Raw genomic sequence first — 115,343 nt, 5'->3', positions numbered from 1 at the left:
TCTTCTAATCCATTAAGTCCTCTATTAATATTATACAACATAGGAACAGAAGTAGCTTTAAAGCCTTTATCTGCATATGTTTTGATTTTATCTAAATCTTCTTTGGAAATTACAGGGTTTTGAATTTTTAGTTTATTACAGTGTTTTTCATTAATGTCGAAAATATTGTAATCTGATCCTAAAGTAAGACTAATATCTGTGATCAATTCCTCACGAATTCCATCTAATGGAGGATTTGTTACCTGTGCAAATAATTGCTTAAAGTAATTATAAATTAATTGTGATCGTTCTGAAAGTACTGCAATCGGTGTATCTGACCCCATAGAACCAATAGGCTCCTTTGCCAATTGACTCATTGGTACAATGATGGTATCTATATCTTCTTGGGTATAACCAAATACTTCTTTACGTTTTGCTATTGTTTCTTCTCCTAAAAACAATGGGCAATCATTATAAGGAATATCTTTAAGATGTACTAAATTAGTATCGATCCATTCTCTATAAGGATGCTTGGCCGCAATCTCTTCTTTTATTTCTTCATCATTAATAATTCTTCCTTCGCTCATATCAACCAAGAACATTTTTCCTGGTTCTAATCTACCGTGAAACTCCAAATTACTTGGTGCGATATCTACCACACCCGTTTCAGAAGACATAATTACATATCCATCTTTTGTTACAGTATAACGAGAAGGTCTTAATCCATTTCTATCTAATACAGCACCTATATAATTTCCATCAGTAAAAGGTATCGATGCAGGACCATCCCATGGTTCCATAGCACAAGAATTATATTCGTAGAATGCTCTTTTAGCTTCAGACATTTCAGGATTCTTTTCCCAAGCTTCGGGAACCATCATCATCATTACTTCTGGAAGAGATCTTCCTGTCATTAATAATAACTCCACCACCATATCCATAGATGCAGAATCCGATTTTCCCCTTAATACAACTGGTAATACCTTTTTAATATCATCTCCAAACCAATTACTTTCTAGTAATTCTTCTCTAGAACGCATTCTGGTTACATTTCCTCTTAAAGTATTGATCTCTCCATTATGACACATATATCTAAAAGGCTGTGCCAAATCCCAAGTAGGAAATGTATTTGTAGAAAAACGTTGGTGTACTAAGGCTAATCTAGTTACTACTTTAGGGTCCATAAGATCCGTATAGTACAACTTAATATCCTCAGGCATTAGAAGTCCTTTAAATATAAGTGTCTTTGTAGACAAACTTGGCACATAGAAAAATTTGCTTTCAGATAACTTAGAACTATATATAGTATGCTCTGTAACTTTACGAGCGGTAAACAATTTTAGGTTGAAGTCAAAATAGTTTTGCTCTGCATTATGCTTACCAATAAATATTTGTCTTATAAAAGGCTCTGTAGTTGCTGCGATTTCACCTAAATGAACCGTATCCACAGGTACATCTCTCCATCCTAAAAGTTTAAGACCTTGATCGGTAATATTTTTTTCGAATGTATCAATACAAAATTGTCTTTGATTTTCTTTTTTTGGTAAGAATACATTACTCACTGCATATTCACCAGCTTCTGGTAAATCAAACGTACAATTCTCTACAAAGAAATCATGAGGAATATCTATCAGTATTCCCGCTCCATCTCCTGTTTTCCCATCAGAACTTACTGCTCCTCGATGTTCTAATTTTTCAAGAATCTCAAGTGCCTTATGAATAATGTCATTAGACTTTTTCCCTTCTAAGCTACAGATAAATCCGGCACCACATGCGTCGTGTTCGAATTCTGGCAGATACATTCCTTGTTTCTTCATATTGTTTCTGATCTAAAGTGTTTCAAGTTGTTGAAATTAACAAAACCTTAAGTAAGTAAAAAGAAAAACAGTGTATCGAACATCACTTTTCTGAGCTCAATAAAAAAAGTACTATTTGAGTATTATAATCCTAAAATAACGACTTCTAATTACGAATTTAATAACGCTATTTTGCACAAAAACCTTCAATAAACTAAGGGATTTTAGTTCAATGATAGTTGTTGAATTTTAATGAAAACGTTTTCGTAAAAAAAGACAAAAACCCCAGTATGAAATTGTCATTTTATTCAATAAAAAATAAATACCCCTAATTTTTTAGGGGGTAAATATTGCAAAATGATAAAAATTACGTGATTACCCTATAAAATTTGGATGCTAAAAAGTAATTAACATACTTTTGAATTGAATTTAACATTAATTTTAACTTTTCAGTCTTTATGAAGAAAATAGAAGCAATCATCAGAAGATCAAAATATCGTGTTGTAAAGGAAGCGTTGCACGAAAAAGGAATAACGTTTTTTTCTTATTGGGATGTTACTGGAGTAGGTAACGAACAAAAAGGACATGTATACCGTGGAATCTCTTATAGTACCACAGATATCCAAAGACGTTTTTTATCCATTGTAGTAAATGATGAATTCGAAGAAGCTGCTATATCAGCTATCCTTGAAGCAGGAAAAACTGGTGAAGTTGGAGATGGAAAAATCTTTGTATCTGATATTAAAGAAGCGTACAGAATTCGTACTTCTGAAAAAGGAGGCTCTACATTATCCTAACCACCACTAACACAAATTACCAACTAAAAACAAAAAAATAACTTTTAATAGTCAATTATACAATGGAAATGTTAACTATAAACAATGTATGGATGATGGTGTGTACTGCACTAGTATTTTTCATGCACTTAGGTTTCTCTTTTTTAGAAATTGGATTAACTCGTCAAAAAAACACAATTAATATTCTTTTCAAAAACGTCTTTATCATATGTGTAGGGTTATTACTATACTGTTTGGTAGGTTTTAATTTAATGTACCCAGGATTTGAAGAAGGTGCTGCAGGATTCCTTGGATTTGCAGGTTTTGGATTAAGTTCTCCTGTTGTTGATGGAGCTTTAGACTTAACATATAATGAAGGATACACCTATTGGACAGACTTCTTGTTTCAAGGAATGTTTGCTGCTACTGCTGCTACTATTGTTTCTGGAGCCGTTGCAGAAAGAATTAAGCTTGGAGCATTTATGATTTTCACCATCGTATATGTAGGTGTAGTATATCCTATTGTAGGTTCATGGCAATGGGGAGGTGGATTCTTATCATCATTCCAGATTGGTGAAGCTGAAGGGTTTTATGATTTTGCAGGTTCTACATTAGTACATTCTGTAGGAGGATGGGCGGCATTAGTTGCTGTTTGGTTATTAGGGTCTAGAATTGGTAAATTTAGTACTGAAGGCAAACCTCAGGCGATTCCTGGTCATAATATTCCATTAGCTGCTGCTGGTGTCCTGATTCTTTGGTTAGGATGGTTTGGATTTAATGGTGGTTCGGTACTTTCTGCAGATGCTGCTGGTACATCACTTACCTTAGTTACCACATCGTTGGCTGCTGCTGCTGGAGGAGTTGTTGCATTTCTAGTATCAACATTACTTTATAAAAATTATGATTTAACCATGTTCTTAAACGGTATCCTAGGAGGACTAGTAGGAATTACCGCAGGTGCAGATCAAATGAGTCCTACAGATGCTGTCTTAATTGGAGCAATTGCTGGAGCGATTATTGTATTTGGCGTTGCTTTAATAGACAAATTAAGATTAGATGACCCTGTTGGTGCAATTGCGGTACATTTAATTTGTGGTGTCTGGGGAACATTAGCTGTCGGAATCTTTGGTGCCAAAGCTGGTTTTGATCAGTTTCTTGTACAAGGAGTTGGAGTATTAGCAGCTGGAGGATTCTGTATACTAACTTCATTTATTATAATTTTCACATTAAAGAAAACTATAGGAATTAGAGTATCTGAAAAAGAAGAAATTGATGGTCTTGATGGTCACGAACATGGAATGGATGCATATCCAGATTTCAGACTTAATCAACATTAGAATTAAATTAAATTCTTGTTATAAAAAAAGGGCGATAATTAATCGCCCTTTTTTATTTATTCAATTATTTTATAATCTCCATAGATAACGGATATGATGGTTCTTCTCCATTACTAGCCTTGATCGCATTAATTATAGGAAACACTAAACACAAGATACCTATTACTATCAATCCCAGAATTCCTAATCCGAATAATAATATTAATGGTACGCAAACTATCGCATAGATAAACATACTAATCTGAAAATTCATAATTGATTTTCCGTGGTTATCCATTGCTAATACCTGTTCTCTTTGTGTTAACCATAGTATTAATGGAACAACAAACCCTCCAAACCCAGTTACTAAATCTAATAACTGAGATAAGTGAGTAATAACTAATAATGATCTGTCTTGTCTCATGATTTCTTTGATTTTTTGATTGATGATTGTTTAAAAATTGCTAATAAAATTAGCACTCTTTACATATATGACGTAATTATTGGCAAAACGTTACAGTTAAAAAACAATAAATTTTAAAAAACAAAAGCATTCTAAGAAAACTCTTAGAATGCTTTTAAAACTAAATTTAATATCTATATCTGTTTTTGTTTTTAGTTATTGATTATCAATTTTTGAGTAGCTGATTCTCCATCACTTTCGATCTTAATCAGGTATATCCCTTGCGTTAGAGATAGATTACGTGTAGAAATCGTATTTACTCCTGATTGTAATTGAATCACAGCTTGTTTTTTACCTAAAATAGAGAATACCGTAGCTTTAGCTTCTTTTACATATTGATTAAGATAAATCGAAAAATTATTACTAGTTGGATTTGGTGCGATTCTTATATCAGAAAAAACACCTTCTGGCTCATCCCCTAATATAGCATTAGCAGATTCTAAACTAGCTATTATACTTTCTGAAGTAGCAGACTGACCACAAGACCCTTCATATATTTTCACATTAGAAAATATAGAATTGTTCCCACTTCCTGCATCGTTATCATTAATAAATACTAATCTATCCATCGAACCTGTATAAAAATTACCTACAGGAATCACATAGGTTGTAGTTCCACCTGAATAATTATCAAAATTAGTTACTCCATAATTCTGTGTTCCGTGAACTTTAAAATACCTGCTTGATGTTAATGAATTATCATTTTCAAAACCAACACCGTGAATTTCTCCTTGACTAGTGCTACTAAAATCAAATTCAATCACTGTATTAGAAGTTACTGTATAATTAAGTGCAATATATTTCCACGTATTATTTTGCATTGATATACCGCTTCCTCCATTTACTATTGAGAAATTCCCTGCAGCATCTTGGTTAGAAAAACCGTTAATTGTAAAATCATTAAAATCTAACGAATCACATGCTGGTGGAGGTGGCGTACCACCATTGGTAATACTTAAATCATCAATCGCTATATCACTTTGCCATCCTTGAGAACCATTACCGGTTACTACATTTAAACGCAACTGAACACTTCCTTCGCCAGCATACGCCGAAAGATCTACAGAAGCAGTATTCCAGTTACTACCTTGAACTCCTGATCTACTAAATACACTTGTCCAATTTCCAGAATTATCAGTTCTTGCTTCTACAGCAAGTGAGTTTATATTACTCCCTAACATATGATACTGAAAATTTAATGTCGGAGATGATACTCCGTTAAAATTGATACAAGGAGAGTTTAAGATAGCTACTTTGTTAGGATATCCTGTACCATTACCTGAAGCTTCTACATAAATATATGAACTACCATCTACAGCTCCACTAGGACCTGTACTATTAGAAGGTGTTCCTCCAGAATTTACCGTCCAATTAATATCATCGGTAGTGGATTGCGACCAAGCTCCCAGCGATCCTTCAAAACTTTCGCTATATGGAAAAGAAGAAAGATTTCCAGAGCATTCCTCTACAGGTGGTGGTGGTGGCGTTCCTAATCCCATTGCATTCCAAAATGCTGGAATCGTTGCTCTTTCTCCAGAATTAGATCCTCCAGATCCAGAACAGCCTCCATACGCATGAACACCTACAGCGTTTCCTGTAGCCGTATCAATAATTGGACTTCCAGAATTTCCTCCAGTAGTGTCTGTTCTATATCGAACAAAAGTATTGGTTGTAGAACTAAGTGGTCCAGTATGGATTTGCTGTGTTTGGTTGTCGATTCCTGTATCGGTTCCAAATCCAGTAATTGTAATATTTGATCCTGGTGCATCCTGCACTACATTATATGATGCACCTTGTCCTAAAATCGGCGTTAGACCAGTTTGAGAATTAGCAAAACCTTCAAAAACTGCCCAGTCATTAGCCTGGCTTGGGCTATTAGGATAAGGAGATACAAAATTACCTATTGGATATTGATCTTCTGGTCCTGGATGAACAATAGTTCGATCAGGATTCGATTTTGGTACATTAAATTCGATTATCTCAGCTCTACTACCCACACAATGTCCTGCAGTCACCAATCGACCGTTAGTAATAATCCAACCTGTACATCCAATGGGAACGATTCTTCCTATTGCTGCATCGTTAGAATCCACTCGATCATCATTAGATCCACACTGGGATTTTATAGTAGGATCGAGTTCCCCAACACTTAACTCAGAAATATTTACCCCTACTGATCTATCACTTGAAGCTATTGATAAGGTAACCGTAACAGCATCACCATTAAAGTAAGCACTAGAATTATTCCAATTTTTAATAGTGCTAGAAGTTAAGATTTGAGTCGCTCCATCTAATTGAGATGTAATTGTAATGGTGCTATTATTGCCTAGGTTTACATCTTTAAAAAATAAACGTAACCAAGTTGCTCCTTTTTCAGAAACTTCTTGAGTAACGGTTTCGATGCCATTTTTTTGGATTCCCGAATCCGATTTTAAAGTTACATTATAAGGACTATAATGTCTTGCCAGTTCATCTGTTTGAGCATTATTGATAAAAGGAAGAAAAAGAAATACTGCGCAGACGGCTACAGTGATCTTTTGTTTTAATAACAGTACCCTGCCATTAAATGAGTTTGTGTTATGAAAATTCATAAGAATAAAGGTTTTAATATAGATATTTAATTTAGTTACTAAATCTACTAAGTAGAAGGTTGGTTATGCCTTATACAAATATTCCATATAAACATAATCCAGTAATTACTGAATCACATCTACCTTATTTCCGCTTAATTTTCATTAGAGATTACTTAAAATCTCTACCCAAACTATAAAAGTAAGGAAGAAAACATTGTCTACAAAAAAAGTTTGAACTCTAAATTAAAAATCAAAACTTATATTATGTCTATTTTTGTGCTTTCATTATTAAAATATGATATCACAAGATACTATAGTTGCTTTGGCGACTCCTGCTGGAGCAGGTGCAATTGCTGTAATAAGAGTTTCTGGAAAAGATGCTATCGGCATCTGCGCTCCTTTATTTCATTCAATTAGAGGAAAAGATTTAAATAAGCAAAAGAGTCATACGATTCACTTAGGACACATAAAAGATGATGAGCGGGTTTTGGATGAAGTATTGATATCTCTTTTTAAAGGAACAAATTCTTATACAGGTGAACCTACGGTAGAAATCTCTTGTCACGGATCTAGTTATATTCAACAAGAAATTATTCAACTATTATTACGCAAAGGTTGTAGAATTGCCAATGCAGGTGAATTTACGCTACGAGCTTTTATTAATGGAAAACTTGATTTATCACAAGCAGAAGCAGTTGCCGATCTAATTGCCTCAGATTCTGAAGCTTCTCATCAGATCGCTATGCAACAAATGCGTGGTGGTTTTAGTAATGAAATCAAAAAACTACGTGATGAACTTCTCAATTTTGCATCTCTTATCGAATTAGAGTTAGATTTTGCAGAAGAAGATGTAGAGTTTGCCAATAGAACACAGTTTCAGGATTTAATTTCTCGTATCACCAAAGTTCTAAAGCGACTGATTGATTCTTTTGCGGTAGGAAATGTTATTAAAAATGGAATTCCCGTTGCTATTGTTGGGGAACCTAATGTGGGTAAATCTACTTTATTAAATGCCTTACTAAATGAAGAGCGTGCCATTGTTTCAGACATTGCTGGGACTACTCGTGATACTATAGAGGATGAAATCAATATAGGTGGAATTGGATTTCGATTTATCGACACTGCTGGTATTAGAGATACTAAAGATGTAGTAGAAAGTATTGGGATTAAAAAAACTTTTGAAAAGATTGAGCAAGCGCAAGTGGTTATTTATTTAGTGGATAGTTCTGAGTTGACGGTTGATGGTTTGCAACAATTAAAAACGGAAATTGGTAAGATAAAGAATAAATATCCTCAAAAACCCCTAATTGTTGTTGCTAATAAGGTTGATAAACTTGATGAAACTCAGATTTCTTCATTAACGTCAGAAATTGATAATATCCATCTATTATCTGCCAAACAAAACCTAGGCGTAGAAGCATTACAAAATAAACTTTTAGATTTTGTAAATACTGGAGCTCTACGTAATGATGAAACCATAGTGACTAACTCTCGTCACTATGATGCTTTATTAAAAGCTCTTGAAGAAATCCAAAAAGTACAATATGGTATTGACAATGGGTTATCTGGAGACTTAATGGCCATAGATATCCGTCAGGCCCTATATCACTTTGGTGAAATTACAGGTGAGATTACTTCTGATGATTTATTAGGTAATATATTCGCTAATTTCTGTATCGGGAAGTAGTTAACAATATTATTTAATTTTAACTATCCTCACTTGAATATTATACATTAAGATTTCTTTTACCACTCGTTTTTAGGCAGTTCAAACGGGGTATTTGTAAGCTTTAAGTGATTAAAAAAATCTCTTTGCTTATATTTAAAATTGTAATCATTACTTTAGATATTGTAAAAAGGAGTGTGAATATTATATTATGGAAATTAAAAAAACAAGAAATACTGAAAAACAAAATCTTGTGAAAGAAATTCTATCTAGAACGCAACATACGATGTCTGCAGAAGATATTATGTCTGCTATGCCTATAAAAGTAAACAAAACAACTATTTATAGGATCTTAGATAGATTTACAGAAAAAGGAGAAGTTCATTTTATAACGGGCAAAAACGGTAAAGCTTATTATGCGCTTTGCGATGGTTGTGGAACTTCTCATAAAATTCATAATCACATACATTTTGAATGTCAAATATGCAATGAAGTAACTTGTCAGCCTAATACACTACATATTCCTAATTTAGAAGGGTTTACTATTCAGGAAACTCAATTTTTAGTCATTGGTGTTTGTAATAAATGTAAATAAAGTGAAACCGCCAGCTCTCCAACTAACGGTTTCGTATTTACACATATTCAACATAAGTAAAAAAATGACAAATGTCTTTTATCTTACAGCGATAGGGTAGTTTTCTCCTCTATTACTTACTGTACCAGATGTTCTAGGTCCATTTCCTCTCGCATGCATGATTCCTGCTACATGAGGTGATGCCATAGAAGTTCCGCTTAGTGTTGCATAACCTCCATTTAAATATGTACTTCTTACACTACTACCTGTAGCAATCACATCAATAGGGTTCATATTGTAATTTGAAAAAGATGAAAATCCTCTATTACAAGTCATTGAAGCAACCGTATATATATTAGTTCCATTAACGCAAGCTGGTTGATAATTAACAGAATTAGCGCTACTATTACCTGCTGCAATAGCCACTCGAGTACCTGCATTTCCTAGTGCTATTAGAGCACTTCTATATGATGAATTATTAGCACATCCCGAACCAAAGAAACCACCTAAACTAAGATTAGCAACATCTCCCGCCAGATCATATTGTCCAACGTGATTTATTCCAGATAATATTGTAGAAGTACTACTACTACCATTACATCCGAAAACTCTTACTGGTACAACACTTGCTCCAGCAGAAACACCTACAACACCAATGTTATTATTAATAGCTGCAGCAGTTCCAGCTACGTGTGTTCCATGCCCATTACAATCGTTAGGAGATCCTCCTACAAAAGACCTTGCATACGTAGAATTTGTAACTACATTTAGATCAGGATGGTCTAAATCAATACCGCTATCAATTACCCAAATCCATTCATCTTTACCAGCTCCATTTGTTGCTCCTCCAGCTCGATTGATACCGCAAGGAGTTTGCTGAGCCATTTTTTGAGATACTTCTCCTGAGATAACTTCTTCTACTTCGAATTTTGGTAATTCTACTACTCTATCATATTCTATAGCAGCTATATTAGGATCCTTAGACAATTTTTGAAAATCATCGTCTCCAAGTTGAATAGCCATCCCAGAAATCTTAGTTGTGTAATAATCCAAAACTTTTGATTGTTCTAAATCGTTTTCTGATAAGATAGAGTTCATTTTTTTGATAGATACATCAGAGATGTCTCTAACAGATTTTGCTTTTTCTTCTCTACTAGAAAAAACTCTTTTTTCTAAAGCTTTGGAAGCTGGTTGAATTTTAGAATCTTTAAAAACCACGATATACTGACCAGGAATTATTTTTCCTTCTGTACTGGTAGGTTCTACAATACTTTCAACAGTTCCTTCAGAGAAGTTTTCATTTTGACATGAAGTGATTACAAGCGCTGAAAGCATCGTGCCTAAAGCTAGTTTACTTAAATTTTTCATATTGAGTTTAATTTGTGTTAGATCCCAAATGTATAAATTCAAATAAATAAACAACTATGGCAAAACCACATGTCAAGTTGCTAAATAACAGAATAAAGAAGGAAAATATCTTACGAAAAAAAACATTTATTGCAACGTTGTTGCTTTAATAAAAATGGTATATTGCGGTGTTTTTAATGTGAAAAATTTTTCACGTTAATTTTGTAAGAAAAGTACCATTTTGACAACTTAAATTATTAACAGGGTTTAACAAATCTTAACTATAATTTAACCTTTTTGTCAATTTAAACTGATTAATAATGTTAATCAATATGTTTTTATTACTTAAACAAAACCAAGGTTATAGTATCGTAATCAATAGTTTAAAACTGAGATATTGGATAAATTAATGTTTTTAAGTCATGAATAGACAAAAAAATATAACGATTCTTTTTTTTCTGTTGACTTTTCTAGTTGTTAGAATTGTTGATGCACATTCCTATACTCATTTTTTTGACGATGATGATCAAATACATTGCGAATTATGTGAAATTATTGTGGCTTCTCCAAAGATTACACCTATTCTTAATAATACTACTGTAGAAATCAAACCTAAATCTTCAATGATCATAACCGAAGTTAAAGTTAATTTTGGTTATAAGACTTCACAAAATTGTATTACACTTCCGAAGTACATTCTTAACAAGCCTCCTCCTGGTTTTTTAATATAGCATAGTGCTTTATTTATTTTACTAGTTCGAAATGCATCGGATAGATCAATCTTACTTATTCGAAATAAATTATTCAGAATTACATTACGCTATATCCTTCTGTTCATTTTAGGATATTTTCTGATACTATCCATTTAATTATCTCACAAGAAATTCTCTGATCTTTTCTGAGAACTCTTAAACTTATAATATATATCAAACAAATTATTTTTCAATCTTTTAAAACATAAATCATGATTACAAAACAAGAAGTAGAAAACGCTCAAGAAGTATGGGGTCAAGGTGTTGTTCATATTGGAACTTTAGAATCCGATAAGACGCAATGTGATTCCTATACTAAGAGCTTTGTAAACGAACGCTACGATTTTGACAATAAAGAAGTATTATTCAAACCAACCAAAGCGGCTATGAAACAGTTTAGAATCGATAAGGAAGGAGCAATCTCTTATTTTATTGGTGATAATTCAAAATATACTGAGGACAAAGGTTTTGCTCTTCAGCCATGGACCAAAGTTAGATTCGAAAACTCAGCTCTAATTTTAGAAGAAAATAGAGCATTAGCGATGGGGAATTATTTTTTTACAGATACCAATGGTATAGAAACAAAAGTAGAATACACTTTTGGATATATTAAAACTAATAACGGAACATTAAAAATAGATGTGCATCATTCGTCTTTACCATTTAATGTAGTAGAAAGTGTATGAGTTTTAACAAACTAGAATCGGGAAACTGTCTGTTTCTTATCTGCCCAACGGACCATATAGAAAGTATTTTGAGTCAAACTTGTAATACCAAAGCATTTTTCTATACGGCCCTTGGGGCTAGTTTTAATTGGGACATTACCACTCAAAAAAACCTGATAACCTTGATAGAAAACCAAAAAATTACACAAGTTGTTTTTGTAACCAAATACAGTAATCTTTTTTATCAGGAAGCACTGGAGCCTAATAGTGAACCGCTTTTTACAGTTTATGATACCTTACTGAAATTAGACAAAACATTACCTGACTACTTTCTCAATCAAAGTCATCCAATTTTAAGGATAATGCTTTTGGCCTCTCGCCATTTACAAAAGCAACAAAAAAATATTCTTGAAACTTTCTTACTCGGAAAAATGATAAAACAACACAAAATCATTACCCAAAGTTTTGTATATCATCCCGACAACGAAGTTTTTTATCCCCCAAAAACAATAGAGAATAAAGTACTGTTGTATGGCACGTTGTCCTCAAACTAAAAAAAATGTTGATTGTAGGTAATGTTTTCCTCAAAATAAAATAAAGTTCGAATCAATTAAATAACGTAAATCATGAAAAATGCCGTTATCATCTCTATTTTAGTAATCCTTGCCTCATGTGATCATACAAAAAAAGAAAATGTTCCTGATAGTATAGATAGAAAGAAGATTGATGCTCTTTTTCATAAAGAAGTATCCAAAGTACTGTTAGATCATTTATATGTAGTCGTGGATAGTATTACATATGCAAAACTAACAAAAGATAGCCAATGGAAAAACACCTATGCTTCTTTTGATCTTGGATTACCAGACTTCGCTCCAGTTCCTGATCATTCTTCCACCTGTTATTTGCGTGGACATCAACACTATATTGAAATTCTGAGTCCTAAAAACAGCTATAATGAACCTGTAGGAAAAAGTGGAATCGGTTTTTCGCTCCAAAATAGAGGTGAACATTTTCATATGGAGGTGCAACCTAAAATGAAAGCCGCCAAGGATTCATTTTTGTATGCCTCAGAAACTGTACAGATGCCATTAGCTGGACGTCAACATACTTGGTTTAAAGCATTCTATACACCAAGCCCAGGAACTGCCTTGCATACTTGGTATGGCTTTTATAATCCAGTTTTTTTAGATAATCTCTATGGAAAACATCATCCATTATATTCGAGGGAAGCATTTCTGAAACCAACCTACACAGACCATAAACTTTTTAATGGCATAAAGGAGATTTACTTGACGTGTACCCCTGAAGATTATCTTCGTATTGCCCAAGAGTTAGGATATTTACGATGTAAACTTTTGAAGAAAAACGGTGAAACACTTATCATCAAAGGTGGTGATGTTACCGTACATATAAAACCATCAAAAGAAATTGAATATAGCAGAATTACTCGGATCATCTGTGAACTCAATGAAAAAGATCAGAGTATAACTCAATTAGGAAATCTAACCATAACCAATCAAGGAACCAAATCTATTTGGAACTTCGATGAACTACATATTAATAACCCTTGAAAATCAAAAAAAATCCTTATCATCACTCCTACCATGACATTATCTCTATATTTATCAATACTAAACAGACATTGTATCAGGAGTTGATTATATTTTCCTTGAATCTAATTCATCTTGTAATACATAAAAACATTCATGCTAGTTGATCAAGAAGTGTACAAATTAGTTTTCATTTTCTATATTAGTAATTAGCCCTTTAGAAGTGTCATTATTCATATTTTTTAATGCACTATACTTAGAAATAAGTCGTACTAAATCATCTTCTTTTTTAAGTCTAATTTTTTCGGCAACTATAAAATCTTTTAACTCACTTGAGGAATCGCCTAAAGTAGAAAGTAATTCTTCATTTTTTTGGGGTAATTCTAAAATGTTTCCATCTTTTTCTAAATAGTAGGTTGATACTATAGACATACTTCCCTTTTCTTTTACAATAACATTACTCATCAGGGGTTCTTTAATTTTGGTTGTATACTTTTTATAGATTTTATATTTGTCATTTAAATCTACTAGTATATAATACCCTTCCCTTTCTAAACCTCGTTGATCTCTAAACTTGCTATAATAATAGTAATCTTTATTGATTCTTACATGTACTTTTGGGGTTTTAACTATAGTATATAACTTAGAACCTTTCTTATACTCTATCTGACCAGAAAGAGCATTATACCTAAGCTTAGCTCTATAGGCCCCAGTATTTTCATCAATTACATTGGCGTCTTTGTAACGCATATGGGTATATATAGATCCTTCATAATCTCTATATATTTCGGTCCTATCTATGGATTCTAATAAAGTTTCCGGTAATTGTGCAAATAAAGCTGGAGAAAAGACAATAAGCAGGTAGCATAATATATTTTTCATTTTTTTTGTTTTGGGGTTTAACAAACTTATGGAAAATTTATTATTTAAGCAAAAAAAATGTATTATTAGAAAAATTATATGCATTTCATTGAGATTAATCTAATTTGAATGTTTTTTTTAACAAGTAATCATTTTTAAAAAACCAATTAAACCGTATTTAAATTATGCTATAACCGTAGTTTGCAACTTAAAAGATCTTTACTCCACTATTTTGAAATAACGATATTTTCAAAAAGTTGCCAAAACCTGTATTCACAAGACATTGAAGTGATTTTCTTAAAGAAATTGTTAATTTTTTTAAGAATCATCAAAAAAAATTAATATTTATTTAAGAATTTATTTATATCTTCAATGCTGTAAAACATATCATCATCGATTCTTTTCGATAATATATGATTTTGTTATACGGCCCTATTTTTTTAAACTAAACCTACAACCCTATGAAAAAAGCATTACTATTATGCATGGTTTTTTTATGCAATTTTATTTTTTCTCAAACTACATTATCTGGTAAAGTAATTGATCAAAATGGTGAACCTTTACCCCTGACAAATATCAAACTAAGAGGTAACTTGGTTGGAGCTATCGCAGATTTTGACGGAGAGTTCACTCTTACTATTCAAGAAGAACTTCCTGTTACTCTTTATTTCAGTAATGTTGGATATAAAACTCGTTCACTCGATGTGACCTCCAGTACTGATAAAATTCTAATTACACTTATAGAAGGTACAGAACTTGATGTCGTTGTTGTTTCTGCTTCTAGAACGCCTGAAAGAATTTTTGAATCTCCAGTAAGAATCGAATATTACGGATCTACAGAAATTAAAAACACTCCTTCTATTGACTTTTATAGTGGATTAGAAAATATCAAGGGTGTAGAAGTAAACTCTAGTAGTTTAACCTATAAATCCATAAACACAAGAGGATATGGAGAGTTTTCTAATACGAGATTTGTTCAATTAGTGGATGGAATGGATAATAGTTATCCTTCCTTAAACTCTACTCTTGGTAATTTAGTTGGTATTTCAGAACTAGATGTTAGTACAGTTGAATTATTACCAGGAGCCTCATCTGCTTTATATGGAGCAAATGCGTTTAATGGAATTTTATTTATTAAAGGAAAAAACCCTTTTAATTATCAAGGAATAAGTACGTATGTAAAAAGTGGAGTGACCTCACAAGAAGCGGCTGGAACCAATTCTTTTACCGATGTAGGAATCAGAGTAGCCAAAGCCTTCTCAGATAAGTTTGCTGCAAAAGCTAACTTTACATATTTTAAAGGTACTGATTGGTTTGCTGTAAATGAAGATAACAGTAATAATCCTTCTTTAAATCGTGCAACTGACCCCAATTATGATGGTGTAAATATTTATGGAGATGAAATCAATTTTAATATTCCTAATATTGGTTTGGTAAGTAGAACTGGATATGCCGAAAGAGATCTTGTTGACTACAATGCCGAGAATATAAAATTTAGCGGAGCATTGCACTATAGACCATTTGCCGATGATCTGGAAATCATATACAACGGTAGAATAGGAACTGGTTCTGTTATATTTCAAAACGCTAATAGGTTCTATGCACCTGACTATATATTTCAGCAACATAAATTAGAAATAAAAAATAATTTCTTTTTTGTAAGAGGTTATATTTCTGGTGGTGATTCAAGAAGTACATATGATACCAGAATAGCTGCATTTAATATTAATAATAGATGGAAAGATAATACTACTTGGTTCACAGAGTATGCAGGCACTTATTTTACGGCAATTGCTACTGGTTCATCACCAGAGCAAGCGCACCAGTTTGCGAGAGCTCAAGCAGACACTGGTAGATTAGAACCTGGAACTCCAGAGTATGAGCAAGTATTTAGGCAAGTAATCTCAGATCCAGATTTTACGACTGGAGCAAAATTTCAGGATGAAACTCAATTAAGACATGTAGATGCAAACTACAATTTTAGTTATTTAACTGAAGGGTTTGCTGATATCCAAGTAGGAGGTTCATTTAGAGAATATCGTCTACGTTCTTTTGGTACAATATTTACAGATGCTGATGGGCCAATAATATATTCTGAAATAGGGTTGTATGCCCAATTACAGAAAAAACTTTTAGATGATCGTTTAAAATTTACAGGATCCATGAGATATGACAAGTCTCAATTATTTGATGGTAATATTTCACCAAGGGTAGCTTTGGGATATACATTAGGATCCGAAAGGAATCATAATGTGAGAGTTTCTTATCAAAGTGGTTTTAGAAACCCAACAACTCAAAACTTGTATATGGGATTAGACGTCGTAAGGGCAATAACCATAGGTACTGCCGAAGATAATTTAGATCGTGAACAAAGAGATTTTCAACTTAGCCCTACAGGAACATTAATTACAGGTAACAATTCTGTAACCATTAGCGGAAGAGATGCTGTCGAGAATTCGTATACTCTTGGTTCTGCCATAGCATTTGGTCAGACCACTGATCCTACAGTATTAGTCCAAGCTTCTACAGCATTAGTAAAGCCAGAAAAAGTAACTACCATAGAAGTAGGTTACAGAGGTATATATAATAATATTTCTGTTGAAGTTGGTGGTTATTATAATATGTACAAAGATTTCTTAACTACAGAAAATGTTATAACTCCTTTGTATGGTGAAGTAGGATCTCTAGAATCAATACAAGCACTTGCAAATGGTGATTTTAAGCTATATAACATAGCAACTAATTCTCCTATTGATGTAGACTCTTATGGAATAATTGCTGGTATTGATGGTAAAATATTCGGAAATTTTGATCTTGGAGTAAACTATACTTTTACTAAAGAAGAGTTTGATGAGGATAATACGTTTAGCTTATTCTCATTATTTAATACTCCCGAACATAGAGTAAAAGTACTTTTTGGTCACAAAAACTTATTTAAAAACTTTGGTTTTAATACCAGCTTTAAATGGGCTAGTGATTTTCAATGGACAGATGCTTTTGGTGTTTCTGAAATACCATCTTTTACGGTAATAGATGCACAAATGAATTATAAAATTAAAAGCTTAAAAAGTGTTATTAAAGTAGGAGCTACTAATATTGGCGGAGAAGAGTACTATACAGGTCTTGGTACTGGTTTTATTGGTTCCCAATACTACATAGGACTATCTATCAATAATTTATAATTATATTTCTAATATAATCTAAAGCCTGCTGTTAAAACAGCAGGCTTTATTGTTTTATATATCTAATGAATATAAACTCTAGAATAGAGTTTATATTCATTAGAAAGTAGTTTTCAACTAAAACACCAAGCTAAATACAGTACCTTCTCCTTCCTTACTATTCACTATAATTCTACCTTTGTGAAGTAACATAATCTGTTTACAGAGACTTAATCCGATACCACTTCCTGTAGTTTTACTAGTAAAAAACGGAACAAAAATACTATCCATAATCTCTAATGGGATCCCTGTTCCATTATCGTATACCTTAATAATAATCGATCTATTTGGTGTCTGTTCTGCAATTACTCTAATGAGCGGTTCTGGTCTGTTTTTACAAGCATCTACAGCATTTAAAACCAAATTTATAAGCACTTGTTCAATTAGATGACTATCAATATCAAGCTCTAATTTAGGAGTCTTGATTTCAAAATTAATTGCAATATTCTTTACATCTAGTGAAGGCTGCATCAATAATTTTATCGTCTCGAATAAATCAGTTACTCTTCTTTTTTCTAGATTGAGATGTGTAACCTTGCTAAGACTGCGATACGTTTTTGCAAATTTTAATAATCCTTCACTCCTATTCTTTATAGTCTTTACACCAGCGTGAACATCTTCCAGATCTAATGTATTTTCTTTAGGGTTCTCTATTGCTAATTGTAAATGGCTTTGTAACGTTTCGGCCAATGAAGATATTGGAGCTATAGAATTCATAATCTCATGAGTCATTACACTCAGTAATTTTTTCCAAGCTTCAGATTCATTTTTATTTAATGTATTGTCTATATTTTGAAGCACAATTAATTTAAAAGCATCTTCCTCTACCTGAAATACTGTATCAGATATTAGTACTTTTATTTTTTCATTTTGTACCGCTATGCTAATAGAATCTGGCTCTCTATGGTAAGAGTCAAATATTACATTATATATTTCGGGAGCTCTTCGTTCTACAAAACGTATATTCTTAAATGATGGGAAATCCAAGGTTTCTCTAAACGAATCATTGCTCCAAAGCACATTTCCATTTTCTAAATTATAGGCTATAATCCCTATATCTACCATTTCTAATATTTTCTGTAGATACACATATTGCGCCTCATTCTTAGAATTTATATCTTTTATCGTTCGATTTACTTCATTAAAACCCGTATAGAGTTTTCGTATATCTTTTGGTCCTCTATCTTCAGGAAACCATCTAGAAAAATCACGGTATTTGACGGCTTCAAAAAAATCATCCATAACCATAAATCTTCTCTTTATAAAAACATAACTGCTATAGCATAGATAAAGAATCAAAAAACTCGAAAGTACTATGTATACAGGTGTATTAATATATATAGCATATAGTAAACCATATATTAGCATAACCAATACTATAATTCTTACTACAAGACGTAAAATGTAACCGTTATAATTCATACTTGTCTAATCTACGATACAATGCAGCACGCGTAATACCAAGTTCTTTTGCCGATTTAGACACATTACCTTTATTTTTTTCTAATACGGTAAGTATGGCATTTTTTTCAATATCATCTAAATTCATGTTCTGTGGAGTGATCGATTTAGTTGGTCTTTCTATTGACGAAAACACTAAATCTTCAGGTTTTAACACATTCCCATCTGCCATGATCACTGCACGTTCTAATACATATTGTAATTCTCTAACATTACCAGGAAAATCATGGTTTTTAAGTTTAGAAATAAAACCTGTTTCTAAATTAAAGGAACTCTTGTTATACTTATCTGCATACATAGCAATAAAATGTTTTGCAATCAGTGTAATATCTGTTCCTCGCTCACGTAATGGTGGCATCAAAATATCTACAGTATTAATTCTATAAATTAAATCTTTTCTAAACTTTTTTTCATCTGCCAATATCTTAGGATCAATATTAGTAGCACATATTAATCGAATATCGATCGGAATAGCATCATTACTTCCTATTGGCGTCACCATTCTATTCTGAAGCACCGTTAGCAATCGAACCTGTTGTCCTAAACTGATATTGCCTATTTCATCCAAAAATAGGGTACCTCCATTGGCAGCTTCAAAACGACCTTTGCGATCTTCTCGTGCATCAGTAAAAGCTCCTTTTTTATAACCAAATAACTCACTTTCAAAAAGACTAGATGTCAAAGCACCTACATCTACTTTTACAAAAGGTTGATCTCTTCGATTAGAATGATCGTGTAGTGCTTTAGCGATTAAGTCTTTACCAGTACCATTTTCTCCTAAAATCAATACATTAGCATCTGTTGGCGCTACTTTTTTAAGCTTTAAGAATACATCTTTAATAGCATCACTTTCACCTATTATAGGCGAATCATTACTATGCAGTGTACCATTGTTTGTTGACTTCGATTTTTTACTTTCGAGTATTGTAGTTATAGTTTGTATAATTTTTTCATTCTTCCATGGTTTTACCAAAAAGTCAGATGCACCTTCTTTTAATGCCCGAATAGCTAAATCAATATCCGCATAGGCTGTAATCAAAATAACTGAAGTATCTGATTTTTGCTTCTTGATTTCATTTAACCAAAAAATACCCTCATTACCAGTATTCACCAATCCATTAAAGTTCATATCTAGAATAATCAGATCAAACTTTTTACCAGTTATTTGAGTCCCAATATTACTGGGATTCTTTTCTACAACTACTTCTTTAACAAGTGGTTTCAGTAATAAACGTAATGCAGTTAACACATCTATATCGTCGTCTATTACTAATATCGTTGCTTCCTTTAAAACCATACTTACAATATTACACAATTAATTTCAGCTTGAAAAAACAGAAAAAGTAAAATATCCCTTTTTCTACAGTGTATTGTTTTCGAACAGAAAGTGTATCAAAACCGAACACTTTTATTTTTTCAAAAACATCTAAATTATTGATTTTCAGCTATTTGATTTTTTGGCATCATCTTGACTATACAACTAGCGTACATAATAAGATCAAAAAACACAATCAAACAAAAATGATCATCATGAGCAAATCAATCTTAATTTTAGTTCTAAGTCTAATAGGTCTTTTTTCGAAGCAAATGGCTACAAACTTAGACAAGACCAATACCGACATGCATTCAGTAGTGAAAGATTCCTTAACCACTACCTTACACAATGCGAATAAGGATGGAGAGCTTGTAGGTTTTTCTGTTGCTATTATTGATCAAAACAACATATTATATAATAAAGGTTTTGGATACTCAGATTCAAAAAATAAAAAGAAATATCAAACCAATACGATTCAAAACGTAGGATCTATTTCTAAGACATTTATAGGTTCTAAAGACCTATTAATCGGTCATAATGGTTCTTGTAAAGGCTCTTTGGCAATGATGTATTTTAATCCTGAAACCAAAATAGGCAAAACACTAATGATCAATACAGATATCGATTACAAAGAAGAAACTGTTGTTCCATATATAAAATATGTTTGGAAATAAATCATTGAATTCGAAATTAAACAACCTATAAACCTCAACCAAATACTAAAAGAAAACTGATGGACGTACCAATTCAAAAGAAACAATTTTCAAAATCAAAAATAGCTATGCTTATTGGTGCATTGCTGGTATTAGCTCTCATTATATTTGTATTTGTGCAATCTTCTGGAGGTTCTAAATTAAATGTAGAAAAAGAAAGAATCTCTATAAATACAATCAAAAATGATGTCTTTCAGGAAAACATCCCAGTAAACGGAATCGTTTTACCAATTACTACGATCTACTTAGACGCATTAGAAGGTGGTAGAGTTGAAGAAAAGTTTGTAGAAGATGGGGCAATTATGAAAAAAGGAGAGCCTATTTTAAGATTGTCAAACACAGATTTAGAATTGAGTCTTATCAATCAAGAAACCTCAGTATATAATTTATTGACACAAATGCAAATTTCTCAAAATGCTGCACGTCAAAATACCATTAATAGACGTAATCAATTTACTGATGTAGAAAGCAGTTTAATTGAAGCAAAACGCCTTTATGAACTGAACAAAAAATTATACGCAAAAAAAGTAATCGGCCGTCAGGATTATGAATCTTCTGAAAATGATTATAACTACCAAAAACAACGTATGCAATTAGCCCAGCAAGTGCTAAGTCAAGATTCTACGTCAACCAAACAAGAACTTAACCAAGCTAAAAGTTCTTATGCAAGAACGCAAAGCGCTCTGGAATTAATGCGTAAAAAAGTAGGTGATTTAGTGGTTCGCGCACCTGTAGATGGTCAATTAACCTCTCTGGATGCAGAAATTGGTCAATCCAAAAACAAAGGAGAACGATTAGGACAAATAGATGTATTAAGCGGTTTCAAAGTACGTGTTGATATTGATGAACACTATATCTCCAGAATATACAATGGACAAAAGGGAACATTTACATTTAATAATAAAACATACATTCTAGTTATCAAAAAGGTATTTACGCAAGTGACTAATGGTCGTTTTCAAGTAGACATGCAGTTTGAAGGAGATGTTCCAGAAGGTATACGTCGTGGTCAAAACTTACAGATTCGTGTTGCATTAAGTGCAGAGAAGCAAGCCTTGCTAGTCCATAAAGGAGGTTTTTTTCAAAAAACTGGCGGTAATTGGATTTTTAAAGTAAGTGACGATGGAAATTCAGCATACAAAGTAGCAATTCGCTTAGGGAGTCAAAACACTGAATACTATGAAGTGATAGAAGGTTTACATCCAGGAGATAAAGTTGTGACATCCAGCTATGATAGTTTTGGTGATACCGAAGAATTAATATTAAAATAAAAACATCAATTAAAAAAAGAGGATATAATGATACAAATAACTGATTTAGAAAAATTTTATAGGACCGAGGAAGTCCAAACTATAGCTTTAAACAAGTTGTCTTTTAATGTAAAAGAAGGTGAATTTGTAGCCATAATGGGACCTTCAGGATGTGGAAAATCTACATTACTAAACATCTTAGGTTTATTAGATGATCCAGATGGAGGAAGTTTTAAATTTAATGGACAAGAAGTAGCTGGATATAACGAACGTAAACGTTCTGATCTTCGTAAACACAACGTAGGGTTTGTATTTCAAAGTTTTAATTTAATAGATGAATTAACCGTTTTTGAAAATGTAGAACTCCCTTTAATTTATACAGGTGTAAAACCTGCAGAACGCAAAAAACGTGTAGAAGATGTATTAGAAAAGATGCAAATTATGCATAGACGTAATCATTTTCCACAACAATTATCAGGAGGGCAACAGCAACGTGTTGCAGTAGCAAGAGCAGTGGTTAACAACCCTAAACTTATTCTTGCAGATGAACCAACTGGAAATCTGGATAGTACTAATGGTAATGAAGTGATGGATCTACTCATTGAACTAAATGAATCTGGAACTACGATTATTATGGTTACACATAGTGAACACGATGCAAAATATAGTCATAGGATTATACGAATGTTAGATGGACAAAAAGTGACTGAAAACATTTTAGTATAAACAATCATCAATCAATCAATCAAAAAACGAACAGATAACACCAGCATCATGTTTAGAAACTATATCAAAATCGCGTTTAGAAACCTACTTAAAAGTAAAGTTTATTCTTTTATAAATATTTTAGGATTAGCAATTGGTATGGCTGCAACTATGCTAATTGGCCTATGGATTTATGATGAACTTAATTACAACGATTACTTCGAGAATGGTGCAACGATCGCCCAAGTATTTCAACATGAATCTGCAAATAATATTATAGACACTGGTCCCGCTATACCGAGACCATTAGAGTTTGCCATTAGACAAGATTATAAAAATAATTTTAAACACATCATCATGTCTTCTTGGGAACAACCTAGATATATCCGTTTTGCAGAAACTAATATTTACAGACGTGGAAACGCTATGCAAGAAGGCGCTCCAGAGATGTTGAATTTAAAAATTATAGAAGGCGTTAGAGATGGTTTAAAAGAAAAGAATTCCATTATGCTATCAGAATCCTCTGCAAAAACATTGTTTGGAACTGATACAGCTGTAGGTAATATTGTAAAAGTGAATAATCAGGATGATCTAATTATTACTGCGGTTTATGAAGATATTCCAGACAATAATTCTTTTAATGACATGGATTACTTAATCCCTTGGAAATATTATATAACTACGCAACCATGGTTAGAAAGAGCAAAAACCGCGTGGGGTAATAATTCGTTTCAAATGTTTGTGCAGATTAATGATCATACAACTATGGATCAAGTTACCTCTAAAATTATTGACATCAAGAAAAAAGCTTCTCCTGGTGAGGCAGTATTCAATCCTCAAATTTTTCTATTCCCTATGAAAGATTGGCATTTAAGAAGTGATTTTGAAAATGGGATTCAAAAAGGAGGTCGTATCGAAAACGTATGGTTGTTTGGAATCATAGGGATATTTATTTTGTTACTCGCTTGTATCAATTTTATTAACTTAAGTACAGCACGTTCAGAAAAACGAGCCACAGAAGTAGGTATTAGAAAATCAATAGGATCTCAAAGAGGTCAGCTTATTTTTCAATTCTTAAGTGAATCTTTCCTAATCGTTCTCCTGTCATTTTCTGTAGCTATTGGAATTGTTCTGTTATCTTTAAATGGTTTTAATAATCTGGCAAGTAAAGTCATTCTTTTTCCTTGGACAAATCCTTTATTTTGGCTGGTATCATTAATATTTATTCTTATTACCGCTTTCCTTTCAGGTAGTTACCCTGCTTTATATTTATCATCGTTTAATCCAGTTTCTGTATTAAAAGGTACTTTTAAAGCTGGCCGTTTTGCGGCACTTCCTCGTAAAATATTAGTAGTCACTCAGTTTACAGTGTCTATTGCCCTTATCATAGGTACGCTTATCGTGATGAGTCAAATTCAGCATAGTAAAGACAGACCAACAGGTTATAATAAAGAAGGTCTGATTCAAATACCAGTAATGAGTAGTGAATTTATAGGTAAGTCTGATATAATGCGAAATCAGTTTATTTCCTCTGGCGGAGCTATAGAAATGGCTACAACAAGTAGTCCTACAACAAATGTATGGTCAAATCGATCTGGGTATACTTGGGATGGTAAACCAGTTGGGTTTCAAGAAGATTTAGCCTATACAGATGTGTCTTATGAATTTGTTGAAACCTTGGGTGCAAAAATAATTGAAGGGCGAGGTTTTTCTCGCGATTTCCCAACAGACTCGTTAGGTGTTATTCTTAATAAAACTGCAGTTGATTACATGGGTATTAAAAATCCTATAGGGAAATTAATACGAGATTCTGATGTTGATGATCCTGACCCAATGCCTCCTCTTAAAATCATTGGAGTTATTGATGATATTATTATGCAATCTCCTTACAGTCCTGTAAAACAATCTATGTATGTGTTTGACAGATACGGTAACACTGCCTTCTATAATGTAAGATTAAACCCAGAAAAGAGTGTTAGTGAAAACTTAGAGATTATTGAGCGTGTATTTAAAACCAACTTCCCCAATGTTCCATTTGATTATCAATTTATAGATCAAGAATATGCCAAAAAATTTAAAGCAGAAGAACGCATTGCTAGCTTAGCAAGAGTGTTTACAATATTAGCCATATTTATAAGCCTATTAGGTCTATTTGGTCTTGCTTCTTTTGTTGCAGAACAACGTACAAAAGAAATTGGTATCAGAAAAATATTAGGTGCTTCGGTTAAACATTTATGGGTGTTACTATCTAAAGATTTCATTATGTTAGTCATTATCTCATTAATAATTGCTTCGCCAGTGGCATATTATTTTATGACACAATGGTTACAAAAATTTCCGTACCGAACCAATATTTCTCTAACCATCTTTCTAGTTGCTGGTTTTGGTGCCTTGCTAATCACATTTATTACCGTTAGTATTCAGGCGATACGAACTGTAACGGCCAATCCAGTAAATTCATTAAGGACCGAATAACATACAATCAATCAAAAAACGAACAGTTATGATCAGGAATTATATTAAAATAGCTTGGAGAAGTCTTCAAAAAAACAAATTACAAACCATCATCAATTTACTAGGTTTAACAGTAGGAACTGTATGTTGTTTGAGTATTTTAATCTATGTGTTCGCTCAGTTAGGCTATGATGATCATCACGAAGATGCTGAAGCATTATATCGAGTAAGAACAATAATCGAAGATCCTAATGCGAAACGGTTTAATGCCGCCTCTAGTGGACCTCCTATTGGGTTTGCAATGAAAGAAGATTTTCCAGAAGTAATTGAAGCCACAAGATTAGTGTATATGGGAGAAGGTACTGAGGATTTAATTCGCCCAAGTGATGGTACTACTGGTTTTTATGAGCCTAGAGGTTATCTTGCAGATGCTACAATCTTTAGTGTTTTTAGTTTCAATTTTCTAGAGGGTAACCCAAATACTGCTTTAGTAGCACCTAATACTGTGGTACTATCCTCTAGCTTAGCTAGAAAACTTTTTGGTGAAGTACCAGTTCTTAATAAAACCATTATTTCTGGAAGTGGCGAACAACAATTATCTCTTACTATTACTGGTGTTTTTGATGATAGTAATCTTGAGAAATCACACCTAAACCCCAACTATTTAATCACAATGAATACTCCTGGTTTAGGAGCGTTTGTGAGAAGCGTTCAAAATTTTGCTACACAAAATTTCATATATACCTATGTAAAATTAAATAGCGCAGAGAGTGCATCAATAGTTCAAGATAAATTACCTGCATTTTTAGAAAGCCGTGGTGCTAAAGATTTTGCTGCTTTCAACTTCAAGAAAGAACTTTTTTTGCAAAAAGTGAGTGACATTCATTTACATTCTAAAGGTATTTCTAGACAAATCGGCCCTATATCAGATATTAGTTATCTATATCTATTAATCACATTAGCATTATTTATTCAACTGGTAGCTTGTGTGAATTTCATTAATTTGAGTACAGCAAGAGCTAATAAACGTGCTAAAGAAATTGGGGTTCGTAAAACTATTGGAGCTAACAAAAAATCATTAATAGGTCAATTTTTAGGCGAATCTGTTTTACTGTCATTATTAGCCATGATTATTAGCATTCCTGTAACGATGTTGATAATACCACTAGTTAATCAATTAACACAAGGTAATCTTGGTTATACTTCAATACTTGATTGGCAAGTATTACTTATTTTATTGGTTATTGGAATACTTACTGGATTATTTGCTGGGATTTATCCTGCGCTAGTATTATCATCTATTAAGCCTATGCGGGTTTTAAAAGGTTCTCTATTCCCAAAATCGAGCGGTACATTGCTACGTAAAGGTTTAGTAGTTTTTCAGTTTGTGATTTCTATTGGCCTGATTGTAACAGTATATATTATTTCTCAGCAAGTACGCTATGCTCAAAATAAAGATATGGGCTTTAATAAAGATAACTTAATAGCCGTTCGCTTAGGAACTCAAGAAGCATTTACACAATACAATACTTTAAAAACAAATATGAGTCAGATTTCTGGAGTAAAATCTGTTTCTGGTTGTAATATATATCCCTCTCAATTTTTACGTGGAGATGTGGGTGCTTATTTGCCTGGTAGCGATCCTACAAGACCTGTATTAGTAAAAGTAAACGGTATTCATAGCGATTATTTAAAAACTGTAGATACACAATTATTAGTAGGTAGAGGTTTAAAAAGTCAAGATAGCAGTCGTGTAGTTGTAAATAAAGCAACGATGGATGCCTTTAATATTTCACTGGAAGATGCAGTGGGTACAACATTATTATTTTCTACTGGTGGAGATGTACAAACAGTAGAAGTTGCTGGTGTAACAGAAGATTTCCATTTTGCCTCGTTAAGAGAAGAAGTTGAACCCATCATGCTATACCTAGATAATAGCTTAGATTGGTTATTAGTAAAAACTACAACTTCTGATTTCGAAATCATTCTTAGTCAAATGGAAACTGCCTGGAAACAGGTCAATAAAACCACTCCTTTTGTTTACAATTTTATTGATAAAGAAACAGAAAAACTAATTGCCGAAGAAAAACGATTGGCTAATATTTCGATCGTATTCACAACGCTTGCCATATTAATTAGTTGTTTAGGGTTATTTGGATTAATTTCTTTTATGGCAGAACAAAAAAAGAAGGAAATCGGTATTAGAAAAGTTTTAGGAGCAAGTGTCAGTACTGTGATGAAAATGCTAACCAAAGATTTTTTCTTACTAATACTTGTTGCGTTAGCCATTGCCACTCCTCTATCCTATTATCTTATGGAAAATTGGTTACAGGATTTTACCTATAGAATCTCAATTAGTTGGTGGATTTTTTTAGTAGCAGGTTTCATTACGATGTTCATCACATTACTAACAGTAAGTATTGAAGCATTCAAAGCATCTACTGCAAATCCAGTGAATTCATTAAGAACAGAATAAAAAAATCAATCAAAAAAACAAAGCATCATGATCAGGAACTATATTAAAATAGCATGGAGAAACCTTTGGCGTCGCAGAGGATTTACACTTATAAATATCACTGGGCTATCCATAGGAATGACTGCAAGTTTTCTTATGCTACTGTATGTGGGTTTTGAACTTAGTTATGATTCTTTTCATAGTAAAGGAGAGCATATCTACCGCGTTGTTGCTGATATTAAAACACCTTCTGATAATATAGAGGCTAGTATTCCAGCATGGGCAGTTCCTCCGAACTTAGAAAAGGAGTTTCCCGAAATAATATCCGCCGTAAGAATTAACGATCTGGATATGCTAGTTCGTAAAGACGAACTAAAATTTAAAGAAACGAATGCCATCACTGCCGACTCTAGTTTTTTCTCTGTTTTTGATTTTAAATTATTACAAGGAAATCCCAAAGAAGTACTAAAAAAACAATTTAGCATCGTTCTATCAGAAACAACCGCAAAAAAATACTTTGGCGATGAGAACCCTATTGGTAAATCACTAAAAATTACAGAAGAAGGCTTCAATAGCACGGTCACTGGAATTATGGAAGATATTCCTGAAAATTCTCATATCCAGGCAGATATGATATTATCGTTAACCACTTTTACACAAAATCTAGATAAAAGTTTAGATACACAATGGGCAAGCTATGACGCCGCTGGATATATTTTAGTGAACCCTGTTACCGATGCGAAACAACTAGAATCAAAATTTCCAGCGTTTTTAGAAAAACATAGTGGAGAATTAATGAGGCAAAGTAAAATGGGTGTCACGCTTTTCTTAGAACCTCTACAAAGTTTGTATTTAAAATCTACTCGTGGAGGAACTGGAGGTGGCAGTATGACGAATGTTTACATCTTTTCTATCATCGCTATTTTTATTTTATTAATTGCTTCTATCAACTTTATTAACCTAACAACGGCACGTTCTGTAGAACGAGCTAAAGAAGTAGGAATTAGAAAAGTAATGGGTGCCGAAAAACAACAACTGTCATTACAGTTTATTGGAGAATCTATTATTACTTGTTTGATTGCTTTTTGTATTACTGTACTCTTAACCGTCTTATTATTACCTCTTTTTAATGATCTCTCAGGAAAAGTAATAAGCGAAGGGCTTTTTTCTAACTATATAAATGTATTTAAACTGTTAGGAATCTCTCTTCTTATCGGAATTTTTGCTGGGATTTATCCTTCATTAGTATTATCATCTTTTAAACCAATTCAAGTACTAAAAGGTAATTTTTCTACAGGTGGAAAAGGTGTTCTACTTAGAAAAAGTTTAGTTATTATACAATTTACTATTTCTATTGTTCTGATTACTGGCACAATCATTATTTATAATCAAATGAACTATATGCGTAATCAAGAATTAGGTTTTAATAAAGAACACCTATTAATTCTTGAAGCAGAATTCTCTAGCTCTCAATTAGCATTAAAACAAGCTATTGATAATATTCCAGGAGTCAAATTTACAAGTCTGGGATCCAGTGTACCTGGAGGTGGTAACTCCTCTGCATATTCTGAAATTGAAAATAACAATGGAGATCTGCAAATCGCAAATTTGGATCTTTATTTTGTTGATCACAATTATATCTCACAATTTGATCTTAAAATACTAGCAGGAAGAGCTTTTTCAAAAGATTTTGCTACTGATTCTACACAAGCAATAATACTTAATGAAGAAGCCGTAAAATTATTTGGATACAGTGATCCTAAAGATGCCATCGGAGCTAGATTTAGACAATGGGGACGTGAAGGACAAATCATCGGAGTAATTAAAGACTTCCATTTTAGCTCTTTGCAAGAAAATATCCGGCCACTAACGATGAGAATGGAGGCGAGTAGAAATGATTTGATTACAGTAAAATTAGCTTCTCAAAACATTAAACAAACCATAGCAGCTATTGAAGACAAGTGGGAATCCTTTTTACCCGAACAACCATTTGATTATGTCTTTTTGGATGACTCTTTTAACGAACAGTATGAAAATGAAGAACGTTTCGGTAGTCTATTCTTATACTTTGCAACACTAGCTATTCTAATTTCTTGTTTGGGATTATTAGGGTTGGCTGCTTATAGCACATTACAAAGAAAACGAGAAATAGGTATTAGAAAAGTTATAGGAGCTTCTATATCTGAAATCGTAAATCTTTTATCAATAGATTTCTTGAAACTTGTATTGATCGCCTTTGTTATTGCCTCACCAATCGCCTGGTACGTCATGTATAGCTGGTTACAAGATTTTGCATATAAGATCGATATACAATGGTGGATGTTTGTTTTATCTGGAGGTTCTGCGATTTGTATAGCTGTATTAACCGTTAGCTTCCATGCGATAAAAGCATCCGTGTCAAATCCTGTAAACTCTCTTAGAACAGAGTAAAATCAATCAAAAAACGAATAGTCATGATCAGGAATTATATTAAAATAGCGTGGAGAAATCTCTTAAGAAATAAAGTCTTTAGTGCCATTAATATTGTAGGCTTAAGTATCGGTGTTGCAGCATGTTTATTAATAACACTATTTATTATAGACGAAACTAACTATGATAAACAAATCCCAAATAGTGACAATATTTATCGATTAACACATTTTGCAGTAATTGAGGATATCGAAGGTTGGGGAGCACATCATTCTGCACTCATGGCAAGTACGATTCACCGTGAATTTGAAGAAGTAGAAAATGCAGGAAGGTTGTTAGATAATGAATTAATGTATGGAGCAGGAAGCAATGAAATAAGTCTTAATGAATTACCTTCACAATACCACGAAGAGCATTTTGCATATGCAGATCAAGCCATTGTTGATATTTTTGATTTAGAGATGGTAGAAGGAGAAGCTTCCTCCTCTCTTATTAAACCCTTAACTATCATTATTTCAGAAAGTAAAGCGAAGAAATATTTTAAAAATAGTACTGCTGTAGGTCAAGTTATGTATTTGAATGGAAATAAATCCGAACCTTATAAAATAACAGGCGTATATAAGGATTTTCCAAAAGCATCAAATTTTAATTACAAATTCTTACTGACTCTAAAGGGAGTAGAATTTGGAGAAGGTGAACAAACCCGATGGACTCAGAATAATTATTTTAATTTCCTGCAACTAAAACCCGCTACAAATATTGCTGCTTTTGAAGATAAAATGACTCAAGTAATTTTAAATAATTATATACTTCCTGCATTCAAAAATGGTGGTTATGATAAGTTCGAACGATTACTACGTACATCTCATCTAGATTTACAGCCACTAGCCGATATTCATCTTCGTTCTAAAAACATCTATGATGGTCAAACACATGGGGATATTAGATTCGTGTGGATATTTGGTGCAATTGCTTTTTTTATTTTAATCATAGCCTGCATTAATTTCATAAATCTATCTACAGCAAAATCCGCAAATCGGGCAAAAGAAGTAGGACTTAGAAAAGTAATTGGTTCTGGTAGAAAAAAACTGATTCTACAATTTTTAGTAGAATCCATGGTCATCACAATACTTGCATTTGGTTTTGGCATTGTACTCGCTATGTTAGGTTTATCTTTTTTCAATTCCATTTCAGGTAAATTGTTAACATTACCTTGGAGTACTTGGTATTTTATACCTTCCATACTATTAACAGCATTATTCATCGGGATGTTAGCTGGTATTTATCCAGCACTTTATCTTTCTAAATTTGCACCAATTAATGTATTAAAAGGAGCACTTAGTAAAGGAGCTAAATCGTCTGGTTTAAGGAGTAGTTTGGTAGTGTTTCAGTTTACTATTTCTATTATATTAATAGTAAGTACTTTGATTATCAATAATCAAATGGATTTTATTCTGAATAAAGAAATAGGATTTGAAAAAGATCAAGTACTTCAAATTCATGGTGTAAATATGTTAGGAGATCGCTTAACAACTTTTACCAATGAAATCAAGCAAATCCAAGGAGTAACCCAAATTAGCAATAGTGATTATCTACCTATTAAAGGAACAAAACGTAATGGCAACACTTTTTACAATAAAGAAGTTATGAATGCAGATGGAGTACCCTCTCAGGCATGGATTATCGATGAGGGGTATTTAGATACTTTTGGAATGCACCTTAACACAGGTAGAAACTTTGATAAAAACCGAGCTACAGAAAACGAATCCGTAATCATTAACCAAACATTAGCCGAAAAATTTGGAATGCAGAATCCTTTAGGTAAAAAAATACTTCGAGGAAGTCGTACATATACCATTATCGGTGTTGTAGAGGATTTTAATTTCGAATCTTTACAACAGGAAGTTGGCTCGATTGCTATGTTCTATGGCAATGAAACTACGATAACTTCTATAAAAATAAATACAGATAATATTCCAGAAACTCTGGCTTCTATCGAACATACTTGGAAAGCATTTGTTCCTAATCTTGATTTTAGATATACATTTATGGATGAGTCTTATGCTAATATGTATGCCAATGTAGAACGTATGCGAAAATTGATAGTAAGTTTTGCTATACTATCAATTTTTGTAGCTTGTTTAGGGTTGTTTGCATTATCTGCCTTTTTAGTAGAACAACGTAAAAAAGAGTTGAGTATACGTAAAGTATTGGGTGCTTCTTTACATAACCTTTTTAAACTACTTACGACGCACTTTTTAATTTTAGTAGTAATATCTATAATTATTGCAATACCAATATCCTTTTTTATTATGGATAATTGGCTTCAGGATTATGCATATAAAATTTCTATTTCATGGGAAGTATTTGCGTTAAGTGGCATACTAGCGATCTTAATAACAATGATAACAATCAGCTATCACACTATTAAAGCAGGATTGGTGAATCCCATAGATAGTTTAAAATCAGAATAAATAAATCAATCAAAAAACGAACAATCATGATTTGGAATTATTTCAAAATAGCATGGAGAAATTTACAGAAAAGAAAAATATTTTCTTTTATCAATATCATTGGTCTTACCATAGGTTTAAGCGCCTCATTCGTTATTGGTCTAATGGTCTATTATGATTATAGTTTTGACACATTTCATAAAGATGGGGATCGGATTTACAGGGTAGTTTCGGACTTTTATAGCCCAGAAGGAACATTTTATAATTCGGGTGTTACTGTAGCTTTGGAAGATGCTATAAAAGAAAATTCTAATTTTGAAAAAGTAAGTGGTTTTTATATAGAAAGACCAACCAAGGTTGAAAATAAGGAAAAGGAAATCAAGATAAAATGGCCAAAAAATGTCATTTTCACAGACAAAGATTATTTCGATATATTTCAATATAAATTTCTAGCAGGTAATAAAGCAACGGCGTTATCAAGCCCCAACAACGTTGTACTTACACAATCCAGAGCAGCTGATTATTTCCCAGAACTTTCTGCCGATGAAATAGTAGGCAAAACTTTAGTTTATAATGATTCTTTACATATTAAAGTAACTGCTATTGTAGAAAATTTCAAGGAACGAACAGATTTTATTTTTGAAGAATTTGTTTCCAGTCCGACACTTTTAAAAACAAGAGTAAGGGGTAATTTTATTAATAAAAACTGGAACTCTACTAATTCAAGTTCACAGTTATTTGTTAAAGTAAACCAGAATGCCAACTTTGAGAAAATACAAGAAGAGTTTGATGCCTTAGCCCAGAAACATTTAGATGAATACTCTCGTAATCATGGGCAATCCAAAAAATTTAGACTACAACCACTAAATGATATTCATTTTAATGAGAATTATGGTATTTATGATTGGGAGCAAGCGCAAGCTAGTAAGCCTTTGCTACAAAATTTAGCTTTGGTGGCTTTGTTCTTATTATTATTAGGTTGTATAAATTTTATTAATCTAAATACAGCACAAGCAACTCAACGAGCTAAAGAAATTGGGATTAGAAAAACATTAGGTAGTTCTAAAAAACAATTAATTGCTCAATTTATGGGAGAGACTTTTTTATTGGTCATGTTTTCTGCTATTTTATCATTAATACTATCACAATGGCTTATAGATATATTCTCGGATTTTGTAGCAGAAGATTTAGATTTTCAACTATTTGGTAATCCAATAATTATAATCGGAATAGTAATCCTTCTTATTCTAGTTACAATATTATCTGGGTTTTATCCAGCTCTAATATTATCCAAATTTAATACAATCACGGTATTAAAAAATCACTTAGCTGTAGGTGAAAAAAAAGTAGGGCTGAGAAAGTTTCTTACCATTTTTCAATTTACTATCGCTCAGGTTTTTATAATAGGCACACTATTAGTAGGTAAGCAAATTAATTACTTATTAAGTAAGGATATGGGATTTAAAACAGATGCTATAGTCTCTGTATCTAACCCAAGAGGAGAACAACAACTAGAAAAAAAGGAACGGTATCTACAAAAACTCAAGGGTATTCCACAAATAAAAAAAATAAGTTTAGGTGGCGCTCCACCAGCATCGTTTTCTTCTAATACAACAACTACAACCTACAACAATGGTGAAAGAGAAATCCAATCAGATTTACAATTCATTTTCGGAGACACCGATTATTCACAACTTTTTGAGTTAGAGTTATTAGCCGGCAGAACACATAGAAATGATACAATTAAAGAATTGGTTATTAATGAAGCTGCTAGAAAAATATATGGCTTTAAAACACCTGAAGAAGCTATAGGTAAAGTTATAGATTTTGGAGATTTCACAGTTCCTATTGTTGGTGTTATGGCAGATTTTCATCAACGTTCTTTAAAATCAGAAATAAATCCAATGGCATTAAGAGGCGATTGGGACAGATCTAGTTTTAGTAGGTTTCGAGCTGTACATATTGCTTTTCAAAACCCTAATATAGATGATTTACAATCTACTTTGTCTAAAATTGAATCGACTTACGGAGAGGTATATAAAGATATAGAAGATTATCGTATCAACTTTATGGATGAGACTGTAGCTAAATTTTACAGTAGGGAACAAAAAGTTTCAAAACTATTGAATTGGGCTACAGGTTTATCTATTTTAATTAGTTGTCTAGGGCTTTTGGGGTTGGTTATTTATACTACGAATAGACGTGTTAAAGAGATCGGTGTTCGTAAAGTTTTAGGAGCTTCATTACTACAAATCAATTCATTATTATGTAAAGAGTTTTTGATTTTAGTCGGTATTGCTTTTATAGTAGCATCACCAATTGCTTGGTATGGAATCAATAATTGGTTACAAGATTTTGCATATAAAACGAATATTAGTTTTTGGGTATTCATCTTAAGTGGATTCTTAATGATATTATTCGCTTTATTAATAATAAGTATTAAAACGCTTCAAGCAGCTAATGCAAATCCAATAAACAGTTTAAGAACAGAATAAAAATCAATCAATCAAAAAACGAACAATTATGATACGGAATTATATAAAAATAGCTTTCCGAAGTTTACTAAAAAACAAAGGGTATAGTTTCTTAAACATTTTTGGGTTAGCTATTGGGATTACTTGTGCTAGTTTAATCTTCCTCTGGGTAGAAGATGAAATTAGTTTTAATAATTATTTTGAAAAACAAGATCAAGTCTATTATGTTCCTACTAACCAAAACTATGAAGGAGAATGGCGAACATTCAATTCTACACCTGGTCCGTTGGCGCAAGCTATGAAAGATGAAATCCCAGGTGTAATCAGAGCAACACGATCAAGTTATGAAGAACGACTTTTTACAGTTGGAGATAATGCAATCAATAGAAGTGGTCGATATGCGGATGCTGATTTTTTAGAAATCTTTAATCTAAAGTTTATCGAAGGCAATGCGAAAGATGCCTTTACTAACCCAGAAGCAATTGTACTTACTAAATCTACAGCATCAGAGCTCTTTGGAGAAAACACAAAAGTACTTGGGAAAATTGTAAAGTTGAGTAATAAAGATAATTACTTAATTACTGGTGTTATTGAAGATATACCAGAAAATGTTTCTTATCCTTTTGATTGGATAGCTCCTTTTGAGCGCTATCGAGATGGTGCAGAATGGATGACTGAATATGGCAGTAATTTTTCGGATACTTTTGTTGAATTATCTCCAGAGGCTGATTTTGAAGCAGTAGATGCTCGTGTCCGAAAAATCATTAAAGAAAAAAGTAATAATTCTGATACTTATGCCTTTTTACACTCCATCAAAAATTGGCATTTAAGAGCAAAATTTAAAGATGGTAAAAATATCGGCGGGAGAATTACATATGTACGCTTATTTTCTGCGATTGCCATTATAATATTATTGATTGCCTGCATTAATTTTATGAATCTATCAACAGCTCGAAGCGAAAAAAGAGCAAACGAGGTTGGTGTGCGTAAAGCCATGGGATCCAGTCGTTCGCGATTGATGACTCAGTTTATTTCTGAAGCGTTAATGATGGCATTTTTTGCCTCTATAGTAAGTGTGTTATTACTATTTCTAATATTACCTCAGTTCAATATTCTAATAGAAAAGAACTTGGAGTTAGGGTTAACAAACCCATTACATCTTATTTCATTATTAAGTATTACGTTACTTTGTGGTGCTTTTGCTGGTTTGTATCCTGCATTCTATTTATCATCCTTTAAACCTGTAGAGGTTCTAAAAGGAATAAAATCTACAAGTGCATCTGCATCATTAATTCGTAAAGGTCTTGTTATAGGTCAATTTACTATTTCCATAGTTTTTATAATTAGTACCATATTAGTATATCAACAAATTCAGCATGTAAAAAACAGAGAACTTGGTTATGAAAAAGATAGGTTAATATCCATGAGGGTTAATGGCAATATCATTGATAAATTCTCTATTATCAAAAATGATTTGATCAATACAGGAGCTGTTAAACATACAGCCTTAAGTAATTCTCAATTGTTATCAGGTGGCAATAATGGTTCTGGCTTAACTTGGGATGGAGGAACAAATACAGAAGAAATTCTAATCTCTTTTAGATATGTAAGTGCTGATTTTTTAAATACTACTGGAATGCAACTTAAAGAAGGGAGAGGTTTTACACAAAGTATTGCTAAGGATAGTAGTAGTGTTTTAATAACTGAATCTTTTGCTAAATTAATGGGTGGTGGAAGCGCTATAGGTAAACAAATACGAAGAGGCGACACCTATACTGTAGTCGGAGTTGTTAAAGACTATTTATACGGAGATATGTATGAAGCAAGTGATCCTGTTATGTTTTTTAATTATCATAATTATGCAAGACATTTATATATAAAAACAGATTCTCAAGTATCTACTAGCGAGGCTATTTCTAAAATTGAAACAGTTATGAAAAAGAACAACCCCGCATTTCCTTTTGAATATACATTTATAGACGAAGCCTTTGATGCTAAATTTAAAAGTGAACAACTTGTAGGTAAGCTTTCTCAAATTTTCGCAATACTGGCAATACTTATTTCTTGTCTAGGTCTTTTTGGTTTAGCAGCATATACCGCGGAGCAACGTAGTAAAGAAATTGGGGTTCGCAAGGTTTTAGGGGCTAGTATACCTGCTATTGTGAAATTATTATCCAAGGATTTTCTTAAGCTAGTGATTATTTCCATTCTTATTGCTATCCCTATAGCCTGGTTGACTATGAATAACTGGCTTCAGGATTTTGCGTATCGAATAGAAATCAATTGGTGGATTTTTATCGTAGCAGGTAGTATCGCAATACTTATTGCAATGACAACCGTTAGTTTTCAGGCAGTAAAAGCAGCAATTGCTAATCCTGTAGATAGTCTTAAAACAGAATAAAATAGTATGTTTAGATACTTTATAAATACCAGTTTTAGAAATTTTAAAAAATTTAATAGAAACTTTCTAATTAATAGTATAGGCTTATCTGCTGCGTTTACCTCTATCATTTTAGTTATTCTTTGGGTTAACGACGAATATTCTATAGATAAATTTCATAAAAATGAAGAGCAAATTTTTCAGGTTTTACAAAACTTTAAAAATGGGAATGACATCTTTACTTCGGAGTGGACTCCTGCTCCTCTGGCAAAAGAAATAAAAGATAAAATTGCAAATACTACTTATGCAACCAATGTTTATTCTTTTGGTAGCAAAGGCATTGTTAGTAGAAAAGATAATTCTAGTATCCGGACAAATGAAATTTTTGCGGGACAAGATTTCTTTAATATGTTTTCTTTTAATTTAATACAGGGGGAACGAAATGATGTATTACAAAATCCAAATAATGTAGTATTATCTGAGAAATTAGCTAAACGAATTTTTAATTCTGTAGAAAATAGTATTGGTAAAACTATAGAATTCGATCAACAAGAAGTAAGCGGACTTTATATTGTGACTGGTGTTTTCGAAGAAGTTCCAGAAAACTCTACACTTAAATTTAACGCAGTATTTTCATTTAGTCATTTAATGGAAAAACTACCAGCTATAAATTCCTGGGAATCTAATGAGCCATTTACGTATGTTTCTGTAAATCAAAACTCCAATCTCAATAATTTCAATAGTCAACTAACTGCATTAATCAAAGAAAAATCAAAATCCGATAATCTTAATTCGGTTTTCGTTCGAAAATTCTCTGACAAATACCTTTATAACACCTATGAAAATGGCGTCCAATCTGGTGGGCGGATTAACTATATAAAACTTTTCGTTTTAATAGCATTTTTCATTTTAATAATTGCCGCGATTAATTTTACTAATTTATCTACGTCCCAAGCAATTAATAGAGTAAAAGAAATTGGAGTTAAAAAAGTTTTAGGAATTGAAAAGAAAGGACTAATTATTCAATTTATCGGAGAATCAGTTTTGACTTCATTTTTAGCACTCATATTAGCTTTTATAATAGTAATAATTATACTACCGTACTTCAATCTAGTCGTAAACAAAAACATAAATCTACAGTTTAGTCTGGAGATGTTTTTATTAATCATTGGAACTACGTGCATGACTGGTATTATATCAGGCATCTATCCCTCTATTTATCTTTCTAATTTCAAGACTACTACCCTACTAAAAGGAAAAATTACAACTAAAGGAAATGAAAAGAGAATTCGTCAAGGTTTAGTAATATTTCAATTTACTGTATCCATTTTTCTAATAATTTCTGTTGTTATCATTACCAATCAAATTAATCTAATTCAAAACAAAGAATTAGGATATAACAAAGATCAAGTTTTGGTTTTAAAAAAAGATGGAAAGTTAAAATCCAATACGGAAACATTTCTTAAAGAAGTTCGCAATATTTCAGGAGTTACAGGTGCTTCAAGTGCAGTACTTAATCATTTAACTGATAATAGCACCAATACCAGAAATGTGATATGGAATGGAAAAGAACCTTCTAACAATACCCCTTTTAAATATATCCTTGCGAACTATGACTTTATTGAATTGCTAGAAATAAAATTAAAAGAAGGGCGCTCTTTTTCAAAAAATTATAGCAATGAAAAACAAAAAATAATAGTAAACGAGACTGCTATTAACGAAATGGGTTTAAAAAATCCCATAGGAAAATCAATAAAAATCTGGGGGTCTGATGTACAAATTATTGGCGTTGTAAATGATTTTCATTTTCAATCATTATATCAAAAAATGAATCCTCTTTTTATGAAAATTTCGGATAAAGGAGATGAAATATTAGTTAAAATCAAATCAGGAACTGAGAGAGAAACTCTGGCAGCATTAGAAAATTTTCATAAAGAATTTAATTTTGGACTTCCTTTTAATTTTAGGTTTTTAGATTCAGATTATCAAACATTTTATGAAGCAGAAAATAGAGTTGTTAAATTGTTTAGATATTTTGGGTCAATTGCAATTATTATATCCTGTATGGGGTTATTTGGTTTAGTTACATTCAACATTAGACAACGATATAAAGAAATAGGAGTTCGAAAAGTTTTAGGTGCTAGTGTGTCAAATATTATTATGTTAATATCCAAAGATTTTCTTAAGTTGATTTTTATTTCCATTCTTATTGCTATACCAATAGCGTGGATAGTTCTTAATAATTGGCTTCAGAATTTCGCTTATAGAATAGAAATTCACTGGTTTGTTTTTGCAGCAGCTGGATGTATTTCTATAATAGTTGCATTGGCGACAGTGAGTTTTCAAACTATTAAAGCTGCAATTGCCAATCCAACAAATAGTCTTAAAACAGAATAAAATAGTAAACATTAAAAACATTCATCATGAAACATCTAACATATTTTCTAACCTTAATCGTAATTACAATTACTCAACTAGGAACAGCGCAAACTAAAAAAGTTGTGGATCCTTTTGAAAAAGTAATTATTAGTCCACACATACAAACAACTTTTATCGAAGGCACTGAAGAATCTGTAATCATTGAAGAAAGCACAGAACCCGAAGATAAAATTAATATCGAAGTAAATAACAATATACTACGTGTATATCTGGATGATGCAAAAGAAACCACTAAGCATAAAACCATTACTATAAATGGAGTAAAAAGACAAGTACCTATTTACAAAGGAAAAGTATTAACTGTAACTATTACGTATAAAAACCTCAGAGCACTTTCTATTCGTGGAGAACAATCGACATTATGTAAAAGTAAAATGAAAGCAGATGCATTTAAATTAAAAATTTATGGAGAATCATCTGTAGTTTTTAATCACGTGCAGTTTCAAAATTTTGACGTTTCTGTGTATGGAGAAAGTACGCTCAACATTAAAAATGGAATCATTGATTATCAAAAAATCACGGCTTTTGGAGAAGGTATAATTGATCTTATAAATGTTGATAATAAAACATCTAAACTAAAAGCCTTTGGAGAAGCACAGTTTAAAATACAAGCTTCTGATCTGATAAAACTAACTGCTTTTGGAGAGGCTGTACTTCAGTATAAAGGAAATGCATCTGTAAAAAAAGGCCTTAACATAGGAGATGTTGAAATCTCATATATAGACTAATCTATCTTAACATCAATCATTTATTAACGATTACTAAAAAATAAAAAATTATGATCTTAAAGCTTTCGAATGCTTCAAAAATTATAAAATCAGGTGGTAAAAAAATTACCTTATTAAATCAGATTGATTTAGATGTTCACACTGGTGATTTTATATCTCTTATGGGACCATCAGGATCAGGAAAATCTACCTTATTAAATTGCGTAGGGATGTTAGATCACTTTACGGATGGATCCTATACATTCTTGGATGAACCTGTTCATAAAATGAAAGAAAAACAACGATCCAAATTATATAAAGAATATATTGGTTTTGTGTTTCAAGCATATCACCTCATCGATGAATTAACAGTTTATGAAAACATAGAAACTCCGTTGTTATACAAAAACATAAAATCTTCTGAAAGAAAAGGACTTGTAGCAGATATATTAGATCGATTTAACATTGTGGGTAAAAAAGATTTATTCCCTACACAATTAAGTGGCGGACAACAACAACTAGTAGGTATTGCAAGAGCATTAATATCTAAACCGAAGCTAATTTTGGCAGATGAACCAACGGGTAATCTTAATTCTAAACAAAGTGTTGAAATTATGGAGTTATTTTCAGAATTAAATAAAGAAGGGGTTACAATTATTCAAGCAACACATTCTGAAACGAATGCGAGCTATGGTTCTAGAATTGTTAATCTCTTAGATGGAGGTATTGTTACAGTATAATTGTTTGAAATACTTTTATGTAATGTTGATCATTATTCTTTTTTACTAATGAGGCAGATTCAAAAAAGTTTGATATTAATTCATCTTTGATGTAATTTTTTAATAACACCTTCGACTACTACGATACTGATCAAATCATTATTGTGTTTACAAAATTTACTCCAGAAATAAATAAAGTATATTTTATTAATCAATATACGTTGTTCCAGATATTCTCTGGTAGTGGTGGTATTCAGGTGGATTTCAAAAACTATTTTGACTGGCAAAACAAGGCAATTTACTTAGAAAAAGGACAGTATATAAAGTTCTTATCTAATGATTTCTCTGTATTGAAGATGGAGTTCCCTAATGAAATGATATTCAAAAACAAAGAAGTGAGAGTCCTTTTTAAACACCTTATTTCTTTGGGATACATCAACTTTGATACTTCTCATTATTTTCAAAAAGTAATCGATCAAATTACATCTAATCAGCAAATTGACAATATTATAGATATTTCTACAAAACAATGGTATTATCAAAACCCGTTTCAAGCAAATAAAGAAGAATATCAAATTATTTTTGACACAAAGGATGTAATTGATGAACAATATTCTAGTAATATCAGCAATAGAGAAATCATTGCCTGTATTGGAGAAAAAGGTTACAATATACAATCATTGATAAAAAGAAAAATTGGTGTTTCTGTTAATTCCCTTCTTTCTAACAAAAAATTGTTAGAAAGCAAAAAGGAGATTGCTTTTACGGATAAAAGTATAAAAGAAATATCCTATGATATGGGATATAATGATCCTGCTTACTTTAATCGAGTTTTTAAAAATAATGTTGGTAAAAATCCTATTCAGTTTAGAAAAGATTTTGATTATAAAAATAGAGATCTTTTTTCTCAAAACATTATAGAATTACTTCAGCAATATCATACCAAAGAAAGAACATTAGAGTTTTATGCTTCTAAAATGAATTTAACTCCCAAAGCTCTTTCTAAAAAAGTAAAGGATAAAATGCAGACTTCCTTAGGCAAGCTAATCCGATATCAAATGATCGATACTTCTAAACTTATGCTAAGTCAAAATCTAAGTATTAAAGATATTTCTTTAGAAATGGGATTTGAAGAACCGAATCATTTTTCTAATTTTTTCAGGCATTATACAGGAGAATCTCCATCACAATTTAAAACAAGCATAGTATCATAGTTCATATTTTTTGATAGATAAATACTATCAATTGTATTGTGTCATTTATTTTATAATGCCGCAAAAATGATACTTAAAGATATCGTTCGTTAATAATATCCATATGCCAGATTTCGTGACCAATAATGGTAAAAGCTGCGGCTCTTGCAGACATATCTCCTCCATTAGCATTTCCTATATATTCTAAATCATTATTGTGAATACTGTTTAGAAAAGAAATAGACCCATCCCGAACTGTTTTAAATTCGTTAATTAATGAATCTATTGATTTATTATTGGCTCCAGAAGGTGTTATATAAATGTTTTGATCAAATCCTGCCAAAGAAGTTTTATCGTTTCTTGCTATCCGAAAACACCTATACATAAATATTCTTTCTGTATCTATAAGGTGTTGTAAAATTTCCTTTATATTCCATTTTTCTGATTCATAACGATACTCTAATTTATCATTAGGAATGGTTTCAAAAAATTGAATAACATTTTTCTTTCCTATTTCAAAACCTGCTCTAAGATCTAGTTCTGGAGTCAGTTTATCAATATATCTCTTATAATATTCATCAAATTCTTTACTTTGTAGGTCTGTAATATTCATTGCTGTTCTGTTTAAGTATCCATACAATAATATTACATCTACTGAATCGAGTTGTAGTCCAGTTTTGAAATACTTAAGATTCCAGTTAAAAAAATCAGATAATGATTAAAAAAGTAACAGCTGTCGATATTTCGTAAATCATATTTTAAAAAGGAATTGTAAAATAAAAAGTAGTTCCTTTTCCCTCTTCTGATTCTAACCAGATTTCACCTTTATGAGATTCTACGATTTTTTTACAATGCGCCAAACCGATACCAGTTCCTTGATATTTTTCTCTGGAATGTAGTCTTTGGAAAATTGCGAAGATCCTGTCTTTGTGCATTTCAGGAATTCCAATACCATTGTCTTGTACTAAAAACTCCCAAACTCCAGATGATTCGTTAGTATCATCCTTTTTAAGGGTAGCAGAAATTTTAATCTCAGGAATCACATTTTCATCGGTAAACTTAATACCATTACTAACCAGATTCTGTATTAACAATCGTAATTCTACTTCGTTACCCTTTATAATTGGTAGTTTTTCCGAATTGATTTTAGCTTTGGTTCTCTCGAGTATATTTTTAAAATCTCCTTTTAATTCTTTAACCACCTTATTCATATCAACATCCACAAAGGCTCTGGTTCTTCCGAGCCTCGAATATTCTAGTAACGAATCAATCAACTTTTTCATTCGTACACTAGCATCTTGGATAAAATCGAGACTCTCTTTGCCTACTTCATCAAAACTATCACCATAATCTTCTGATATCAACCCGATAAAACTAGAAATAGTATTCAATGGTTCCTGTAAATCGTGGCTCGCTATATACGCGAACTGCTCAAGCTCTTTATTCTTTGATTCTAAAACCAATGATTGCTCATTGATTTCGTCGTTTTTTAATTTTAGTGCTGCGCTAAATTTTTTCTTATTTAGATAACTGCGATATAAAAAGAAACTACCTACTAAACCTACAACTATCAGCGCAATTAAATACCAATTAATTTTTTTCTGATTATCAATTTCGGAAAGTTGTTGTTCTAATATTGTTTCTTGTTTTTTAATTTGGTCATTTTGTTGATCCAAATATTTTTGTTGTTCTTCAATTGCAAGTGTACTGGCTTTGATTTTTTCTTCCTGATCCTTAATAAATATAATTTGTTCCTTAATATTCTTTTCGAGTTCTTTTTCAATCAGAAGTTTTTCTTCATACTTTTTTTCTTGTATTGCACTTTCGGCAGATAATTCTTGTATCCATGCATTGCGCTCACTAACTCTCTCTTTTATTGTATCTATAGCCTTTTCTTGAGTACTTATCCTTTCTTCTTGTTGCTTAATTTGTGCTTCTTTATACTTAATTGATTCCTTTTGTTCTTCATTTTCATCAAGTACTTTTTCTAGGGACTCCTCTGTAGATTTATATAGTTTTTTCCATTTTTGTGAAGAGGTTATTGCAAATTGTTTTAGAGAAGGAGCTATTACCAAATCTTCATTAGCAATCTTATCTTCGTTGATTTCGTACTCAAATGAATCTCCTACATTGACCATATTGATCATAGAAGCATTATAGTTATAATCTTCTGTAACCAGTAGTATTTTCTTTTCAGAAATTTTACTTAGAATATAATTAATATCATAATTATACTTGTTATTCACATATAATAACTGAACATTTCTAACATTTTTCACATATTGAAAACGTACAACTTCTACTCGTTTACCAAAAATTTTACGTTTTTGAGCCATTGATTTAAGATCTAGAATCGTACGATCTGGACCTAAAACACCTATTTTAAAAGAATCGTACTCATCTATTTCTGGCCATCCTACTTGTTGTGCAAAATTATAAACGAATATCGCACGTTGTACTCTTTTGACCTCTTCATTGCTAAGGTCTTGCGTCCAAGCTTCTGTTATGCCGAAAAATGTAAAAAGAAGTAACAATGCATACGAAATATGCAGTTTGTAAAAATAAATACCAAAAGATTTATACCAGTTACCCATCATAATCTTAACAAGAGTCGAAGATAATAATTAGAACCATTAACTCCGAATTGTTGTACTCTTCTACTATACATAAAATTACCATTACTTGTATTTGCAGAATGTGTATGCCTATCAGGAAAGACATTGAAGACATTATTTCCTCCTAAAGTACATTTTATAAAATCATTAATTTGATATGAAATAGCTAGATCTGTTGTTAATTTTGGAGAGAAATTTTGATCTCGTGACTCTATATTACCATTAAATTCATTAAGTACCCAATTAGCCTGATCACCATCATCAGGATGAACAAACTTTACCTCTCCAAAAAGGGTATTCACCATTTGCAATCTGAATTTATCAAATTCATAAGATACTAGAGAGTTTACTTTATAATTTGGTTGCGCATATTCTACTCTAGCAATCTCTTCTCTATTAAATAATATATCTTCCTGACCTATAAGAGAAGGAGAAACTTTAATACGACCTTTTACTTTAGTATCATTAATATTCGCACTCAAGCTAGTATTTAATTTTCCTTCACCCAATGTTGTTCTATACACTAATGCTATATCTGCTCCAGAGGTTCTGGAATCAATCGCATTGGTAAAAAACTGTGCTGCTCCTACTCCAAAAGGTTCTAAAATCGTTTCATACCCTTCTGCAAACCTACCAGACAAAACAATTCTATCATCTATATTTATTAAATAATAATCAAAAGTAAAAGTGAAATTATCATTTAATTTACCGCTAACACCAGCACTAAAATGGTTTGACAATTCTGGTTTTAATTTAGCAATCTGAAAAGCTTCTGTCGCAACTGCACTTTCATTATTAAAGGTACCTACCTCAATACTTTCTCCATTTATAAACTGCGTACTTATATTTTGAAAAAATACCTGATGAAGAGATGGCGCTCTAAAACCTGTAGAAAACCCTGCTCTAACACTTATACCTTCATTAATTCTGTATCTGCCAGAAAGTTTCCAAATAGCCTGTCCTCCAAAATCATTATACGCTTCATATCTTGCAGCAGCCTTCACCAATAGCTTCTCTGAAAGATTTGTCTCTATATCTAAATATGCCGAGCTATTCGTTCTAAAACGATTTAACTCATTTTCTGGCTGAAACCCTGGAAAAACCTGCGCTCCAGCTGCTCTAGGAAGTATGTCTCCTAATTCATTGGTATACGTACTTCCTCCATCTATATAAGATGCCTCTTCTCCCGCAATAATCTGATAATTCTCTACTCTAAGTTCTGCGCCAAATGCTATGTTTACTCCATGTAACCAATCAAAGGTTCTAGAGATATCTAAATTGGTTGTATTTTGCTGATACTCAAATCCACCTGCATAAAAAGTTCTTGGAGAAGCGACTCCTAAGGATGCATTGTTAGAATTATTTACAGTATAATCTAAACTATTGATCCCTATAGAGTGACTAAAATCTACATTCCACTCATTCTTAACTCCTCTAATCCCACCAGCTACTACATCATCCTGGATATCAGTTAATATCTGAGGAGAAAAACCATTTGGAAATAATTCTGGCACTACTCTATCTTGATTTTTAGGGAAACGATAGAAACCCGCCGCCTTACCTTCTCTATAATTTCTTCCTCCTTGAAGATAAAATGTTGCATTATCAGACATTTTAATTTCTCCATTAAAGGCCAAAGCCAAGTTTTGCGTTTCTGCACTTCCAATTTGCATTACCCTGCGGTCTGAATATCCTGTTTGACCAAAAAAGTTGTTTTCTTCAATCAATCTTTGATCTTCTACTGGATCATCCGTATAAATTGTACCGGTATAATCTCCTGCTCTATTTACAGATTCTCTATTTCGATATTCTGCAGTAACATTAATGTATCCATCTTTTCCAATCTTTAATCCAAAATTAGCTGATGAATATGTGCTAAAACCATCTCCTTCTGTAGTAATACCAACTCTATTATCTACATCAATAACTTCAGTTTGTTTTTTTAGAATAATATTAATGACTCCTGCAATGGCATCGGATCCATATTGTGAGGTTGCTCCATCACGTAAAATTTCGATTCTTTCTATAGAAGCTATAGGTATAGCATTAAAATCAGTTCCCACGGTTCCTCTACCCACAGTTCCATTTACATTAAGCAACGAACTACTATGTCTTCTTTTTCCATTTACTAGTACCAACACCTGATCTGGACCAAGGCCTCTAAGCGTTGCAGGATCAATATGGTCCGTTCCATCAGCAATAGTTTGGTGTGTAGAATGAAAAGATGGAACCAAATAATGTAAAATATGACTTAATTCAATCTGCGAGGAATTTGTAATTTCCTGAGGAGAGATAATATCTATAGGAGCTGTAGTTTTAAGTAATGATCTTGGTTGTGCTCTGGAACCTATAGAAATTGGTTGATCTATTGAAAACCCTGTTTCTAATATAAAATCCAATTGAGCGGTTTCTCCAACCTTTACTGAAACGGTTTTAGAAATCGAATTATACATAACAAATCCAGCTGTAACTACGTATTCTCCTTCATCTACATTAAAAATATAATTACCGTTTACATCTGTTGTGGTATGTTGATTGGTTCCTTCTATACTTATTCTTGCACCTGGCAAACTACCAAATTGATCTGAAACATTACCAGAGATTGTAGCTCTGGATTGAGATGAAACTATTTGACAAAAACTAAAAAGTAGTACATAGGCGATAAAGGATGTAAACTCCAATCTAACCATAAGGGGTAATTTTAAAATTATTTCCTATTTAAAAATGCGTGTGTGTTTAAATTATCTTAGCAAGATAATTAATAAAAAAACAAAAAAAATCTTAGAAAAGATATTCTTTAGTAAATAAATCAGAATACTGGATTTATTCTACTAAAGTTAATTCCTTAGTAAAGTATTCCATTATTATAGTATCCATAACAACTCTAGAAAGCATTTTTCCTTTATATCCCTTAATCTCAGGGATTAAATCTGCCTTAGCCTTATCTTCTGCTGGTAATACAGAACCTAGCATTAAAAAAATGTTTGTTTTTTTAAATTTACTTTCTAGTTTCTGAAATTCAGATAGAAACTCCCAACCATTCATTACTGGCATATTGATATCTAAAAAAATTATTTCGGGTATAACTCCCGATTTAATAATTTCCAGCGCTTCCAGACCATTTTTAGCCACTAATATTTCATCAACGTGTCCTGTTTTTGAAAGTATTGTTTTATTAAAAAAAATGGTAGCTTCACTATCATCCACCAAAAGTACTTTTGTTATTATTTTCATAAAAAAGAAGTTTTAAAAAAGTGTTTTTCTATTACATTATTTAACAACGGGAATGATAATGGTTTACTAATAAGGTCATCCACCAAATAATTAGCTTTAGACTTTTCTATGTCATTAATATCAGCGGAAGTAGTTAATATTACTACTTTTATATTTTCAATAATAGTATGATTTAATTTTGAATATTCTATTAAAAATTCCCAACCATTCATAGCAGGCATATTAAGATCCAAAAAAATCAAATTCGGTTTTAATTCAATTCCTTTTTCTACGTTTATCAAATATTGTAAAGCCGCTTCTCCACTCTGTTTTACTTGTATTTTGGCAAAACTGCTATGTTTTGACAAAACCATACTATTATAAAAGTTGGTGGGTTTATCGTCATCTATTAGCAAAACGCAGTTAACTAAATTATTCATAATATATTCTTGTTGGTATATGCCAAAAAAAACACATCACAATAAAAAAGCAATAGTAATCAATAATTTTAGTTGCTTGCTTTACGGTTAAACGCAAAAAAGATCGATAAAGTGTATTTTGTTTATAATTAAGTAAGTTTTTACACCTTTTTTAAGTAAAAAAGTTAAACAAAATAAGTTTAGTAATTTCTAGTTTAAAGATTTGTCGAAATATTTAGATACAATATCCAAAACAATTTCCTTGGTTAACATTTTTTCTCTAAACTCAGTTACTTGAGGAAAAGATTTAAGAGTCTTTTCTTCTTCTTCACTTAGTTTAGCACCTATCATTACTATGATTTTTGAGTTTTTATCGGTAGGAGATAATTGATTATGTTGTTCTAGAAATTCCCAACCATTCATCTCTGGCATGTTTAGATCTAAAAATATTACTTCAGGAATTATATTAGATTGTAGATATTCCATGGCATTACTCCCATTAGTGGCTATAAGCACTTCTTCTACACAGTCTGTTTTTTGGATAATCGTTTTATTAAAAAAATTCGTAGAATTACTGTCGTCAACAAGAAGAAAACGTTTTAACTTATCCATATTAAAAAATATATCTTATTAAACCATTATACGTCAGTAATCTCACATATTACTAACAGTACTTTCTGAAAAATGTTTTTCTATTACATTATCCAACAAATCTAATGACAGCGGCTTATTTATAAAGTCGTCAACAGAATGATTTTTGATTGATTCGTTTACATCATCAGGGTTTGAAGATGTTGATAATAAAATTACTTTAATTCCTTCGGTAATACTCTTATTTAACTTAGCGAACTCTATCAAAAACTCCCATCCATTCATTGCAGGCATATTGATATCTAAAAAAATAAGATCTGGTTTTATTGTAACTTCTTTTTCCACTTTAGTTAGATAATCCAATGCAGCTTTTCCACTTTGCACCGTATTCACATTATCAAAACTATTATGTTTGGTTACTACGCGTTCATTAAAGAAATTTGTGGCCTTATCATCATCAATTAACAGCACACAGGGGATTGATTTCTCCATAAATTTTTTCCAATTACATTCAAAAAAACTAAACTTATTTGACATATACATCATAAAATCAGACTTTATGATACAGTTTTCGTTCAAAAACCTGATTTACACGATAAAACAACAATGAATGTTAAACCATATCGGTATTACGGTATTAAAGTTGCGTTAATTCCTGCAATTAAAATTGATAATCGTTTAACAGCCTGCTATTAAAAATAAATGTACATTTGAAAATGATCAGACAATAATTTGTCAATAACATTGGTAAGGGATTTATGCTTGACAAAATAAAAAACAGGTGCAAAGCCACCACATTACAATATTCATTTTATAAAAGTGCCGATGATGTTCCATCCGTAGATTGGGATTCAATAAATAAAGAACATAACCTGTTTCTAACATTAAATTATCTTTCTACATTAGAGCATACTCTATCTGAAACTATTGGATTTAGATATATTATATTTTACGATAAAGATACACCAGTTGGTATTGCGGTCGCCCAACTCATTAAATTCAATACAGAAGATATCCAATTTCAGGAATTTCCTTGTAGCATAAGTGATACCATCAAAAATACTTTTATAAAGAATATGGAAGTAAAAGTATTGGTTTGTGGTAATTTGTTCTCTTGTGGAGAACACGGTTTTTTATATTCGGAAGATATTAATGCCAAAGAAGCTTTCGAAAATTTATCCGATGCCTTACGAGAAATCAGAAAAAGTGAAAGATCAGACAAGCCTTCTTTTATTTTATTAAAAGAATTCTGGCCAACATCATTTAATCAAAGTGATCACATTAAAAATCAAAAATTTAGAGAGTTTAAAATTGATGTAAACATGGTATTACATCTTCAAAATGATTGGAATAGTTTTGAGGATTATCTAGGAAGTATGAAAACAAAATTTAGAACCAGGGCTAAAAAAGTTTTCAAAAAGTCTTCTGAGATTCAGGTCAAAAATTTTACTCCAGAAGATATAGAGTTTTATAAAAAAGAAGTTGATACTTTGTATCTATCTGTTCTTGATAAGGCAGATTTCAAAATTGGTAAACTGAACGCATCTACTTTTAGAAATTTAAAAAAAAGACTTAACAATTTGTTTATTTTTAAAGGATATTTTCTAGAAGAAAAATTAGTAGGTTTCACTACTGCTTTTATACTAAATAATGCAGTAGAAGCTAATCATATCGGTATTGATTATGCGTACAATAAGACACATGATATATATCAAAAAATGCTATATGATTATGTAGATTTGGCAATTTCTAAAAAAGTTAAAGAATTAAGATTAGGAAGAACTGCAGAAATTATTAAAAGCTGTGTAGGAGCCAAACCTGTAGAAATGAAATTGTATGTAAGACACGGCAATTCTATATCTAACAAGCTTTTAAAACCATTAGTAGAGTTTATTTCTCCTAGTGAATATGAAGTTAGAAATCCTTTTAAACTTCAGTTTGATTAACTATGGATTCATTGACTCAAATTGTTTTAGGTGCCGCAGTTGGCGAAGCAGCTATTGGAAAAAAAGTTGGTAATAAAGCAATGTTATGGGGAGCAATTGCAGGAACTATTCCTGATCTAGATGTTTTATCTAAGCTATTTACCGACAATGTAACTGCAAATGAATTACATAGGGGTTTTTCTCATTCAATTTTATTTAGTGTAATTATGGCTCCCGTTCTTGGGTGGCTTATTGCTAAAATATATAAGAACAAAGAAGCTAATTGGAAAGATTGGACAAAATTAATGTTCTTGGGTCTTTTTACTCACCCTATTCTAGATGCATTTACTACTTGGGGAACACAATTATTCTGGCCTCTGAATTATAAAGTTTCTTTTAAAAACATTTTTGTTGTAGATCCTTTATACACCATCCCTTTTTTAGTACTGGTGATCATTACGATGTTTTATAAAAGAACCAATCCTAAAAGAAGGAAAATAAATAATTTAGGTATTATCATAAGTAGCATATATATGCTTATTACGTTAGGATTAAAATGGTATACCTATCATAAGTTTAAACTAAGTTTAGAAAGTCAGAATATTGTTTATAAAGAAATTCAGACAAAACCTACTCCACTTAATAGTCTGTTGTGGACAACTAATGTCGAAACCGAACATTCTTTTATGATTGGTTACTATTCTTTATTAGATGAAGATGATCATATCGATTTTTCAGAATTTCCTAAAAACCATCATTTATTAGGTGAGATGAAAAACGATCCATTGATCCCTAGATTAATAACATTATCCGAAGGTTGGTATACTATTGAAAAAGTACAAAATAAAACATATTTTAATGACCTTAGATTTGGTCAATTAGGAATGGGAGCTGATGCCAGTCGTTTTGTTTTTAGCTATGAATTGTATTATGATGCCAATGGAGAATTAAAAGCAAAGGAAAGAGAGCGTAAAATGGAGGAAGCTTCTCCAATGCTTAAAAAGCTTTTTGCTCGGGTACTTGGTAATAAATCATAAAAAAGGCTCTATATAAAAATAGAACCTTTTTAAATATTGTTTTATAAATATTATGCAAATTGACAAATCACACCACCCATCAAGGCTAAACATACTGTCCAATATCCTACATTAACCGCAATATATTTAAACCCTTTTCTTTCGAACATAGCATTCGTACCTAATACAGGAAGTACTACCATTAATCCAGCCATCGCACCGTGTAACGCTCCATGCTTAAAGGTTCTAAAATTACTACCATACTTAGCCATAAAATCCTGGGCATATTTATGTAATTCTGTTCCTTCTACCAACAAATCAGGATCACTATATAGCGTTGAGAAAAACCCGAATTGATGAATCACATAAGTATTTAGAATAAAAGCTAAGAAAAAACTTAAAACATAGCTAAGAATAAAAATAACAGCCATATTTCCTCCTTTTAAATCTTCTGCTGTAAATCCACAAGCGTTCATCCACGCAGTTCCAAAAACTTTTGGGTTATACCAAATAAATCCAAGCACTAAAGGGATTAGTGCAACTAAAGCAGTAATTAATAAGTTAAATTCCATATTAGTTAGTATTTAATGTTGTTTCTCAAATATAATGAAAATCAATATTATATAATCCTACCACACTAAATAAGCTAAGCGAAATGAGAATATCAACAAAACAACTCCAGTAATTCTAAAGAATACCTTTAATCGATGTTCTGAGATAAATTTCTTTACTTTTTCGGAAAGGAAAACCTTTAATAAATCAGTCGTTAAAATACCAGTTAATGCAGCTAATAAAAATAATAAAACAGAAGTCGGATCACTATATTTTTGTTGTCCATATTGATATACGCCAATCCATACAACAAAAACAAAAGGGTTGAAAAAATTTACGCTAAACCCTTTTAGAAAAAAAGCGCTCCATTTTCTGGAAGTCACCGATAATTCTTTTGTAATTTTAACTTTCTTGAACAAATAATTAATCCCTAATCCAAATAATATTAAACTTCCTAAAAGACCTATCCAAAACTGATTTTGCGGCGCAGTCATAAATGATGAAAGTCCGTAATAACATAAAATTACACAAATAACATCGCTTACGATAATACCCATTGCTACAGATATGCCCGCTTTAGCGCCATATTGAAGGCTGCTATTTAATAATAAAAAGAATACAGGGCCTACAAAAATGATCATCCCCAATCCAATAGCAAAACCTTCTATAAATGACATATAATATAAATAACAATTACTCGTAAATATAGATATAATCGCTCTTGTTTTACAGCATCTCATTAAGAATACAAAAACCGCCCAATTTCTTGAACGGTTTAGTAAGTTGAAAACGAACTTTTTTACAGCCCCTTACCTCTGTAACAAGCATTTACAACCTGTTTAATATTATTTTACTTTCTTAATCCTAATTATTGGGTAACTGTTCGGAAATAGTAAATCCATACAACCTAAACAGATTAGATGGATGGTTTAGGATATTATTATTTATAAGGTTAGCATCATTATTATTTCCAATGATTTGAGTGCTTCCATTTAGATTCATATCCACAGCAGTATAGCCGTTAATATTAAATCCATAAAGACCAAAAATATTTAAAGGATCATTTAATACTTCATCTCTAATTGCACTACTATCATTAGGGCTACCGATCAGGTTGATTTTACCATCACTATTGACATCACCAGCCCACATAGCTTGTACTCCTGGTGGCATTCCTATGGTTGTTTGAGAATTTGTTCCCTGCAGAAAATAAGAACCTGGTGGATTTTTAAAATTTAGTTCTATCGATAAGGGAGCAGACCCAGCCATAGATACGGTTAAATGATTACGATGACGAATCGCTACCCTTGCATATAGGCTAAAGTCACTCTGATTAATGACAATTCTAGAGACGCCATCTCTAGGAGAAACAATATCTCCATCTCTTTGTACTAATCCAGACAATACTAAATCAGGTTCTGCCATGATGCCATTAATTCCAATACTTAATGAATCTGTTATTGCTACTTGGATCCAATCTACAATTGCATCATTCCCTGTGGTGTTAAATACTGATGCATCTATAGTCACACCATCTCCGTAGGGTGATGTAGTAGGAAGCAATCCTGCCTCACGAAGATCATCGCGCATTAGATTTTCTGCTCCTACATTAGGATTCAAGGCAGCTCCTTGCAAAAATGCTTTGATATTGAGTGTATAACTATCACAATTTTGTACATCCGAAAGGATGAAGTTACTTCCAGTAAGATCTAATTTGGTAGCTCCATCTCCCAGTGAAACATAATTAAACAAACCGCAATGGTCGGTTACTCCTGTTTCTGCGATGTTCAACTGATTAGCCACTGCTCGTAGGTTTTTAAGATTTACCGTGGTCAGTGCATTGCCAGAAACAGTAGATTGTAGAAACTCTCCCATATCAGTTTCTGTAGTTTCTGTAATATTTTCTAATCCATCAACATTTGTAAGCACTGTATTATCTTTTATTCGGAAATATTCGGTAGAGGTTACTGATTGCAAAGCATCTATATTTGTAAGCATCGCATTTCTTTCGATCACTAAAAGACCTGTCGTCCCGGATATAAAATCAAGTCCATTTAAGCTAACTAAAGAAGCATTATCATTTACATTCAGGAGCACATCAGTCGTAGTGGTAACGTTATTAAGTGCTGCCAAACTTGTTAAATTAGCATTGTTTGTAATTAAAATACTTGTTCCTATAGAAGTTACTGTACTAAAAGGTGATAAATCAGAAAGCTGTGTATTACTTATGGTAAAACTTCCTAGGCTTTGTACCATGCTAAAATCAAAGGTAGTAGCATTTATACCTCCTAAATTAAAACTTCTTCCAGTACTAACTAAAGCTGGAAAAGATACGGTACTTGCATCTACATTTCTTAGGTTAAAAAAGTTTTCGACCATTGTAAGATTGGCCACACTAACAGAAGAAGTCACCACATTTGAAAAAATGAGAGATCCAGAACCATTAAAGTCATTAGTTCCTGTAAGCGTGGTCACATTAGGAAATACCAATGCGTGTGATAATGTCTGTCTATCTACACGTAACGACTCGGTTACTGTTAAATCAAGTACTGAAGAAATATCCGTCAGCAACTGGTTATCTGAAATAGAGAAATCTGTTATTGGGTCTGCAATTCCAGAAAGGGCTGTAATATCAGTGAGTACATCATTTTGGAAGATGGTGAAACCATCTGTTACAGTTTTTAGGTTTTGAAAACCATGTAAGTTAGGTAATAAATCATTCACACTTATAGTCAGTTTACCATTGATTATTTCAATGCCTGATAATCCTGAAAGGTCTGTTACGTCATTTGCTCTGCGAAACGTTAGATTTCCATTAATCGTATTACAGCTACCTAATTGCACTAAAAAATCATCCAAATCTGTTTGTGATTCAATTCGTATGTCACCATCTATCACGCAGGTTGTACAAACCTCCTCATAGGAGGCGGTGGCATCTTTTAACCAACTCCCATAATTACCCGTTCCGGTATTGGCAGCCGTATCATCATCAACTTCGATACAACTTAGATTAGGATTATTGAGTACCGTTACATCAGAAAATGTACTGAGGTTATTCCCATTCCTAAGATTTAAGGAGGTTAATTGATTATTATCGACTATTAACTCTTCCATCAAAGGCTTGGAACTCAAATCTAAATTGGTTAGCATATTGTCATTACCATACATATAAGTAAGATTGGTGTTCGTACTTAGATCAATACTAGAGAGTTGATTAAACTCAAACCCTAATTCTTCCAAAAGTACGTTTGCACTTACATCTAAGCTAGTTAACTGGTTATTATTACTATACAATCTTTCTAAAAGTATGTTGGCGCTTACATCCAGATTTGTTAATCCGTTATTGTTACATTCCAACCATGTTAGTGATGTATTAGCACTAAGATCAATGCTCGATAATGGAGTATCTGTGATGAATAATGTTTCTAATCCAATATTCCCACTAAGATCGATACCTGCCAATTGGCTATTCGCTATAGACAAACGTCTCAATACTGCATTTCCACTCAAATTGAAATTTAACAATTGAGTATTACCACTAACAGTTACATTAAGTAGTTTTGTGTTTGCACTAAGATCTAAATCTGTTAAATCTGTACCAACTAGTGTCATTACTTCCAGATTCGTATTTCCACTTAGATCTAGACTCGTTAACGGGTTTCCGTTACTCGATAGTTGTATTAGTGATACAAAATCCTCAATTCCCGTAAGATCTGTTATTCCCCTATTATACAACTGTCCTCCAGTACCCCCTGAAAAATTAGTTACACTAGCAATATTGGCTGTTAGTACTTTACTATCTAAGGGACCAGAATCATATCCCGCATCAATTAAGGCCTGCTCAAAGTTATTATCAGGTATATCGGTAAAGCACATAATCGGATCTGGAATCAACGTAAAAGTCATCTCGCAACTGGCAGTACCGCCAGCACCGTCATCTGCCGTAAAAGTAACGGTTGTGGTCAAATCTGTAATGATAGTTCCAGGAACCGGATCTTGGGTTACCGGAAAGAACGCTCCTGGCAACATAATATCTTCTGCTATTACCAAACCAGTATAATCAGGTAGTACGACCTCGCATGTAGGCCCTGAAGCCAGAGAATCATCAGGAGCACATTGTGTAATTTGAATTTGTGCTTGCACTATGGTAACACCAAAAAGTAAAAAGCAAAGGACAAGTATTGTTCTTTTCATAGTATAAGGGGTTTTATATATTTTTTGAAACGGTAGAAACAACGTGTAGTACATTTATTTTTCGCTAAGTAAGGCTTCTACCATCTTCTCTAATTTTTCAACTTTTTTCGTTAATTCCTCTATTTCCCTGGTTTTGTCTTCCAAACTGTTTTTGGTAGAAGTAGCTCCAGCACCCGACAAAGCATCTGCAGTTTTGGCATGCAGGGCATACGGTACACTAACCAATTGAGACGAACCAATCACTTGATAAGCAGTTCCTCCAGTTATATCCGCTTCCACTTGTAAATAGTAGCTATCGCTTGCCCAATCGATTATTGCAAAATCACCACTAACTAAAGTTCCACTTCCTATTCTAAAATTACTTACTCCATTTGCATTGGTAGTACTATTATGTGTTTCGGTGTATACAGAAGCTCCTGAAGGATCTGTTTGTAAAACACTAATTCTAAAGGACATATTCGTATTAACTAAAATATTACCATTACTATCTCTAACGACAGATTGATAATTAAATAGTTGAGGAGTTTTATCATTTCCAGTTCCCTGAGAGGTTGTTTCCAAAGCAGTAATTCTATCCTCTAATGAAGTAAGAAGAGTTGTATCTATGGTAGAAGTCGTCCAGGAACTTCCATCCCAAACAAACAAGGTGTTCAAATCTGTATCATATACGATCATACCAGCTTCTGCTGCTCCAATGGGATTGCCACTTGCTGCTTCGGTTTCCATGGCGATTCGTTGCGCAGTTGTTAATCGATTAACAAGAAAACCTTTATCTGTATCTGCCAACTCTAAAGAAGCGTTTTGATTAGCAGCTACTGTACCAATCCCAACACTCATTCGATTTGTGGTTTGGTCACCTCCTAATGCCATGGTATTGGCATTGGCTACATCTACATCATATCCTATCGCCGCTGCATATGAGCTTGCTGTGCTACTTTGTGCACCTATGGTAATGGATCTTTGATTACCAGTAGAACGAGCTCCATGGCCTATAATCACCTGATCATTTCCAAAGACCGACACAGCATTTCCAATAAAAATGTTTCTCTGGTTTTTATTATCTGAAGGTCCAAATACTCCATTGCCACTGAAATCCGCTTTCCATCCCATCCCTATATTATCCGAACCTTCTCTATTGGTTCCACCAGTCATTACCCCGATGTAAGTGTTTCTGTTAGCATCATTACGGTTGTTGGTACGATTATTATCCCAACCTGCGGCATAGCCAATAAATGTATTTCCATCAGCATGCTGGGTATTGGCACCTGCAGCGTACCCAACAAACGTATTCACAAAACCATCAACATTATCCATACCAGCTCCAGAACCTACAAAGGTGTTTGCCACACCGTTTCTGTTTCGTTGTCCTACTCCATCAGAATTAAGTACGAAATCATAATCAAATCCATTACCAATAGTTCCTGGTAATGAACTATCCCCTTCTCCTCCTACAAAAGTATTACCACTTGCAGTTCTATTCTCATATCCAGCTCTACTCCCTACAAAACAATTATCTCTACCTGTAGTTAACTCATACCCTGCATCTTCACCTATTACTACATTATCTCGCCCTTCGGTTAACCTATACCCTGCTTGTTCGCCAATTACTACGTTGTCAAGCCCAGTTGTTAAATCCTGTCCTGCCAGATGACCAATAATGACATTATCATTTCCAGTAGCATTTCTGGCTACATAATTACCTATGAATACATTATCCGAAGCGCTCTGCGTAAGATCCGCAGCAAACATTCCGATCACCACATTATCTTCGGCATCCACACCAGAAGTACTTTCATTTAATAGTGCTCCTGCCAAGCCTCCTATTAAAATATTACGATAAGAAATTCCTAACGAAGCTCCTGCTCCAGGTCCGATAGAAAGGTTCCAGTCTCCAGTGGTCAAAGATGATCCTGGAGTGAATGTTGTGGATCCATTATATGGAAATGGTGTATTACTTGTAGTTGATTGATTGGGTGTTATAGCCGATCCTGTAGATTGGTTTCCTGTCTGAGCTTTTACTGAAGTTATTATTGCTGAAATAAAAAGTATAACAAAAAGTAGTCTTTTATTCATATAAGGGGCATTTTAATTTTTCAACAAATATAACTTGCAATACCCTTTTAATAGTACTATTAAGCGGTGTCAAAAGGTGTCATTTTTATTAAAAATGAGGAGTAAGAACTAATTGTGGTTACTAATTTTTGGATTCTAGCTTGTCTGTTGTTATAATTCTAGCATGTAATATTGAGCCTGTCGAAATGTTGGTGGGAATTCATAATTACATTGGTAATCTTTATTATTACATACTGTTTCTAAGTGAGGAAGGCATTAAGCTAATTCCTGAATAAACTGTTCCAACTCTTTCCCTTCTGGGACATTCATTTTTTTACGGATACGACGACGCATAGATTTTACGGAATCTACCGATACATTACGGATGGTCATAATTTCCTTGATAGATAAATTTAATCGCAATAAGGCACATAGCTCTCTTTCACCTTTTGTTAATTCTGGGTAACTTTTTTGTAATTTCTGATCAAAATCTTTATTAGCTTGATCAATCTTTTCTTGTAGTCCTGATAACTTACGCTCTGTAGTAATTTGTCTTTTTAATTGTGCAGTTAGAGACTGTACAGCCTTCGAGATTTCTCCTGGTTCTGTGTCTACTACTTCCTTCTTTATTTTATCTAATAATTCTTCTTTAAAAGTTAAACGCATCGTATTGTCGGCAATCAACTTTTTAATATCTTCTTCCTTCGTTTCAATTTTCTTTTCTAAAGATTTTTTTTCATTTTCATGCTTCATTTGAGCCATCTTTGTTCGTTGCTGATGATTTCGTCTTAATAACCATCCAACAGTTCCTGCTCCTAATAAACTTATAAGTAATAAGATCAGATATAATTTTTTCTGAGAATTTTCAGCTTCAGCTTTTAACTCGACTTCTCGTTTTTGCCGTGCAAATTGTAAGCTATCTGCTTGTTTTTCTTTTTGAAATTTATAATTCAACTCTAATGCCTGGATCTTTTTGGCATTCTCTAGATTAAAAATTTCATCTGAAGCCCTATTAAACTTACGATAGTTTTGATAAGCATCTTCAAAATCACCCATCTTCGAATTCACAAAACTCTTTCTTCGATACGCTACAGATATTCGTTCTTCAAAACCTTCTTCGAGTGCTACTTGTAATGAAGAATCTGCATATTTCAATGAATTTTCCCAATCTTTCATTCCTTTATAATCGTCAGAAAGATTGTAATACTCCACACAAATAGAAAGTCGTTTCCCTATTTTTTTATAATATTTTAGATTTGTTTTTTTTAACGGAATGGATTGATCATATCTCTTCTGCACACCATATAGTACAGCAAGATTACCATATACACCATGTAGATCTTCTTTACTATCAATCATAGTAAAAAATCCCTCAGCTTTTTGATAGCAAATCAATGCAGAATCCAATTGCTTATTTTGTCTGTAAGACACTCCTAGCATATTATATGCAGCTCCTAAACCGTGTGTATCTTTTACTTTTTGTTTTAAAAAAATTGCTTTTTTGTAATTATTAATGGCTTTAAGATGTTGCTTTTGGTAGCGATATACCAGTGCCATATTGTGATATACATCAGCTATTTTAGAGTCGTTATGTTCTTGTTCATAAAACTGTAATGCCTTTACATAATATCTTATGGCTTCTGGATAATTGGCTTTTCTACGGTTCACTACTCCTAATTGTACATAGAGTGTAGCTCGAAAACTTTCGTAGTATGTTTCAGAATTTTCTTTAATAAGATGTAAAGCTTCTATAAAATATCCTTCTGCTTTATCAAAATCTCGTTTTAATTGATATTCCCCAAGTTTTAACATTGCTTTTACTCTTGTGGTATCAACCAAAGCTTTGTCAACTTCTTTTTGTAAGCGCACTAAGGTAGTATCCTGTTCTTGAGAAAAGATTATAAATGAAAGTAACAATAAGAATGGGGTTATATTTTTTTTCATCTATTACAAACTTACTAAAAGTTCTACTGAAAAATACTGGTCTATTCTTTTGATTATTTCATTTAAAAAAACCATCCGTATAAGACGGATGGTTTTTACAGTTGTAAATTTTAATCCTTTTCACAGCCCCTTATCTCTGTAATTTGGACTTACAACTTTAGGAAGATTATTGTATTAATATTTCTCTACTGATATACCTTACAGCTGTAAAGAATAAATCCTAATCGATATATTTATAGCAAGAACATTATCTAATTATTGTTTTATGAATTTCAATGTCTTTACAATATTCTTAGATGTAAGTTGTATAAAATATATTCCATTAGATAGGTCTTTTATAGGTATGAATTCACTAATAATATCTGTATCAATTTCTTTCACAAATCCTCCATTTATATCATAGATACTTACTCCATCTATATCTTTTATATTTCCTTGAATTTTAAAACTTGTTACTGCTGGATTCGGAAAAACTATAGTCTCTGTAAGTGATTCTGTAACCTCATCTACATTTAATAACGGGTCCATCAGATTGTAACTATTAGCTGCGGGGTTTGTACCTGCATAGATATCTGCTTCTCCTGCTCCGCCTATATCTACACCACCGATATTATTAACATTACTACCAAAACCTAACAAACCAACACTGATTGGATCATTGTTCTCTAAAATAGCAATCGTACCAGCAGTAGGGTTATTGGCGACTTCAAAAGATAAAATTGGAATCGCAACGCCAGCAGTATGAGCAGCGGTAACCAAAGAACTTGGAGGAGTCATTGTAAAAACCCATAGATCTAAAGTACCATCTCCTAAGAAAAAAGGACTCTCTGCCAATAAAGTTCCTGTAACATTTATATTAGGAGGATTAAATTCATTGGTTAGAATATTTGTATAATTCGTAAGTGTATTTCCTGTACTGATAGCAACCGTAAATTGTATTCCTGTAAATGAGGGTGTAGCATCTGTGAAATCAGGAGTAATTACAAAAGTATATTCATGAGGATTACCCATATTATTAAAATCCCTGATCAATCCAAAGGTATAACTCTGGGCAGAAACTGGGATCGTCGTTAGGAGTACCGTCATTATGCTTAATATTTGCTTTTTCATTTCCTTAAATTAAAGATGTTGGGGGTTTATTTATTATTCTTTGGTTAAGCTCTTAGCTTTTGCTAACAAAGCCTCATCTCTAGTCATCTGTTTTGTATTAATCTGTTCTGGTAACTGCTCTGTAATGATAAACCCGTATAGATTGAATATATTAGAAGGATTGTTTAGAATATTATTATTGATCAAACTGGCATCATTATTAGACCCTATGATCTGAGCATCACCACTTAAGTTTAAATCTACATTTGTATAACCCGAAACACTAAAGCCATAAAGACCGAAAATATTTAACGGATCATTCAATATTGCATCTCTGATGGTATTACTATCATTAGGGCTACCAATCAGATTAATTTTGCTATTGTCATTAGCATCTCCTGCCCACATAGCCGACACACCTGCTGGCATGCCAAATGTTGTTTGGGCATTCGTACCATAGGTAGCGGCACTCCCATCTGTAAAATCAACAGTAGTTGCTGTTTGTGATAATGCTACTGTATTCGCAGTCATAATCCCTAAGTGATTGCGGTGCTTAATAACTACGTAATAATCATCTGCTGAAACTGAGAAATATATAGGTGAAACTCCATCTGTATGTATCACATCTCCATCTCGTTGCAACAATGCTGATCGAGATGTAATCACTGAAGTATTATCTGTAGATGAACGTACTTCTAACCAAACCCAATCCACGATCGCATTATCGCCAGTGATATTAAACACCGCCGAATTGCAGGTTAGGCCATCTGTATATGGACTAGTCGTTGGAATATACCCTGCTACACGTAGATCGTCTCTCATTAGGGTTTCTTCTCCAGTATTAGGATTTAAGGCTGCACCTTGTAAGAAAACCTTAAGATCAATACTTGCATCACAATTATTCAATATATCCTGAACACTGTCCCAATCGGTTGCATTAGCACCTACAAAGGATAAGGTGGTGGCACCATCTCCGATGGTAACGTAATCATACAAACCACATAGATTGGTAATACCTAGCTCTTGATTCTGAATAATCAAATTAGAATTTACATTTCTAAGCGCATACATATTGATACTTTGTAAACTATTATTATTCCTAATGGTTGAGTCACTTCCTCCTGTGAGAGAAACCACATTTTGTAAGGCATCAATTTCCACCAGATTTCCATTAAAACTAATTCCCAAAGTAACAATAGAAGTTAATGATTCTAAGAAAGAATTATCGAATGTTGTGATCAATTCATTTTCAGCAATGTTTAATGAATTTATAGAAGTAATTGTTAATTTAGGGAAGCCCTCAAGATTAGTTATTAAATCACAATCATTTAGACTGAAACTTCCTAAAGTTGTTAATTCATCAAGTCCTTGAAGATTACTCAAATTAATCATATCTCGTATTAAAAGTCCATCACTAATACTTGTTACATTTTGGAGGAAATTTAAACTACTTATTGCCAAATCATCTATATTAAAATTACCACTAACCGTTGATAAGGACGTTGTAGTTATTGTAGTAAGTTGTGTACAATTATCAATGGAAGCATTACTATCTATACTTGTCAGTTTTGGGAAGGTAAGCGTAGTTAAGCCAGCACAACTACCCACATTAAAGCTACCTGCAACCGTTAGTAATTCTGGAGCATTTATAGATTGTAGACCATTCATATCATTAATTCTGAAATTCCCTGTATTCTCCAGAAGGGATAAAGTAAGACTAGTCATTGCAGCACTATTATTATTCATTCTAAATTCACTACTTACTTGGGTTAATTTTGGAACAGAAATAGCGCTTAGCGATCCATTAAATGTTATGGTGAAACTTGAGTTCATAGTTTGCAATTCATCAAAAGTAATCGTTGATAACATTGCATTATCAGTAATCGTTATACTTGAAATATCAGCTATTTGATTCAGAATTGATATGTCAGTTAATTGATCTAGATTATTAACTTCAAAACTTCCACCTAGACTTGTAATATTAGAAAAAGCTGTTACAGAAGTCGTATTGGTCATATCTTTTAAAGTGAAATTTCCTCCAATGGTGGTTAGCGAATTAAATCCCGAAAGATCATCTACAATATTCCCTTCCAGATACAAGTTTCCTGAAATAATCTGCACATTAGAAAAGCCTGATACATCTGTAATAGTTCCGTTAATTGTTACATCTCCTTCGATAATTCCACAAGATCCAAGAGTCGTTGTTACAAAATTGTCTACTTCGGCTTGTGTAGTCAAGGTAACGCCACCTGTAACAACACAATCACAACTCCCAGAAACATTGTTTGCAGAAGCATCAATCCAGTTACTGGTAGCTCCTGTTAAGGCAAAATTAGTTAGTGTTCCGTTGTAGTTATTTCCAGAACCATCTGCCAATGTTGTTAGCCCGCTATTATCAGCAGCAGCAACACCTTCGTTAAAATTATAACTAGCCACTAAACTGGTTTGTGACATATCTGTTGTACATCCATTTAATTGACCAACTTCGAATTCACTTAACGTTTTTGTCCAGATACGTAGCTCGTCTAACTGACCATCAAAATATCCTCCTGTATCGCCACTAGGAGCATCGGCTGCGGCATATCCTAGTTGTATATCTGCTGTTGTCGTGGTAGCTGTTGCAGTTCCATTCCATCCAGTTGATCTGGCCAAAGTGCCATCGATATAACATCTGGCGTTTCCAGAATTGAGAGTAACCGCTACGTGATGCCAATCACCGTCATTTACCGAAGTTGCAGGGCTCAATAACCTTGTAACATAATTTGAAGCACTGGCATAGTAATAAAATTCTATTCTTCCACCATCCAAATTAATACGCCACCCACTATTTCCATCTGGAGTAAACTTATTGATGACTCCTCCGAGTCCATCGGTAGTTTTGATCCAGAAATCAACCGAGAAATTCAAATTATTTTGCCCATTGTCATGTGAAATTGTTACTAAATCATTAGCCCCGTCAAAATCTAAACCAGTTCCAGCAGGAATCCCTGTTCCTTGTATGGTAAAAGTATATTCTGGTTCATCACAATCATCACTACTAATAATTACAGTAGCCGTTTTTGTCCCGCCAGATGTTGGTGTAAAATTGATCTTTAATGAAGCAGATTCAGTTGCTGGTATTGCGTTATTACTAGGATTTTGCGTAATGGTAAAATCCCCAGTATCACCCGTAAGTATCACCCCATCTATATGTAAAGCACCAGAACCATCTGTGTTACGAACAAAAAAGTTCATCTCTGCAGAATTACCAACCAAAACGCTTCCTGCATCGGTATTATCACTAGAATCAGGAGTCGTGTCACCATTAGGGATATCGTTACCATCTCCTTGTACATTAATTTCAGGAATAGCGACTGAGCAATTTCCAGAAATGCCATTCGCAGTAGTATCTGTCCAGTTAGAAGTACTTCCTGTTAACGCAAAATTTATCAAGGTACCATCTAAACTATTTGAAGTAGCATCATCGATAGTTGTTTCACTAGTATTGTCTGCAGTAACATTTCCTTGATTTAAGTTATAATACGCAACCAAATCAGATTCATTCCCTGCTAATTCACAGCTTTGTTGTGCTATAATCTCATCTGAACATAGTGTTCTAGACCAATAACGTACTTCGTCTATATCTCCATTAAAATAAACGTTATTAAACGCAGAATAACCTATGTAAAGTAATTCTGTATTTGTTGGGGTATCTGGAATATTATTAAAAGTAATTTCATTGTCTAGTACACCATCTATATAATATATGGCCTTTCCATCTCCAAATGCTAAAGCAATATGGTGCCAGTTCCCATCATTTAATCCAGAAGCATTAGATGCACTTGTTGATTCAAGGTTTGGTACTGCGTACTCAAATAGTATCCCTCCAGAACTGTTTAAGAACAAAGAGAACCCATTAATTCCTGTAGTATCGTACTTACTTATAATGGCTTGTCCTCCTGCAGTAGATGTTGTTTTAAAGTACGCTTCTATTGTAAATGTACTTGTATTGAATGCGCTATTATGATTAATACCGATATGATCATCTGTTCCGTCTAAACTGATTCCTGTGGCAGGTATAAAACCAGTTCCCTCTATGGCAAACTCAAAAGTTGCATCATCACAGTCATCATTTAGAATACGAACTGTAGCATTTTTGATTCCAATAGAAGAAGGTGTAAAAAGGATACGTAAATTTTCAGATGCACCTGCAGCAACTGTGTTTGGTGATTCTATAATGGTAAAATCAGATGCTCCGTCAATGATAATATTAGAAATATTTAGTGTAGTGCTACCTGTATTACTAATCGTATAATCTGCAGGTTCTGCCTGACCAAATTCTACATTTCCAAAAGAGGTGTTATTACTTGAACTTACTGTAGTGTCCCCATTATTGATAGCGTTACTATTTGAAGCAATCCCAATTATAGACTCTATATAAGTGCTACAACTTCCTGAAATACCATTAGCAGTAGTGTCTATCCAGTTAGAAGTAGTACCTGTTAACCCAAAATTGTTTAAAGTTCCTTGTGGAGGAATACCAGAGGTAATTGTATGATTAGGATCTAGTATACTAAACATTGGAAAGTTATTTCCGTTTACTTCTCCGCTATTAAAATTGTAGTAAGCTAACAGATCACTTTCACTTCCTGTTAATTGACAGCTGGATTGATCTGAAATTCTACAACTAGACAATGCTACATCCCACACTCGTAATTCGTCTATAGCACCTGCATAATGTTCTCCTCCACCAAAAGCACTTCCTATAGTTAGATTATTACTACTATCCACAATAGCTTCAGAAAGAGCCAATGAATTATCAAGCACACCATCTATAAAAATTATATAACGAGAGCCATTATAAACAATGGAGACATGTTGCCATTGATCGTTTATGATAGTTGACGTGCTTAAATTTTTAACTCCGCTAGCAGTAAAAAAAGTAAAATTTAATTGCTGCGTTATATCGATACGTAAACTATATCCTGCACTACCACTTGCATTATCCAGTATAAAATGTTCATCCGTACCTGAAATATCAGGTTTCATCCAAAACTCGATCGTAAAATCGTCATTCAAGCTATAATTACCATTATTAAAGGTGATGTTATCATTCACACCATCAAAATGAAGTCCTGTAGCACCTTCAAAAGCGGTTCCTTGTATAGCAAATGTGTAGGTTCCATTAGTAGGATCATCACTGGTAATGGTTACTATTGCGTTTTTTACTCCTGCAGATTGTGGAGCAAAACTTATTTCTAAAGATTCTGTTGTTCCGCTTAACACTGTGACTGGCCACATGTCATTGAGTACAAAATCTGAAGCATTGTTTCCTGTAATTGTAATATTCGAAATATTTAAATCACTGGCACCATTGTTTTGAATGTTAAAAGGTGTCATTAGAGAGTTACCTGTCCCTAATTCAAAATACAATGTCCCATCTAGCATGTCAGGAGTCGTATCACCATTGGCAATCACTGTCATCATATCAGGACCCGTAATGCTAATCTGTGGTGTAAATAATGCTGAAGAGGATTTAAGAGGTGTTTTGGCAGATGCTTCATAAGAAGTGAATCCTATCACATAAAACACCACGAAACATAAGAGTAGTGGTTTTTTCATAAGGGGGATTTTTATTGGTTAAAAAATTATTTGTAATTCTGAGAGCAATGGTACAAATCTCTTCTTGAATTTGTATGTTTTTAGTGGTTACAAAAAGTTTCAATCCTTTATTCATAGGGTTTTTCAAAGAATTTAGATTTACATACAAGACTCCTTTTTTGATCAATATTGTTATATTTGTAGTACACCTGTAAATCCCCTAATTTATCATGAGAACCTTTTTAATAGCCTTTTTTTTACTCTTTTCATATATCATACTAGCTCAGCAGCAACAGGATAGTCTAGAAGTTGAATTGAGACAAAAGGTTGATGATGCAGTTAATGATTCTCTAAAAGTGCATTACCTTTTCGAACTTACTAAGGTGGTAGAGCAATACAGCATAAATCAAGGAAGGGATTTGATGAACCAAACCCTGCAGTTTATTGATAGTATTCCTTCTCCTTCTGATCACTTTTTAAAACAAAAAGCACGTATTTTGGATGTATTGGGAAAATATGAATCTAAGCAAACCAATTATAAAAACTCTCTAGGCCTTAGGTTAAAGGCTCTAAAAATCAGGGAAAAATTGCAGGATTCTTTTGAAATTGCCAAGAGTTATCATAGCATCGCTATGATCTTTAGATATCAAAAAGAATATGATAAGTCAAAAGCTTATTTTTTAAAATCTATAGCTATACAGGAACGACATGTAGATAGTTCTCAATTAGCCCGTACCTATAATATGCTGGGAGTCATATATTATTATACCAAGGAGAATGATTCTGCTATGCATTACTATCAATTATCTAAAAATTATTCGCCAACACTTAAAGATAAAGCAAAATCCAATGATAATATAGCAACTATCTATTATACTACTGGCAAGTATGAAAAAGCTATTGCTTTATATGAAGAAACTATTGATATTTTTAAATCAACAAAAGATTATAACTTCCTTTCTAATACATTAATGCACCTTGCCAAAATCCATTCGGATTTAGGGAAATATCAGGAAGCCCTATCCTATATGGATGAAGCTCTTGATTATGCTAAAAAACAAGGTAATACCTCTAAACTTCCTATTATTTATCAATTAAGAAGCTATATTTATGAGCAGATGGGTAATTATAAAAATGCACTTGGCTATTATAAAACCCACAAATATTACTACGATTCGATTTTTAATGTTAAGAATGCTAAAAAGATCACTACACTAGAATTGAATTATCAATTTCAGAAGGAAAAACTAGCAGATAGCCTTCAATTTGTCAATGAAAAACGTGAAATTCAATTAAAAAACGAAGCACAGCAGGCTACGAGTCGACTTTATATTACTTTACTACTTTTAGCCTCAGCAGGAATTGTAACATTATTGCTCGTTGTAAACAATCGAAGAAAACTGAATAAAGAACGTTTCAAAAAAGAACAGCTTGAGAAAGAGTTATTGGATGAGAAATTAAAACACACTACGTATCAGGCTAAGCAGTTGGTAGCGGATAATAAAATGCGGCTGCAGTTTAAGCAAGAATTCCTTTCTAAGCTTAAAAAGGTAAAACAACATGCAGATGCTGTAGATGTTTCGGATTTTCAGTCTTTAATTAGTGACCTTAATGCACAGATCGGTACAGAAAGTAAATTTGATTCTATCGGAGATAATATTGAACAGCTTGATGAAGCATTTAACCAAAAACTCAGAGACTTATATCCTGAACTCACTAAATCTGAAAGAGAAATATGTGCCTTGATGCGCATGAATCTAAGTCTTAAAGAAATTATGGTGATTCGTAATGTAACCATGGGATCTATTAAAGCCTCCAGACACCGTATCAGAAAGAAAATGGGATTAAGTAGAGAGCAAGAGTTGGAGCAAGCTATAATGGAATTGGTATAAAAATCATTCTATTGTTTGATTGGTTTAGAATGTTGTACATCTAAAAGCTCAATTACCCCATTTCTCCTTCACTGTGTATTATCAAGTATAGTCATCTTTTTTAACAAAAAAACCTACAGAAATGTTTCCCGTAACCTATTGTCTATAAACTGATGCTATTTAATCTTAAAGTAAGAAGAGTTTTTCTTTAAATACAATTATTACCTCTTTAGTCTCTTCATTTCTAAGGCAGTTCACTGTGAACGGGGAAAAAATCACTAAATACCAACATCCCTCAAAACTAAAATATTACGGCTTAACCTCAATTATACAATAGATAAACTTCACCACAAAACACTCAAAAACAGGTATTTATACGGGTATTCCCACATTAGATTTCTCTATATATTTAACATAATCAAAAGTATTAAAACAACGTACAGGCTATTGAATATGTAGATTTTGACAATAAAATGTGAGTAGTACGACATCAATCAGAGTAGGATCAAATTATAAAATAACCATTACAAAAGTTTCTTAATAAACTACTGTAATGATGATATAACTAATTAAACACACAAATCAAAAGTTATGGTAGTTTCTATTCGCAAGCCCTCCTATTTTGTAAAGATTTTTATAGTTATGCTTTTAACAAGTGTAACAAACTTCTCAACTGCACAAGTAAAAGACACTGTTTATGTAGAAATGGCAGCAATCAATCAGCCATTTATGTACAACAGATTGGGCGCAGCTCAACCTACAGGAATGATTTTTGCTTTGATAAGTGATCTAGATACAAATATTACTTATCCAGTTCCTGACAACATTCTTGGTAAAGTATGTCTCAAATCTGATAAACGTCCCCGTCCAATTGTATTAAGGGCAAATAAGGGAAATATCCTAAAGATAAAATTCACTAATCTATTAGCTCCATATAAAGATACGGATATAGTCGATGCATATGGAACCACACAACCAGGTACGGTAGATCAAAGTCAAGCAGCTGGAATTTATCCCATGACCAGAGCTGCAGGAGTTCATATTCTTGGAACAGAAATGGCTAAAAACATCAGCTCTGATGGTAGTTGGTCTGGAGCAAATCCATCGAGTTTAGCGAATCCAGGTGAAACAAAAGAATATGTATTAAGAGTACCTGAAGAAGGTACATTTATGTTATACAGTACTGGAGCTACTGTTGCTCCTGGTGGGCAAGCAGGAGGACAATTAACTAATGGTCTATTCGGAACCTTAAATGTTCAACCTAAAGGAGCCGAATGGTATAGAAGTCAGGTTACTGAAGCCGATTTAGACAAAACTATAACTCATTATGAACAACTTTCAGAGTATGCTAATGCAGCTAATATCCGTGTAGAAAAAAGTGATGTATCTAATATTTATGATATGGAAAGAACATTTCCAATTATAGATTATAATAAGAAGGACTCCGATGGTAAACCTATCTTAAAAATGTATACAGAAAAAAAGCATACTAACGGAAGTGTAACTAGGACTTTGGTACATACAGATTTAACTGCTATAATTACAGGTCCTAATGCTGGAAATTTCACAGGAGAAAGTCCTTCTTTTTTTAAAGTTCCTGCTTCTCCCGATAGAAGAAGACCATATCGCGAATTTGGAATTCATTATCACGAATCACCGTGGACAGTACAGGCATTTCCTATATTTTATCAAGATAATAATGTTCCCAACAAGTTTGGAGGAGATAGTCTTGCACTTAAGAACACCTTGGCAACTGGAAAGGATAATTTCTCAATTAATTATGGATCTGGAGGTATTGGAGCAGAAATATACGCTAATAGAATTGGTGTAGGTCCTATGGCAGATTGTGATGATTGTGCATACGAAGAATTCTTTTTAAGTTCTTGGTCTGTAGGAGATCCTTCTACTATTGTTGACATTCCTGCTAATTCTGCCTCTGTAACTGCACAAAATATTACTCAACAGAATCAGTTTCTAATGAATTCTAATCCCGCCGATTCTATTCAGTTAGAAGCTCTTAAAATTCCTAAAGCGAAAAAAGTACTATATCCAGATGATCCTTCGAATGTGTATCACAGTTATATGAATGATCACGTAAAATTTAGAGTTACCCATGCGGGAGCAGGTCTTACCCATGTTCATCATCAACATGCACATCAGTGGTTACATTCTCCAAATAGTGATGAAGGGCATTATCTAGATAGTCAAACCATTAATCCAGGATCATCATATACTTTAGAAATGGTATATGACGGAAGTGGTAATTTAAATAAGACGGTTGGAGATCAAATTTTTCATTGCCACTTTTATCCACATTTTGCACAAGGAATGTGGGCTATGTGGAGAGTACATGATGTACTAGAATTAGGTACAAAACTAGATAGTAATGGAATCGCAGCAACAAATTCTAGAGCACTACCAGATGGTGAGATCAAAGCTGGAACTGCAATTCCAGGATTAGTTCCAATACCAAAAAGAGCTATGGCACCAGTACCTTCTAAAATTCATATTGAAAATGGAGAAATCGTGATAGACGATCTTACAAGGAATCCTGGTTTTCCATTTTTTATTCCAGGAGTTGCAGGAAGCAGGCCTCCACATCCTCCAATGGATTTTGCAAAAGGAGCAATTTATAATGCTGTAGGAGATTCTATTGCATACGGTCCTCTTAATGGTGGACTTCCTAGAAATGTAATTTATAAAGCTTCAGTACCTTTTGAAAATCACACTCCGTATGATTGGACTAAAATCATAGAAGATATTGAAGTGATTGAACTACCAGAAGATGGTACCGAAGTAGAGAAAGTTGCAATGGCTACTCACGCAAAACGTAAGCATGCAACTATGACTCCAGAAGGAACAAAAGGTAATTTTATATTAAATGGTTTGCCTCCAGTATCTGGAGCTCCATTCGCTGACCCTGCAGTAGATCTTAACGGTAATAAAGTAGGTACGAAAAGAACTTATAAAGCTGCTAACATCCAACTGGATGTGGTTTTAAATAAAAAAGGTTGGCATTATCCACAACAACGAATTATTTCGTTATGGGGAGATGTCTCTTCTAATATTCAGGGACAAAAACCACCAGAGCCATTCTACTTCAGAGCGAACTCTAGAGAATATATAGAATTCTGGCATACCAATTTAGTTCCAGAGTATTACGAGTTAGATGATTATCAGGTACGAACTCCTACAGATATTATAGGGCAACATATTCATTTAGTAAAGTTTGATGTAACCTCTTCTGATGGAGCTGCAAATGGGTGGAATTATGAAGATGGAACACTAGCTCCTGACATGGTTACACACCGTATTGATGCCATTAATAATGGCGGAAAGCGATATACCTATGCATATCAACCAGGGAAAGCTATTACAGATGTAGCTTCATACGCTGTGAACAAAAAGTTATTAGTTCCTCATGAGCCTAACCCTATTTGGGGTGACGCTCCAGAAGGACAAGATTGGCGTGGAGCTCAGACTACAATCCAACGATGGTATTCTGATCCATTATTAAATAACAGAGGCGAGGATCGAACCCTTAGAACCGTATTTACTCATGACCATTTTGGTCCTTCTACACATCAACAGATTGGTTTATATGCTGGTTTACTTATAGAACCTTATAAATCAAAATGGATAAATCCAATAACAGGAAAACCTTTAGGTATCGCAAATAATGGAGTAAAACGTCCAGTTACTGTAAATGGAATACAAAGAGAAGTGAGTGATGGAGGGCCTACGAGTTGGCAGGCAAATATTGTAACAGAAAACAAAGATGATAGTTATCGTGAGTTTATGTTAGAGTTTCAAGACACGCAACAAGCATATCTACCTGATAGCCGTACAACACCCGATATTTACCCAACTTTCCCTAAAGAATATTCAGGAGAAGCTAAACAACAATTTGATAATGCTATAACCGCGTATACTGGTTGGATGGATCCAGATAAAGTTATAAAAAATCAAGCATATCCAGAATTAGTTTCCTTTGGTTTTAGAGGAACATATTCTATGAACTATAGAAATGAACCATTACCATTACGAGCATCTTATCCTAATACGGATTCTACATATGTGCAGGCATCAGGTATTCCTGGTAATCTTGCATATGTATATAGTTCTTTGACAAATCGTGAAGATCCCGCTTTTAACACACAGCCTGTAGGAGGATCTTTCGTTCCTGGAAGTGATACGTTTAAATTTCCTGTAAATCCTATTGGTGCAGCAATGCAACCAGGTGATCCTTATACTCCACTGTTTAGAGCATATGAAAATGACAAAATACAAATCAGAACTTTGGTAGGAGCTCACGTAACTTCTCATTTCTTTAATATACATGGTGTTAACTGGCTTTTTGAACCATCCAATAAAAACTCAGGATTGAGATCTACTCAAAATATGGGATTATCTGAACATTTTGAAATGAACTTTCAACTTCCTGTAACAGATAAAACATCTAGTACTAATGAGTTTACGGATTATCTATATGAAGCTAGTGCCGATGCTTCTGGTAGAGAGGCAGGTCTTTGGGGTCTAATGCGTGCTTATGAGACTGTTCAGCAAGATATTGTTCCGCTACCAAATAATAATGTTAAAACAGATCCTATAAAATCATTACCTAAAAACTGTGGTTGTCCTAATGAAGCGGAGAAGAGAACTTATAACGTAACTGCTGTTTCTATAGATCAATTAGGAGGAAACCTAGTATATAATGAGCGTTTTGGTAATAAAGAAGATGATGCCATCGTGTTTGTAAAAAATGAAGAGTTAGCTTCAGGAACCTGGAAACAAGAACCTTTGGTACTTAGAGCTAATGCAGGAGAATGCGTAATTGTTAATCTTACCAATAAAATAACAAAAGGATTCAAAACCAATCCAGGTACTTACAGTTATCAAAGTAAAAGTGGAAAAGGTATTAGCACAAGCGTTGTCGCTTCTTCTGATGTTGGATTACACGCAGAACTATTATCCTATGACGTAGGAAAAAATGATGGTGCTAATATAGGACTTAACGCAACTCAAACTGTATCGATTGGAAATAGTAGAACCTATGAGTGGTATGCTGGAAAATGGCAAGGTAGCACACCAGTTCCTGTTGAGTTTGGATCTGTTGTACTTTCAGGTCCTGATCCTTTAGAACAATATGTAAAAGGTCTTTTTGGAGCGCTGATTATAGAACCTGCTGGTTCTACATGGGTAGAAGATGTTAATTCTTCACACTCAGCTAATATTTATGATAGCAATAAGAACTTACTATTTAGAGAATTTGTAATGCAATTTCAGGATAACATTAAAGTTAGTCCAGATTCTACTGGAACAGTCAAAGGTTATGCAACAGTTGGTTATGGTCTTAATTACAAATCAGAACCTATGGCAAGTAGATTACCCAATCCAAAAAGTAATAATTTAAATCAGAATGATTTAGCTGGTATCACCTCTAATGATGGTTCTGGAGAAGGTTATTATCCAGCAACTCCTAGATTTATAGCAAAGGCTGGAGTTCCATTAAGATTGCGTTTATTACATCCTGGAGGTAACGGAAAAACAGAAACCTTCAATTTACACGGTCACGTATGGCAAGAAGAACCTTATACTAATAATTCTACACAATTAGGAAACAATGATAAATCGCAATGGTTTGGTTTTAGAGATCAAGTAGGTCCATTAAATAGTTTTGATTTATTGATTAATAGTGCTGGAGGTGATAATAAAGTGCCTGGAGATTATTTATATAGTAGTATGCTTAATCAGAGTTTTAATAGTGGTATTTGGGGAATTATGACAGTTACAGATGGGGCATCAAATCTTTATATTGATGTTGCAGATTCTAAAAATAATAAAACTACGTTTCAAGGAATCACAACTGTGGATCCAGAAACTGGAAAACTGCCAGAACATGTTTCCTTAAAATTAGATGGAGTACAATTTTCCAAAGAAGCTGTTCAACCAGATGGTACGTGGAAGTTTACAGGTATTAGTAATAAAAAATTATCTAAAGGTTTTGAAGTGATCTCTTCTCAAGGAGCAATATTAAAAGGAAACAAAAGCTCATTAGAACGTATAGAAAAGTATAACAAACTAGTCACTAAGACTGTACAGAAAAAGATACACCCATTGCTTAAAGAAGCAGGTGTGAAACCAGATCGTACAGAAGGTAAAAAAGTGAAAATGAATTAATTGAAATAAATAATATGAATTTCAAAATAAATCAAAGCAACTGGAAATATCTTGTATTCTGCTTCTTGTTTATACAGTTGACAAAGGCTCAAGAGTCTTATCACAAATCAGTCGTTAAAGAAGGAATCAAAGTAGATTTTTCGTTATCACATCTTAACGAAAACAAGGTAGTAGGCGAATTTCAGGAAGGAGATCATGTATTGTTTCAGTTCAAAATTTCTGATACCATCACAGGTAAACCTCTTTCTGGTTCTTTTCCAGCAGCTTGGATGGATAAAGTGAATAACACTAAGCCTGTTGATTGTGGTAAAAAAATTGTGTCATTCATTGAAGGTGGATTATTGTCCAGACCAGAATTGGATCTTAATGTTTATTATGTTCTTACACTTAATGATGACAACACAATCAATGTGGTTGATCCTCTCTTCAGTTTTGGAGGTTCTCAACTATTAACCCAAATACAGATCCCAAGTACTGGATATGATTGGGTATCAAAAGAGAATCAAACTATGGTGTACATATCGATGCCAGATGTAAATCAGGTTGCCTTTATAAACACTTCAGATATGAAGAATACTCATAATGTCGAAATCCCTGGACAACCCAAGGATATTGTACTACAGGCTGATGAACATTATTTATGGGTAACATATGATATTCCTGGAAGATTCGAAACCAAATCTGGTGTTGCAGTAATCGATACCGAGAAAAAAACGGTTATAAAGAATATCGAAACGGGAGCTGGAACTCATGATATTGTGCTAGGAAACAATAATGATTATCTATATGTATCTAATCAAAGTAGTGGTACTATTTCGGTAATTGACATACAATCTTTAGAAAAAATAAAAGATATTCCGTTATCCGATGCGCCTATATCTCTTGCATATTCAAAGAAGGCAAATTCATTATATGCAGTTCATAAAATAAATGCTGCCATTAGTGTTATTGATGGTAAAACACATCAGGTTATAGATGAAATACAAGCTAAAGCTGGAATCAATAATATCTCTTTTACTCCAGATGGAAGACTAGGATTTGTATTAAATCCTATAGAGCACACTATAGATATTGTTGATACAGCAACGAATCGAATCGTACAATCAGCAGACGTTGATGCGCAACCAGATGAAGTAAGCTTCTCTGATGAACTGGCATATGTTCGACATTTAGGAAGTGAAACCGTTTGGATGATTCCATTGGATGTAATAGGAACTGAAGGGACTGAGGTTCCATTAATTGATTTTAGTGGCGGGCAGAACCCTCCTGCTCTAGGAGCTCCTTTAAATGATGCGCCTGGTATTGTACAAGCGCCTGGAGCCAATGCTGTGCTAGTTTCGAATTATCTGGATAAATCCATTTACTACTATTCTGAAGGAATGGCGGCACCCAGTGGGCATTTTAGTACCTATGGAAAAAAACCTAAAGCTGTAATGGCCATTGACAAGAGTATCGAAGAAGTTGCTCCAGGAACCTATCAAACAACCGTTCAATTAAGAACTCCTGGAGATTATGAAGTAAGCTTGTTTATGGACGTACCTTCATTTATGGAATGCTTTCCTGTGACTGTACTACCCAATGAAGCAAAAGAAAAAGAGCGTTTAAAAAACGTACTGGGACCATTATCTATTAGTTATTTCACGGGTAATAGTTATACAAAAGTAGATGAAGAAATTTCAATAAAATTTGAACTCGTTGATCTTAATACAAAGCAACCTGTTTCCAGCCTAAAAGATGTAAGGATTATGACCATGAATAGTGCTGGTAGAGGACATCACGCAGTAACAGTTGAAGAATCTGAAACTAAAGGTATATATAAAACCAACTTAAAATTTGAAGAAGAAGGTTTACACTATGTCTATGTGGAATGTTTATCAAGGGGATTAACCTATAACAATCCACAGTTTTTATCACTATACGCATATAAATAATAAACCTAACAACACTAAATCAAATCATCACATATTATGGAAAAACTAAAAATCAGTATCATCATTATGATGACATTGCTTACGCAAGTAATGATTTCACAAACAAGCAAAGAAACTAAAAAAGCGGCTTGTTGTGCAATGTCCGATTCAGGAAAAATGGATGCGCATTGTGATGATATGGTGTCGGATATTCCTAACGTTCCATTACTAAATCAACATGGAGAATCAGTAAACTTTCATGATTTAATTAAAGGAAAAGTAGTTGCTCTTAATTTCATTTTTACAAGTTGCAAAACTATTTGTCCACCTATGGGAGCTAATTTCGCACATCTTAAAAAAATGATGAGTAAGCGAGTAAAAAGTTCAGAACTTGTAATGCTTACTATTAGCATTGACCCAATTACTGATACACCTGAAAGATTGCTTGAATGGAGCAAAAAATTTGAAGCAGGACCTGGATGGACTTTGCTTACTGGAGAGAAGAAAGATGTCAATACTATTCTAAAAAAATTAGAAGTATATACTGCTGTAAAAGAAGAACACGCTCCTGTTATAGTATTAGGAAAAGAAGGAGAAAATAACTGGGTACGTACCAATGGACTCGCAGAACCCAAAGAATTAGCTAAAACTCTAAATACTTTTTTTGGTAAACCCAAATCAGGACACACAAGTACCGAACACAATAAGGTAGAAACTATAAATAGAGATGAAAATTATTTCACCAATGTAGAACTAATTAATCAATATGGTGATACCATGAGATTATATACTGATTTAATGAAAGACAAAGTGGTCATTATTAATCCTTTTTTTTCTGAGTGTAAAGGTGTTTGTCCTATGATGAGTAGCAATCTTGAGAAAATTCAAGAACATCTTGGCGATAAATTAGGGAATGATGTACACATCATCTCTATGACTGTAGATCATGAAACTGATCAGGAAAACATTCTAAAGTCGTATGCAGAAGCATACAATGCACGTAAGGGCTGGTATTTTGTAACTGGTGAAAAAGAAAACATCGAATTAGCATTAACAAAACTGGGCAAAAATGTTACCAATCGAGAAGGGCACGATTCCATTTTTCTAATCGGTAATCTTAACACAAAACTTTGGAAAAAAGTAAATGGATTAGCAGCGGTAGATGATATTATTGCTCAAGTTGATAGTGTTATAAATGATCGTATAGAATAATTCCTGTTAGAAGATGAAACAAATTTCCCTTTTATTTCTTCTACTATTATTTTTTGGATTTACAACAATTAAACAATCCAGTATTCCAACTAAATACAATGGATTGACCTCTAAGCAAAAAGCTGGTAAGGATATTTATACCAAAGGTATTGGAGTGTCTGATATAAAAATAATGGCAGAAATGTCAGGAGTGCAAGTTCCTGCTACAATAATGCCATGCATTAACTGTCACAAAGCTGATGGTACAGGAAACCCTGAGGGTGGTATTATACCTTCTAACATTACCTGGAATGAATTAACAAAAAATTACGGTGGAAAACGTCTTGATAGTAAAAAACGTCCTCCATACACCGAAAAATCATTAAGAAAGGTAATTACTACAGGCATGGATTCTGGTAATAATCAGCTAAACACTGCCATGCCTAAATACAACATGAGTAGAGAGGATATAGATAATCTTATTGAATACATCAAAATTCTGGGTACTGATAAAGAGGTTGGAGTTACCAATTCATCTATTAGCATTGGCGTGGTGGTGCCCGAAAGCACTTCGGTAATTACAAATAATAAAAATAAAGCAATAAAAAAGCTTGTCCAAGCATATTGTGCGGCCATAAATGATCAAGGAGGAATATACAATAGAAAGATCTTTCCTATTTTTTTAAACGCTGATGAGCTACAAAACAGACAGGATTTTTTTATGGTACTAGGATTTGGTGATAAAAGAGTGGCCAAAAATGTAAATCAAAAATCAATTCCAGCTCTTTTATCGTATGCTAAAGAAAAAGCTTCTAGTGGTCTTCATAATCCATATACCTTTTATGCATTTCCTAGCCTAACCGCACAGAGTTTATCATTGGTTGATTTTTCAAAACAAAAACAACTCTTACAAAAAGAAACAAAAGCGACGATCATATATTATAATGATCCAATTAGAAAAAGCATTTCAGAAGAAGTGGCTACATATTACTTTCAAAATTTTGGCAAACGTCCAACGATCGTGTCTTTGCATGAAAACAATATAAAAGAAACAGCAGAAAATTCTGAAATCACAACCAATGGACTCCTCTATTATATAGGACCAAATACTCTAGGAGACGAGCTACTATCAGCTTTATATAAAGTTAATAAATCTCCTAATATCCTATTACCTGGTAGTCTTTCTGGAATAGACATATTTAAGGCACCATCTTCTTTTAACAATAAAATTTTTATAGGATATCCTACCTGGATTACTGAACAAACTACCAAAGGTATACAAGTATATCAAGATTTAGCGCAGAATTATGGTTTAGATAGTAAATGGAAACGTACTCAACTCGATATGTTATCCATGTTACTTACCACTGGAGAAGGCTTAAAACGAATAGGAAGAAATCTAAGTAGAGAGCGATTTATAAAAACAATGGAGGGATTCTTTGAGTATTCTAATGGTTTGGGTCCATCTATCACTTATAATCTTAATCAACGTGTAGGAAACCCTAATGTATACATAGTGGGGTTTAATAGCACTGAAAAGAAAATGAAGCTTATAGCAACTGTACATAGTAAAGAACAATAGCATGAAGAAAAAAGTCAATATTGTAACTACAATTACACAACAAAATCAACTAAACGATGTGCAGAACTTACCGTTTTCAGTAAGGCTTATTGAACTTAGAGCAGATTTGTTACAGATAACAGCAGCAATAAAAAACAGTACTCACGTACCACTAATATATGTATTAAGAAGTAAACAAGAAGGAGGAGCATTTACTGGATCCTTAAAAGAAAGACATCAACTTTTGATAAAAGCTTCTCAAATCTTTGATTTTGTAGAACTTGAAGGAGAACGTGATCTCACTCTTGAGCTATTAACCGCAATTCCTGTAGAGAAAAGAAGAATCAGCTGGAGTGGAACAGCCGAAAACTACTCCTCTCTTCTGCAAAGAGTAAAAAAATACAAACAAGTACCTGCCAGTATATATAAAATAGTAATTGACACAACTAAGCATAGAGATGCCTTATCTATAATGCACTTATTAAAAATAAGCAATCATAAGGACGTTGTCGCTTATGCAATTGGAAAAACATCCGCCTGGACACAAGTTCTTGCTCCTTTTTTAGGATCTCCAGAGGTTCATTCTTCAATAGACAGTCAAGATCAAACAACACTCTGTTTTTCACCAAATCAATTAATAGAAGATTATGGTTTACCCGAAGTATATCCGTTAGAACAACTTTTCGGGATTGTTGGCAATCCAGTACTTGGATCTATTTCACCCAATCAACATAATATTGCATATCGCGCATTAAACTTACCATATTTATATCTACCATTCCAAACAGAAGATTTTTTATCCTTTATGAATGAGGTTATGGAGAACTCTTCTTTTCCGATTCCTATTTCTGGTGTAACTGTTGTTGCTCCTTTTAAAAGACAAGGTTATCTGGCTTCAAAATATAAAGAAGATTCTGATGACCAAACATACGGAGTATGTAATGGAATGATTAAAAAGGAACAGGAATGGCTTAGTTTTAGTACAGATGCATTCGGAGCGATAGAAGCACTAAATCGCACAATGCAAAATTGGTCAGAAAAAAGGATTGCTATCATTGGTTGTGGAGGAACAGGACGCACAATAGCAGCAGCATTAAAAAAATACACTTCAGATATAACATTAGTCAACAGAACTTTTGCCAAAGGAGTTGAAATCGCTGCAGCAATGAGATTACCATTTGTTACATTACAAGAATTCAACGCAAGTGATTTTGACATAATAATCCACGCAACTCCCTTGGGTAAAAACCCTGAAGAAACTCCTTTTAAATTAACCGATCTAAAACCTGATAGTATCGTGATAGATCATGTCTATTCTATTCAAAGGGAAACTGCACTAGTTAAATACTGTCGATTATGTAATATCAAAGTAGTAGATGGAATTGAAATAGCTCGTCTACAGATAAATCAACAATTTACATCTTTAACAGCTATAGAAAAACCAATTATAAAAACAACGAATCAAAACCTTAAAATCAATTAAATGCAGACAACAGATTTAGCGTACACCAAAAAGGATGATATCGTTTCTGAGTTCTATCACGAATGGGGAAGCGATATGAAAGCATTATTAGGTTCTTGGAAAAATGTAAACCCTAAAACAGGGCAAATTGCTCGGGTTGAAGTTATTGCTAACGACAATACCATTTCCTTGCACTGTTTCGGAAAATTAGACAAAGGAGAAAAAGATTGGGGAATCGCTCCATGCGAACTATTTAGTTCTAATGTAGGATCTCCTGAGATTGAGGGTTTTATGTGCCAATACGATTTTGATTTTATGAAAATTAGTATGGCAGGTAATATGAAATATGGAGTAATGGTCATTCAGGCATACAATACTTTCAATGACGGAAGTAATCGTAACAACTATTTCTCTCGAGAATTTTTTTGTAGATAATAATAATTGCTAAAAACTAATCATGGAATTAAAAGAACAAAAACATACAATGGACCTTTCTTATTATCTGGGAACTTGGGATAATCCTTATGAAAAAGCAAGGTTAATCGACTCTTTTACTTTTTTCGAATCTGAAGGAGAGTTACGAATGACAATTAAAAACTCTACTGATAGTTTTTGTCAAGACGACTGGGGAATAGGTTTGGTTAGAGCGCACGCATATAATCCTGATCTACATGAGGTTGTTGCTTTTCAAGCTCACTTTTTTAAAGAAGATCTCGAAATGTTTTTAGCCATCAATGAAAATAAAGGATTATTAGTAATTGCAGCATACATAACTTTTAAAAATAACGATGAAAAATCGGACTATTTTGTTCGGGAGTTCTTCCATAAACGATAAAAGATGAGACAAAAACTAAAGATAAAACCAATAGATCAATTTAGTCTCCTGAAAAAATTGACACGTGAAGAGTTTGCTCCAAGAGCAAAACAATATGATGCTACATATTCTTTTCCCAAAGAAAACTTTGAGGCGTTGTTTCGCTTAGGTCTTAATGCTCCCACAGTCTCTGTAGAATTTGGAGGTTTAGGACTAGGAAACAACAAAGAAAATATTCGTGATTTATGGACTATGACTACAGAAATAGCCAAAGCAGATATGGCTACTGCTCGTTGTTGGGAAGGTCATGCAAATGCTTTAATGTTACTAGATAATTTAGGAACATATATTCAAAAAGAAAAATGGTTTGCTGGTGTAGTGAACAAAGGCGATATCTGGACGGTATGGAGTGGAGAACCTTTATTGAAAATCCCAGGACAGACTGCAAAAATAGGGACTACGATCACGACAACTAATACAGGATATATTATCAATGGTTCTAAGGTATTCTGTTCCAGTGCTTCAGGAGCTACTTGGGCCAATTTATTAGTTAATTTAGAAGGATCAGGAGGTGCTCGCCACGCTGATGGCTCACCAGAATCGGTAATTATGCTTGCCTGCGATCTTTCTGATTCATCTGTAACTTTTGATGACTCTTGGTGGAAACCTATGGGTATGCGCGGGTCTGTAAGTTATAAGGTGAATTTTAATAATACTTTTATTCCTTTTGAAAACCAGATCGGTGCACCTGGACAGTTTTTGTTAGACGAATGGCAAACAAGATGGATTCCTCAATATGCCGCTACTTTTTTAGGAGGAGCTGAAGCTGCATATGAATACGCTCTTTCTCATATAGAAAAACAACAAAGACAACATGATCCTTTTATTCAGCATCGCGTTGGGAAAATGGCTCTGAATATTCAATCTGCTTATATGTGGTTAGATCAAGTTGCAAGATTATGGGATGAAAATAAAATAAACGAAGCTCAATCCTTAGGAAACATGGTACGTTATCAGGTAGAACAACTAGCCTGTCAAACAGTTGAACATGCAATTCATGCCTGTGGCGCCAGATCCTTAATTCAACCTAGTCCTTTAGAACGTATTTCTAGAGATCTTACTCTATACACCAGACATGATAATGATGATCAACTTCTAGCTACTATCGGAAAATCAATTCTGGGAGAATCACATGATCGATCATTTTTTAAAACTAAATAAAAGCATACATGGAAAAAGCAACTCCTAAACAAAAACTAAGTATTTGGGCATTAGCCTTAGGATACTTTGCATTTTATGTACCATATAGCGGAATGACTAAAATCTTATCCAAAGGATTATTTTCTGATACCGCAACCTCTATATCTGGATTTACATTACTACCAATGGTGCTCATAGGTACAGTATTAGGCTTTTCAATAATATTAATCCTAACAGGTTGGTGGAAACAAGCTGGAACAGTAAAAATTCTGGGAATAAACATTCCATTTGCTTCTAATAAATACACCTTTTTTTCGGGCATTGCCACTGCCGTTATCATTGCTACTACTACTCTTGCTTATAGTTTTACAGGTATTTCTATTGTATTTGCTGCGTTATTAATGCGAGGAGGTGTACTCATTATGGCGCCATTTATTGATAAAGTTTATGGTAGAAAAATACACTGGTATTCATGGCTAGCCTTTGGTCTTACCTTATTTTCTTTATTAATCGTTTTTTCAGAAAAAGTTGGATACAATATAGGACTTATTGCAGGAATAAATATTGCAGCATATCTTTCTGGTTACTTTTTCAGATTGCAGTTTATGACATATACTGCTAAGTCTAATGACACTTCTAATACCTATCGATATTTTGTAGAAGAAATGCTTTCTGCAATGGCGGCAATACTATGTATTCCTATGTTGTTAGCTATTATTGGTCAGGGAGAATTCATGCTTTCATTAAGATCTGGGTATACTTCCTTTCTTAGTTCTGGATTACTTATTCCTGCATTACTTATAGGATTGCTCTATGCAGGTCTTTATATTTTTGGTTCTCGCATTTATCTTAATAATAGAGAAAACACCTTTTGTATACCTATCAATCGCTGTGCAAGTTTACTGGCAGGAGTAACCGCTGCAGTTATTCTATCTGTGGTATTTGAAGGCACCTTTTACACAAACACTCAGCTTATAGGAGCCCTTCTCTTATTAATGGCTATCGGTGTTCTCAGTGCTCCTAAAGTTATCAAATTCGTACGTAAGGAATCCGAAATCAAACAAAGAGTTTATATGTTTATCTGCCCAGGAAATACAGGGAGATCGCCAATGGCGCAGACCATTTGTATGAATAAAATGATGAGTAGATTACAATCAAAAGGAGAATTTACTTCTCCAACCAATATAAAGATTCTAAGTGCTGGTATTACCGCAGAAGAAGGTGTTTCTATGAGTGAAGACGCTCGTTCTGCTTTAGAACATTTACAAATGAAAATAATACCACATAGCTCTCATAAATTATCCCAACAGGATATTTCTATTGTAGATAAAATCTGGTGTATGTCATCAGCTCATAAACAATCTATTCTGGATAAATTTCCTGAAGCTTTAGGTAAAGTATATTGCCTAGACGTAAAAGATCAAATTCCTGTACCGCACGGACGTGGAGTTAGAGCTTATATAGAATGTGCATTAAAACTTGAAAAATTGATTGATGGATTAATCAATACAAAAGAAATCGAACTCTCCTAGTTCTATTATCTGTTTTTTTATGAATAGTGAATATCTAATTTCTGTAATCATACCTACATATAATCGTGGATTTATCATCCACGAGGCTATAGAGAGTGTTTTAAATCAAGGGATTTCTAATATTCAGATAATTATAATAGATGATGGTTCTACCGATAACACCAAGGAGGTTCTTTCTAAATATATAGAGAGAATCACATACATATATCAAGAAAATCAAGGTCAATCCGTAGCTAGAAATGTAGGGTTAACACTAGCTCTTGGAAAATACATCAGTTTTCTGGATTCTGATGATATATTTGTGGAAGATGCGTTCAAAAAACAATTAAGTTCATTCAAAAAGTTTCCTGAAGTAGAAACTATTATTTCGGATGCTAAATTTTGGTTACTAGAACAACATTCTGATCGTTCTGGTTTACATCCTAAATTAAAGTTATATCCTTATCCAACATTGCTTTCAGATTTTCCTGCATATTGGCACTATGGTCTAATCACAGCAACTTCTTGTCATATTTTTAAACGTGATGTACTAAATAATATAACTCCTCCTTTTTTTGATCCTTCTTTACCTACTTGGGAAGATTGGGATTTTTTTGCAAAAATATATCATCACTCCAACACTTTAGTAATCCGAGATATAACAGCTAATGTTAGGCGTTTTGATGATAATACACGAAAAGAGCGTCATATACCAGGCGTAGAATGCAATATAGATCAAGAAATCTTTATGCACACATATAGAGATATTGTAACTAAAAAAGTAGCTAAAATGACTGGCATAACTTATAAAAAAAACTCAAATACTGAAATCGCAATCTCTAAGAAATATCATCAGAACGGCTATTATGCTCCAATTAACGTATTATCTGATGATGAATTAAATTATTATCGAAAGGCATTTCAAAACCAAAAAATATTATTAAAAGATCAGATAGAACACAACCGATTAGTTCAATTGCATTTACATTTTGCATGGGCATATAAGCTGGTAACTCACCCTGTTATTCTTCAATATCTTGAACCTATATTAGGTCCTAATATTCTAGTACATGGTTCTACTCTTTTTTACAAAAAACCAAATAACAAAAAATCTGTTCTTTGGCATCAAGATGGATATTTTATGAAGTTTTCTTCACCTAAATATGTAACAGCCTGGGTCGCTTTTGAAGATAGTGTACAGGAGAATGGTTGTTTACAAGTAATCCCAGGATCTCAAGATCGCTTGTATGCTCACGATTCTACTCCTTCAGAAAACAGTGTGCTTCCTTCTGGTTTGACTGTAATTGAAAAATTTAATAAAGAAAAAGCAGTAGATATAGAATTAAAAGCTGGCGAAATGTCTTTACATCATGTAAATATCATACATGGATCAAATCCTAATATCTCAGACAAACCAAGAATAGGTTTTGCCATTCGATATATTGCCGCCGAAGTTACACAAGAGTTATATCATCATGATGTTGTGATAGCTAAAGGAACGTATAATGGTAATCATTATACGGTATTAGAAGAACCTCCAAAATATGACAATCATATTTCTGTTGAAAGTCAGAAAAAAGCACATTTTGAATACTCGCAAAAAAGGAATGCACATCAGGTCTAAATGAACAATCATGGTACTAAATTACAGCTAGCGTTTCTATAGTACACAAATCAGAATCAGATGTTCTTTTTTATATATAAAAAAACATGAAAAATTTACCTATACGATTTCATTGGAGTCTATCACAAGCGGGAAGCAATTTAAGAGCTTCCAAAAATTGTGAAGAATTAACTGGCTTGATTAATTTTGAGGATCAATTAGAATTGTGTCTAAAAGCAGAAGAAAATGGTATTGATTCTATGCTTATGGCTATTGGATTTACCAGACCAGATCCATTAATGCTTACCATTGCCCTTGCACAGGAAACTAAGCATATTAAGTTCTTAATAGCCGTTCGATCGGGATTGATAACTCCAACATATTTTGTACAACAATTAAACACAGCTACTACACTTATTGGTGATCGAATTCATATTAATGTAGTAAATGGGCACACTCCAAAAGAATTAAAGTACTATGGAGATTTTTTGGATAAAGAACAACGTAATCTACGTACCTCCGAATTTGTTGAGATATGTAATGCTTTTTGGACAAAAAAAGAGCCTGTCAATTATAGTGGTTCCTATTATCAAATAAAAAATGGAGTTATTAAGACTCCTTATAATTCAGAAAAAAGTCGCCCCGAAATATATGTTGGAGGTAATTCTAAAGAAGCTGCTGATTTAGTATCTAAAAAAGGAGATTGTCTTTGGAGGTTTCCAGACGCACCAGAGGCATTAGCAAGTAAAATTCAACCAGTATTAAATGCAGGAAAAGAAGTTGGAATATTAACTTCTATCGTTTCTAGACCTACAGAAGAGGAAGCAAAAGGAGCTGCAAAAGAATTCTTGAAAAATTTTATAGGTAATAAAAAAGAAGTTCATAAAGGGTATAAAAATCGCTTTGATTCACAAGGTTTTACAGAAATTATGGATATGGCATTTAACAATGATTCTTCTTGGATAACTCCATACTTATGGACAGGAGCTGTTCCATATATGGGAGCGCCTTCAATAGCTTTAGTAGGCTCATACGAAAATATTGCAAAAGCTTTATATAATTATAAGAAAATTGGGATTACTCAATTTTTATTTATTGGCTGGCCAGATATCGAAGAAATTGAACATTTTGGACAAGGAGTTTTACCCTTGGTAAGAAAAATGGAAAAACAAGAAAAATTAAAACCACAGAATTTCTAATAATGGAAGAAGATAATATACATTTTCACTGGCGTTTGATACAAGGAGGAGAAGAATCTTATACTACAAGCGCTACACAAAATGACTCAGGAAAGGCAGCATGGCCGGATCTTAAATTACAAAGTGATTTTTGCAAAGAAGCAGAAAAACTAGGTATAGAATCTGTTTTAGTAGACATCAATTATGGCAAACCAGACCCCACATTATTAACTTTAGCTCTTACCAAAGAAATTAAGCAATTAGGATTTATTATCGCTGTTCGTTCAGGTTTATTATCTCCAACTTTATTTGTTCAACAAATAAACACTTTATCTACATTTTCTAAGGGTAGATTATATATTAATGTAGTTGCTGGACACTCTCCTACCGAACAACAATATTATGGTGATTTCCTTACGCATAATGAGCGATACGAACGTACCGATGACTTCTTAAGCGCTTGTTTACAGTTCTGGGATACAGATGGGCCAGTAAATGTAACTGGTAAATATCTAAAAATAGAAGAAGGATTACTAAATACTCCTTATGTTTCAGAAAAAACCAAACGTCCCTTTATTTTTATAGGAGGAGGTTCTCAACCAGCTATCGATCTTTCTCTAAAATATGGGGATTGTTGGATACAATTAGGAGATACTCCTGGAAATATTCAAAAAAAAATAACTCCAATTCTAACTAAAGGTAAGGTCGCTGGGCTTCGTCTATCTGTTATTTGTAGATCAACTAACGCTGAAGCCATACTTGCCGCAAATAAACTTTTAGAGGAAACAAAAAAATATAAAAACCAACAAAATGGGTATGTAACCAAAAGTGATTCTAAATCTATTAACAAAACACAACAACTCGCCAAGGATGAATGGCCAAGTCCAAATTTATGGACAGGAGTAGTAAAAACAATTGGTCCAACAGGAATAGCTATTGTAGGAAGTTATAAAGAAGTAGCAGAGAAATTTATTGAATATAAGGAAGTAGGTGTTACTCATTTTATACTATCAGGTTGGCCTAAATTAGAAGAAATGAACCGTTTTGGTACACATGTAATTCCTATTATTCGGAAAATGGAGAAACGTAAATCGTTAACTAAGGTATAAAATGACGCTTCTAAAAAAACAAAACACCTATACTCCAGTTTAATACTAGTAAAATAAAAATGGCAGAACGCATACTAAATGTATATTCGAAATCCATAACCAGTCCCTGGTTATTTGATGATCTCAAAATGCATTTCCAGAAACTAGATTTAAAAGGTATTCGTATTATAACAAGCCAATATCCAGATCAAAATGCAGATGCTTGGATTGCAATTAGAACCACAGAAGCTATCTTATCTCCTAATGTAGAAAAAACCGTAGTATGTATACATGATCTTTATGATCATGATAATATTTATCAACCAAATGGGCTAAGAGGAATCGTGCACAAAGTAAAAGGACTCGTGCTTTGCCATCCAGATCAGAAAAAAATACTTCTTCGAAACGGTGTATCCATAACAAACAAAAACATTCTCGAAAGACCTATTGGTGCATTATCTGCTTTTCATCCTGGAAGTAATAAGCCTGAAAAATTTACCATTGCCTGGATCGGAAGGAATCATTGGAGAAAACGCATCTCTTGGTTTATTAAAGCTATACAACAATTAGAATTACCCAAAACTGAATTTAAAATCATATTGCTTGGTAAAGGAATTGAAGAAAGTGGAGCGTTCTTGCAATCTTTAGGATTCAACTGTGAAATATATCCAAAAGAAAACTACCCAATAACCACATATCCCAATTTATATCGTAAAATGAACTGTCTAGTGATTACAAGTAGTACCGAAGCAGGTCCTCTTACATTATTTGAATCTTTAGCCACAGGAAAACCAGTGATTTCGACTAAAGTAGGATGGGCTCCTATAATAGATGTCGGAAATACTGAAGCAATTACTTTAGTTGATACCCCATTAGAGATTAGTAAAGCAATAAAAGCATTGTATCTAAAAAACAAACGTGATTTCTATAATCCTGATGAAATCAGCAGACTTATGAATGATTACACATTAGAAGACTGGATAAAAGAAGTAGTTGCGCTAGCATATTCTTTAATAACTAAGACGGAAATGGTATCTTTAGAATAATCAATATCATATAAGTATAACTAACAAAATCTATGAATCGTGTTTTTATAAAATATTACAGATCGTTTATTTCACATAATAAAAAAACGCTAGGTGATGATGATTGGGCTGTTTTTGAAACCATGTTAAAATACTGCTTACAAAAATTAAGCGTAGAATTTAATCAAAATATTATTCCTCTTTCTGAAGAATTGAAACCAGATGCCATTATCAGTGCACATCACAGTAAGAATACAGATGCTGATTCTGACATTTTTTATAAACAAATGCATTTAAGTTATTTATTTACTATTGATACAGATGGATGGGGACCTCAACATTCGATGATGCAAAGCATTCCTTCTTTTGAAACTGTAGATACACAAAAAGCAATTACATTCTGTAAACATCTTAGTTCAGATTTTTTAACCAAAGGGTATTCTAAACAAAAGCAACCTCCAATAAATTCTCTTCACGATACACCAGAGCATTTCATATTTGCTCCAATACAACGTCCTACAGATGTAATGATCAAAAACAATTCTCCAATTGGAGTTGCAGATTTTATTACATTACTAAGCAACTGGGCCGAAAAATCACAACAGCATATTGTTTTTAAATTACATCCTGGAAATTTTTTAGATCCAGACATTGTAGCACACACACAAAACTCTTGTAAAGATCGAACTTATGTGCATGTAGTAGATGGAAATATTCATGAATTAATTCAAAAAAGTAAAGGAGTGATGTGTATAAATTCTGGTACTGGTTTTGAAAGTCTTATTCATGGCAAACCAGTTGTTACTTTTGGTCGATGTGATTATAAATGGGTTACTTTTAATGCTAACGAAAAACTATTAGATCAAGCTAATGAATATATTGATGCATATACCAAAAATGATGGTATAAGAGGATACCAACTTGTATATTATTACTATCATGAACACTCGTATTCTATAAAAGAAGGAGAACGATCCCAATCAACCGAACGCTTATTAAGCTATCTAAGAAAAACATTTGAAGTTATTCTTTCTAATAAAGACCAATTTAATATGGTTAAAGAAACAAATACAAACTAATCGAACATCTCAACCAAAAGTAATACATGAAAAAAATTATAATTCTATCAGGATCTATTAGAGATGGAAGAAAAAGTCATTTTGTAGCACAATATCTACAAGAGAAGTTTCTTGAAACGGATCATATTAATTCAACACTGCTTGACCTAAAAGAATATCCTTTTCCCATCATGGAAATTAGAATGAATCAAACAACAGAGCCTCCAGAAAAGTTAGAAGAATTTAGCAGTTTATTATCCAAATCTGATGGTATAATTATCGTAAGCCCAGAATACAAAAATGGAATTCCTGGAGCATTAAAAAATGCTTTAGATTATTTGGATCCACAAATATTTAAGCATATCCCTTTAGGTATCGTAACTGTTTCTTCTGGCGGTTTTGGTGGGTTATACTGTTTATCACAATTGAGATTAGTGGGATTAGCTCTTGGAGGGATTCCTATACCAGAAAAATTATGCATTTCTAAAGTACAAGAAGTATTTGATACGTCAGGAAAGTTAACAGATCAATCGTTTTCAGAAAAAGCAACGCAATTTACAAACGCCTTTTTATGGTATGTAAAACGCTTATCTGATTGATTAAAATTCGAAAAAAGGAATTTGGATAAAATTGTAAATCACTACAATTCAATACACAATTTGTCTAGTTTATATTTTAGGAATCTTTCTAAAACTTCACTTTTTTCAAAAATAATTTCTCTAATAAGGCTTCATTCAATTTAATACTTATATTTAGCCATCAATTGAATAATTTACTTATGAGCACAACATATAAAGTAAAAGTAAATAAGGATTTTGAGTTTACAATATCAGATACTGATAGTTCTAATGCTGATATTGTTAACACTTCAGAATCTCAATTCCACTTACTTCACAACAATCAATCACATGATGCAGAGATTGTTACATCAGATTTCAATACTAAAAAATACACCGTAAAAGTTAATGCTAACACTTATCATGTAGACATTGCAAACCCCTTAGACGGGATGATATCTGAAATGGGATTTTCTATTGGTGCTTCTAAGCAAGTAAATTCTATTAAATCTCCAATGCCAGGACTAATCATAGATATTCAAGTCGAGGTTGGACAAACAGTAAAAGAAGATGATTATTTGTTGGTCCTAGAAGCAATGAAAATGGAAAACATCATTACTTCTCCTAGAGAAGGAGTTATCAAATCTATTGCAGTTACTACAGGTGAAGCTGTTGATAAGGGAAAATTATTAATTGAGTTCGAATAAATCGTTAAGGGTATTAAAATGACCTGATATACCATTAGTTCTTATTATACTATGAAAAAAATATTAGTCGCTAATAGAGGCGAAATCGCAATACGAGTAATGAAAACGGCCCATCAAATGGGTATCAAAACGGTTGCTATTTATTCTACAGTAGATAGAAATGCTCCACATGTAAAATTTGCCAATGAAGCAGTATGCGTAGGTGAAGCACCTTCTAGTGAATCTTATTTACAAGGATCCAAAATTATTGAAATTGCGAAACAGCTACAAGTAGATGGTATTCATCCTGGATACGGTTTCTTAAGTGAAAATGCAGATTTTGCGGCAGAAGTTGAACAGAACAATATTATTTTTATTGGTCCTAAACCCAAAGCTATTAAAGTAATGGGAAGTAAATTAGCGGCCAAAGAAGCTGTTAAGGCATATGATATCCCAATGGTACCAGGAATTGACGAAGCAATTACAGATGTTGTTAAAGCCAAAGCAATTGCACAAGAAATTGGTTTCCCTATTTTAATAAAAGCTTCTGCTGGTGGTGGTGGAAAAGGTATGCGTGTAGTTGAAAAAGAAAGTGATCTGGAATCGCAGATGCAACGAGCGATCAGTGAAGCAACCTCTGCATTTGGAGATGGTTCTGTGTTTATCGAAAAATACGTAGCTTCTCCTAGGCATATAGAAATACAAGTCATGGCGGATAGCCATGGAAATGTAATACATTTATTTGAAAGAGAGTGTAGTGTACAACGAAGACATCAAAAAGTAGTAGAAGAAGCTCCTTCTGCTATTCTTACACCTGCATTGAGATCTACTATGGGTGATGCAGCAATTAAAGTGGCAAAAGCTTGTGATTATGTGGGAGCTGGAACAGTAGAGTTTCTATTAGATGAAAATAACAATTTCTATTTTCTGGAAATGAACACCAGATTACAAGTAGAACATCCAGTAACAGAATTGATTACTCAAACTGACCTTGTAGAATTACAGATTAGAGTGGCTAGAGGTGAAAAACTAAATATTAAGCAAGAAGATTTAACTATTAAAGGTCACGCATTAGAATTAAGAGTATATGCAGAAGATCCGTTAAATGATTTCTTGCCAAGCGTAGGTCATTTAGACACCTATACAATTCCAGTAGGCAATGGTATTAGAGTCGATAATGGTTTTGAAGAAGGAATGGATATTCCTATCTATTATGATCCGATGTTGTCGAAACTAATTACGTATGGAAAAACTCGTGAAGAAGCAATCCAGTTAATGCAAAAAGCTATCGACAATTATATTGTCGAAGGTGTGAAAACAACTTTACCTTTTGGAAAATTTGTATGTGAACATGAAGCTTTTAGGTCTGGTAGTTTTGATACGCATTTTGTTAAAAAATATTATACTGCCGATGTTCTAAAATCTAATATGGAACAAGAAGCCAAAATAGCAGCACTAATAGCTCTAAAAAAATACAAGGAAGATCAACAACAATTACGATTACCAATCCGCTAGCATATGAACTCTAAAATAAAAACTTTACAAGAAAAAATTGATCAAGCACATTTAGGTGGCGGTGAACAGCGAATTGAAAAGCAACACCAAAAGAAAAAGTTAACAGCGCGAGAACGTATCGCATATTTTCTGGATGAAGGATCTTTTGAAGAAATAGGTATTCTGGTAACACATAGAACAACCGATTTCGGAATGGAGAAAGAAATCTATTATGGTGATGGTGTTGTAACAGGTTATGGAACTGTACATGGAAGGTTAGTTTATATTTTTGCTCAAGATTTCACAGTTTTTGGCGGTGCCCTATCAGAAACTCACGCAGAAAAAATATGTAAAATAATGGACTTGGCGGTTCAAGTGGGTGCTCCTATGATTGGACTAAACGATTCTGGAGGAGCTAGAATCCAAGAAGGTGTACGTTCTTTAGGTGGATATGCTGATATTTTTCATAGAAATGTACAAGCATCAGGAGTAATTCCACAGATTTCTGCTATTATGGGTCCTTGTGCCGGTGGAGCAGTATATTCTCCAGCAATGACAGATTTCACCATGATGGTAGAAGATACCAGTTATATGTTTGTAACAGGTCCTAACGTAGTAAAAACAGTAACTAATGAAGAAGTCACCTCAGAAGAATTAGGAGGAGCTAGTACTCACTCTTCTAAATCTGGAGTTGCACACATAACCTCTTCGAATGATGTTGAATGTCTTGAAGATGTAAAGAAACTATTGAGTTACCTTCCTCAAAATAATCAAGAAACTCCTAAAAACATTGCATACTCATTAACTGATGAAAAAAGAGAAATATTAGCTGATATCATTCCAGATAATCCAAATAAACCTTATGATATGCATGAGGTTATTGGTGGAATAATTGATGAAGATTCTTTTTTCGAAATTCATAAAAACTATGCAGAAAACATCATTGTAGGTTTTGCAAGACTTGGAGGAAGAAGTATTGGTATTGTGGCCAATCAGCCTATGTTTTTAGCAGGTGTTCTGGATGTTAATAGTTCTAAAAAAGCAGCGCGATTTACACGATTTTGTGATTGTTTTAATATTCCATTATTAGTTTTAGTAGATGTTCCTGGATTTTTACCTGGTACAGATCAGGAGTGGAATGGTATTATAGTTCATGGAGCTAAATTATTATATGCTTTAAGTGAAGCAACAGTTCCTAAAGTTACAGTGATTACGCGCAAAGCATATGGTGGCGCTTATGATGTAATGAACTCTAAACATATAGGTGCAGATCTTAATTTTGCATGGCCATCTGCAGAAATTGCGGTAATGGGTGCTAAAGGTGCCAGTGAAATTATTTTTAGAAAAGAAATAAAAGCAGCAGATGATCCTGCAGCAAAACTGGCAGAAAAAGAATCCGAATATGCTGAAAAATTTGCAAATCCATATAGAGCAGCTCAACGTGGTTTTATAGATGAAGTTATCTTACCAGAAGACACCCGAAGAAAGCTGATCAAAGGATTTAGCATGCTGGAAAATAAAACCGTAAATAGACCTAAACGAAAACACGGTAATATTCCTTTATAAAATAAACATGATTAAAACACATAAGTTTTTTAATTTTATTGGACAGAAATTATAGTTTTAATACCCCATGAATAATAAACAGTTTACCAAATTCGCTATCTATGCTATCGCTGTACTTTGTGCGGCACTTATTAAAGAATTTGTTATTAAATATGTGAAAGAATATATTCATGAAGAAGGATATCTTCTGGTAGCAATAGATATGCTACTTGTGATTTTAATTTTTGCACCAGCTTTTGCACTTGTCTCTAAATACACAAAAAAACTTTCTAAAGTGTACTTAAAAACATCAAAAAAAGTTTCCAGTAGTAAAAATGGAAATCTATTAGGGTTTGTGGTAGCAATTATTATATTATTTATTCTTTTTGCATATCTAAGACATAATATCAATGTCATCCAGGATTTGAAAACAATGTTTCCTTAATCATTAGACATCACATATCATAACCCTTCGGTTAATGCTTTAAGTTTGTCAGTATAGCTTGGAATAAATTCTTGGGCTACATATCCTTTATATCCATTCTTTACAATCGTTTTCATAATTGCTGCATAATTCAGTTCCTGAGTTTCATTTATTTCGTTTCTACCAGGTACACCTCCTGTATGATAATGAGCTATATAATCATTGTACTTATCAATAGTAGTAATGATATCTCCTTCCATTATTTGCATATGATAGATATCATATAATAACTTAAAATTTGTAGACCCAATCTTATCTACTAGACCAACACCCCAAGGAGTATGATCGCATTGATAATCCTTATGATCTAACTTACTATTTAATAATTCCATCACTAAGGTTACATTATTTTTTTCAGCATGCCTTACCAACGTATCTAATCCAATTGCACAATGTTCTAAACCTTCATTATCAGAAATACCTTTTCTATTTCCAGAGAAAACGATCACCTGTTTTATTCCAGAATGCGATGCCTGGGAAATTAGTTTACGATATTTTTCTTGTAAAACAACATGATTCTTAGGGTCATTAAATCCATCAGTAATACTTGCAAAAGTATCTGTTGCAAGCGAACAATCTAATCCATATTTTTGAACACTACTCCATTCATCAGGTTTCAACAAATCAATCGCTTTTATACCAATTTCTTTTACTTTTTCAGCAAACTCATCCAGTGGTATATTCTGATAACACCACCTGCATACCGAGTGATTAATATTTCCTTTTAAATTATTCTGGATTGAGTCTATAGGATTTTCTGATAAAGATTTGGCCATCAAAGTGCCTCCAAAACCTATAGTACCAAGTCCTAAGGATAAATTTCTAATGGCTTTTCTTCTATGTATTTTTGACATTAGGTCCGAATTATTTTTTAATGAATTACTAATTTAATTAATGATTTGTTAATTGTATTGTTAAAAAACAAACAAACTTCTTATATTAGAACCAGAATTTAGTAATATTAATTCCGAAACTATGAATTACTAAAACTTCATAGTGACAATACCTTTCTTCCAGAACAAGAAGAAAACAGACAAACAAAACTACTATCAGAGCTTAGTATAGTGCTTGTAAAAGCCTATCAGTTGTTGTATTACATTAATATAACTTGTATGAATGATTCTATACACTAGATGATCTCATAAACATTTAATTATATACTGTCTGTAAACATCAAAAAAGTATGGAACAAGAACCTCAATATGACGCAATTGTCGTAGGAACAGGAATTAGTGGTGGCTGGGCTGCCAAAGAACTTTGCGAAAAAGGGCTAAAAACATTGGTATTAGAGCGAGGACGTATGGTAAATCATATCGATGATTACCCTACTATTAATGATGATCCTTGGGATTATGAATTGCGAGGCGAACCTTCAAGAAAAGAAATCCAAGAACAACCCAAGCAGCATCGTACTGGTTACGTTACTGACAAAGCACATCGTCATTTCTTTGTGAATGATTTAAAGCATCCCTACAATGAAACAAAACGTTTTGATTGGATCAGAGGATATCATGTAGGTGGTCGATCTTTAATGTGGGGAAGACAAAGTTATAGATTATGTGATTTTGATTTTGAAGCCAATAAAAAAGAAGGAATAGCTGTTGATTGGCCAGTACGATATAAAGACATTGCTCCTTGGTATGATAAAGTAGAAGAATTCATTGGTGTTAGTGGAGAAAAATTAGGCTTAGCACAATTACCTGACGGGCAATTTTTACCTCCTATGGAATTAAATTGTGTAGAAGATCATTTAAAAAAGAATATAGCTAAAAATTATGACGATCGTCTTCTAACAATTGGTAGAACAGCACATATAACTGGAACCAAAACCTTCGAAGGAAGAATGAATTGTCAGTACCGTAATCGTTGTATGAGAGGTTGTCCTTTTGGAGCTTATTTCAGTAGTAACTCCTCTACCCTTCCTGCCGCAGAAAGAACAGGCAATATGACCTTACGACCAAATTCTATTGTGCATCAGGTTCTGTATAATGATAAAACAGGTAAAGCAACAGGCGTACAGGTGATCGATACAGTAACCAAAGAAAAGATGCAATATACAGCCAAGGTGATTTTTCTATGTGCTTCTGCTATAGCATCTGCCAGTATATTGATGCAGTCAAAATCAGAACGTTTTCCTAATGGAATGGGTAATGACTCAGGAGAATTAGGACATAACATCATGGATCATCATTTTAAAGCTGGAGCATTTGGAAAACATGACGGTTTTAAAGATCAATATTTTAAAGGTCGCCGACCTAACGGAATTTATATTCCTCGTTTTAGAAATATTGGTGGTGATACAGATCAGAAAAATTTTAAGCGAGGATACGGATATCAAGGAGGTGCTAGTCGCTCTAATTGGGAAGAAACCATCGCTGAACTTGGATACGGAGCCGAATTAAAAGAAAAAATTTTAGAACCAGGTGGATGGAGAGTAGGTCTTATGGGGTTTGGAGAATGTTTGCCTTATCACGAAAATAAGATGACTTTAGATTATGACACATTGGATGAATGGGGCTTACCAACCATAACATTTGATGCCGAATTTAAAGAAAATGAACTGGAAATGCGCAAGGATATGATTACACAGGCAATGGACATGTTGAAACAAGCTGGATTTAATGATGTACAGCCTTGGGATGATATTGGAGCTCCAGGACTAGGAATTCACGAAATGGGAACCGCTAGAATGGGTAAAGATCCAAAAACATCCGTACTTAACGGAAATAATCAAATTCATGCAGTCCCCAATGTATATGTTACAGATGGTGCATTTATGACTTCAGCTAGTTGTGTAAATCCATCACTAACTTATATGGCTTTTACAGCAAGAGCAGCAAATCACGCGGCCGAACAAATATTGAAAAACGCTTAATTCCAATATCTATGAACAGAAGAGAAGCATTGAAAAACATCGGAATATCTGCAGGATACATTGCAGCTACTCCTACAATACTAAGTCTATTACAAAGTTGTCAAAAAGAATATGTAATGGATTGGACTCCCGAACTTTTATCAATTGATGAAGGGAAGGCCTTAGAACAAATTGTTGATCTTATCATTCCCGAAACAGATATTCCAGGCGCAAAATCTTTACATGTACCCATGTTTATCGATAGATATATTAATAATGCGCTCGAAGAAGAAGAGGAAGCGCAACTATTTAAATATGGTGCGAGTATTATTATGAAAGAATTGGGTATTAATGAGAAAAAAAATATAGATGATGTAACTATAGAAGAATATGATCAACTATTGTCTAAATACTTAAAACTACCTAAGGAAAAACAAGAAGAATATTGGGAAGAAGTTTCTGAAATAAAAACTCCTGAAGATTTAAATACTATTTCTCAAGAAGCTATATCTTTTAGTTTTCTTTCTTCGGTTAGAGGTTTATCCATTTATGGGTTTAAGACTTCTCGAGACATTGCAGAAAACGTACTAAATTATTTACCAGTCCCAGGAGAATATATCGGCTGTGATTCTGTTCAAAATTTAACTGGAGGAAAAGACTGGGCTTTATAAAATCATTACCTAACTAAACTTAAAACAATGCACAAAACCATCTTTAAAGGACTTATTTGTTTGTTAATAATCATAAGTTCTTGTAAAAACAAGTCTACTGAAAATAACACAATACTGGATAAAGAAGAAGAAAAAACAATAGAACAACCTGTAGAGGCAGCACCTTTTTTTGAATTATCACTTGCACAATGGTCTCTTCATAAAGAAATACAATCTGGTAAATTAGACCCTATAGATTTTGCTCAAAAAGCAAAAGAATTAGGGTTTACTGGTATCGAATATGTAAGTCAATTATACACATATAAAAATGCTAAAGAACCTCAAAAAGCCTTACAACAACTTTTAGAAACGTTAAAAGCTAAAAGTAATGAGTATAATGTTCAGAATTTACTAATCATGGTTGATGGTGAAGGAGATCTGGCTGTTAAGGATGAAAAGGAAAGAAATCAAACCATAGAAAATCATAAAAAATGGGTTGATGCAGCACAATTTTTAGGATGTCACTCTATACGAGTAAATCTGTTTGGCACAAATGATCCTGAAGAATGGGTACAAGTAGCAACTGATGGATTAACTAAGTTATCAGAATATGCAGCTACTAAAGGAGTCAATGTAATTGTAGAAAATCATGGATATTTATCTTCTGATGCCTCTTTGCTTGCCAAGGTGATGCAAAATGTAAACAAACCCAATTGTGGTACATTGCCAGATTTTGGGAATTTCTGCCTGGAACGTGAAGGTGGAGAACGTTGGGGAGCATCTTGTATTAAAGAGTATCCTAAGTATAAAGGAGTAGAAGAACTAATGCCATTTGCTAAAGGAGTGAGTGCAAAATCTTATGATTTTGATACTAATGGTCATGAAACAACTATAAACTATAAAAAAATGTTGGAGATTGTTAAAGCTTCTGGTTACCAAGGACATATTGGAGTTGAATACGAAGGTGAACGGTTAAGTGAAATTGAAGGTATTATTGCCACAAGAGATTTATTAATCAATCTTTCTAAACAAATAAACTAACCAACTTTTTATTATGAATAAATTCACTCAATTTCAGCTATCCCTAATGATGTTCTTAGAATTTTTTATTTGGGGAGGCTGGTTTGTAACGATGGGTATCTATTTACCTAATTCTTTAAAAACTACTGGTGGAGAAATTGCTATGGCGTATTCTACCCAATCTTGGGGTGCTATTATAGCTCCTTTTATCATTGGGCTGATTGCCGATAGATTCTTTAATGCAGAACGTATTCTTGGAATCTTACATCTTATCGGAGCCTTCTTAATGTATCAAATGGCAAATGCAACTGATTTTTCTGTTTTTTATCCCTACGTATTAGGATATATGATTGCCTATATGCCCACATTGGCTTTAGTAAATTCTGTATCCTTTAATCAGATGAATGATCCAGCTAAACAATTTTCTTTTGTACGTGTATTTGGGACTTTAGGTTGGATTATCGCAGGTTCTGTAATAAGTTATGCTTTTCATTGGGATTCACCAGAAGGAATTGCAAATGGGTCGTTGAAAAATACTTTTTTAATGACTGCAACAGCATCAGCTGTATTAGGAGTATTCAGCTTTACTTTACCTAAAACACCACCCAAAACAAGCAAAGATCAAAAGGTAAGTATTTCGGATATATTGGGATTGGATGCTATTATGCTTTTAAAAGATCGAAACTTTTTAATGTTCTTTCTGGCTTCTATACTGATCTGTATTCCTCTTGCTTTTTATTACCAACATGCTGGACAGTTTTTAGGGGAAATAGGTGTTGCTAATCCTGCAGGAAAGATGACCTATGGTCAAATCTCTGAAGTAGTTTTTATGTTACTCCTTCCGTTTTTCTTTAAGAAATTTGGTTTCAAAAAAACCTTGTTAGTAGGAATGTTAGCTTGGGCAATACGGTATGTTCTATTTGCGTACGGAAACTCTGGAGAACTTGCATTTATGCTTCTTGTAGGTATTGCACTTCATGGTATTTGTTATGACTTCTTTTTTGTTTCAGGTCAGATCTATACAGATTCTAAAGCTGGCGAAAAGTTTAAAAGTGCAGCTCAAGGTTTAATTACGCTGGCAACTTACGGATTAGGGATGCTAGTCGGATTTTATGTTGCTGGAAAAATTACAGATGCCAATTTAATCATAGAAGGCGAACATAACTGGAATAGTATTTGGATATTCCCAGCTATTTTTGCTGCTGCGGTAATGATATTATTTGCTATCTTCTTCAAAAATGAAAAAATAGAATATAAAGAAAGTTAATATGACCAGACTTAAAATGGGAATGGTTGGTGGCGGTACTGGCTCTTTTATTGGCGATGTACATCGCAAAGCAGCAAGTATCGATGGAATGATCGATATGGTATGTGGTGCATTTTCTTCTAATAAAGAGAAAAGTATTTCTTCTGCAAAAACACTAGGAATACCTGACGACAGAGCTTATGGGAGTTTTGAAGAAATGATCATTGCAGAGGCTAAACTTCCAGCACATCAACAAATGGATTTTGTAGCTATTGTTACGCCAAATCACATGCATTATCCTCCTGCAAAAATGGCTTTAGAATATGGTTTTCATGTGATCTGCGATAAACCGCTTTCTTTAACCTTAGATGAAGCCATAGAATTGGAAAAAACGGTACAGTCTTCTGGAAAAATATTTGCCCTGACTCACAACTATACAGGATATCCTATGGTAAAGCAGGCAAAAGCCATGATTCACAAAGGAGATCTTGGAGCAATCAGAAAAATTAATGTACACTATTTACAAGGATGGCTTTCTACAGCTGTTGAAAAGACAGGACAAAAACAAGCAGCTTGGAGAACGGATCCTAAACGTTCTGGTATAGGAGGAGCTTTAGGAGATATAGGCACTCATGCCGAAAACCTTATAGAATATATCACAGGAATCCAAATTGAAGAATTAGCTGCAGATCTTACTGCATTCGGTGAAGGACGTATCTTAGATGACGATGGAAATATATTATTACGTTTTGAAAATGGTGCCAAGGGAATTATGTCATTTTCTCAAATCGCTACAGGAGAGGAAAATAATATTGGTGTTAAAGTCTATGGGACAAAAGGTAGCATTGAATGGTATCAGGAAAACCCTAATCAACTTATCGTAAAATGGCTGGATCAACCTAAACAAATCTATACTCCTGCTGGTAACGGTGTCTATCCTGAATCATCAGAATATGTACGTATCCCAGCTGGTCATCCAGAAGGATATCTAGAAGGTTTTGCCACCATATACCGAAGTTTTGCTAAGGAATTATTGATGGTAAAAAGTGGTAAAACTACTTCTGTTAATCCTGATTTTCCAACAATTACTGATGGTGTACGAGGAATGAAATTTATCTATGCAGCAGTGGAGAGTAGTAACAATAATGCAAACTGGACTAAAATGTAAAAAGGGATGAGTTTAGAAGAAGTGTGTGCTTAAGTTATCATCTTAACTTAAATTTATAATATCCAAAAATATTAACTCATAAACTCTTTAGTTCAAAAACAAAAAAATTAAAACTGAATGAAAACAATAAAAGGCCCAGCAGTATTTCTAGCGCAATTTATGGATGATAAACCTCCATTTAATTCATTGGATGGATTATGCAAATGGGCTTCAGGTTTAGGATATAAAGGTATTCAGATTCCAACATGGGAAACAAGATTGATAGATCTGGATATCGCTGCCGAGAGTCAAACGTATTGCGATGAGCTTAAAGGGAAAATTGCAGATTATGGGTTAGAAATCACAGAATTATCAACCCATCTTCAAGGTCAATTGGTAGCAGTGCATCCTGCTTATGATCAAATGTTTGACAATTTTGCTCCTGATACTTGTAAAAACAATCCCAAAAAACGAACAGAATGGGCTATTAATCAAGTGAAAAATGCTGCTACAGCTAGTAATCGACTAGGAATCAATGTACACGCTACATTTTCTGGAGCTTTATTATGGCATACAATGCATCCATGGCCACAACGCCCTGTAGGATTAGTTGAGATGGGATTTCAGGAACTGGCAAATCGTTGGCTTCCAATTTTAAATCATTTTGATGAACAAGGCGTAGATGTTTGTTATGAGATTCATCCAGGAGAAGATCTTCACGATGGTATTACATTTGAACGCTTTTTGGAAGCTACAGGAAATCACAAAAGAGTAAATATATTATACGACCCAAGTCACTTTGTATTACAACAACTAGACTATCTGACCTATATAGATCATTATCATGAATTTATTAAAGCTTTTCATGTAAAAGATTCAGAATTTAACCCTACTGGTAAAAAGGGTGTTTTTGGTGGATATAGTGATTGGATTGATCGTGCTGGTCGCTATCGTTCTCCTGGAGACGGACAAATTGATTTTAAAACTATTTTCTCTAAACTTACCCAATATGGTTGTGATGTATGGGCCGTTATGGAATGGGAATGCTGTATTAAGTCGCCAGAGCAAGGTGCTAGAGAAGGTGCATCATTTATAAATAATCATATTATTGAAGCTACACAAAAAGCCTTTGATGATTTTGCCGGAGCCGATATCGATAAAGCACAATTAAAAAGTATTTTAGGATTATAACCAACATAAAACCACCAAACCACCATGAAAAAATTAATATATCTAATAGTTGCCGTTATTATTCTTTCTTGTAAAGAACGACAACAAGAGGAAAATAATATTCCTTCTGAAACTAAAAAAGAAACAACAGCTCCAACTACGCAAAAAGAGATTACAGATCCTAAAGAAACAGAAGTATGGGACCCAGAACCCAAGGCTATTACTTTTAATGAGCATAATGTACCTTCGGATGCACTCGTACTTTTTAATGGAAATGATATTGATCAATGGGTTTCTGCCAAGGATTCTACTCATGCCGCCTGGAAAATTAATCCTGATAAAACGATGACCGTTATACCAGGAGCTGGCGATATCCAAACAAAGAAAAATTTCGGTAGTGTACAACTGCATCTGGAATGGAAAGCTCCTGATGTTGTGGTCGGAGAAGGACAAGGTAGAGGAAATAGTGGTGTTTTCTTTCAAAATAAATACGAAGTTCAAATTCTGGATAGTTATCAAAATAGAACTTATGCTAATGGACAAGCTACTGCTATATACAAACAGCATATCCCTTTAGTGAATGCGACAAAACCAAATGATCAATGGCAAACCTATGATATTATATTTCATGCTCCAAAATTTGACTCTGATGGTAAAAAAACGAAATCAGGAGCTTTTACAGTAATTCATAATGGTGTTTTAGTGCAAAACCATATAGAAATTCTGGGAAGTACAGAATATATTGGTCCTCCTAAAAATGACCCACACGGAAATGGTCCTATCAAATTACAAGATCATAGTAATCCAGTACATTATAGAAATATTTGGGTAAGAGAATTAGATTAGTTACTGCTTTTCAATAAAACTTTTGATTTCAGTATCAGAAAAAATGGGGTTTGCACCTTCGCTTCCTGCTACCATTGCTCCAATAGCGCATGCATAGTCTATTGCTAACTGTGGTTGAGTTCCTTTCAGCAATCTAGAAATTAAAGTAGCTAGAAAAGAATCTCCTGCTCCCACTGTATCTACTACATCAACTTTATAACCATTATTATGATACAAAGAATTTCTATACAATAAAACCGCACCTTTTCCTCCTTTAGTAACACAAATTTGATCGGTATTTGTATGCGAAGCAATAGCTTTTATTTGATCTTCAATTGTAGTTTTGTTAATTTCAAAATGAGTACATATTTCATTTAATTCTTCATCATTTAATTTAATAAAATCCGCACTCTTCATTAATTCTAAAAGCAATTCTATATCATAATGTGGTGGTCTGAGATTTACATCCAAAATCTTAAATTGAGCTACATCCAGTAATTGAAATAATGCTTTTCTTGACACTTTATTCCTGCTTGCAAGGCTTCCAAATATGATTGCATCTGATGTCGAAACTTCATTGATCATCTGTTTTGTGACCTCTATAAAATCCCAAGCAACAGGATAACTAATTGTATATGAAGCAGTACCTTCCTGATCCAAAGCTACCAAGACCTCACCAGTTTGATATTGATCATCTCTTAGTATCGTATCAATGGTTAACCCTTGAGTCTTTATATAAGTAATGATATCGTCTCCCAAATTATCAGCTCCTACTTTGGTAATAATAGAAGATTTTATTCCCATAGTGTTTAATCGTAAGGCAACATTTAGCGGTGCACCTCCAATTTTTTTATGAGTGGGAAATATATCCCAAAGAACTTCTCCAAAACAGGTAATTTTCATGGTTTTATAAATTTTATCTAAGATATTAATTATTACTCTTCAATATTTAAAAACAATCCTCGACGGTTAACTACTCCGTCGAGGATCTAGGTTGAAACCAAAAAAATTAAACTAACTCAACTTACACTCAATTAAACAGCTTCAACTTTTCTTCAATACTTTTATAATTTTTTATTTAGACCGCATTTAATTTCTCTCTAATATCTTCGAGACATAGATTATTAATACTTCCTATATGACTATGTTTTGTGTTTTTTTCTGGTTTATAATTTCCGTTTTCAATATCCAAACCAATTTTTACATAAGCATCTCTAAACGACATCCCTTTCATTACCAATTCATTTAACGTATCTACACTAAATAAGTAATCATATTTGTGATCCTTCAGTATACTATCATTTACTTTTATGCTTTTAAGTGCATACATTGTCATCTCTAATGATGCTTTTAGGTTTTGAATAGCTGGAATAATTCCTTCTTTCAGTAATTGTAAATCTCTATGATACCCACTTGGTAAATTATTCGTTAACAAGCTTAGTTCGTATGGTAACGCTTGGATTTTATTACACTTACCTCTAATTAATTCGAAAACATCTGGGTTTTTTTTATGTGGCATAATACTAGATCCTGTGGTTAACTCGGATGGAATGCTCATAAAATCAAAATTCTGACTCATATATAGACATACATCCATGGCTAATTTGGATAATGTTCCTGCCACGCTACTCATTGCGAAAGCAGCAGATTTTTCGGATTTACCTCTACTCATTTGTGCTGCAACTACATTGTATTTCAATGTTTCAAATCCTAATGCTTTGGTAGTATATGCTCTGTCTATAGGAAAAGAACTTCCATATCCAGCTGCACTTCCTAATGGGTTTTGATCTACTACTTTTAAAGCTGCATCAACAAAATACAAATCGTCTATAAAACTCTCTGCATATGCAGAAAACCATAGTCCAAACGATGAGGGCATTGCTATTTGTAGGTGTGTATATCCAGGTAAAAGAATATCCTTATACTTTTGCGCAGTACTCAATAAATTCTCTGATAATTCCTTAATTTGAGATTTGATGAGTAATAATTCATCTTTCAAGTATAAATGCATGGCAACCAAAACCTGATCATTTCTTGATCGGGCAGTATGAATCCTTTTTCCTGCATCTCCTATTTTTTGAGTTAATTCAAATTCTATCTTAGAATGTACATCTTCAAACTGATCTTCGATCGCGAAAGTTCCATTCTCAATTTGTTTTTCTAGAATAAGTAATTCTTTTTCGATTGCTAAAACATCATCTTCAGAGAGTACTCCTATTTTATATAACATTTTAGCATGGACCAATGTTGCTCTTACATCATATTTGGCAATTACCAAATCTAATTGTCTATCGTTTCCAACGGTAAATATGTCTATCTTTTGATCTGTTGGCAATCCTTTATCCCAAAGTTTCATACAATTCCTTCTAAAATTTTAATATATAAATCCACTCCTTCTCTAATCTCCTCCACATAGATAAATTCATCTGCAGAATGGGATCTAGTAGAGTCTCCTGGTCCTAATTTTAATGATGGACAGCTTAATACTGATTGATCCGATAAGGTAGGTGAGCCATAAGTAGTTCTGCCTAAAGTAATACCAGATTTTACTATTGGATGATCTTTAGGAATTGATGAGGAACCTAAATGTAGTGATCTCGGTCGAACCTCAACATTATTAGGCATTTCCTGTTTCACTATCTCTAAAACCTCTTCATTATTATACTTGTCATTTACTCTAATATCTACCACCAAATTACAATGTGATGGTACTACATTATGTTGATTACCCGCATCTACCTGAGTAACGGTCATTTTCACATCTCCCAACGTCTCAGAACTCTTCTTAAACTTATAATCCTTAAACCACTGAATTATTTCAATGGTGTTATAGATGGCATTATCATCATTGAGATGTGCCGCATGACTCGCAGTGCCTTTTACTGAAACATCTAATACAAGTAACCCTTTTTCTGCAATTGCCAACTGCATCAATGTGGGTTCGCCAACAATAGCAAAATCAACATTTTTAAAATATTTCAAAATACTTTTCAACCCTAACGGACCACTACTCTCTTCTTCTGCTGAAGCGGCTATTACAAAATTATATTTAAGGTCTTTTCTATCATAGAAATATGTAAATGCAGCTATCAAAGAAACTAAGCATCCTCCTGCATCATTACTTCCTAATCCATATAATTTTCCATCTTGTACAAATGCATTAAAAGGATCGTTCGTATAATTCCCATTAGGTTTAACCGTATCATGATGAGAGTTTAATAAAATTGTTGGTTTACTTTCATCTAAATATTTATTGTATGCCCATAGATTATTGTGCTCTCTTTCGAAAGGAATATCGTGTTGAATGAACCAATTTTCGATCCACTGTGCAGTTCCTTCTTCTTCTGAAGAGAACGATTGGGTCTCGATAAGTTTATGTAAAAGCGTTATTGCTTTATCTGTTAGTTCTTGTATCATCATTATAGACTTAAAGTCGTATGTTTAGTTCTATTATCTTTTATAAAATCAGCATTTGCGATATGCACTTTACTCACATTTTTATGCAGTGCATCAAAACAATTCTGTAGCTTAGGCAACATTCCATCAGCAATAATTTCAGCATCTCTTAGTGTTGCATATTTTTTAAAATCAATATGTTCGATCACAGAATCTTTATCATCAATATTTTCCAAAACTCCTTTCAATTCAAAACAATAAAAAAGTGAAACATCATAAAACTCACTCATTGCCGATGCAATTTCTGAAGCTATTGTATCTGCATTTGTATTAAATAACTGACCTTTTCCATTGTGAGTAACTGCACAAAAAACAGGTGTAATATTTAATTCTAAAAAGCTATTTACAGTCGTATTATTTACATGAATTACATCTCCTACATAACCATAATCGATAAACTGTACGGGTCTCTTTTCTGCTGTAATCACATTGGCATCGGATCCTGTTAATCCCAAAGCATTACAATTATACTTTTGTAAACCACACACTATATTTTTATTCAATAATCCAGCATAGGTCATTACTACCACATTCAAATTCTCTTTAGAAGTTATTCTTCTGCCATCGATCATTTCAGTTTTTATTCCTAATTGAGATGCCAATTGAGTAGCAGATTTCCCTCCTCCATGAATTAGAATTTTCGGCTCTTTAATTTTAGAAAAATCTTTTAGAAAAGAGTCCAATGCCTCTTTATCTTCAATGATGTTACCACCAATTTTAGCAACTAATAATTTCTGTTTCTTCATCTCTCAACTCTTTTCCAAAATTTTCTTCAATACCAATTGAGCAGCGTATGTTCTATTATTAGCTTGTTCAATTACGATCGAGTTTTTACTATCAATAACATCATCATCCACAACAACATTTCTTCTTACTGGTAAGCAATGCATAAACTTTGCATTATTCGTTAGCTTCATTTTCTCTGAGGTAATTTTCCATTGATCATCCTGAGAAGTTTTTCCATAATCATTATAAGAACTCCAATTCTTCACATAGATAAAATCAGCGTCTTTAAAAGCACTTTCCTGATTGTAATCAATGGGCACCTCATTAGTAATCTGACTGGCTAACTCAAATCCCACAGGGTGGGTAATTACAAAATCTGCGTCCATGCGCTGCATCATCTCTACAAAAGAATTTGCGACTGCCTGTGGTAAGGCTTTTGGATGCGGTGCCCATGATAATACAACCTTTGGTCTGTGTTTTGGTTTATATTCTGTTATCGTAATGGCATCCGTTAATGCTTGTAATGGATGTCCAATAGCGCTTTCCATATTAATTACAGGAATTGTGGCGTACTTCATAAAACTGCGTAGTACTTTCTCCTTATAATCTTCTTCTCTATTCTCTAATTTTGCAAAAGCTCTAATTGCCAATACATCACAATATTGTGAAACTACTTGTGCTGCTTCTCTAACATGTTCTGAATTGCCTTGATCCATTACGGTTCCATCTCCATATTCTAAAGACCATCCTTCTCCAGTAAAATTCATCACGATAACATTCATTCCTAAATTTATTGCTGCTTTCTGAGTGCTTAATCGGGTACGCAAACTAGGATTAAAAAATAATAATCCAATTGTCTTATTTACTCCTAACATATTGTTAGATAGTGGGTTTTTCTTTATTTCAATAGCTTGATCCACCCAATCCTGAAGTGAATCAATATCTTGTATAGAAAAGTAATTATCCATGATATTCTGCTTTAAGTATTTTGGTAAAAGGAATAGTGTTATGTATTGCATTTACCATAAAATTATCCTCTAAACCGTTTACGATCCAGGTTTCTATATTTGCGTCTTGTGCAATATTGGCTGCTTGGATTTTAGACATCATTCCTCCTGTTCCATGCGTTGAAATCTGAGAAACAATTTCGTTCTCTAAGGATGCTATATCATCAACTGTATCAATGGTTTTGTACGTATTATTCTTAACAGATTCTTTAGTGCAAATGCCATTAGTATTCGTAGCAATGGTTAACAAATCTGCATCCAACAAAGAAGCTGTTAATGCTGCTAACTTATCATTATCTCCAAATTGAATCTCATCGGTAGCAACGGTATCATTTTCATTAATTATTGGTATATAATTGTTTGCCACAAGTACATTAATTGTATTGACTATATTCTTTTTTGATTGTTCTCTTTCAAAATCTGAATAAGACAATAAACACTGCGAAGTAAGCAATCCAAGATCTCTAAAACTCTCCTGAAAAATTCTCATCAAATGAGGTTGACCTATTGATGCTAATGCTTGTTTTACATTTATTTCTTTTCCGTTACTTTCAAGGTTCACAAATTGTTTTGCCACAGCTATTGCTCCTGAACTGACAATTACAAACTCATAATCCTTTTGTAAAGTCACTATCTGTCTACCAATATCTTCAATTTTCCCTCTTGAGATATGATCGCTTTCCTTAGTTAGGACATTAGATCCTATTTTAAGTACTACTCTTTTTTTATCTAATCTGCCCATCTCCGTGTATATACCATTTATTAGTAACTAAATGTTGTAATCCTATTGGACCTCTTTGATGCAATTTATCCGTACTTATCGCTAATTCTCCTCCCAGTCCTAACTGAAAACCGTCAGTAAATCTTGTTGATGCATTATGATAAACCGCAGCACAATCTACCGATGACATAAAAAACTCTGCTTCTTGTTGATTAGTAGTAATAATTGCTGCAGAGTGTCCTCCACTATAGTCATTGATTTTAGAAATTGCTGCTGTTGCATTTTCCGTTTCACCAATAACAATCTTATAATCCAGAAACTCTTCTTGCCATATAGTTTCATTTGGTATCACACTAACATTTTCATATTCTGATATATAAGAATCTCCTAATATTTCTACATTATAATTTTGAAGTGTTGTAATAAGTTCTTTAATAAACTTTTCTTTATTAGGGAGGTTTCTATCAATTAATACTTTATCAACAGCATTACAAGCAGATATTTTATCTGTTTTACCGTTGATAATATTATCTAAAGCCAATGTTTTATCTGCTTCATTATGTACATAGACAAAATTATTGCCTCTTCCGCTTACGATAACTGGACAAGTAGCATGTTCTTTTACAAATGCTATCAATTTCTCTCCTCCTCTTGGAACAATTAAATCGACATTTTGTGTTGGTTTTTCCAGAAATTTTTGAGTTTCTGTTCTATTATAATTCAAGTATGTTATCCAACTTGGCGAAATATCATTTTCCTTGAGCGCTTGATGCCAAAGTTTTACTATTTCTAAATTAGAGTGTAAAGATTCTTTACCTCCTTTAAGTAAAATCCTATTTCCAGATTTGAATGCTATACCAGCTGCTTCAATTGTTACATCTGGCCTAGATTCGTATATAATTAAAACAGTTCCAAATGCAGCGGTTTTGTTATATACCTGCATTCCGTTATCATGTGTAAATCTAAAACGCTCTACTCCTATAGGATCTTCTTGATTTGCCAGTTGATGGAGCGCTGCAATCATTCCATCAATCTTTTTCTGGTCTACTTTAAGACGATCCTTCATAGCTACATCATTTCCAGTATATGAATCAAGATCCTTTAGATTTGCTTTTATAATAGCATCTCTTTGTTTATCTATAAGTACTGTCATTGTGTTCAGTACTGCATTTTTTTGAGATATGTTTAATATATGATCCATACTTATACTTTTTCTGCTACCAACACTTTTTGAAGTGCTTCAAAAAATTGATCTATTTCTAATTTTCCGATGGTTAATGGAGGTAGTATTCTTAATAATTTTTTGTTCATTGCACCACCTGTAAAAATGTGCTCATCATAGATTAATTTTTCACGAAGATTACTTACTTCAAAATCAAATTCTAATCCCAGCATTAGCCCTTTTCCTTTTACTTTTTTTACTCCTGGTATGCTACTGGCTTTTGACAGAAAATATGCTCCTGTTATTTTAGCATTGTCTATTAAATTTTCTATCTCAATTACTTCCAAAACCGATAAGGCGGCAACACAGGCTAAATGGTTTCCTCCAAACGTAGTTCCTAATAATCCATAATCAGGTTTAATCTGAGGTGCAATCATAATTCCTCCTATTGGGAAACCATTACCCATTCCTTTGGCTATAGAAATAATATCTGGAGCAATATCATGATATTGATGTGCAAAAAATTTACCACTTCTACCAAAACCAGATTGCACTTCGTCAAGAATTAACAATGTATTATGCTCTTTACATGCTTTTTCTAATCCTTGAAAAAAACTGGTTGTTCCTTCATCCAATCCACCTACTCCTTGAATGGGTTCAATAATTACAGCGCACACATCACCTTTTTCCAACTCAGCTTGGACTAACTCTAGTTTATTTAACGGTAAAAAGGTGACGTCTTGCTGTTTATTTAGGGGTGAATTGATCTTAGCATTATCAGTAGCAGCCACCGCTGCAGATGTTCTTCCATGAAAGCCATTATTAAATGCTATCACCCTAGATTTACCTGTATAAAAAGAAGCTAATTTTAATGCATTTTCGTTTGCTTCTGCTCCCGAATTACACAGAAATAACTGGTATTCATTATAGCCTGATAGCTTCCCTAATTTTTCTGCTAATTTGGATTGTAAACTGTTTTGAACAGCATTAGAATAAAAACCAATATGTTCTAATTGTTCTTTTAATCTTTTTACATAATGAGGATGAGAATGACCAATTGATATCACAGCGTGACCTCCATATAAGTCTAAATACTCAACTCCATTATCATCAATTACTGTGCTATCATATGCCTTTACTGGCTCTACATCATATAATGGATACACATCAAATAGTTTCATAGCTTTTATTTAATTGTATTAATTTTTTCATAAGAAGCCATTACTCCTTTTATGACCGATGAGCTTAATCCTTGATGTTCCATTTCATTTAATCCCTCAATTGTACATCCTTGTGGTGTGGTTACTTTATCTATTTCGCGTTCAGGATGTGTTCCATTTTCTGCAACCAATGTTGCTGCTCCAATGGCTGTTTGTACTGCAATAATCTGAGCCTCATGAGGATGAAAACCCATTTGAATTCCACCTTGAATCATTGCTCTTAAAAACCTTAGAAAGAACGCTATTCCGCTAGCGCCTAAAACTGTAGCTGCCTGCATCAATCGTTCTTCTATAATCAACGTTTCACCAATGGTATCAAACATTTTTTCTACCATTGCGAGTTCTTCCTTTACATCATTATTAGCAGCTATACAGGTCATCGATAGCTTTTTTGCCGCTCCTGTATTAGGCATTACTCTAACTACTTTATTATTCGGAACTATTGCATTAATTTCTTCTATTGAAGTACCCGTTACTGTCGATATTAATATTTGATCCGCAGTAAGTATATCTTTAATCTCTTGTAAAACAATATCTAACTGCCTTGGTTGAACACAAAGTATAACCCATTTTACATCCTTTATAGATGTTGGAATATTCTGTGATGTCGACACTCCCAGTTTTTCTTCTACTTCTTTTAAGTTATATTTCGATTTATCAACTACAGTGATATTTTTTGCTTCGAACAAGTCACTTCCAGATAATCCAGATATTATGGATTTTCCTAAGTTTCCTCCTCCTATAATTGTTATTGTATCCATTCTTTATTTCTTTTTAGTCAGTCTGAACCTGTTAAAGACTTACATTCATTATCTTAAATATTGAAAACACTTCGACAAGTTCAGTATGACAATTGTCATTTTTAAAATGCACTTGCTTTTAATTCTAACCCCATTTTTTCTTCCAATCCAAACATTAAATTCATATTATGAATGGCTTGACCAGATGCACCTTTTATCAAGTTATCAATTACTGATGTGATTAATAACATTCCATTTTTTTTACTAATATGTAAAATACATTTATTGGTATTTACAACCTGCTTAAGGTTAATTTCTTCATCAGATACCACTGTAAATTTTGCATCTTTATAATAAGATGCATATAACTCTTTTGCTTCTGATTCAGTTCCTTCATACTTAGTATACATAGTTGCATAAATTCCTTTGCTAAAATTTCCTCTATTAGGTATAAAGAAAATTGGAGTCTTAAAATCAGCTTGCAACTGCGCTATGCTTTGATTAATCTCTCCCAAATGCTGATGCGAAAACACTTTATAACTAGAAAAATTATTATCTCTCCAGCTAAAATGAGTAGTTCCGCCAGGCATTACTCCAGCGCCAGTACTTCCTGTAGTTGCATTAATATGTACTGTATCTATTATTTTATCTATAGATGCTAAAGGCAACAGGCCTAATTGAATTGCTGTAGCAAAGCATCCTGGATTTGCAATATTTTGAGCAGATTGAATTTTTTCTTTTTGCAATTCTGGTAATCCATATACAAAGCTTCTATCCAAAAATTTCTGGTCATCCTTTAATCTAAAATCATTACCAAGATCTATCACTTTTGTTTTCTTAGAAAAAGTATTCATTTCTAAAAATGTTCTGGACCTTCCATGACCAAGACATAAGAATAATACGTCCACATTTGGATTAATGCTATCGGTAAACTTAAGGTCTATTTCTCCTATTAAATCTGTATGCTGTTTACTGATAGAAACACCTGCATTGGTCGTACTATATACAAAATCCAGGGCTACTTTTGGATGATGTACCAGTAATCTAAGTAATTCTCCTGCGGTGTATCCTGATCCACCAACTATTCCTACTGCAATCATAACTTATTAGCATTTACATTGTGAT

84 protein-coding genes (2 of these 84 cut by a window edge) are annotated in these 115,343 nt (G+C 33.2%); 51 read left to right on the top strand and 33 right to left on the bottom strand.

Going from position 1 to position 115,343, the window contains the following annotated elements; translation table 11 throughout:
- A protein-coding gene (gene gltB / locus QBK95_RS21220; RefSeq protein WP_280936572.1) for a glutamate synthase large subunit crosses the window boundary here: on the bottom strand, positions 1-1,796 show its 5' portion. It extends 2,704 nt beyond the left edge of the window; 1,796 of the gene's 4,500 nt are visible here — the first part of the coding sequence; its start codon is at positions 1,794-1,796; its stop codon lies beyond the left edge, outside the window.
- 437 nt (positions 1,797-2,233) lie between these two features.
- Here gltB and QBK95_RS21215 point away from each other — a divergent pair, with 437 nt between their 5' ends.
- Complete coding sequence (locus QBK95_RS21215) at positions 2,234-2,572, top strand: P-II family nitrogen regulator (protein ID WP_280936571.1); 339 nt, start codon at positions 2,234-2,236, stop codon at positions 2,570-2,572.
- A gap of 62 nt (positions 2,573-2,634) precedes the next feature.
- On the top strand, positions 2,635-3,888 hold the full coding sequence (locus tag QBK95_RS21210; protein ID WP_280936570.1) for an ammonium transporter: 1,254 nt from the start codon (positions 2,635-2,637) through the stop codon (positions 3,886-3,888).
- 64 nt (positions 3,889-3,952) lie between these two features.
- Here the strand turns inward: QBK95_RS21210 and QBK95_RS21205 are convergent, their stop codons facing one another.
- A complete protein-coding gene (locus tag QBK95_RS21205) occupies positions 3,953-4,291 on the bottom strand; it encodes a DUF4870 domain-containing protein (RefSeq protein ID WP_280936569.1) in 339 nt (112 codons plus the stop codon).
- Between the two features lie 191 nt (positions 4,292-4,482).
- A complete protein-coding gene (locus QBK95_RS21200) occupies positions 4,483-6,921 on the bottom strand; it encodes a T9SS type A sorting domain-containing protein (protein ID WP_280936568.1) in 2,439 nt (812 codons plus the stop codon).
- Positions 6,922-7,198: 277 nt separating this feature from the next.
- On the opposite strand from QBK95_RS21200, the gene mnmE reads away from it, so the two are divergent.
- The gene (gene mnmE, locus QBK95_RS21195) at positions 7,199-8,590 is read left to right on the top strand and encodes a tRNA uridine-5-carboxymethylaminomethyl(34) synthesis GTPase MnmE (RefSeq protein ID WP_280936567.1); all 1,392 of its coding nucleotides are present in this window, start codon (positions 7,199-7,201) and stop codon (positions 8,588-8,590) included.
- Between the two features lie 190 nt (positions 8,591-8,780).
- On the top strand, positions 8,781-9,164 hold the full coding sequence (locus QBK95_RS21190; protein WP_280936566.1) for a Fur family transcriptional regulator: 384 nt from the start codon (positions 8,781-8,783) through the stop codon (positions 9,162-9,164).
- A gap of 78 nt (positions 9,165-9,242) precedes the next feature.
- Here QBK95_RS21190 and QBK95_RS21185 read toward each other — a convergent pair whose 3' ends face one another.
- Positions 9,243-10,511 carry a S8 family serine peptidase gene (locus QBK95_RS21185; protein ID WP_280936565.1) on the bottom strand — a complete coding sequence of 423 codons (1,269 nt, stop codon included), beginning with the start codon at positions 10,509-10,511 and terminating at the stop codon, positions 9,243-9,245.
- Between the two features lie 401 nt (positions 10,512-10,912).
- Between QBK95_RS21185 and QBK95_RS21180 the strand changes: the two genes are divergently transcribed.
- From QBK95_RS21180 to QBK95_RS21165, 4 genes are all read left to right on the top strand, one after another.
- Positions 10,913-11,221, top strand: a complete 309-nt coding sequence (locus tag QBK95_RS21180; protein ID WP_280936564.1) for a hypothetical protein — start codon at positions 10,913-10,915, stop codon at positions 11,219-11,221.
- Positions 11,222-11,454: 233 nt separating this feature from the next.
- Complete coding sequence (locus QBK95_RS21175; protein ID WP_280936563.1) at positions 11,455-11,928, top strand: metal-independent carbonic anhydrase family protein; 474 nt, start codon at positions 11,455-11,457, stop codon at positions 11,926-11,928.
- Positions 11,925-12,461, top strand: a complete 537-nt coding sequence (locus tag QBK95_RS21170) for a hypothetical protein (RefSeq protein WP_280936562.1) — start codon at positions 11,925-11,927, stop codon at positions 12,459-12,461. The genes QBK95_RS21175 and QBK95_RS21170 overlap by 4 nt, the downstream gene beginning before the upstream one ends.
- A 72-nt stretch (positions 12,462-12,533) precedes the next feature.
- The gene (locus QBK95_RS21165; protein ID WP_280936561.1) at positions 12,534-13,478 is read left to right on the top strand and encodes a DUF5829 family protein; all 945 of its coding nucleotides are present in this window, start codon (positions 12,534-12,536) and stop codon (positions 13,476-13,478) included.
- Positions 13,479-13,640: 162 nt separating this feature from the next.
- Here the strand turns inward: QBK95_RS21165 and QBK95_RS21160 are convergent, their stop codons facing one another.
- A complete protein-coding gene (locus QBK95_RS21160) occupies positions 13,641-14,339 on the bottom strand; it encodes a hypothetical protein (RefSeq protein ID WP_280936560.1) in 699 nt (232 codons plus the stop codon).
- A gap of 440 nt (positions 14,340-14,779) precedes the next feature.
- Here QBK95_RS21160 and QBK95_RS21155 point away from each other — a divergent pair, with 440 nt between their 5' ends.
- Positions 14,780-17,500, top strand: coding sequence for a TonB-dependent receptor (locus QBK95_RS21155; protein ID WP_280936559.1), 2,721 nt, complete (start codon positions 14,780-14,782; stop codon positions 17,498-17,500).
- Between the two features lie 117 nt (positions 17,501-17,617).
- On the opposite strand, the gene QBK95_RS21150 is transcribed toward QBK95_RS21155, so the two are convergent.
- Both QBK95_RS21150 and QBK95_RS21145 read right to left on the bottom strand, forming a co-directional pair.
- On the bottom strand, positions 17,618-18,961 hold the full coding sequence (locus tag QBK95_RS21150) for a sensor histidine kinase (protein WP_280936558.1): 1,344 nt from the start codon (positions 18,959-18,961) through the stop codon (positions 17,618-17,620).
- A complete protein-coding gene (locus QBK95_RS21145) occupies positions 18,951-20,297 on the bottom strand; it encodes a sigma-54-dependent transcriptional regulator (RefSeq protein WP_280936557.1) in 1,347 nt (448 codons plus the stop codon). Before QBK95_RS21145 ends, QBK95_RS21150 begins: the two co-directional genes overlap by 11 nt.
- Positions 20,298-20,530: 233 nt before the next feature.
- Between QBK95_RS21145 and QBK95_RS21140 the strand changes: the two genes are divergently transcribed.
- From QBK95_RS21140 to QBK95_RS21080, 13 genes are all read left to right on the top strand, one after another.
- On the top strand, positions 20,531-20,989 hold the full coding sequence (locus QBK95_RS21140; protein WP_280936556.1) for a serine hydrolase: 459 nt from the start codon (positions 20,531-20,533) through the stop codon (positions 20,987-20,989).
- A 59-nt stretch (positions 20,990-21,048) separates the two neighbouring features.
- Entirely contained in the window at positions 21,049-22,299 is a 1,251-nt protein-coding gene (locus tag QBK95_RS21135; protein ID WP_280936555.1) for an efflux RND transporter periplasmic adaptor subunit, read from the top strand.
- 27 nt (positions 22,300-22,326) lie between these two features.
- Positions 22,327-23,004, top strand: coding sequence for an ABC transporter ATP-binding protein (locus QBK95_RS21130; protein WP_280936554.1), 678 nt, complete (start codon positions 22,327-22,329; stop codon positions 23,002-23,004).
- A 48-nt stretch (positions 23,005-23,052) separates the two neighbouring features.
- On the top strand, positions 23,053-25,458 hold the full coding sequence (locus QBK95_RS21125) for an ABC transporter permease (protein WP_280936553.1): 2,406 nt from the start codon (positions 23,053-23,055) through the stop codon (positions 25,456-25,458).
- 28 nt (positions 25,459-25,486) lie between these two features.
- On the top strand, positions 25,487-27,913 hold the full coding sequence (locus QBK95_RS21120) for an ABC transporter permease (protein WP_280936552.1): 2,427 nt from the start codon (positions 25,487-25,489) through the stop codon (positions 27,911-27,913).
- A gap of 27 nt (positions 27,914-27,940) precedes the next feature.
- On the top strand, positions 27,941-30,322 hold the full coding sequence (locus tag QBK95_RS21115) for an ABC transporter permease (protein ID WP_280936551.1): 2,382 nt from the start codon (positions 27,941-27,943) through the stop codon (positions 30,320-30,322).
- 23 nt (positions 30,323-30,345) lie between these two features.
- Positions 30,346-32,775: an ABC transporter permease gene (locus QBK95_RS21110; protein WP_280936550.1), complete on the top strand. Its 2,430-nt coding sequence runs from the start codon at positions 30,346-30,348 to the stop codon at positions 32,773-32,775.
- Between the two features lie 26 nt (positions 32,776-32,801).
- Positions 32,802-35,249 (top strand): ABC transporter permease, encoded by a 2,448-nt coding sequence (locus tag QBK95_RS21105; RefSeq protein WP_280936549.1) that lies wholly within the window; start codon positions 32,802-32,804, stop codon positions 35,247-35,249.
- Positions 35,250-35,277: 28 nt separating this feature from the next.
- On the top strand, positions 35,278-37,629 hold the full coding sequence (locus QBK95_RS21100; protein WP_280936548.1) for an ABC transporter permease: 2,352 nt from the start codon (positions 35,278-35,280) through the stop codon (positions 37,627-37,629).
- A gap of 6 nt (positions 37,630-37,635) precedes the next feature.
- The gene (locus QBK95_RS21095) at positions 37,636-40,005 is read left to right on the top strand and encodes an ABC transporter permease (protein ID WP_280936546.1); all 2,370 of its coding nucleotides are present in this window, start codon (positions 37,636-37,638) and stop codon (positions 40,003-40,005) included.
- A gap of 26 nt (positions 40,006-40,031) precedes the next feature.
- The gene (locus QBK95_RS21090) at positions 40,032-40,775 is read left to right on the top strand and encodes a GIN domain-containing protein (RefSeq protein WP_280936545.1); all 744 of its coding nucleotides are present in this window, start codon (positions 40,032-40,034) and stop codon (positions 40,773-40,775) included.
- 50 nt (positions 40,776-40,825) lie between these two features.
- A complete protein-coding gene (locus QBK95_RS21085) occupies positions 40,826-41,494 on the top strand; it encodes an ABC transporter ATP-binding protein (protein ID WP_280936544.1) in 669 nt (222 codons plus the stop codon).
- 143 nt (positions 41,495-41,637) lie between these two features.
- Positions 41,638-42,687: a helix-turn-helix domain-containing protein gene (locus QBK95_RS21080; protein ID WP_280936543.1), complete on the top strand. Its 1,050-nt coding sequence runs from the start codon at positions 41,638-41,640 to the stop codon at positions 42,685-42,687.
- 73 nt (positions 42,688-42,760) lie between these two features.
- On the opposite strand, the gene QBK95_RS21075 is transcribed toward QBK95_RS21080, so the two are convergent.
- The 7 genes from QBK95_RS21075 to QBK95_RS21045 all read right to left on the bottom strand — a co-directional run bounded on the left by QBK95_RS21075 (position 42,761) and on the right by QBK95_RS21045 (position 49,996).
- Entirely contained in the window at positions 42,761-43,279 is a 519-nt protein-coding gene (locus tag QBK95_RS21075; protein ID WP_280936542.1) for a DinB family protein, read from the bottom strand.
- A gap of 145 nt (positions 43,280-43,424) precedes the next feature.
- Positions 43,425-45,263, bottom strand: coding sequence for a YfiR/HmsC family protein (locus QBK95_RS21070; RefSeq protein WP_280936541.1), 1,839 nt, complete (start codon positions 45,261-45,263; stop codon positions 43,425-43,427).
- On the bottom strand, positions 45,260-47,971 hold the full coding sequence (locus QBK95_RS21065; RefSeq protein ID WP_280936540.1) for a TonB-dependent receptor: 2,712 nt from the start codon (positions 47,969-47,971) through the stop codon (positions 45,260-45,262). The genes QBK95_RS21070 and QBK95_RS21065 overlap by 4 nt, the downstream gene beginning before the upstream one ends.
- Positions 47,972-48,104: 133 nt before the next feature.
- The gene (locus QBK95_RS21060; protein WP_280936539.1) at positions 48,105-48,515 is read right to left on the bottom strand and encodes a response regulator; all 411 of its coding nucleotides are present in this window, start codon (positions 48,513-48,515) and stop codon (positions 48,105-48,107) included.
- The gene (locus QBK95_RS21055; RefSeq protein ID WP_280936538.1) at positions 48,512-48,934 is read right to left on the bottom strand and encodes a response regulator; all 423 of its coding nucleotides are present in this window, start codon (positions 48,932-48,934) and stop codon (positions 48,512-48,514) included. Before QBK95_RS21055 ends, QBK95_RS21060 begins: the two co-directional genes overlap by 4 nt.
- A 189-nt stretch (positions 48,935-49,123) precedes the next feature.
- Positions 49,124-49,525, bottom strand: a complete 402-nt coding sequence (locus QBK95_RS21050; RefSeq protein WP_280936537.1) for a response regulator — start codon at positions 49,523-49,525, stop codon at positions 49,124-49,126.
- Between the two features lie 42 nt (positions 49,526-49,567).
- Complete coding sequence (locus QBK95_RS21045; protein ID WP_280936536.1) at positions 49,568-49,996, bottom strand: response regulator; 429 nt, start codon at positions 49,994-49,996, stop codon at positions 49,568-49,570.
- A 266-nt stretch (positions 49,997-50,262) separates the two neighbouring features.
- Between QBK95_RS21045 and QBK95_RS21040 the strand changes: the two genes are divergently transcribed.
- Positions 50,263-51,450, top strand: coding sequence for a hypothetical protein (locus QBK95_RS21040; protein ID WP_280936535.1), 1,188 nt, complete (start codon positions 50,263-50,265; stop codon positions 51,448-51,450).
- Between the two features lie 2 nt (positions 51,451-51,452).
- Positions 51,453-52,466 (top strand): metal-dependent hydrolase, encoded by a 1,014-nt coding sequence (locus QBK95_RS21035; protein WP_280936534.1) that lies wholly within the window; start codon positions 51,453-51,455, stop codon positions 52,464-52,466.
- Between the two features lie 50 nt (positions 52,467-52,516).
- On the opposite strand, the gene QBK95_RS21030 is transcribed toward QBK95_RS21035, so the two are convergent.
- From QBK95_RS21030 to QBK95_RS21000, 7 genes are all read right to left on the bottom strand, one after another.
- Complete coding sequence (locus tag QBK95_RS21030; RefSeq protein WP_280936533.1) at positions 52,517-53,017, bottom strand: DUF1761 domain-containing protein; 501 nt, start codon at positions 53,015-53,017, stop codon at positions 52,517-52,519.
- A gap of 57 nt (positions 53,018-53,074) precedes the next feature.
- Complete coding sequence (locus QBK95_RS21025) at positions 53,075-53,674, bottom strand: LysE family translocator (RefSeq protein ID WP_280936532.1); 600 nt, start codon at positions 53,672-53,674, stop codon at positions 53,075-53,077.
- A gap of 187 nt (positions 53,675-53,861) precedes the next feature.
- Positions 53,862-57,191 carry a leucine-rich repeat domain-containing protein gene (locus tag QBK95_RS21020; RefSeq protein ID WP_280936531.1) on the bottom strand — a complete coding sequence of 1,110 codons (3,330 nt, stop codon included), beginning with the start codon at positions 57,189-57,191 and terminating at the stop codon, positions 53,862-53,864.
- A 54-nt stretch (positions 57,192-57,245) separates the two neighbouring features.
- The gene (locus tag QBK95_RS21015) at positions 57,246-59,264 is read right to left on the bottom strand and encodes a phage tail-like protein (RefSeq protein WP_280936530.1); all 2,019 of its coding nucleotides are present in this window, start codon (positions 59,262-59,264) and stop codon (positions 57,246-57,248) included.
- A gap of 255 nt (positions 59,265-59,519) precedes the next feature.
- Positions 59,520-61,187 carry a tetratricopeptide repeat protein gene (locus QBK95_RS21010; RefSeq protein ID WP_280936529.1) on the bottom strand — a complete coding sequence of 556 codons (1,668 nt, stop codon included), beginning with the start codon at positions 61,185-61,187 and terminating at the stop codon, positions 59,520-59,522.
- Positions 61,188-61,442: 255 nt separating this feature from the next.
- The gene (locus QBK95_RS21005; RefSeq protein WP_280936528.1) at positions 61,443-62,297 is read right to left on the bottom strand and encodes a T9SS type A sorting domain-containing protein; all 855 of its coding nucleotides are present in this window, start codon (positions 62,295-62,297) and stop codon (positions 61,443-61,445) included.
- 33 nt (positions 62,298-62,330) lie between these two features.
- On the bottom strand, positions 62,331-67,877 hold the full coding sequence (locus tag QBK95_RS21000; RefSeq protein WP_280936527.1) for a LamG-like jellyroll fold domain-containing protein: 5,547 nt from the start codon (positions 67,875-67,877) through the stop codon (positions 62,331-62,333).
- A 209-nt stretch (positions 67,878-68,086) separates the two neighbouring features.
- On the opposite strand from QBK95_RS21000, the gene QBK95_RS20995 reads away from it, so the two are divergent.
- The 20 genes from QBK95_RS20995 (at position 68,087) to QBK95_RS20900 (ending at position 96,235) form a co-directional block, all read left to right on the top strand.
- A complete protein-coding gene (locus QBK95_RS20995; RefSeq protein ID WP_280936526.1) occupies positions 68,087-69,748 on the top strand; it encodes a tetratricopeptide repeat protein in 1,662 nt (553 codons plus the stop codon).
- Positions 69,749-70,369: 621 nt separating this feature from the next.
- Positions 70,370-75,907 carry a cupredoxin domain-containing protein gene (locus QBK95_RS20990; RefSeq protein WP_280936525.1) on the top strand — a complete coding sequence of 1,846 codons (5,538 nt, stop codon included), beginning with the start codon at positions 70,370-70,372 and terminating at the stop codon, positions 75,905-75,907.
- Positions 75,908-75,921: 14 nt separating this feature from the next.
- Positions 75,922-77,838 carry a YncE family protein gene (locus tag QBK95_RS20985; protein ID WP_280936524.1) on the top strand — a complete coding sequence of 639 codons (1,917 nt, stop codon included), beginning with the start codon at positions 75,922-75,924 and terminating at the stop codon, positions 77,836-77,838.
- 36 nt (positions 77,839-77,874) lie between these two features.
- Positions 77,875-79,029, top strand: a complete 1,155-nt coding sequence (locus QBK95_RS20980; protein ID WP_280936523.1) for an SCO family protein — start codon at positions 77,875-77,877, stop codon at positions 79,027-79,029.
- Between the two features lie 13 nt (positions 79,030-79,042).
- Positions 79,043-80,590, top strand: coding sequence for a cytochrome c/ABC transporter substrate-binding protein (locus QBK95_RS20975; RefSeq protein ID WP_280936522.1), 1,548 nt, complete (start codon positions 79,043-79,045; stop codon positions 80,588-80,590).
- 1 nt (position 80,591) lies between these two features.
- Entirely contained in the window at positions 80,592-82,052 is a 1,461-nt protein-coding gene (locus QBK95_RS20970; RefSeq protein WP_280936521.1) for a type I 3-dehydroquinate dehydratase, read from the top strand.
- On the top strand, positions 82,053-82,466 hold the full coding sequence (locus tag QBK95_RS20965) for a hypothetical protein (RefSeq protein ID WP_280936520.1): 414 nt from the start codon (positions 82,053-82,055) through the stop codon (positions 82,464-82,466).
- Positions 82,467-82,488: 22 nt separating this feature from the next.
- Positions 82,489-82,866 carry a hypothetical protein gene (locus QBK95_RS20960; RefSeq protein WP_280936519.1) on the top strand — a complete coding sequence of 126 codons (378 nt, stop codon included), beginning with the start codon at positions 82,489-82,491 and terminating at the stop codon, positions 82,864-82,866.
- Positions 82,867-82,869: 3 nt separating this feature from the next.
- Positions 82,870-84,066 (top strand): acyl-CoA dehydrogenase family protein, encoded by a 1,197-nt coding sequence (locus QBK95_RS20955; protein ID WP_280936518.1) that lies wholly within the window; start codon positions 82,870-82,872, stop codon positions 84,064-84,066.
- Positions 84,067-84,074: 8 nt separating this feature from the next.
- Positions 84,075-85,577 (top strand): arsenate reductase/protein-tyrosine-phosphatase family protein, encoded by a 1,503-nt coding sequence (locus QBK95_RS20950; protein WP_280936517.1) that lies wholly within the window; start codon positions 84,075-84,077, stop codon positions 85,575-85,577.
- 19 nt (positions 85,578-85,596) lie between these two features.
- Positions 85,597-87,180 carry a glycosyltransferase gene (locus tag QBK95_RS20945; protein ID WP_280936516.1) on the top strand — a complete coding sequence of 528 codons (1,584 nt, stop codon included), beginning with the start codon at positions 85,597-85,599 and terminating at the stop codon, positions 87,178-87,180.
- Between the two features lie 86 nt (positions 87,181-87,266).
- Positions 87,267-88,358, top strand: coding sequence for an LLM class flavin-dependent oxidoreductase (locus QBK95_RS20940; RefSeq protein WP_280936515.1), 1,092 nt, complete (start codon positions 87,267-87,269; stop codon positions 88,356-88,358).
- 2 nt (positions 88,359-88,360) lie between these two features.
- The gene (locus QBK95_RS20935) at positions 88,361-89,446 is read left to right on the top strand and encodes an LLM class flavin-dependent oxidoreductase (protein WP_280936514.1); all 1,086 of its coding nucleotides are present in this window, start codon (positions 88,361-88,363) and stop codon (positions 89,444-89,446) included.
- 59 nt (positions 89,447-89,505) lie between these two features.
- Positions 89,506-90,471, top strand: coding sequence for a glycosyltransferase (locus QBK95_RS20930; RefSeq protein ID WP_280936513.1), 966 nt, complete (start codon positions 89,506-89,508; stop codon positions 90,469-90,471).
- A gap of 32 nt (positions 90,472-90,503) precedes the next feature.
- Positions 90,504-91,529, top strand: a complete 1,026-nt coding sequence (locus QBK95_RS20925; protein WP_280936512.1) for a capsular polysaccharide export protein, LipB/KpsS family — start codon at positions 90,504-90,506, stop codon at positions 91,527-91,529.
- A 26-nt stretch (positions 91,530-91,555) separates the two neighbouring features.
- Positions 91,556-92,107 carry an NADPH-dependent FMN reductase gene (locus QBK95_RS20920; protein ID WP_280936511.1) on the top strand — a complete coding sequence of 184 codons (552 nt, stop codon included), beginning with the start codon at positions 91,556-91,558 and terminating at the stop codon, positions 92,105-92,107.
- A 179-nt stretch (positions 92,108-92,286) separates the two neighbouring features.
- On the top strand, positions 92,287-92,772 hold the full coding sequence (locus QBK95_RS20915) for an acyl-CoA carboxylase biotin carboxyl carrier protein subunit (protein WP_280936510.1): 486 nt from the start codon (positions 92,287-92,289) through the stop codon (positions 92,770-92,772).
- Positions 92,773-92,823: 51 nt separating this feature from the next.
- A complete protein-coding gene (accC, locus tag QBK95_RS20910) occupies positions 92,824-94,266 on the top strand; it encodes an acetyl-CoA carboxylase biotin carboxylase subunit (protein WP_280936509.1) in 1,443 nt (480 codons plus the stop codon).
- 3 nt (positions 94,267-94,269) lie between these two features.
- Entirely contained in the window at positions 94,270-95,811 is a 1,542-nt protein-coding gene (locus tag QBK95_RS20905) for an acyl-CoA carboxylase subunit beta (RefSeq protein ID WP_280936508.1), read from the top strand.
- A gap of 67 nt (positions 95,812-95,878) precedes the next feature.
- Entirely contained in the window at positions 95,879-96,235 is a 357-nt protein-coding gene (locus tag QBK95_RS20900; RefSeq protein ID WP_280936507.1) for a hypothetical protein, read from the top strand.
- Between the two features lie 17 nt (positions 96,236-96,252).
- Here the strand turns inward: QBK95_RS20900 and QBK95_RS20895 are convergent, their stop codons facing one another.
- Entirely contained in the window at positions 96,253-97,128 is an 876-nt protein-coding gene (locus tag QBK95_RS20895) for a hydroxypyruvate isomerase family protein (protein ID WP_280936506.1), read from the bottom strand.
- Between the two features lie 329 nt (positions 97,129-97,457).
- On the opposite strand from QBK95_RS20895, the gene QBK95_RS20890 reads away from it, so the two are divergent.
- From QBK95_RS20890 to QBK95_RS20860, 7 genes are all read left to right on the top strand, one after another.
- A complete protein-coding gene (locus tag QBK95_RS20890; protein WP_280936505.1) occupies positions 97,458-99,149 on the top strand; it encodes a GMC oxidoreductase in 1,692 nt (563 codons plus the stop codon).
- 11 nt (positions 99,150-99,160) lie between these two features.
- Positions 99,161-99,799 carry a gluconate 2-dehydrogenase subunit 3 family protein gene (locus tag QBK95_RS20885; protein ID WP_280936504.1) on the top strand — a complete coding sequence of 213 codons (639 nt, stop codon included), beginning with the start codon at positions 99,161-99,163 and terminating at the stop codon, positions 99,797-99,799.
- Between the two features lie 27 nt (positions 99,800-99,826).
- A complete protein-coding gene (locus QBK95_RS20880) occupies positions 99,827-100,819 on the top strand; it encodes a sugar phosphate isomerase/epimerase family protein (RefSeq protein WP_280936503.1) in 993 nt (330 codons plus the stop codon).
- Between the two features lie 13 nt (positions 100,820-100,832).
- Positions 100,833-102,065: a nucleoside permease gene (locus tag QBK95_RS20875; protein ID WP_280936502.1), complete on the top strand. Its 1,233-nt coding sequence runs from the start codon at positions 100,833-100,835 to the stop codon at positions 102,063-102,065.
- A 1-nt stretch (position 102,066) separates the two neighbouring features.
- Positions 102,067-103,212 (top strand): Gfo/Idh/MocA family protein, encoded by a 1,146-nt coding sequence (locus QBK95_RS20870; protein ID WP_280936501.1) that lies wholly within the window; start codon positions 102,067-102,069, stop codon positions 103,210-103,212.
- A 117-nt stretch (positions 103,213-103,329) separates the two neighbouring features.
- Entirely contained in the window at positions 103,330-104,382 is a 1,053-nt protein-coding gene (locus QBK95_RS20865; RefSeq protein ID WP_280936500.1) for a sugar phosphate isomerase/epimerase family protein, read from the top strand.
- Positions 104,383-104,406: 24 nt separating this feature from the next.
- Positions 104,407-105,207, top strand: coding sequence for a 3-keto-disaccharide hydrolase (locus QBK95_RS20860; protein ID WP_280936499.1), 801 nt, complete (start codon positions 104,407-104,409; stop codon positions 105,205-105,207).
- Here the strand turns inward: QBK95_RS20860 and QBK95_RS20855 are convergent, their stop codons facing one another.
- The 11 genes from QBK95_RS20855 to QBK95_RS20805 all read right to left on the bottom strand — a co-directional run.
- On the bottom strand, positions 105,208-106,089 hold the full coding sequence (locus QBK95_RS20855) for a carbohydrate kinase family protein (RefSeq protein ID WP_280936498.1): 882 nt from the start codon (positions 106,087-106,089) through the stop codon (positions 105,208-105,210).
- 175 nt (positions 106,090-106,264) lie between these two features.
- Positions 106,265-107,542 carry an argininosuccinate lyase gene (argH, locus tag QBK95_RS20850; RefSeq protein ID WP_280936497.1) on the bottom strand — a complete coding sequence of 426 codons (1,278 nt, stop codon included), beginning with the start codon at positions 107,540-107,542 and terminating at the stop codon, positions 106,265-106,267.
- Positions 107,539-108,606: a M20 family metallo-hydrolase gene (locus QBK95_RS20845; protein ID WP_280936496.1), complete on the bottom strand. Its 1,068-nt coding sequence runs from the start codon at positions 108,604-108,606 to the stop codon at positions 107,539-107,541. The genes argH and QBK95_RS20845 overlap by 4 nt, the downstream gene beginning before the upstream one ends.
- The gene (argB, locus tag QBK95_RS20840; RefSeq protein WP_280936495.1) at positions 108,606-109,388 is read right to left on the bottom strand and encodes an acetylglutamate kinase; all 783 of its coding nucleotides are present in this window, start codon (positions 109,386-109,388) and stop codon (positions 108,606-108,608) included. Before argB ends, QBK95_RS20845 begins: the two co-directional genes overlap by 1 nt.
- A gap of 3 nt (positions 109,389-109,391) precedes the next feature.
- On the bottom strand, positions 109,392-110,336 hold the full coding sequence (locus tag QBK95_RS20835; RefSeq protein ID WP_280936494.1) for an N-acetylornithine carbamoyltransferase: 945 nt from the start codon (positions 110,334-110,336) through the stop codon (positions 109,392-109,394).
- A complete protein-coding gene (proB, locus tag QBK95_RS20830; RefSeq protein ID WP_280936493.1) occupies positions 110,329-111,117 on the bottom strand; it encodes a glutamate 5-kinase in 789 nt (262 codons plus the stop codon). Before proB ends, QBK95_RS20835 begins: the two co-directional genes overlap by 8 nt.
- Positions 111,101-112,297, bottom strand: coding sequence for a glutamate-5-semialdehyde dehydrogenase (locus QBK95_RS20825; protein WP_280936492.1), 1,197 nt, complete (start codon positions 112,295-112,297; stop codon positions 111,101-111,103). Before QBK95_RS20825 ends, proB begins: the two co-directional genes overlap by 17 nt.
- Positions 112,298-112,299: 2 nt before the next feature.
- On the bottom strand, positions 112,300-113,439 hold the full coding sequence (locus QBK95_RS20820; RefSeq protein ID WP_280936491.1) for an aspartate aminotransferase family protein: 1,140 nt from the start codon (positions 113,437-113,439) through the stop codon (positions 112,300-112,302).
- Positions 113,440-113,444: 5 nt separating this feature from the next.
- On the bottom strand, positions 113,445-114,239 hold the full coding sequence (gene proC, locus QBK95_RS20815; protein ID WP_280936490.1) for a pyrroline-5-carboxylate reductase: 795 nt from the start codon (positions 114,237-114,239) through the stop codon (positions 113,445-113,447).
- A 101-nt stretch (positions 114,240-114,340) separates the two neighbouring features.
- Positions 114,341-115,318: an N-acetyl-gamma-glutamyl-phosphate reductase gene (gene argC, locus QBK95_RS20810; protein ID WP_280936489.1), complete on the bottom strand. Its 978-nt coding sequence runs from the start codon at positions 115,316-115,318 to the stop codon at positions 114,341-114,343.
- On the bottom strand, positions 115,315-115,343 hold the 3' portion of the coding sequence (locus tag QBK95_RS20805; RefSeq protein ID WP_280936488.1) for an argininosuccinate synthase. It continues 1,162 nt past the right edge of the window; the window shows 29 of its 1,191 coding nt (coding positions 1,163-1,191); its start codon lies beyond the right edge, outside the window; the stop codon is at positions 115,315-115,317. The genes argC and QBK95_RS20805 overlap by 4 nt, the downstream gene beginning before the upstream one ends.

Source organism: Aquimarina mycalae, from assembly GCF_029906345.1.
Classification (GTDB): domain Bacteria; phylum Bacteroidota; class Bacteroidia; order Flavobacteriales; family Flavobacteriaceae; genus Aquimarina.
This window is presented reverse-complemented; position numbering and strand designations above follow the sequence as displayed.

What these genes read in the sequence shown, in the direction of transcription:
- QBK95_RS21215 (WP_280936571.1), top strand. Translation starts at nt 2,234, where the DNA reads ATGAAGAAAATAGAAGCAATCATCAGAAGATCAAAATATCGTGTTGTA.
- QBK95_RS21210 (WP_280936570.1), top strand. Translation starts at nt 2,635, where the DNA reads ATGGAAATGTTAACTATAAACAATGTATGGATGATGGTGTGTACTGCA.
- QBK95_RS21205 (WP_280936569.1), bottom strand. Translation starts at nt 4,291, where the DNA reads ATGAGACAAGACAGATCATTATTAGTTATTACTCACTTATCTCAGTTA.
- QBK95_RS21200 (WP_280936568.1), bottom strand. Translation starts at nt 6,921, where the DNA reads ATGAATTTTCATAACACAAACTCATTTAATGGCAGGGTACTGTTATTA.
- mnmE (WP_280936567.1), top strand. Translation starts at nt 7,199, where the DNA reads ATGATATCACAAGATACTATAGTTGCTTTGGCGACTCCTGCTGGAGCA.
- QBK95_RS21190 (WP_280936566.1), top strand. Translation starts at nt 8,781, where the DNA reads ATGGAAATTAAAAAAACAAGAAATACTGAAAAACAAAATCTTGTGAAA.
- QBK95_RS21185 (WP_280936565.1), bottom strand. Translation starts at nt 10,511, where the DNA reads ATGAAAAATTTAAGTAAACTAGCTTTAGGCACGATGCTTTCAGCGCTT.
- QBK95_RS21180 (WP_280936564.1), top strand. Translation starts at nt 10,913, where the DNA reads ATGAATAGACAAAAAAATATAACGATTCTTTTTTTTCTGTTGACTTTT.
- QBK95_RS21175 (WP_280936563.1), top strand. Translation starts at nt 11,455, where the DNA reads ATGATTACAAAACAAGAAGTAGAAAACGCTCAAGAAGTATGGGGTCAA.
- QBK95_RS21170 (WP_280936562.1), top strand. Translation starts at nt 11,925, where the DNA reads ATGAGTTTTAACAAACTAGAATCGGGAAACTGTCTGTTTCTTATCTGC.
- QBK95_RS21165 (WP_280936561.1), top strand. Translation starts at nt 12,534, where the DNA reads ATGAAAAATGCCGTTATCATCTCTATTTTAGTAATCCTTGCCTCATGT.
- QBK95_RS21160 (WP_280936560.1), bottom strand. Translation starts at nt 14,339, where the DNA reads ATGAAAAATATATTATGCTACCTGCTTATTGTCTTTTCTCCAGCTTTA.
- QBK95_RS21155 (WP_280936559.1), top strand. Translation starts at nt 14,780, where the DNA reads ATGAAAAAAGCATTACTATTATGCATGGTTTTTTTATGCAATTTTATT.
- QBK95_RS21150 (WP_280936558.1), bottom strand. Translation starts at nt 18,961, where the DNA reads ATGAATTATAACGGTTACATTTTACGTCTTGTAGTAAGAATTATAGTA.
- QBK95_RS21145 (WP_280936557.1), bottom strand. Translation starts at nt 20,297, where the DNA reads ATGGTTTTAAAGGAAGCAACGATATTAGTAATAGACGACGATATAGAT.
- QBK95_RS21140 (WP_280936556.1), top strand. Translation starts at nt 20,531, where the DNA reads ATGAGCAAATCAATCTTAATTTTAGTTCTAAGTCTAATAGGTCTTTTT.
- QBK95_RS21135 (WP_280936555.1), top strand. Translation starts at nt 21,049, where the DNA reads ATGGACGTACCAATTCAAAAGAAACAATTTTCAAAATCAAAAATAGCT.
- QBK95_RS21130 (WP_280936554.1), top strand. Translation starts at nt 22,327, where the DNA reads ATGATACAAATAACTGATTTAGAAAAATTTTATAGGACCGAGGAAGTC.
- QBK95_RS21125 (WP_280936553.1), top strand. Translation starts at nt 23,053, where the DNA reads ATGTTTAGAAACTATATCAAAATCGCGTTTAGAAACCTACTTAAAAGT.
- QBK95_RS21120 (WP_280936552.1), top strand. Translation starts at nt 25,487, where the DNA reads ATGATCAGGAATTATATTAAAATAGCTTGGAGAAGTCTTCAAAAAAAC.
- QBK95_RS21115 (WP_280936551.1), top strand. Translation starts at nt 27,941, where the DNA reads ATGATCAGGAACTATATTAAAATAGCATGGAGAAACCTTTGGCGTCGC.
- QBK95_RS21110 (WP_280936550.1), top strand. Translation starts at nt 30,346, where the DNA reads ATGATCAGGAATTATATTAAAATAGCGTGGAGAAATCTCTTAAGAAAT.
- QBK95_RS21105 (WP_280936549.1), top strand. Translation starts at nt 32,802, where the DNA reads ATGATTTGGAATTATTTCAAAATAGCATGGAGAAATTTACAGAAAAGA.
- QBK95_RS21100 (WP_280936548.1), top strand. Translation starts at nt 35,278, where the DNA reads ATGATACGGAATTATATAAAAATAGCTTTCCGAAGTTTACTAAAAAAC.
- QBK95_RS21095 (WP_280936546.1), top strand. Translation starts at nt 37,636, where the DNA reads ATGTTTAGATACTTTATAAATACCAGTTTTAGAAATTTTAAAAAATTT.
- QBK95_RS21090 (WP_280936545.1), top strand. Translation starts at nt 40,032, where the DNA reads ATGAAACATCTAACATATTTTCTAACCTTAATCGTAATTACAATTACT.
- QBK95_RS21085 (WP_280936544.1), top strand. Translation starts at nt 40,826, where the DNA reads ATGATCTTAAAGCTTTCGAATGCTTCAAAAATTATAAAATCAGGTGGT.
- QBK95_RS21075 (WP_280936542.1), bottom strand. Translation starts at nt 43,279, where the DNA reads ATGAATATTACAGACCTACAAAGTAAAGAATTTGATGAATATTATAAG.
- QBK95_RS21070 (WP_280936541.1), bottom strand. Translation starts at nt 45,263, where the DNA reads ATGATGGGTAACTGGTATAAATCTTTTGGTATTTATTTTTACAAACTG.
- QBK95_RS21065 (WP_280936540.1), bottom strand. Translation starts at nt 47,971, where the DNA reads ATGGTTAGATTGGAGTTTACATCCTTTATCGCCTATGTACTACTTTTT.
- QBK95_RS21060 (WP_280936539.1), bottom strand. Translation starts at nt 48,515, where the DNA reads ATGAAAATAATAACAAAAGTACTTTTGGTGGATGATAGTGAAGCTACC.
- QBK95_RS21055 (WP_280936538.1), bottom strand. Translation starts at nt 48,934, where the DNA reads ATGAATAATTTAGTTAACTGCGTTTTGCTAATAGATGACGATAAACCC.
- QBK95_RS21050 (WP_280936537.1), bottom strand. Translation starts at nt 49,525, where the DNA reads ATGGATAAGTTAAAACGTTTTCTTCTTGTTGACGACAGTAATTCTACG.
- QBK95_RS21045 (WP_280936536.1), bottom strand. Translation starts at nt 49,996, where the DNA reads ATGGAGAAATCAATCCCCTGTGTGCTGTTAATTGATGATGATAAGGCC.
- QBK95_RS21040 (WP_280936535.1), top strand. Translation starts at nt 50,263, where the DNA reads ATGCTTGACAAAATAAAAAACAGGTGCAAAGCCACCACATTACAATAT.
- QBK95_RS21035 (WP_280936534.1), top strand. Translation starts at nt 51,453, where the DNA reads ATGGATTCATTGACTCAAATTGTTTTAGGTGCCGCAGTTGGCGAAGCA.
- QBK95_RS21030 (WP_280936533.1), bottom strand. Translation starts at nt 53,017, where the DNA reads ATGGAATTTAACTTATTAATTACTGCTTTAGTTGCACTAATCCCTTTA.
- QBK95_RS21025 (WP_280936532.1), bottom strand. Translation starts at nt 53,674, where the DNA reads ATGTCATTTATAGAAGGTTTTGCTATTGGATTGGGGATGATCATTTTT.
- QBK95_RS21020 (WP_280936531.1), bottom strand. Translation starts at nt 57,191, where the DNA reads ATGAAAAGAACAATACTTGTCCTTTGCTTTTTACTTTTTGGTGTTACC.
- QBK95_RS21015 (WP_280936530.1), bottom strand. Translation starts at nt 59,264, where the DNA reads ATGAATAAAAGACTACTTTTTGTTATACTTTTTATTTCAGCAATAATA.
- QBK95_RS21010 (WP_280936529.1), bottom strand. Translation starts at nt 61,187, where the DNA reads ATGAAAAAAAATATAACCCCATTCTTATTGTTACTTTCATTTATAATC.
- QBK95_RS21005 (WP_280936528.1), bottom strand. Translation starts at nt 62,297, where the DNA reads ATGAAAAAGCAAATATTAAGCATAATGACGGTACTCCTAACGACGATC.
- QBK95_RS21000 (WP_280936527.1), bottom strand. Translation starts at nt 67,877, where the DNA reads ATGAAAAAACCACTACTCTTATGTTTCGTGGTGTTTTATGTGATAGGA.
- QBK95_RS20995 (WP_280936526.1), top strand. Translation starts at nt 68,087, where the DNA reads ATGAGAACCTTTTTAATAGCCTTTTTTTTACTCTTTTCATATATCATA.
- QBK95_RS20990 (WP_280936525.1), top strand. Translation starts at nt 70,370, where the DNA reads ATGCTTTTAACAAGTGTAACAAACTTCTCAACTGCACAAGTAAAAGAC.
- QBK95_RS20985 (WP_280936524.1), top strand. Translation starts at nt 75,922, where the DNA reads ATGAATTTCAAAATAAATCAAAGCAACTGGAAATATCTTGTATTCTGC.
- QBK95_RS20980 (WP_280936523.1), top strand. Translation starts at nt 77,875, where the DNA reads ATGGAAAAACTAAAAATCAGTATCATCATTATGATGACATTGCTTACG.
- QBK95_RS20975 (WP_280936522.1), top strand. Translation starts at nt 79,043, where the DNA reads ATGAAACAAATTTCCCTTTTATTTCTTCTACTATTATTTTTTGGATTT.
- QBK95_RS20970 (WP_280936521.1), top strand. Translation starts at nt 80,592, where the DNA reads ATGAAGAAAAAAGTCAATATTGTAACTACAATTACACAACAAAATCAA.
- QBK95_RS20965 (WP_280936520.1), top strand. Translation starts at nt 82,053, where the DNA reads ATGCAGACAACAGATTTAGCGTACACCAAAAAGGATGATATCGTTTCT.
- QBK95_RS20960 (WP_280936519.1), top strand. Translation starts at nt 82,489, where the DNA reads ATGGAATTAAAAGAACAAAAACATACAATGGACCTTTCTTATTATCTG.
- QBK95_RS20955 (WP_280936518.1), top strand. Translation starts at nt 82,870, where the DNA reads ATGAGACAAAAACTAAAGATAAAACCAATAGATCAATTTAGTCTCCTG.
- QBK95_RS20950 (WP_280936517.1), top strand. Translation starts at nt 84,075, where the DNA reads ATGGAAAAAGCAACTCCTAAACAAAAACTAAGTATTTGGGCATTAGCC.
- QBK95_RS20945 (WP_280936516.1), top strand. Translation starts at nt 85,597, where the DNA reads ATGAATAGTGAATATCTAATTTCTGTAATCATACCTACATATAATCGT.
- QBK95_RS20940 (WP_280936515.1), top strand. Translation starts at nt 87,267, where the DNA reads ATGAAAAATTTACCTATACGATTTCATTGGAGTCTATCACAAGCGGGA.
- QBK95_RS20935 (WP_280936514.1), top strand. Translation starts at nt 88,361, where the DNA reads ATGGAAGAAGATAATATACATTTTCACTGGCGTTTGATACAAGGAGGA.
- QBK95_RS20930 (WP_280936513.1), top strand. Translation starts at nt 89,506, where the DNA reads ATGGCAGAACGCATACTAAATGTATATTCGAAATCCATAACCAGTCCC.
- QBK95_RS20925 (WP_280936512.1), top strand. Translation starts at nt 90,504, where the DNA reads ATGAATCGTGTTTTTATAAAATATTACAGATCGTTTATTTCACATAAT.
- QBK95_RS20920 (WP_280936511.1), top strand. Translation starts at nt 91,556, where the DNA reads ATGAAAAAAATTATAATTCTATCAGGATCTATTAGAGATGGAAGAAAA.
- QBK95_RS20915 (WP_280936510.1), top strand. Translation starts at nt 92,287, where the DNA reads ATGAGCACAACATATAAAGTAAAAGTAAATAAGGATTTTGAGTTTACA.
- accC (WP_280936509.1), top strand. Translation starts at nt 92,824, where the DNA reads ATGAAAAAAATATTAGTCGCTAATAGAGGCGAAATCGCAATACGAGTA.
- QBK95_RS20905 (WP_280936508.1), top strand. Translation starts at nt 94,270, where the DNA reads ATGAACTCTAAAATAAAAACTTTACAAGAAAAAATTGATCAAGCACAT.
- QBK95_RS20900 (WP_280936507.1), top strand. Translation starts at nt 95,879, where the DNA reads ATGAATAATAAACAGTTTACCAAATTCGCTATCTATGCTATCGCTGTA.
- QBK95_RS20895 (WP_280936506.1), bottom strand. Translation starts at nt 97,128, where the DNA reads ATGTCAAAAATACATAGAAGAAAAGCCATTAGAAATTTATCCTTAGGA.
- QBK95_RS20890 (WP_280936505.1), top strand. Translation starts at nt 97,458, where the DNA reads ATGGAACAAGAACCTCAATATGACGCAATTGTCGTAGGAACAGGAATT.
- QBK95_RS20885 (WP_280936504.1), top strand. Translation starts at nt 99,161, where the DNA reads ATGAACAGAAGAGAAGCATTGAAAAACATCGGAATATCTGCAGGATAC.
- QBK95_RS20880 (WP_280936503.1), top strand. Translation starts at nt 99,827, where the DNA reads ATGCACAAAACCATCTTTAAAGGACTTATTTGTTTGTTAATAATCATA.
- QBK95_RS20875 (WP_280936502.1), top strand. Translation starts at nt 100,833, where the DNA reads ATGAATAAATTCACTCAATTTCAGCTATCCCTAATGATGTTCTTAGAA.
- QBK95_RS20870 (WP_280936501.1), top strand. Translation starts at nt 102,067, where the DNA reads ATGACCAGACTTAAAATGGGAATGGTTGGTGGCGGTACTGGCTCTTTT.
- QBK95_RS20865 (WP_280936500.1), top strand. Translation starts at nt 103,330, where the DNA reads ATGAAAACAATAAAAGGCCCAGCAGTATTTCTAGCGCAATTTATGGAT.
- QBK95_RS20860 (WP_280936499.1), top strand. Translation starts at nt 104,407, where the DNA reads ATGAAAAAATTAATATATCTAATAGTTGCCGTTATTATTCTTTCTTGT.
- QBK95_RS20855 (WP_280936498.1), bottom strand. Translation starts at nt 106,089, where the DNA reads ATGAAAATTACCTGTTTTGGAGAAGTTCTTTGGGATATATTTCCCACT.
- argH (WP_280936497.1), bottom strand. Translation starts at nt 107,542, where the DNA reads ATGAAACTTTGGGATAAAGGATTGCCAACAGATCAAAAGATAGACATA.
- QBK95_RS20845 (WP_280936496.1), bottom strand. Translation starts at nt 108,606, where the DNA reads ATGATGATACAAGAACTAACAGATAAAGCAATAACGCTTTTACATAAA.
- argB (WP_280936495.1), bottom strand. Translation starts at nt 109,388, where the DNA reads ATGAAGAAACAGAAATTATTAGTTGCTAAAATTGGTGGTAACATCATT.
- QBK95_RS20835 (WP_280936494.1), bottom strand. Translation starts at nt 110,336, where the DNA reads ATGGATAATTACTTTTCTATACAAGATATTGATTCACTTCAGGATTGG.
- proB (WP_280936493.1), bottom strand. Translation starts at nt 111,117, where the DNA reads ATGGGCAGATTAGATAAAAAAAGAGTAGTACTTAAAATAGGATCTAAT.
- QBK95_RS20825 (WP_280936492.1), bottom strand. Translation starts at nt 112,297, where the DNA reads ATGGATCATATATTAAACATATCTCAAAAAAATGCAGTACTGAACACA.
- QBK95_RS20820 (WP_280936491.1), bottom strand. Translation starts at nt 113,439, where the DNA reads ATGAAACTATTTGATGTGTATCCATTATATGATGTAGAGCCAGTAAAG.
- proC (WP_280936490.1), bottom strand. Translation starts at nt 114,239, where the DNA reads ATGGATACAATAACAATTATAGGAGGAGGAAACTTAGGAAAATCCATA.
- argC (WP_280936489.1), bottom strand. Translation starts at nt 115,318, where the DNA reads ATGATTGCAGTAGGAATAGTTGGTGGATCAGGATACACCGCAGGAGAA.